Origin of the sequence: Acinetobacter sp. GD03645, from assembly GCF_029845285.1 — a bacterium.
GTDB lineage: Bacteria > Pseudomonadota > Gammaproteobacteria > Pseudomonadales > Moraxellaceae > Acinetobacter > Acinetobacter corruptisaponis.
Genome location: NZ_JAOCLL010000008.1, coordinates 57,672 through 173,014, shown reverse-complemented (window position 1 = coordinate 173,014; position 115,343 = coordinate 57,672). Strand labels below are relative to the sequence as shown.

Sequence of the window (115,343 nt, the reverse complement as noted above, 5' to 3'; positions counted from 1 at the left end):
CTGCAAGCTGCGCCTGTCATGGCAACGGATTTACGTGCCTCGTTTTCACTAGTTCTTGCTGCATTGGTCGCAGAGGGTGAAACACTGGTTGATCGTATATACCATATTGATCGTGGCTACGAACGTGTGGAAGAAAAATTGCAAAGTTTAGGTGCGCAGATTAAGCGGGTAAAAGCATGAATGACTTAAGAAACGATGATCCGAATTTTGATGTGATGGGCAATTTTGATCATGGTTTAACTTTAGCACTCAGTAAAGGTCGTATTTTAAAGGAAACCTTGCCATTGCTGGAAAATGCAGGCATTAATTTACTTGAAGACCCAGATAAATCACGTAAGTTAATTTTTCCAACCACTCATAAAAAAGTACGCATCTTGATTTTGCGGGCTTCTGATGTGCCAACCTATGTGGAGAATGGTGCGGCAGATTTTGGTGTGGCAGGTAAAGATGTGCTGATGGAGCATGGTGCCCAGCATGTTTACGAATTACTTGACCTGAAAATTGCCAATTGTAAGCTAATGACTGCGGGTAAAGTTCGCATGGAGCGTCCTAAAGGGCGTTTAAAGATTGCCACGAAGTATGTCAATTTAACCCGACAGTACTATGCAAGCTTGGGGGAGCAGGTTGATGTGATTAAGCTATATGGTTCAATGGAGCTTGCACCTTTGGTTGGCCTGGGTGACTACATTGTTGATGTAGTGGATACAGGCAATACCTTGCGTGCCAATGGTCTGGAACCTTTGGAAGAAATTTGCAAAGTGTCTTCACGTTTAATTGTCAATAAAGCCAGCTTTAAACGCAAACAGGCTTTGTTAAATCCAATCCTGACCCAGCTTGAGCAGGCGATTAGTAATCGTTAGTCGATAAATAGTTTAAATTTTGGAGGTCAACTTAGGTTGGCCTTTTTATTTGATTTTGGGGTTAGGGAAAATATAGGCAAACAAGAACTGGAGGTTGATCGAAGAACTCTTTCTTTGTGATTGATTTTTTAGGCTGATATTGCATCCACAAGGACGATGAAAAAGGGTAAACTTAGCGTTCTCTTTTTTATCTTGTGGGTAAATTGATGCGACGTTTATCGACTCAGGATCAGAATTTTAAACAGGCATTTGCTGAGCTTTTGGCATTTGAAACTGTCAATGATCCTCAACTAGTACAGACTGTAGACCAGATCATTGCTGATGTCCGTCAGCATGGTGATGAGCATGTACTTAAATTAACCCAACAGTTCGATCGACATCCAGCGCATCAATTCTCCGATTTAGAACTTAGCCAGCAACAGCTTAAAACCGCATTTGAGGGGTTAAGTTCTGAAATCTGTGAAGCCCTAGAGTTGGCGGCAAAACGGATTCGTTCTTTCCATCAGGCTCAAAAGCAAGAGGGATGGACTTATGTGGATGAGCTTGGGAATACCCTGGGACAGAAAGTTACACCTCTTGATCGTGTTGGGATTTATGTACCAGGTGGTTTGGCATCTTATCCATCCTCGGTATTAATGAATGCGCTACCAGCCCATGTGGCGGGTGTTCCTGAAATTATTATGGTGGTGCCTGCACCGAATGGTGAACTCAATCCATTGGTCTTGGCCGCCGCATATTTAGCTGGAGTTAGCAGAGTATTCACGATTGGCGGTGCGCAAGCAGTCGCGGCTTTGGCCTATGGAACCCAAACTGTCCCAGCCGTGGATAAAATTACAGGGCCAGGTAACCGTTTCGTTGCTGCGGCAAAACGGGCTGTGTTTGGTCAGGTCGGTATTGATATGATTGCTGGGCCTTCGGAAATTCTTGTCTATGCCGAGGGCGAAAACAATGCAGAATGGCTGGCGATGGATGTACTGTCTCAGGCAGAACATGACACGGTTGCCCAAGCCATTTTCATTACACCAGATGAAGCACTGTTAAATGCTGTGGATGCAGCCATTGAAAAGCATCTGGCTGAATTACCAAAAGCAGAGATTGCCCGTACTTCAATTCAAAACCGTGGTGCGCTGGTTCTGGTTAAAGACCGTACAGAAGCGATTGAACTGATCAATCAGGTTGCGCCTGAGCATTTGGAACTTTGTTTGGATGAAGCTGAATTGATGAGCCAAGATATTCGTCATGCAGGTGCGATCTTTATGGGACGTTATACGCCAGAAGCGATTGGCGATTATTGTGCAGGGCCAAACCACGTCTTGCCAACGTCAGGCACAGCACGTTTTTCATCGCCACTGGGTGTTTATGATTTTCAGAAACGTTCAAGCCTGATCATGTGCTCACAGGATGGTGTTAAAACGTTGGCAAAAACAGCCGATGTGCTTGCGGTGCAAGAAAACCTTGATGCCCATGCACGTTCAGCACGTTACCGTTATCAATAATTTAATTAAAAAACCTCTCCTTTGTGGAACTATAATCGTTCCTCATCTCCAAATTGAAGCGTAAGAGTTTGGGAGAGGGCTAAAAGAGAGAATAAAATGACGTTTACAACAGAACAAATGCGTTTTTGGAGCCCAGAAGTTCGTGAATTAGAGCCTTATGTGCCAGGTGAACAGCCTAAAATTCAGAACTTACTCAAACTCAATACCAATGAAAACCCATATCCACCATCACCAAAAGTTGTGGAAGCAGTACAGGCGGTCTTAGCAAATCAGGCTGATGCCTTGCGTTTATACCCTGACCCTGATGCAACCGCCCTAAAGCAAGCGATTGCCAATCAGCAAAAAGTTGAACTTGATCAAGTTTTTGTGGGTAATGGTTCAGATGAAGTTCTAGCCCATATTTTTAAGGCATTCTTTATCCAGAAAGAACCTGTGCTTTATCCTGACATTACCTATAGCTTTTATCCAGTTTATAGTCAGTTCTTTGGAATTCAGACCAAGCAGATTCCTTTGAATGAAAATTTTGAAATTGATGTTTCAGATTATCAGCAGGAAAATGGCGGTATTATTATTACCAATCCCAATGCGCCAACCAGTATTGCATTGGGTTTGAATCAAATCGAACAAATTTTGCAGGCCAATCCAGATCGTGTGATTGTCATTGATGAAGCCTATGTAGATTTTGGAGCAGAATCAGCAGTTCAGCTTGTGAATCAATACGATAATCTGGTGGTTTGTCAAACAACTTCCAAGTCACGTTCCCTTGCAGGTTTACGGGTTGGCTTTGCCATTGCACAAAGCCATTTGATTGCAGCACTGGAAGCAGTCAAAAATAGTTTTAACTCCTACCCAATGGATCGCTTTGCGATTGCAGCGGCAGTGGCTTCATTTGAAGATCAAGCCTACTTTGAAGCACAATGTGTAAAAGTGATAGAAAGTCGTGAAAAACTGGTTGGTGATTTGATTGCTTTAGGTTTTAAGGTATTGCCATCAAAAGCTAATTTTATTTTTGCCACTCATCCACAATATGAAGCCGCCAAGCTTGCACAGCAACTCCGTGAGCAAGGCATTATTGTCCGTTATTTTAATAAACCAAGAATTGATCAATTCTTGCGAATTACGATTGGAACAGATGAGCAAAATCAGCGTTTAGTCGATACACTCAAAATGCAAGTTTTATAACCTGTCTTTTGATTTAATCATCAGATTTCTGCCATGTGTTGAGCAAATCAAGCATGGCAGAGATTTTATCAAAACATTCCTGATATTCTGCTTCAGCATTAGAAGCGATGGTAATGCCACCACCTGCCCAGACCGATAATTGATCCTGATACTTTTGAATACTACGAATCAGGATATTCCAGCGTCCAGTACCATCAAAATTGAAGTAACCTAAACTACCACAATAGGCGCCTCGAGGTGTTCCCTCAAGCTCCTCAATAATCTGCATGGCACGAATTTTGGGTGCGCCCGTAATTGAACCGCCAGGTAGGGCAGACAATAGCATCTGCATTGGATTGATATCTTGCCTTAAAGTTGCCGTGATTTCACTGACCATGTGATGTACTTGATTGAAACTTTCGATTTCAAAGAGTTTGCTTGTCTTTACCGAACCAGTTTCAGCATAAACACTAAGGTCATTACGCAACAGGTCTACAATCATGACATTTTCAGCCTGATCTTTTTCAGAGTTGCTAAGTTTGGCTTTGGAAACTTGATCCTGTTTGGGATCATCAAAGCGTGGCATGGTTCCCTTAATTGGTCGGGTCTTGATTTTTCTCTCATGCTGAAATTCGATAAATAACTCAGGTGAACAACTGAATAGCTCAAAATCATCAAGCTTTAGATAACCTGCATACGGTGCATGGGTCAATTGCCATAATTCTTCGGCTTTATCTAATAGGGTGCCTTGTACTGTTGTCCTAAATTCTTGGGTTAAATTGATTTGATAACAATCACCTGCCTTGATGTACTCCTGAACCTGATTGAATGCGTCAAAATATTGTTCTTTTGACCAACGGGAAGCGCACTTTTTTAAGAGTTGAAGTGTTGGTAATTGATTTTCTTGAGAATGGTTCAGGAGTCTGGAAATGGTTTCATAAATATTCTGCGCTTGTTCCTCATCACTATAAAAATACCATGCGCCATTCTGAAACTTTAAAAAAGTAGAATATTCACCTAGAAAAAAGCTGGGTTGTGGATGACTAGAGACATCAATAAATTGATCTGCACTATAGTCATAGCTAAAGAAGCCAATATAACCACCATTGAAAGAAATATTGTGCCTTAAGGATTCTAGTGAATGATTAAAATTTGAAAATTCAATCACTGATGTTGCATCTTGACTTATTTGATATTGATTAAATTCAATTTGATGAAACTGTGTCAGCGTTGACTGCTGAAATTTCAGAAAAGTTTTGGGTAGAAATCCAATAACAGGAAAATTTTGATCATTGAGATACACTAAACCAGTTAGATGATAAAGTTTCGAGAGAAGCGTAAATGCAGAAATGAGTTGCGTGTTAAGCTTTTGCTGGAAATAAGACATAAAACGAAAGTACATTCATATACATTTGGATAGATAAATTGTACTACAACGTTTCACATGCTACTGATCTTTATCTTACCTTTAACTGGAAATTGATCAATATTTGAGAAATCTGAGGTTTATAATTATTTTATGAAGTAAAGTGTATTGAGTTTTGAACTAATACAAGTAAAAAGAGATTTTGTTTACATTTTGAAAACCAGAATTTTGCTAATTAACAGATAAGTATGCAAACTACTTAAATTGATTTAAAAAAGAATTTTATAAAAAATGATATTTATCTTTATCTTATGAAATAAAAAACCATAAATTTTATATAATCCAAAAATGCCGTTTATCGGGTTGTCTATAAAAAATGCTTAACAGGAGTTGAACATAAAATAACAAACAGGTAATTTAGTACTTGCTAAGCGAACTACTCAAGGATTGGAAGTTCAAGTTGTCATTAAGAAAAAAACGACCGCGAACAGTTTAGAGTAGTGAAAGTCAAAAAATAAATGCTCTTGGGAGAGTGCTCAATGAAAATGTTTACTAAACTTGCTTTAGTTTCTTCAATGGCGATTAGCGCAAATGCAATGGCTATGCAGTCTATGGATGATGCTGCAATGTCAGCAGCAACTGGTCAGGACGGTATCAGCCTTGGTATCGCGCTTGGTACCAACTCAAATCTACAAACCTTTTTGGGTTCTGCGACTCCTGTAGAAGGTATCTTGGTTGATGACTTATTCATCCATGATAATGATGGTTTACAAACATCTACTAGTATTGCAGGTGCAACTGGTACAGCTGCTACTACATCTTCTGGTGCAATCCATATTAAAGGTTTAGGTATTCAGAGTACTGCTTATGTTACAGGTACTACTGATAAATTCTTAACTTTAGATATCGATAGTGATGCTGGTACAGGTAACACTGTAGGTACAGGCGCTGGTGGTACTGCTTTCCTAAACATCGCTGCTAAGGTTGCTGCAACTAAAATCACTATTGGTGAAATCAGTATTGCTGAATCAGGTACGCCTGATGACTATTCAGCAGCCGTTGTTGATGTTCGTCGTGGTATTACAACTAATGAAAACGTAATTCTTAGCGGTCTTACTCTATCTATGGGTGAAATCGGTGCGAATGTTCAATTAGGTTCTACACCTCAAGGCGCAATGATCAAGGTTGACTCAACAATTGCTGGTGGTATTGATATTACTGATTTAGGTATTAATGATGCTGCGAATGGTGGTGAAATCTTCCTAGACGGGATTCATGTTCGTGGTATTAGTGGTGCAGCAATTGATGTTGATCTTGACATCAATGTTAAATCTACTGGTTTAGAAATCAAGAACAATTCTTCTGCTGGTAATGACCTTTATATCAGAGGTGTTCATTTAGGTAGTGCAACTGCAGCGTCAATTGGTGATGTTGAAGTTCAAGGCCTTCACATGGGCACATCTACAATTACAATTGCTGGTCACTAATCATTTAGTTTCTAAACAAAAAAGCGCACTTGTGCGCTTTTTTGCTTTTTAAGCAAAAGAGTATGCGTTAGATAAATAATTTAGAATAGAGGTTTTATTAAATTAATAGATATATTGTTATTGAACAATAAAATGCTAATTTTCTATAAATATATTTGATGTGAAATTGTGGATAAAATCACATTAAATAATGAAAATGCGTTTAACTTATACAAGAACATAACATTTCGTCAAAAAAAACTAAAAAAATGCTGTTTTTTTTTATAAAAGAAGGTATCTTCAACAAACAAGGATGGGGTGTTTACGAACACTAAAAATAAAATGAATAAGGCAAGTTGTGCCATGGTTAGAAAAAGAGACTTATGTTAGAGATCGCTTTAGGCTCAGCATTGATGTATTACTTTACAACGCAAGCCTTCGAAATAGAAAAAAAGCCAGAGGGGACTGTGTATTACACAGAAACGTTAGATTCTCGTAACCCTTCATTTACTCGAAACCATCGTGAGGCAGTCACAATCAAACCCGCTGTAGAGGATCAGTTTAGAGGGATTGTACGTCAGGCCTATGACTATAGTTGTGGATCAGCTGCATTAACTACACTTTTGAACGGTTATGGTGGTTTGCGTCTGACAGAACAGCAAACCATGAGTGGTCTATTGCAATACGGTGAATATCAGCGAATTATTGAGCGCCGTAGTTTTTCATTACTAGATATGAAACGTTTCGTTTCAGCATTGGGGATTAATAGTGGTGGCTATCGTGGGGAGTTCTCAGATCTAACAGCCCTAAAACAGCCTGCAATTGTTCCTATTACGTATGCTGGTTTTAAACACTTTGTTGTGTATAAAGCATATAAAGATGGGCGTGTATATGTTGCTGACCCATCGCTTGGTAATATAAGTTTTGATGAAAATCGTTTCAAAGAGATTTGGGATAATAATACATTATTTATTGTTGATATTCCTGAACAGTATAGAAAGAATCTTTTAGCTCTACAGGATTCGGATATGCGTCATGTGGAAGATGCAACAGTGAATCGATATGCCTTTGCTGAAATTCAGTTCCCGACTCAAAAGTTTGAACATAATGCCGATAAGGCATCAACGATGCGTCGAGTATTAGATGCGGATCCTAACTCATCAACATACAATAAACCGATTACCACGTATATGCGCTTATATTACAAGCGAAAATAGTTTAAGAATCAGCAAAAAATTAATGTATTAATAGGATGCAAAGTAAAATGAAAAGTACATGGATGAATATGAGTGTGTTGGCACTAAGTTTGAGTGCAATCACAACAACGCTTTATGCTGAAGAATCGACCTCACCTACAGCTACTGTTGAAGAACAGCCTCAAGCCAGTGCTGACAGCACATCTGAACCAGCAACAGTAGTTGCGGATTCAAATGTACCTGCAAGTGAAAACACTGTGGTTAATCAGGCTGCTACTGCATTACAGAAACAAGAAGGTGATGCAACTAAAGAAACTAATTTACAAGAAGTGTTTACTTCAAATGAACGTCAATATTCATTAATTAAGAAAGGGATTTTCTCTTCTTACTACGATGTTGATTATACTTATTATCGTGATAGTCGTCTTGATTTGGCAATGAGTGATAGTAGTAGTGCTTTATCACGGTTACGTGTTGAGGAAGATGCCAATCACACATTAACGAATACTTTTACGGTTCAATATGGCTTTCTCGATAATGTAACTTTATCGGCATCATTACCATTCATAGCAAAAAAAGATCTACTACAAGATAAAACTGCGGCAGGGTTGGGGGATATAAACTTTGGTGCACGTTGGGAACCTTTTCCTTTAAAACAAGGGCGTTTGCCTCTGGTTTTATTTGGTAGTCTGTCAACTAAAACTGGTGATAGTCCTTATGACATTGGTATAGATGAGCTATCTACAGGTAAAGGCTATTATTCAATTGGTGGTGGTGCAAGTACACGTAAATATATTGATCCTGTTGTACTGTTTACTTCTGTATCTGCTAGTTATGGTTTAAAAGAGTCAGGATTAAACCAATTACGTGGTAGCCGTGTTCTAGAAAGTTTTGATCCAGGATTAAGTGGTGGTTTTTCTTTTGGTTTCGCATATTCATTTAACTATGATGTATCGTTAACCATGTCTTATCAACAAAGTTTTAATACGGGCGCAAAATTCTATTTCCAGAATGATGAGAGCTATAAGTCTGCTGATCAAAGTAGTGCAATGTTGTCTTTTGCCTTGGGCGTGCGTGTATCTCCTGAAACGATTGTGAATGGTACTGTTGGTATTGGATTAACTGAGGATGCACCAGATGTGTCGTTAGGTCTATCTTTCCCGCTTGATATTATAGGCTTTGGTAAAAAAGTCCGTTAAGGAGATGTAATGGTGAGATACCTTAAATTATGTCCCTTAACAATAGCAGTTTTTGTTGCAGGTTTGTCTAATCTTGCAAATGCACAATTGGGACAAGACTTATCAGTTGACCTTCGCTCACTTTCATTGGGGAATGCTGTTACCGCAGATCCCCCAGGAATTAGTGCAGTTCACTTTAACCCAGCAGCTCTTGCCAAGTTAGATGGCTTGCAAACAGATGTACAAGGTATTTTAGCAAACTTTGCCATTAAACGTGATTATTCTGCGCCTGCTGGTTATAACGTTTTTGGCTATTCAGATGATCCTCTCGTATGTAATGATGGACCAGAAGTTGATACAGGAATTTGTACGGACTTTAAAGGTACCGTAAGTGGTGATGTTGAATATGCCAGTATCTATGTACCTGTTCTGAAGAAAATTGTTGATTTAGGTCCTAATTCACCATTGGCTGCACCGACAGCAGGGATTTCTTATAAGCCACCAGGTTCAAAGGTTACATATGCAACAGCAATCTATGCACCCTTAGTTGCAGGGTTTGGTGCTGAAGATGGTAATCCTAGTAATTATATGGGGCAACAAGTCGCTTTAGAGCGTATTACATACTTATCACCGTCTTTTGGCTATCAGGTGAATGACCATCTATATCTTGGTGCATCATTTGGGATGTCATATCAAGCAATTGCCATGAAAACTGATTTACGTTTTCCCAATGAGTTGATTGGGGTGCTTCGTATGGTGGATGAAGTGGTTTGTGGACCCTTTAAAGACAACGGTGACATTATTACCGATCTTTTACTTTTTGGTATGTGTAACGCCAAAGAGGGTATGAATCCATTTAATAAAATGGGTGCATTGGATGTATCCTTGGAACAGTCGTTAAGCCCAAGCTATAATTTAGGACTATTGTGGGAACCAACAGATGATTTTAGCTTTGGTATGGTGTATCAAAGTGAAGCTAAGATGCGTTTGCATGGTAAATACCTGATTAATGTTGCCGAAGCTCCTCAGCAATTAATTGCGGGGCTAAATTCATCTGCAACAGGGCAAATTCTTGCGGCGATTTTGGGGCTGCCTAACTATGCACCTGCAGTAGAATCAGGTTTATTGGCAATGGATTTTAAATATCCTCAACATTTTAAAGCGGGTATTAAATATAAAATCTTGCCAGATTTACAGATGAACTTTGACTTGGGCTGGACGGATTTTGCTGCGTGGGATAAGTTTAGATTTGAATTTGATAGACAGATTTCATTACTTAAAGTTGCAAAACTGCTTTCGAATGATGTAACGGATAGATCGCTTTCCCTTCCATTAAGATTCCAGTCTTCTTGGCGTTGGGGGCTTGGTTTTGAATACTCTGCAACAGATCGTCTAAAGCTTCGTATAGGATATGAGCCACGTACTAGTTCAATTCCTGATGATAAGCGTAATACGATGGTACCAATTAATAATGCACAATTATTTGGAATGGGCGTAGGATATCGTTTTGATCAGGATACGGATTTAGACTTATCTATCGGTTTTTTGCGTAGTCGTGATGATATTCCTGCAAATACCAGTAGCCTATCAAATAAGACAGGTGTGGATAATATTTTATTAAATCCTTATGCAGGGTTGGATGTTAAAACCAATACCAAAGTAACGCTCCTTGGTATTAACTATAGAACAAGATGGTAATGCAAAATAAATGGATCGAACACCCGAGATGTATTATCTCACTACTTAGTTTAATATTACTAAGTAGTACGGTTGCATATGCAGATGGCTTTTATACAATCATTGGCCCAGATGGGCGTCCAATGATTGTGCCAAAGAGTGCGAGTATCCCCCAACCTGATTCTGCGAGCCACAAACACAATGTTGCGAATATTAAACCAATAAAAGTTAAACCAGTTAAAGATCAGGTTGAAAATACTGAAGTGGTTCCATTGCAAAAAACTTCTGGTTCTATTGCCTTTTCTAAAGAAACATTAAAAAATTCTGTGGAAAGCTCACAGAATATTCAACCATCCACTACTCCATCTCAAAAAGTTAATGATAAGATAAAGCAGCAATCAGAATTAACTGTAAAGCAAACCTTGGCTAAAATACAGCCATCGAATGCTCCTCTTGCAGAAACTCAAGCAAATGCCTTTAATCAAGTTGATGGGGTTGAGTATGTTAATAGTGAATATTTGGAAGATCAAGAATTTAACTTGGATGGAAAAAAGCGTTTTTATACTATGCCTGATGGTACGGGACGTTTTGAAACAATTGAACGTAAAAAAGGGGTAAGCCGTTCAGTTCTAGATAAATTTATGAACCGTTCACAGCAAACGAATACACCAATTGTTTTAGCAACGAGTTATGTTCGATTATCCGCACAGGATTTATCATCGGCATTTGAAGATGATAGTTGTTTTTTGAAAGACTATACTAAAACAATTAAAACACTTACACCTCAGAAAGAAATTGGGCTTTGGCCTCGCAAACCGTTAAAAGAAAAGTTTGAATATGAATTGGTTCAGCTGGATAATTCAATTCAATATATGCAGATTGACTCTTATGCATCAAGTAATGATCACCCTGTTTATTATTGGCCTCTTGTTCTCTTTTTAGATGAAAAAGGTTGTATTCAGGAAGGTGCAAGTGGTTTTAAAAATAGCTCTGTATCGGCAACATTACTGCAACATGCTGCAATTCAAGGTGTGCTAAAAGTACCAACTCAAGCACGTTATATAATGATGACTCCTTTGGCATCAGCAGTGGATATTTCTGAGCAGGAACTCTCAAATCAGGGACAGATAAAACTTTCTGTTTTACAATAATCAAGGATAGGATGAACCAATGATAAACAAAAAAATTTTATTGCCATTTGCATTTTCGACATTGGCTATTCTTATGCATGGTTGTGGTAGTGAGAGTGCCCAGATTAATGAGGATCCAACAACAGGTGTGAAAGGGGTGACTTCAAGTACGAGTTGCTCGGTTACAGCTGATGATTGTCTGCAATTTGCACTGGATTATCCTGTAGCAGGTTTAAATTTCGATTGTAGTAGTGATCAAATAAATCATTTTGCAACTAAATTTGAGAGTAATGTTGTAACGGGTGCTTGTAAATTAGGGGATGAAGTCAGTTTTTATATCCAGGGTGAAAGTTCACGTAAAATTAGTTTAGGTACAATTAAATTAAATGAGATTACTAAACTAAAAACAACAACATTACCGCGAATCCGTTTAGTTGATTTGGCAATGGCACTTACAGGGAAAAAGCCAACATCTCTAAATGGTGATGATGAAACAGTTCGTGTTGCTATGGCTATAGCTAAAGTTCTGCAGAGTTTGAGCATAGAACAAGATGATAATATTGTCGGAGATATACAAAAAATTGAATTAACAACTGAAAGAAAAAATCAGCTTGTTAAAATAAATAAAGATATTGGTGTTACAGAGTGGGTAAATGGAGAGTACATTGATATTTTAAAACCTTGGTTAGATGTGGGACAGGTTTCCGATGAGCAGGCCTTAGCAGTAGTAATGCAATTAATTAATCTAGCTAATGTCGGTATCTGGGAGGCTGGTTTACCTGTATATAAATCAGGTGGACAAACCAGTACGGCTGGAGTGGATGGCTTCTTTGGATGTAATAAAGGGGTATATGAAGATTGTGTTGTGCCTAAGAGTAATTTAATACATTCAATGGGAAGCTTTTATCTATTGTCAGATCGCCAGGGGTATACAATTGGTTCAGGTCAGCAATGGCGTGGTGCAGCCACTATTACAAATAATGCAGTTACAGCTCCTATAGGTTTAATTACTAAAGTAAAACCAATAAAATTACAAGTAAACGCGCAAAATGAGTGGTTAAATCCAATTTTACAAGAAGTCAATCCTAATCATTCTCTACATTTTAGTTTGAATACTGACGTTAGTGATGATTTAAATCTTTACCAAGGTAAAGTTATTAATGGTTCGACCATTCCTGGTACAGATGCATTTTATAAACAATTGTTGAAAATTGAAGATAAAGGAACTGTTGACTCAAATCATTTAGGATTGTGGCAACAGACGGTAGCAGGTGAATCTTATCGAGGGGTAGTGGATATTATCAGAGCGAACCCAGCGAGTTATTTGGCAAAAGATGTTTTTACAACTGAAGCTAATGTTAAATCAGGACAACAATATATTTTTCCATTGTATGCAACTTTAAGGTTCACATTTCAGGATACAACAATTCCAGCAGTTAAAATGGGAATTGTGATTGATGAACATGGTGATATTCGTACAGATATTAAAAGAAATGCAACCCCAATGGATATGTCTGGTGTTTGTGGTTTAGTAAAATCAGTAAATTCGGATGGAACGATAACTGATACCAATGATCAGATACAGTACCGCATTGGAACAACAGGTACAACGTCAAACTCAACGAATGATAGGTCTGTTACTGTACGTATGATTTTATCTAATCCAAAATTCTTAACGCTTGACGGAGTAATGTTTGGCTTAAATTTGAGTTCTGGAACTGGAGCTAAAATCAACCTATATAATTTATCAATGGGTCAAAAGAATATTAACTTAACAAACTTTGCGAATGAATCACCTGTGGCTTGGTCAAATACCTATGCTAATGCTCAGGCGACATATATTCGTATATATGATGATAAAAATACGAATAAAAACCAATATGTTAAACCAACAGATGAAGAACGTGCATTGGCAAAAGGGTTCTCTGGTAAAGTAAGTATTGAACTTGCTGACCAAAATATTCCTACTTGTAATGCGATTAAAATAAAATCTTAGATTTCAAATTAAAAAAGACCGCAAAAGCGGTCTTTTTTGTTTTAACCTGTATGATCTAAACGGGTTCCCAATGTTTCTAAATGAGATGGAAATAGCCCATTTTTACGATCTGCAAAATAATGTTTTAATGTTTGTTCTACACTAGGAAAGGCAAGTCCAGTCCATGGAATCTCATGTTCTTCAAATAAGCGACATTCTAGACTTTCCTCGCCAGCACCAAATTGTCCCTGTTTTAATTGTGCCTTGAACAATACATAGATCTGTCCAATACGGGGAATATTATACATACAGTATAGCTGTTCAATTTCAACTTCAGCCTCAGCTTCTTCGCGGGTTTCACGCGCTGCGCCCTGTTCCATGGTTTCAAACAGCTCCATATAACCAGCAGGTAAGGTCCACAATCCATAGCGAGGTTCAATTGCCCGACGGCAAAGTAAAACCTTGTTGTCCCAAAGCGCTAATGCTCCACAGATCACTTTGGGATTTTCATAATGAATATTGCCGCAATTTGTGCAAACCAAACGTGATTTATGATCACCCAGTGGAATTTTTGCCTCAGTTTGATGTCCGCATGCAACACAAAAGCTCATAATTATCATCAGCCGTAGAGATAGCCCAGCATAACTGAATTTTTATCTGTTCGCATCATCATCTATACTGACAACTCAAATTTCAGCTATGATGATTTATTAGGAAAGTAACAAGAAGAGATGAGTGATATGGAACAGCCGTCGTTAATACAGCTTCTACAACAACGGTTGCGTTTTTCCAAACGAATCCAGCAGGCAGATGCCGCAGTTTTGATTGCGATTACTCAGGAAGTCCAACCTAAAGTTTTGCTGACACGTCGTTCCATGCAGTTGTCACAACATGCTGGTGAAGTATCTTTTCCAGGTGGCAAGCGTGATCCAAGTGATACCAGTAATATTGTGGTTGCCTTACGTGAGGCGCAGGAAGAAACTGCGCTTAATCCATTTGATGTCAAGCTTTTGGGTGACCTACCTATTCAGCGTGCCAGAAGTGGCATATCTGTGAAGCCGATTGTGGGGTTGATTCCTGCACAGGTGGATCTCATTGCCCAGCCCACTGAAATTGATCGTATTTTCTTTGTACCATTACAGCAATTAATTGATGCCCCACCTTTACCTTATGAGGTTCGTCTGGCCCGCCAATCCCTTTATTTTCCAAGTATGCAGGTGGAAAGTGAAATTGTGTGGGGCTTAACGGCACGTATGCTGGTTTCTTTGTTTCAGTATGGTCTGGGTTATCAAAAAAATTGGCCGTTTCTGGTGAATCCACCGCATTTTGGATTATCCAAGTTTTAAATCGTATTTAATCAAGTCGAGTATTCATCATGATGTATCGCTATCAGGGATTAAGTCCAAAAGCATTGCATGAGCCTTGGGATGGCTGGGTTGCACCAACTGCAACGGTGATTGGTCAGGTTGAGCTGGGTCGTCAGGTCAGTATCTGGTTTGGTGCTGTGGTGCGTGCCGATAATTGTGTGATTCGGATTGGTAATTTTTCCAATATTCAGGAAAATGCGGTGTTGCATACTGATGCAGGCATTGAAATGGACATTGGCGAATATGTAACAGTTGGACATAAAGTCATGTTACATGGCTGTAGCATTGGTGATAATTCATTGATTGGCATGAATGCGGTCATTTTAAATCATGCTGTAATTGGCAAGAACTGTATTATTGGAGCTAATGCCCTTATACCAGAGGGTAAAGTGATTCCAGACAATTCTGTGGTGATGGGTTCGCCTGGCAAGGTGGTGAAGACACTGGATGAACAGGGTGCTGCTCGATTAAGGTTAAGTGCATTGCATTATGCGGAACATTATAAAAATTTCCTGAATCTGGAAGAATTTCATTTTTAATATTTGATCTAAATTTCAGGATAAAAGTGCCAGACAAAAGTCTGGCTTTTTTATATTAAAAAGGAGAACAACTCGCCTAGTGCGTTGGAGTGGAGTATGATACTCAGCGTTTTTTCTCTTTCTGGCACTCAGGGTTTTTGCATGAAATTGCTTGCACTGGAAACTGCCAATGAGCAGTGTTCTGTTTCATTGGTGGATGATATCCAAGAACTGTTTTTCCAACTGGATGAACGAACCAAGGCACAAACGCAAACCATTTTGCCATTAACTGAACAGGCCTTGTTGCAAACCAAGACTCAACTTGCTGATTTAACTGCAATCGCCTTTAGTCGTGGCCCAGGTTCATTTAGTGGGGTACGCATCAATGCTGCCGTTGCACAGGCATTGGCCTGGTCACATGACGTGCCTGTGATTCCTGTATCAAGCTTGCAGGCTCTGGCTCAGGCAGCCTATCGTTTAACAGGCTTACAGCAGGTTACTGCTGTGCTGGATGCGCGGATGCAGGAAGTGTATATTGCCAACTTTCGTCTGGATCAACATGGCATTATGCAGGCAATGGATGAAGAAAGATTATTAAATTATGAACAGGCAGCCGAATATTGCCAGTTTACTGCGATCGGCTCGGGTTCAGGCTTGATTAAGCCAGAGCAAATAGACTCATCCGAGGCTTCTACGCTCAAGATCATGGCGACTGCACAGGACATTGCAACCATAGCGCGTGTATATGCGGCACAACAACAATGGGTTGATGCTGAACATGCATTGCCTGTGTATTTGCGTGATGATGCGTGGAAGAAGATTCCAGAACAAGGCAAAGCAAATTAATACGAATTAAGGTTGAGTATGGATCTTTTATTGCTATTCAAAGCGGCGATTATGGGTTTGGTAGAGGGGATTACTGAATTTCTACCCATCTCAAGTACAGGACATTTAATTTTAGCAGGACAACTGCTGGATTTCTGGACGATTGAAAAGCGCGATATGTTCGCGGTTGCCGTACAGATTGGTGCGATTGCTGCGGTGATCTATGAGTATTGGGGCAAGTTGTGGGGGGCCTTGATTGGTGCGCTCACAGGGCAGGAACAGGGTCGCCGTTTAAGCCTGAACCTGATTATTGCCTCAATTCCAATTGTGATCATTGGGTTGAGCTTTGGTGATGTGGTAAAAGCCTATTTATTTAATGCAATTACCGTTGCAATCGCGTTGATTGTTGGTGGTTTTATTATTTTATGGGCGGAACGCCGTCCGCATCAGATCGTAACTCAGGAAGTGGATGATCTAAGCTTTAAGCAGGCAACCTTAATTGGTTTGATTCAGTGTCTTGCCTTGATTCCAGGCACTTCCCGTTCTGGTTCAACCATTATTGGTTCATTGTTCCTGGGCGTTTCACGTAAAGCCGCGGCTGAATTTTCATTCTTCCTGGGGATTCCTGTACTGATGGGCGCAGGTCTGCTGGATATGTATAAGATGCGTCATGAGTTGCATAGTAACGATATGGCAGTCTTGGCTGTTGGAATTATCGTAGCATTTATTTCAGCGCTGATTGTGATTCGTGCCCTGATTCGTTATGTTTCCAAACATGATTTTACCGCATTTGCCTATTACCGCATTATATTTGGGCTGTTCATCTTGGCAACGTGGTGGACAGGTTGGGTGCATTGGTAATGCAGATGATCTGTTGGTATCAAGCTGAATATCAACACCAATTTCAGCAACTGCAAACACGTTTGGCTGAATTGCATGTTCAGCTTGATGGGCAAGTGGTTGAGAAGATCAATGCACGTTTTTTACGCCTGAATCCAGGCATGGCACTGGTGCTGGATGAGGATGGTTTAAGTCTTGCGGCCAATGGCATGAAAATGCAGCCTGACTGGCGTGCTGAAATACCACGATTAAAAAGGGCCAGTTTAAAATCCGAGATGATTGCCAGAGCATGTCAGCTTGGAGAGAAGCCAACACTAGTTGATGCGACCGCAGGTTTAGGACATGATAGTTTGCTCATGGCCTATCTGGGTGCTGATGTTCATCTGGTTGAACGGCATCCGATCCTGTTTGTGTTGTTGGAATATGCCAAGGCACAGGCTGAACAGGATCCATTTTTACAGACTTTTGTATCGCGCATTCAGTTGGTCTTTGCTGATTCCAATCTATATTTACAGCAATTAGCCCAGCAGAATCAGCAGGTGGATGTGGTGTATCTGGACCCAATGTTTCCACAGCGTGACCAGAATCAGCAGGCAATAAAAAAACAGGCGCAGGTTAAGAAACAAATGCAGTTGTTACACCTGTTGTTGCCTGAAGATGGTGAGATGGACTTGGGCGATCAGTTATTGGATTTAGCTCGCAAAGTTGCCAAACGTGTGGTGGTAAAGCGTCCACGCCATGCCATTTATCTGGCAGATCAAGTTCCTGATCATCAATGGCTGGGAGATGCCTGTCGTTTTGATGCATATTTTACCAAAGTTTAAATTCGCATCGGATTCAGTTGATTGTTTGGCTTGCGTCAATGCTCAGTAAAGATTTGTGATATAGTGCAAAAGCATGATTGCTAAAAAATTCTTGTCAAGCTTACACTAAGGGTCTGTTGACATTTCAGCCATGCCTTGCGTTATAGGCTAAAACCACACAAACAAGGCATGAAATGCAGGCAATGGCGACCCCCTTGTCAAGTTTCATAACGAAGTTTGGGGCAGTTTTAGCCATAACCCTGTGGGACAGGGACATTTTTTGCCGTTACTGTGTTATGCCTTATTCATTTAGAATAGCTAAATTTCATAAGTCATGCCTTGTACCGTCTAAAAAATGCCCTCTGTCGCAATGAGAGCTGAAAGCTCGCAAGGTGGAATGTCAACAGACCCTAAAGTTGTGCATCACACTTTTTGAAAAAGTAGATTTTCAGTTTAGTCTTGAAAAGAGAAATACCTAAAGAATTTTATGATAGACCTCAAGCCCTCCATTAATATCTGGCACGATTTTAAAAGTAACCAAATTGCTGGAATGTGGTTGTTTCTGGGGTCACGCCGTTCCCTACAGGTGGTGCATCCTTCAATAACCCAACTGATTCTGTGGGGCATTCTGGGGGGATGTACCAACTCACTTTATGGCTGGCTGGTTGCTGGACAAATGGGGGACTTTAATCCCCAGGGTTTGATTGGATATGCACTGTGGCCATTTATTGCCTTAATTGTCGGTATTTTTCTTTCCCAGCGCATGAACCAGCCTCGCCTGATGCTGGTGCCTGCGTTGCTGTGGTTGGTGCTTGATACCAATATCCTGTTGTTACAATGCCTGATTCAGTATCTGGGATCAAATGGTTACCTGAACTTTATCCCTGACAGTATTTATAATGGTTTTTTACCCCCATTTTTTGTTGGATTGTTTGTCTGGCAGAGTCTGGCAGTCATCTGGGTTTTTTCCCGTGCATTAAAATGGCCGTGGTGGGAGCGTGTACTGGTGATTGTGGCAACTATTGCCACAATGGTGGTATGGCAATTATCCGTTAAGGACCAGCCGATCTGGAAAGTGGAGGAAACACCGCCAAGTTTCAGTGAAGAGGCATTTTATGCGCAGGGCCATTTGCTTGAGACGGCACTGGATCAGATTCAATATGGCGATATTGCCCAAAGCCACTGGTATTTTATGGGAGTGGCGGGAGATAGTTATGCCGATGTGTTCAAGTCGGAAATTGAACGGATAAAAGAGCAGTTTGATACCCGTTTTGGAACCTTTGGCCGTTCGCTGATGTTGATCAATAATCCTGCCACACGTCTGGATGTACCAATCGCCTCTAAAACCAGTATGGAACTGGCTTTGCGCCGTATTGGCCAGCAAATGAACCGTGATAGTGATGTGCTATTCCTGTATATGACTTCACATGGCGAACGGAATCATTTTGAAATTGAAAATGCGCCACTAGAGCTTGGGCAGGTTGACCCAAAATGGCTGCGTGAAACACTGGATAAGTCAGGAATTCGCTGGCGTGTGATCGTAATTTCGGCTTGTTATTCGGGTAGCTTTATTCCTGCCTTGCAGTCACCTGAAACATTGATCATTACCGCATCAGCAGCAGATAAGACTTCATTTGGCTGTAATAGTGAGGCCGACTATACCTATTTTGGTCGGGCATTTTTTGATTTGGCAATGCGTGAGCAGTCTTCAATCAAACAGGCATTTGACCAGGCCAGACAAACAGTGACCAAATGGGAAAAGGCACAAGGCTTTGAACCATCAGAACCCCAATGGTCAATTGGGCGTAATATGGAATTAATGCTGCCACAACTGGAGCCTTATTTGTTTCCTACACAAAATATGACAACAACAGATACGACAAAAACACAGGATAATGAACATGCAACTACTGCAAAAAAATCGTTGTTTTGAGGGTGAGCAACGGATTTACCAGATTGATTCCCAACATCTCAAAGGGCTGAGCAAGGTTGGGGTTTATCTGCCACCCGCTGCTTTAGAGGGCAAGCCATGTTCAGCCTTATTCTATCTTGCTGGCCTGACCTGTACAGAAGAGACTTTTGCAATCAAGGCACATGCACAACGTATGGCTGCACGTTTAAGTCTGATTTTAATTACACCAGATACCTCACCGCGTGGAGAAGATGTGGTGCAAGGGGATCATTGGGACATTGGGCAGGGTGCAGGTTTCTACATCAATGCGATACAGCAACCGTGGGCTGAACATTATCAAATGGAATCCTATATTGTTGATGAGTTGTATGCGCACGTATTGCAGGAGTTTCCAGTTATTGAAAATCAAGTTGGAATCTTTGGTCATTCAATGGGTGGACATGGTGCATTGACACTGGCATTTAAATATCCTGAGCAATTTAAGTCTGTTTCCGCCTTTGCGCCCATTTGCGCACCAAGTATCTGTCCTTGGGGAGAAAAGGCATTTAGCCAATATTTAGGCACTGATCAACAACAGTGGTCAGCACACGATGCGACTGCTCTGGTCCAGCAAAAGGGTGGCATTTTTGAAGAAATCCTGATTGATCAGGGACTGGATGACCAGTTCTATGCGCAGTTGAATCCTGAGAAATTTAAGCAGGCCTGTCTTGATGCAGGGCAGCCTCTCACCCTACGCCTGCACAAAGGCTATGATCATGGCTATTACTTTATTCAAAGTTTTATTGATGACCATCTACAGTTTCATGCCATTCAGTTAGAAAAGGCATTAAACTAAATACAGGAAGCTCATATGAGCTTCTTGTTAGTGATGTGTCCACTCCACACTAAATTCCTGTCCTGCCATCCGATTTAAATGGGCAAGTACCACCTGTTCCAAATGGGCAACATCTTCCTGCTGGTTTTCAATCAGGACATCCAGATGCTGTTCATGTGGGCTAAGCGTGACTGTTGCGGTTGGCATAAAAATCTTGGAATTAGTTTCCGTTTCTGCCACTTCAAATTTGTGTTTCCAGTGATTGATTAAACGTTTGCTAATGCGCTTTGCTTCCGTAGTGTTGATCTGTGTGGTACTGTTCATCTTGTATTTCATCCTGTTGTTGCTTGCATAAACATAGCAAAGCCAGTTGTAAATGAAAATAGTTCTCATGAAACGAGCTGTTGCAAGTTTGCAATGCCAGCAGGCTAACTACAGACGGAAGTGTTATGAATTTGCTATAATTTGCCCATCATTTTCTCAGTATGCGTCAGGTTATCCATGTCCAAGCCTTATTTAATTGCACCGTCGATTTTATCTGCTGATTTTGCACGTTTAGGTGAAGACGTGGAAAAAGTGTTGGCGGCAGGTGCAGATGTTGTGCATTTTGATGTGATGGATAACCACTATGTACCTAACCTGACCTTTGGTGCAGGTATATGCAAGGCACTGAAAAACTATGGGATCAAGGCACCGATTGACGTGCATCTGATGGTTTCGCCTGTGGACCGTATGATTGGCGATTTTCTGGAAGCGGGTGCCGACATTATTACCTTTCATCCAGAAGCATCAGACCATATTGATCGCTCCCTACAACTGATCAAGTCGGGTGGGGCAAAAGCAGGACTGGTGTTTAACCCAGCCACGCCGTTGCACTATCTGGATTATGTGCTTGATAAAGTGGATCAAATCCTGTTGATGAGTGTAAACCCTGGTTTTGGTGGACAGAAATTCATTCCAATGACTTTGGAAAAATTACGTCAGGCACGTCAGATTATCGATGCCAGTGGTCGTGATATTCGTCTGGAAGTGGACGGTGGGGTTGGTCCAGCAAATATTCGTGAGATTGCAGCAGCAGGTGCGGATATGTTTGTGGCTGGCTCAGCGATTTTTGGTCAACCAGATTATAAAACAGTGATTGATCAAATGCGTGCGGAGTTGGCAAAAGTGGATCAGGTAGAGATTTAAGGTGTGGATAACTTTGTTTATAACTGGGTGGATAACCGTGTTGATAAGCAAGTGGATAAGGTGTTGTTAAAATAAACAAAATGATTTCAGTTGTTTATATTCACAGCAAAATAATCGAAAAAGGATAGATATCTGTCCTTTTTTTGTGCGCTAACCTATTTATTTTACTTTATTTTTATCCAGTTTTTATTTGCTGGGAAATTGTGTGATAAAACAGCAGATTTTCTTTAAACTGAGTTTGAGTTATCAGAATTTAAACATGAAGATGATTGTGCATAAGTATGAAAGAAATTATGCTAAGCACATTGACTTGGCTTGATCATTGAAACAGGGAACCTAACGTGCAACTGCGCCAAAAATACAAACATCTGTGGTTTGTATTCCTGATGATATTCTTCATCGGGGGAAGTGGTGTGGCTGTTGCAGCAGTTCAGGCGATTCAATCTGATCAAAAATCTTATATAACAACCCAGAAAATGCCTTGCCATGAGCAACATATGATGGATCAACATCATCATATGTCTGGGTCGCATGTTGATACGACCAGTTTGACAAAATGTCATGATGGAAAAATGCATCATGACCAGTATTGTCAGGACTGCAATAGTCCTTCACATTGTCAGGCAGTCAATCTTGCGCTTGATCAGCAGGCACCCAGTTTATCCTCCTCATCATTTTTAGAGCCTGATTCATATAAAAATACCGATTATCAAGCTCGGCATCTTGCTGGCTATTGGCAGGAAATTTTACGCCCTCCTAGAACCTGATCTATTAAATTCCGTTGAAATTCCCCTCTTTTTAAAGAGGGGCTAGGCGATATTTAACAGATTGGGATTATTTTATGTCTTCAAAATTATATGCTGGTGTTGTGGCCAGCCTAAGCTTATTGTTTGCGCCCGAGAGTTGGGCTGCAATTAAGGAATATCACCTGAATATCAATCAGGGCATGGTCAACGTAACAGGAAAACCTGTCAAACGCATGACGGTGAATGGCAAATTTATTGCCCCGCTTCTGGAGTTTGAAGAGGGTGATGAGGCGGTCATCCATGTGCATAACCAACTCAAGGATCAGGACACATCCCTGCATTGGCATGGGTTGCTTTTACCTGGATTGATGGATGGTGTGCCTGGTTTTAATGGCTTTCAGGGCATTAAGCCACAGGGTGATTTTACCTATCGTTTCAAGGTGCGTCAAAACGGAACCTACTGGTATCACGCCCATAGTAAAGGACAGGAACAGGATGGCTTATATGGTCCTCTGGTGATTTATCCAAAAGGAAAACAGCCTGTTGCCGCACATGAAAAAGCAGAACGTGACTATGTGGTGATGCTGTCGGATTTTCATGAGTCTGATAGTGTGCAGATCATGGCAAACTTGAAAAAGTCCGCCGAGTATTATCAGAACCAGCGTGAAACAGTGGGTGATGTCTGGAAACAGGTGAAACAGCAAGGTTTAAAGGCAAGCTGGCAAGACCGTACAATGTGGAACCAGATGCGGATGCTAAAAACCGATTTATCTGATGTTACGGGTTATACCTTTTTAGTGAATGGTCAGACACCACAGCAGAACTGGACAGGTGCATTTAAAACAGGTGAGAAAGTCCGCCTACGTTTTATCAATGCTTCAGCCATGTCCTTTTTTGATGTGCGTATTCCAGATTTAAAAATGACGGTGGTGAGTGCCGATGGTCAGCCTGTGCAACCTGTACCAGTAGATGAATTTCGGATTGGTGCGGCAGAAACCTATGATGTGATGGTCGAGCCAACGCAGGCACATTATCAAATTCAGGCAGAGTCGATTGACCGCGCTGGTTTTGCACTTGCATCACTGCAAAATGAAATGTCACTAAAACAGCAAAAGGTTGAAATGCCGAAAGCCCGTTCACGTGCATTATTGACCATGGAGGATATGGGGCATGGACAAATGGATATGGGTAAAATGGATCATGGCTCGCATCAGCAAATGAACATGGAACATCATTCACATGACCAGATGCAGATGTCAGCATCAGCAATGTCTGAGCATAGCCAGCATCAAACTATGGCATCTTCTGATAAAGATCAACCTGATACCGTACAGGGTTGGGCCAATGCCTCCACACCAACAGGACATAAGGCATTGCAGTATGCCGACCTGAAATCATTAACACCCCAAGCTGATACCCGTCCTGCTGAAAGAGAGTTGGTGATCCGTCTTGGCGGTACGATGGAGCGTTATATCTGGACGATTGATGGCAAGAAGTTCAGTGACAAGGGCTTTGCTCCTTTAAAGGTGAAATATGGCGAACGTATCCGCCTGAAATTTGTCAATGACAGCATGATGGCCCACCCAATGCATTTGCATGGCATGTTTATGCAACTGGAAAATGGCCAGTCTGCACAGGACATGCCAAACAAGCACACAATAATTGTACCGCCAGGCAAGACCGTGACCGCGATGCTGACTGCGGATGAGTTGGGCGAATGGGCAATTCATTGCCACCTGCTATACCACATGAGTGCAGGCATGATGAGCAAGCTGATCGTGGCAAATGTTGATGACACAAAAACGCCGATGCAAATGCCTGTTCAGTCTTCTCAAGGAGAAAGTCATGTACATCATTAAGCCAGTGCCTGAAATGAAACGCCATGTATCCCTGTTGATGATGGGTGGAATGATATGCTGCCTGAGTGTCGTGACTTATGCACATGAACAACATAATCACATGACAGATGAACAGCCCGTTATGCAAATGGATGCATCATCAGCAATGCAACATGAACAACATCAGGTCACGTCTCCTGTAAAGATAGGATTTGACCATGCACAGCATGATCACCACCGTGAACATGGTGGGCAGATGTATCAGGCCACCAGTCTGGAGAATGTGTGGACTGTAGATGATGCAGGACAAGGGCGTGCCAGCAGCAAATTGAAAACTTGGATAGGCACAGATGAAAACAAGATTTTCATCAAGGCACATGTGGAAAAGGCGGAATCTGAACGGACACAAACCGATGCAATGGCTTTATATAGCCGTAATATTGCTGACTTTTGGGATGTACAGGTGGGTGCTCGCCACCAATATCAACCTGAACAGTGGCAAGATAAAAATCAGTGGAGTGCCGTAGTCGGCTTACATGGTTTGGCCCCCTATTTCTTTGAAACCGAAGCCTATTTCTATGCAGGGCAGGATCAACGCTGGCAGTTCAGTCTGGAAACCAGCCGTGATGTACTGTTTACCCAGAAATTGATTGCACAGCCTTATTTCAATGCGGATCTGGTTTTAAATGATCAATCAAAATATGCACAAAAATCAGGTGTGTCCAAACTGCAAACGGGCGTGCAGATTCGCTATGAAATCAATAAAAAAGTGATGCCGTTCATTGACCTTGCCTATGCCTACCATAAAGGTAACAAGCAAACCGCATGGCAAATGGCTTCAGGGCGTGAGCAAGGTGGGCTATATGGTGCGGGGCTTACTTTAAAGTTCTGATACTCCGTCTAAAATGTCACTTCACTGAGATACTGTTGGTTTATACTGGCAGTATCTTTTTTGAGTCATTCATGGTGCATAAATGGCTTTAGAACAACAAGACGGGCAAATAACAGATCATGCAAATCAAGGGGTAAATTCAAGAGAAAAACCCCAGGCTTCTTTTCAGTCTCAAGCAGGATTCATTTCCGCAAATGGCAGCATGAATGTCAGTTTTTACTATATTCCCCATATGAGCAGTGTTGTGGAAGCAACACGTGTACGCAAGGCATTAGTTCCGTTTGTTGACTTATTGGTTGAGCACAGTATTGACCTGGATGCACGTCATTTAACCCTCTACCATCATCTACCGATTGATGAGGTTACCGCCGCCTTGCAGCGCTTGAGTCTGGGGGCTGAACTACAACAAACCATGTCCCATTATGAACCTGTGGAAATCGCGTCATTTCAGCAGGAAAAGACAGATTCATTCAATCAGAACAAGACCTTTACAAAAAACCAGCTTAACCTTATTCAACAATTTTTGTATTCCGCTTTAGAAAAGCTCAGGCAATGGATCAAGGTATTACAACGCAAAAAGGATGAATAATATGCCAAGATGGATGTATGGCTTGCTGGGATTGGCACTGGCATGGCTGGTCTGGACCAATCTGCTTAAACCCGCTCCAAATGTGAGTCAAATTACGACCCAGCAAGGTGTACAGGTGATGGCACTGGAAAACTATGAGGGTTCATTTCGTGTACTGGGACGGGAAGACTACAATCTAGGCCGTGAAGCAGAATTTTCCCCTATGGACATTGCAGTGGGCTGGGGTGAAATGGCAAATCCACAGGTGTATAAGCAAATTGACATTTCCCAGAGTAACCGTTGGTATCACTGGCGTATTGACCATGAACCACCGATTTCGTTTAGGGAAATTGAAACACACAGTGCCAACATGCATTTGGTTCCAGCAGATGCCTATGTGGCATCGCAAATGAAGAAAATTAAAAAGGATGATCTGGTCTACCTCAAGGGTGCATTAATCGAAATTCAGGCACCCGATGGATGGCGCTGGAAAAGTTCCTTGTCCCGTGAGGATACAGGCAATGGTGCCTGTGAATTGATGCGTGTGGACAGCATCATTTGGCAATAGAATAACAATCCATGCTTTTCAAAAGCTTAGGCAATATAGATACATAACAATTCACATAACTATATATTTTACAGTAAACTTCTAGGCTGGGAGGACGACCTCCCCAAAAAAGAATCACGTTGGGACGACCCAACCATTAAACAAGATGAATGTAAAAATGGCGTGGGCAATTTTAATTTTGGCAGGTGTTTTTGAAGTCATTTGGGCATACTCAATGAAAATGTCTGAGGGCTTCACACGTCTCACCCCAAGTGTGGTTACGATTGTTTTTATGATTTTAAGTGTGGTGTTGCTCTCCATATCAATGCGTACACTTCCTTTGGGAACAGCCTATACTGTGTGGACGGGGATTGGCGCGATTGGTTCCTTTATTCTGGGCATTATGGTGCTGAATGAACCCATGACCGCAATGCGTATGATCGCAGCCGTTCTGATCGTATCTGGCTTGGTTCTGATGAAGCTGTCATCACATTAAAAGATTTAAGGAGAGAAATAATGCAACTGGTTTATATGTATATGGACTCTCCTGTAGGCGCATTAAAACTGGTTGCACATGATCAGGCACTGATCGCCGTGATGTGGGACAATGAAGACCATAAACGAGTACGACTCGCTGAATTAGTTGAAGATACGCAACACCCAATGTTGCTAAAAGTAAAACAACAATTAGAACAATACTTTGCAGGACAACGTCAGCAATTTGATTTGCCACTGGATTTTCAGGGCACGGATTTTCAGCAACAGGTATGGCAGGCTTTATTGACCATTCCTTATGGGGAAACGCGTAGTTATAAGGACATTGCACTGCAGATTGGCAATGAAAAGGCAGTGCGTGCGGTCGGGGCTGCCAATGGTAGAAATCCAATTTCAATTATTGCACCGTGCCATCGGGTGATTGGTTCTGGTGGGGCTTTGGTGGGTTTTGCAGGTGGTCTGGATAAGAAGCAGATTTTATTGAGTTTGGAACAGGGGCAAATTCAATAATCTATATGGCTAACACTCGATTTTAATTGCCTTTTGGAATAAGCTTAAGTCTTTCATAACAAGTTGAATGGGTATTTAAAAATGGCTGTTGGTGACGTAACGATGCCGCTGATGCATGTGGTGCAGGGTGTGAAAATTGGCTCAACTGAGGCGTATGTACGTTATCCAAACCGACGCGATCTGGTCATTTTTGAATTTGCTGAGGGTTCAAATGTTGCGGGTGTGTTTACCCAAAGTGCATTTGCCGCTGCACCTGTTCTACTCAGTAAAAAACATCTGGCTGAAAATGCTTCACAAAAACAGCCACGTTACCTGATTATTAATACAGGCAACGCCAATGCCGCCACAGGTACAATCGGTTATAAAAATGCGGAGGCAACCTGTGCCAAATTGGCTGAACTGACAGGTGTGCAAAGCAGTCAAATCTTGCCATTTTCAACAGGCGTAATTGGTGAGCAACTTCCAATTGAACGTTTGCTGCAAGGCATTCAGCCTGCACTCAATGATTTAAATGCGGATCGTTGGGCTGATGCTGCTTCAGGTATTATGACCACAGACACCACACCGAAAGGTGCATCTGAGCAATTTGAGCTGGATGGCGTGACTTATACTATGACAGGGATTAGTAAAGGTGCTGGCATGATTCGTCCGAACATGGCGACCATGTTGAGTTTTGTTGCAACCGATGCGCCAATTTCAAAAGCATTGGTACAACAGCTTTTACAGACCACGGTTGAGCATTCATTTAACCGTATTACCATTGATGGTGATACCTCCACCAATGACTCCTGTATTTTTGTCGCCACAGGTCTGGCAGGTGGTACGGAAATTACCTCTCAGGATGATCAACGTTACCAACAGGTACTGGATGTGCTTGCCCGTATTATGAATCGTCTGGCGCAGTTGATTGTCCGTGATGGTGAGGGCGCAACCAAGTTCATCACAGTGCAGGTTGAGGGTGGGGCAAATACCCAGGAATGTTGTGATGTTGCCTATAGTGTGGCTGAATCACCATTGATCAAAACAGCATTGTTCGCCTCCGATCCAAACTGGGGCCGTATTGTGATGGCGATTGGCAAGGCGGGTGTACCGAATCTGGACAGCAGCAAGGTACAGGTCTGGCTGGGTGATGTGCAAATCTGTCTGGATGGTGGTGCCAACCCTGACTATACTGAAGAGGCGGGTGCAGCGGTAATGGCTGAGAAAGAAATTACCATCCGTATAGACCTTGGTCGTGGTACAGCCAAAGACACGGTATATACCTGTGATTTTTCTTACGACTATGTAAAAATTAATGCCGATTATCGCTCGTAAATATGCGGTATAATAAAGCCTCCACAGTGGGGCTTTTTTTATATCACCCATTCGTGGACAATATGATTGATCCCGAAAGATCAGCATAGACCCACGTTATAAGTTTGCAGTGATGCAGGCGCGCAGGATAGAGAAGACGTTTTATGAATGATACGAATTTAATTGCGAACGAAGCCAAAAATATTGTGCAGGCGCATTTAGATCGTTTGGGTGAGCCAAAAGACAACAGTCTTAGCCCAGAAGTGAAACAAGAAAAGTTTGCCCAGATTGCAGCGGAACTGAAAAAACGAAATGCTGTGCTGGTGGCGCACTATTACTGTGATCCTGAAGTGCAGGAGCTTGCGGAACTGACGGGTGGCTGTGTTTCCGACTCACTGGAAATGGCACGTTTTGGCCGTGACCATCCTGCGACGACACTGGTGGTGGCTGGGGTGAAATTTATGGGCGAAACCTCCAAGATTTTATCACCTGAAAAGACAGTGTTGATGCCAACCCTGGAAGCAACCTGTTCACTGGATTTGGGTTGTCCTGTGGATGAGTTCACCGCATTCTGTGACCAGCATCCTGACCATACCGTGGTGGTGTATGCCAACACCTCGGCGGCAGTGAAGGCGCGTGCCGACTGGGTGGTGACTTCAAGCTGTGCGGTGGAGATTATTGAACATCTGGATAGCTTGGGCGAAAAGATTATCTGGGCACCTGACCAACATTTAGGTCGCTATATCCAGAAGAAAACTGGTGCAGATATGCTGCTTTGGGATGGTGCCTGTATCGTGCATGAAGAATTTCGTGCCCGTGGTATCGCGCAAATGAAAGCACTTTATCCCGATGCGGCGGTTTTGGTACATCCTGAATCACCTGAATCGGTGGTGGAAATTGCTGATGCGGTGGGGAGCACCTCGCAATTGATTAAAGCGGCGCAAACTTTACCGCATAAGCAAATGATCGTGGCAACTGACCGTGGCATTTTCTATAAAATGCAGCAGGCCGCACCTGATAAAGAATTATTTGAAGCACCGACCGCAGGTGAGGGTGCAACCTGTCGTTCATGTGCGCATTGTCCGTGGATGGCAATGAACGAACTGGATGGGATTTTGCATGTGTTACAGCATGGTGATCAGGAAATACACGTTGATCCAGCCCTGGCTGAACGTGCCAAATTACCTTTAGATCGAATGTTGAACTTTAGCGCTTCGCTAAAGCGTTAAAATGCTTGTTAAATATACATTTGATAAGGAAAAATCATTTTTTTTAAAACTAGGTGTTGACGTGATGCAACGTCAAGCCTAGAATGCACACCGTACCGCACGATGTGCGATACAATAAAAGCTGAGAGATCGGAGCATAGCACAGCCTGGTAGTGCACCTGGTTTGGGACCAGGGGGTCGTAGGTTCGAATCCTACTGCTCCGACCATTTAAAAGATGTTGAAAAACATTATTTTAATATCGGCGAAGTATCGCTTGATAATATTATCATCGTTATGCGCCTGTAGCTCAGTTGGATAGAGCATCCGCCTTCTAAGCGGATGGTCACAGGTTCGAATCCTGTCAGGCGCGCCATTTGGCAGCTTGGTATATAGAATCAAAAATATGTTATGGTGGATGTAGCTCAGTTGGTAGAGCCCTGGATTGTGATTCCAGTTGTCGCGGGTTCGAATCCCGTCATTCACCCCACATTCGGAGCATAGCACAGCCTGGTAGTGCACCTGGTTTGGGACCAGGGGGTCGTAGGTTCGAATCCTACTGCTCCGACCATCATCCTAGAGATGAGATAAAATACCGCTAACGAAGCGGTTTTTTTACGTCTGAATTTTAGCTTGTTCACTGCATGTGTATTTCATGATATGAACAAGCCTCATCCACAATATTTTCCTTACTCTCTTTCTTTTTCGACCAGTTTTGCCTTGTGGAAACTCTCTGTATCCACAAAATAATCATTGAACAGGCCTTGCCGAACAATAATCTCATACTGTTGTCCTTGTTTTAAACTGGCATCGAAGCCTTGCCAGTCCTGATGGATATAAATATAAGGCAGCTTAAATTTCTGGGCAAATGTGGGTTCAAGCCGCCAGACTTGTGAGCGGCGGTCCATCTGTTCAAAGGTCATGCTGATGATTTGTTCAGTATTTCTGCGTTCGCTATAGAGACGGTTGCACTGCAACGCGACAAAATAAACACTACAGCCAAGTACAAGACTACAGATGGTGGCACTGATCAATGGATACTTTTTCTTTTCCGCTTTAATCAGGGGATAAGTCACCAGCAAACTAAAAATCATAAAAACAGGCAGTGCATCATAAGATTCAATGGCGAAATGTAATCCGCTTGAAAACTGGAACGGCAGTGCAGCCCCTATGATCCCGATAAAAATAGCAACAAAAATGAGGGAGGGTGCCCATCTGCCAATATCCTGGCCTGACGTTCCTGTTGTAGTTTTTCAAGGGAGGTCGTTTCAATTTGTTCAGGATTAAGTTGCCAATCCCGCTTTAAAATCTGAAATAGCTCATCAATTTGCTGTTTGGAAAAAAAGTTTAGGTATAGCTGGTTTAAGCTTGGGCGGAATAAAGAACCACGTGTCTTGTTCTGGGGAAATGTCAGTACCGCATGCTGTTGCCAAAAGGTTTGGGGATCGGGCCGTTTAAATAAGGTCAGTTTACGGTTAAGTTCCAGCTGTTGATGATTATGGGGCATTTTTAGATAGATGGTCTGGGATAAATCCTTTTTATGAATGGTTGAGATAAAAATCTTTCCAACGGAGACCATTGCATGGTCTTTAGTAAGTTGAAACCTTAAAAAATAAAGTACCAGCCCAATAAAAAACATCGGGATGATATGAATGTAGAATGAGTTATGCGTATGGCCATTTCCATTTTGTATAAATAGGGCGGAAAAGAATGTCATCGAGATCGGGATAACCATAAAGTATATGCCAATCAAGCGTGTTTTCTGGGGATGTGCCTGAAATGAGGGGCCATGATATGGTGGTTGGTTGTTCATCATTATTTTAATGTTTTGAATTTTCGGGGTATTTTATGGTGAGAATGCCTTTTTTTAAAGTATTTTCTCTTTTATCTACAATTATTTTATATAGTTAGACAAGCAATGTAATATTTGAAGACCGTTTTAGGCATAATCGTTTCACTTTTTAAAAAAGAAAATAACAGGGATAGAGATGACGCAAACAGCTTATGATTTTGTGATTATTGGTGGGGGTTCAGCAGGTTGTGTGCTGGCAGGAAGATTGACAGAAAACCCGAATGTTTCAGTGTGCCTGCTGGAAGCTGGCGGAGATGGCAACAACTGGCTGGTGAATACACCTGCCGCCGCCGTGATCAGTATCCCAACCAAGCTGAACAACTGGGCTTTGGAAACCATTCCACAAAAGGGCCTGAACCAGCGTAAAGGCTATCAACCACGCGGCAAGGGGCTGGGTGGAAGCTCGGCAATTAATGCGATGGTGTATATTCGTGGCCATCGTGATGACTATGACCACTGGGCGGCACTGGGTAATAAGGGCTGGTCGTATGATGAGGTTTTGCCTTATTTCATCAAGTCTGAACACAATGAAAGAATCAAGAATGAATATCACGGACAGCATGGTCCACTCAATGTCAGTGAACTACATTCAGACAATCCTTATCAAAAAACCTTTATTGAGGCGGCTAAACAGGTGGGCTATCCACTCAATGACGATTTTAATGGGGCTGAGCAGGAAGGGTTGGGAGTTTATCAGGTTACCCAGAAAAATGGCGAGCGCTGGAGTGCCGCACGTGGCTACTTATTGCCGCACATGGGTAAACGCCCGAACCTGCATGTCATTACCCATGCGATGGTGTCACATATTGTGATTGAAAATGGTCGTGCGGTCGGGGTGGAATATAATAATAAGGGGCAAAGCCATACGGTAAGGGCGAATAAGGAAGTGCTGCTTTCGGCTGGCGCGTTCCAGTCACCGCAAATCTTGATGCTGTCAGGTATTGGCCCGCGTCAGGAACTGGAAAAACATGGTATCCCTGTCGTTAAGGACCTGCCTGGGGTGGGGGAAAACCTGCATGACCACCCAGACTTTATTTTTGCCTATAAAACCAAGCTCACTGATGGAACGTTTGGGGTGTCGGTTGGGGGGGGTTTTGACCTGTTTAAGCAGATTGGTCGTTACCGTAAGGAACGCCGTGGCCTGATCACCACCAACTATGCTGAATGTGGTGGTTTCCTAAAAACCCGTCCTGAACTGGATAAACCGAATTTACAGTTGCATTTTGTGATCGCAGTAGTGGATAACCATGCCAGAACCATGCATACGGGACATGGGATTTCCTGCCACGTGTGCCTGCTCAATCCGCGTGCCCGTGGTTCAGTCAAGCTAAGCGGTAAAAACGCCAATGATCCACTGTTGATTGACTTTAAATTTCTGGAAGATGAACAGGATTTGCAGGATATGGTGGATGGCTTCAAGATCACCCAGAAGTTGATGCAGGCACCCGCTTTAAACGAAAAAATCAAGGAAGATATGTTCACCGCAAATGTAAAAACGGATGAGGATATTCGCAAGGTGTTATGCCAGCGTGTCGATACCGTTTACCATCCAGTGGGAAGCTGCAAGATGGGTGTGGATGACATGGCGGTGGTTGATCCAGAACTGAAAGTCTATGGTGTGGAGGGGCTTCGCGTGATTGATGCCTCAATTATGCCAGCAGTGGTCAATGGCAACACCAATGCGCCAACGATTATGATTGCCGAAAAAGCTGTCGATATGATTCGTCAGACTTGGCGATAAGATAAATTTTATTCTTTAGGTGGGAAATATTTCTTATATTGAATCTCACCAATAACATGGGCAGATGATTATATCTGCCCAAGTCATTTATTCATCCTCATTAGAGTTTCTTGGTGTTTCCAGCATTCTTGAAAAGGTAAAGTTAAAATCATCCAGTGCATAACGAAACAGTTGTGCTGGACGTTTGCCGACAATTTTGGACTGTCCTGTCTCTATAACCACACCTGCTTCCTGCATACGCCGTCTAAATGATTTTTTTTCTAATGGATGACCTAAAATAATTTCATAAATCGTCTGTAACTCGGTCAGGGTAAATAGCTCAGGCATGAGACTGGCAGGCAGTGCGGTATAGCGAGTTTTATTGCCAAGACGTTCAATGGCGAGCTGTAGTAAATGCTTATGATCAAAAGCGAGATCAAGCTTTAAAGCCTGATGAAGAGGAAACCATTCACTTTTTTCGGTTGAAGAACTGGTTTGAATATCAAATTGTTGAAAATCAATTAGAGCGAAATAGAGAGAAGTAATTGACCAACCACGAGGGTCTCGTTGTGTATTGCCAATGGTTTCCACTTGTTCTAAATAGGGCAAGGCAATGCCTGTTTTTTCCAGTAGTTTACGGTGAGCGGTTGCCATTAAATCAGCATCAACAGCTAAATCAACAAAACCACCTGCCAATGCCCATTTGCCTTTTTCTGGAAAGTTGGAACGCTGAATCAGCAAAACCTGTAACTGACCTTTTGAAATCGAAAAAATTGCCATATCCACGGTAAACAAAGGGCTGTCATAGTCTCGTTTTTGATAGTGGGCAAGGTATTCTTGTTCAGAGGTGTAGGTCACAGTTTGGAAATCTCAGAAGTTCGACATGAGATTGAGTATAAATGATTTTATATTTGCTGTAGTGCATGATGGTAAGCCTACAGATAATTTAATAGAGGTAAGAGAGCGATTGCCATCGCCTCCTACATTCTCATTCTTACACCTATTTAAAATAATCTTGATCTCACCTCATCCAGTGTACACTCTCTCAACAATTGCCCATTTTCAAATACAGGCGTTAATGCACCCATATTTTCCTGCTCAGGGCTTTGCTGATCAAACAACTCAAAACCGTTTTCAGTCTGTTCCACCCGCAATAAACCTTTTGCCGATTTTTTGGTGCCTGAATCAGTAATCGGGTCTTTAAACAATTCGCGACCTACACCATTGACCTGTCCCCAAGTTGCCTTGACTGCAAAACCAAAAGTATCCCGAGTCAGATAGTTATAGGTATAACTGCCAATCCCGAACACAAGGTTATTGGATGCAAAGCCTTTGGCTTCCAGACCCCTTAAAATGTTTTGCGCACGTTCAAGGGTAATCGAGTCGCCATAGATCAAACCCACACGTTCATTCAGCACCTTATAGCCTTTATCGGTGACTGTACCGCCAAAGATTTCCCATAAACATTCAACTGCACCTTTATAAGCAGGGCTACCGATTTCAGCATCAGGGTCGCCACAGATGATTTTTACAGGATCACCTGAATCGGGACGGAACACCACTTTGGCAAGACCTAGGGCATTGGGTTGTCGATTGAGGATTTCAGCTTTTAGCTCAAGGCTAAATTCGGTAATCACACGCCAGAAATCCCATGTATCCGACACAATGCTGACCACACCCATAGGATAAAGCTCACAGATCAAACGTCTAAAGGTTTCCAGCTCACTTTCTTCGCTACCCATACACATCACGCTGTGTTCAGTTGCAGGTACTGAAACACCAATCACACCTGACGCATTGTAGTATTCTTCAGCATAATCAACTGAAGCGACTGAATCGGTACCAATAAAACTGGTTAAGTGCCCAACACTGGATTGTGCGGCATCATAAATGCCACTCATCCCACGGCTACTGAAATCATGCCCCTGCACAGGGACAAAATCCAAAGGCGCACCTGTTTTTTGTGCATATTGATTTAGCAGGCGTTTATATTCATAGGCAATCGTAGCAGTAGTACAACTCTTCCACAGTTCAGCACTGAGTACGGTTTCAATATAGTTGGTCAACCAAAAGAAATCTGGGTCAGTATTGATAATGGTCAATACAGGTACTTTAATATTGACGCGGCTTCCTTCTTGCAAAGCTTTAATTCTTAAAGGTAAATAGCCTAAGTCATGTAACGCTTCGATGTGTTCTACAGGTACAGCACCCTCACCCAATGAACTGTCCATACGGCGTTTATAGGCTGCGACCACCTGGTCTTTCGGCTGGTTAAAAAAGACCTCATTCCATGTTTCAATTAAAAAGTGTTTGATAAATCCCTGTAGGCCAAAGAACACCACCTTGTCATCAAAATCAGGCAGCATTTTTGCCAAACGTGAGGAACGAGGTGTGAAATTTGCATAAACGTACTCAGTGCCAACTGGGTACTGGCGGCGGTGATCTGCCTTATAAAAGTCGATTGCATTCAGTGGATTAATTGTAAGACTCATTTTTATACTCCTATTTATGTAAATTAATTTTCAAAGTGAATGATGTTGAGTTTTGAATGTGCCTGTTGTGGGCGGCTATTGCTGGTAAAAATCTGGTCAACCAAGCCATCGAAAACATTAAGTCCTTTGCTAAAAATGCCGTGTGTGACATACAGGATGATGTTCTGGCAATGGAGGCGACGTAATTGCTGGGCAATGCCAATAAAGGTTGCACCCCCATCACAAATGTCATCTGTAATCACTACGGTTTTGCCTGTTAAGTCTGCACTGTGGACCTGTGTTGCCCTGATTTTTCCTGTATTTGCATCTCTTACTTTTTCACAGTGAATAATGTTGATTGCCTGTTGGCGTTGTGCATTAATGCCATTGGCAATCGCTTGAGTACGTTGTGTTGCACCTGCATCGGGGCAGACCAGCACCGTATTTTCAGCCAGCAAAATTTGCATTAATGCTTCACTCTGCCGAATGATCTGAATCGGTTCGATATTGACTACATTTTGAAAAGTGGTATTTGCTCGTAGTAACTCAAGCGTTGCCTGACTATGGCAATCCCACACCACAATTTCCTGACGCTGACCTACATATTGTTCTGTATTGCTATTTAATAATTTGGTCATTAGGTTAAGTGAAAAAGCCTGACCCTGTGCGCAGATACGATCCTGACGTGCATAAGGAAAATAAGGGATTTCAACTGCAAGCTGGATACCCTGTTGCAGTAGCACATTTTCCAGTAACAGGTAATCCATTACATCAGTGCTGTTGCTGATCGAAGCCTTGATCTGCACTGAATTTTCAGATGGATTGAGCAGGCTTGGATTCAGTTGAATATGACGTTCACCACCTGAAAACTGTAAAAATTCGATGGGAACATTCACGTTGCTTGTCTTGAGTTGAATCGCCATTTTTTGCTTCTCTTATATAGTGGCTTATAGCCAGTAAATATATGTTGGCATAATGACACTATAAATTGCAACAGCTCATTTTGTATTTTTTAAAAAATATTGGATTGATGAGGAGGGAAGTTATCTATCTATTTGAATAGAATGAGAATTTAAGTCTTAAATTTTTATTCTATAATCTTTGTTCGACTTAAAGATTTCTTTAACTTATTGAAAAAATTATCTTGGCGGAGTCTTGCCGAGTTCTCATCCAATTTCAGGATAAGTCTTCGACGACCTACTTTTCTTTCGGGATGAGGAGCGAAGCTCCGCAAGGGCAACCATCTTGCGCAGCTATCGCTGCTCACCGCAAAACTCGTTGATCACCGTCAGCTAGTTTAATCAATCGCAGAACCAACATTCTATTAATAGAGTCCTGTCTCAAACAGTTGCGAATGACGTTTCCGAGTATCATATTTCATCGAGGGTTTTATATCGGAATCAGGTTAGAAACAGCGCTAAATCTTCTGGTATGCTGACCTTATTCCTTTAAGATATTTATGTTTGGGTCATAGATTTTGACAATATGGTTTGTCAGTATTGTGGCAAGCTTTGTTGGTGCGATGATTCCAGTCACTTAAAAAACTGAAACGCTAACAAATGGAATAAAACAAAAAAGGAAAACATCCTATGAAATCTCTTGTTTGCCAGAATGCCCAGCTTCAAATTGAAGACAGTCAAAAACTGATCCCAGCCAAAGGTCAAGTATTGCTTGAAGTGGTGCGTTGCGGAATCTGTGGCTCAGATTTGCACATGCAACACCACTGTGACCACATGCATGATTTGGCGGCGCGCGTTGGTTTTAATGGTGTGGCGAAATCTTCGGATAAATTGGTTTTCGGTCATGAGTTTTGCGGTAAGGTCCTGGATTATGGTCCAAAAACACGCCGTAAACTGAAAGCGGATACTTTGGTTTGTGCGATGCCCTTGTTGAATGTTGATCCACAGGGTTATGTACCCACTGGACTTTCACCAAGTGCATCAGGTGGTTATGCAGAGCAGGTTCTGGTTCAATCGAGCCTGATGTTTGAAGTTCCAAATGGTTTGGACGCGGATAGTGCGGCGCTGACTGAGCCTATGGCTGTTGCATTGCATGCGGTACGCCGTAGTCGAATCAAGAAAAGTGAACCTGCGATTGTGGTGGGCTGTGGTCCAGTCGGTTTGGGTGTGATTTTAATGCTCAAGGCAATGGGTGTTAAAACAGTGGTTGCCAGTGATTTTTCACCGAATCGTCGCCGTTTGGCTGAGCAATGTGGTGCAGATATCTTGATTGACCCTAAACAGCAATCTCCATTTAGCAGTTGGAAAGAGCTTGGGTTGCTGGGGAATGTCTCTGAAGCGATTAATATGGGAATGGGCATTTTTGACAAGGTCCAGACGTTCTCATTACCTTGGGTCAATGCAATGCGCGTAGGTGACAAACTTGGTCTATTGCCTAAACGTCCAGTAATCTTTGAATGTGTAGGTGTGGCAGGGATCATGCAGCAGATTCTTGAGGGTGCACCACTGTTTTCGCGTATTGTTGGTGTTGGCGTTTGTATGCAAAGTGATAAGATCGAACCTGCATTGGCCATCAATAAGGAACTGGAAATCCAGTATGTGCTGGGTTATACACCACTTGAGTTCCGTGATACCTTGCATATGATTGCTGAGGGTAAAGTGGATTGTTCTCCATTGATCACAGGTGTGGTGGGCTTGGAAGGGGTGAACAATGCTTTTGCTGCATTACGGGATCCAGAGCAACATGCCAAAATCCTGATTGATCCGAAACGTGCTGGTTCTGATATTCAATTGATTAAAGCTTAATCTGATTTCAACTTAAATTATTATATAAATTATTGAAAAATAATTATATTATAGGAGTCTTGCCGAGTTCTCATCCAGTTTCAGGATATGTCTTCGACGACCTACTTTTGTTTTGGCAAAAGTAGGCAAAACCATTGTCATCCGCAAAACTCGTTAACTACTGTCAGCTAGTTTACTGAATCGCAGAAACAACACTTTATTAATAAAGTCCTGCCTCGAACAATTGCGGATGACGTTTCCGAGTATCATATTTCATCAAGAACTTTATATCGAACTCAGATCAATTAAATAGGGGCTACAACAGAACATCTACCAAAGCTTGGTTTTGTTCTGGATACTGACAATACGCGGCGATTTTGCATCACCACCCAGTGCAATTTGCAGTTCATTCTGCTGTCCCGCTTTCTTACCAAAAAGTGTCCGATTTTCTGTCTCTTGCAAACTGACTGTCGTGACATTATCAACCAGACTGACCTTGATATTCTTGATTTCATAACTCTCATTGGTGGCAAAATGCCAGGTTGCCTTGAGCTGTTGCAAATAATCAGCCTTGCTAATGGTAAAGCTTTGTGGTGGATCAGCCTGTGTCCATAACACCTTAATCGTGGCTTTATTGTCAATCATATTGCCCACAGCCTTGAGGTCGTGTTTTTGTATGGCTTGATAAAAGCTGTTAATAAAACGGGTTGCGGTATCTTTATCAATGTCACTGGCATGGAGTTGTGGGCTAAGCAAACTGATGATCAGCAATGGAGCGAAAGCGATTTTCATGATGACTCCAGATATTGTTATAGGGTGTAAATTAAAAGTATGTGCCTAAAAATGGCCTGATCTTGGCAATCTGTGATTAGGGTGCGCTATTCAAGATTGTCGCTACATTCCGCTTGGGTGGGTTCGGCACGGCAGCGGATTTTTTTCATTAGGTTCATCATTTTTGGATGATAAATTCCCTGTTTGGTCATGCTGATCCGTGCCTGACGCATCATTTCCCGATATTGTGATGCTGTTCCATCGGCAGGTGGAAAGAAAAACAGTATGTCATCTTCGGCTGCCGATATGGTTTTCATGGCGGTATCATACTGACCGTAAAAATATTCACGGGAACGTTGCCCGAACCCTGCTGGGAATTTGTCTGGGCGAATCAACATCTGAAAGGTCAGTTGCGCCACAGGCAGTTTTAGCACGGCACCCTGACTGCCCACGCCCTTGTAAAGCTCAAGTGGCATATAGGCAACCGCAGGGGCAGCGGTGGCATCCACCTGACCGTTATTGAATTTTCCTGCAAAATTGGAGACATCACTCATCACGGCCTGTGCGCCAATGCGTTCCGCCATTACCAGTTGCGCCTTGTCGTAGTCCAACACGGCAATTTTGCGTCCCGCCATTTTGGTGACGGTATTGATATTACGATCACGCAGGAAAATATAGGCTGCACCCAAAGGCATTAACCCAGCCACCTCATACTGCCCACTGGTCATCATCTTGCTGGCATCGGGACGCAGCAAGGCTGCCATGAGTAGCTTGAGTTGGGTGTAGTTTGGCAAGCCACCAATTGAGTCAATGCTGCCTGTAAAATGGTTAAACTGGCGTGCACGCATCCCTGTCAGCAAAACCGCATCACATTGACCTGCCTTAAAGTCTTCGGCAGCGACTCGTTCAGAAGTATAGGAGCGCAGTTCAAGCTGTGCGCCCCATGCCCTTGATTGCGTGGCATATTCACGCATACCCGAAATGACAGGGCCTTGTGCGCCGACCATATCAAAAACACAGAACGTTTGCGCCTGTGTTTGCTGAGAAAGCAGTACGCCCAACACAAGCAGGCTAAACCCAAGTTTCATACCAATCATTCCTTTTGGTTGGGATATGGAATGCGTTCAGGTTAGCAAAGATTTTTTAAATACTCAACATGATGAATATTAAATTTGATGAATTATATTTCTGGCTGATTCAACTGCAATGCCTCAGTAAATAGCTGAAGATCCTCTGCGGTGGTTTCGCGCCATTTCTGCTTCTGTAAAAACACCTCCACCTGTTTTGCCCATTCCAGCCAGCACTGAATCTGACTGATCCCATGTGTCAGGGTCAGGTAAATGCCCTCAAACTTTTCCAGTACGTTGGGTGGAAGTGACTGGAAGACCGCCTGCATACGAAATAAATCATCCAGACTTTGCTGGTAAGCCTGTCGGTATTGCTGAAATTCCTGCATAAACTGATCTGCGTCCAGCAGGTGAACCGAAGACAGTTTGACTAAAAACTCGCTGTTGAGATGGGGTGGCTTGATGGGGGTGGACAGCCATTTTTGCATGGCTGCATAACCCTCTGGATTGAGCCGATAGACTTTTCTTGGCGGGCGGGGCGCATTTTCAACAATGTCGCAGTCAATGAGTCCATCACTGTGCAACTTACCCAAATCACGGTAGATTTGCTGAAAGCTGGCATTCCATAAATAGCCGTAAGTACGTTGAAAACCCTTGATAATATCGTAGCCACTGGCAGCCCCCGTACCTAAATACACCAGCAAGACATGGCGAAGTGACATGATATTGACTCCTCAATAAATAATTTATCTTAACATCCAATAATCAAATTTAATATTCAACAAATTGAGTATTTAAAAAATCTTTGCTAGGCTGAATATTATTTGCCCGATTTGACAGGTTGAACCATGAATATGCTTGCTGATGTACCTGCTACATTTTCACCTGATGCACCCACCAGTCCATTGCCAGCAATATCACGCAAGTCATGGCTATGGTCAATGCCACTCGCACCGTGGTTGAATCTGGGAGATGAGCTGGCGGAGAATGTGGTTAAGACTTTGAGAGCGCATAAAAAACCGCTTGCGCAGCCGTTGCCTGCCATTCAGCAACTTGCCCGTGAGGGCAATGTGGCGTGTCAGGATTTTTTAGCCGATATGGAAATGATTCCCGACTGGGTGGATTTTGAGTTGATGGCTAAGGGTGGGGCAATGGCTTATCGACATTTTCCTCAGTTGATCATTGCCCTGATTCATGGTGGCTTAATGACCACTTTTTCCAATGCTGCCTCAGCCCATATTTTGTCAGGTACACAACGCTTGGAACAAAATGTGGTACGCCGCCTGTTTGAATCATCCACCCTGTTTTTTGGGGTGCTGGATACCGAAGCACTACGACCTTATGGGGCGGTTTGGGAAATCTGTATGCGTGTCCGCTTGATGCACGCGATGGTGCGTTTACGTTTAATGGCATCTGAGCGTTGGGATATGGCAACAGGTCTGCCGATCAATCAGTTACATACCGCCGCAGGCCCGTTATTTTTTGGCACGATGGTGCTGGAGAGTTTACAGGCACTGGGCGCAAAAATCCGTCCAGAAGAACATGAGGGCTATTACCTGATCTGGCGATATGTCACACGCCTGTTGGGTGTTCCATTGGGATTGCTGGGCAATACGGTGGCAGAGCAGCAGGCGATTGACCAGCGTATTCTACCTCTATGCTTTGACCCGAATGATACTTCACGCCAGTTGGCGCAAGCCTTGTTTGAGGGTTTAAAAAACTTGCCCGATGCACACATGATTCCAAAAACTGTACATGAAGTCCTGTCCCGTTATCTTTTGGGAAATGAAAGGGCAGATGGGATGGGGGTTGCCCAGCATCCAATTGCAATGCGCTGGGTTACACCTTTGGCATTTGGGCTACGAATCTATAGTTGGACATTGCTTATTCCTCAAGTGGGACGTTCTGCTGAGAAGTTTGGCAAACGTTATCTACATAACTTGGTACAACGTGGTTTGGCGGGTGTGGCGGCAGATTATCAGCCACATGGCCATGCCTAAAAGGGGTATAACAATGACTTTAGATCAGCGTGTACTGTATCAATTTCCCTTGTCACTTTACTGTGAGAAAACCCGCTGGAATCTGGATGCCAAAGGTTTGAGCTATGTTTGCCGTGACCTCGTGCCAGGTTTGCATGCGCCAACGGCATGGCGTTTGGCTGGTCAGCGTTGCCTACCCATTTTGGTTGATGGACAGCAAAGGATTGGTGATTCAACCAAAATTGCCCTGTATCTTGAAAATACCTATCCTGAACGACCACTTTTACCTGTGGATGAAGTTGCAAGAAAACGGGTCATGGAACTGGAAGATTTCTTTGATGAACTGGGCGATCATGTCCGCCGCTATTGCTGGAGTCTGGCGGTTGAGCGTGATGAGGTCAGCGATATTTTCTTTAATTTTACTGGATATAGCCGTTGGCAACGTATGCTGGCAGATATGAGCAAGCCATTGCTTCGGTTTATGATTCGCCGTACCTTTCAGGTTTACGAACCACGAGTGGCAGATTCTTGGGAAAAAATTCAGAACACGCTGCTACAAATGGAAGATTGGTTGCAGGGCAGTGCCAGTAATTATCTGGTTGAAGATCGTTTTACTTTGGCAGACCTGACTGCGGCAAGTATGCTCGCTCCGTTGTTTGGGCCTGACAATAGTCCGTGGACTGATACCAGAATGCCGCCACTGACCCAGCAGCTTCGCGCGGAATCACGTAGCACATTGGCAGGGCAATGGGTACTCAGGATTTATCGGGATTATCGTGTGTGTGGGTGATTATTCAATCTATTAGTATAATTTTCTATTATAATAGTAAAGTAATAGCTATTTTTGACTGTATTTTTCTATTATAATAAATTTATGAATAAAAAATGCACGATTCAGATTTTTGAGCAGCAACAATGGCGAGACTGCGCTGTTGTTGAATTGCTGGGTGATCCTAAGCAAGGTTGGGAGGCATCAACACGTATTGATTATTTATTGGATTACGCACTAGATTATTTAGATCAATGTGATGCCAATGCAATCTCATGGAATATTCCTGTCAGCCTTAATGGTTATCGGTGTTCAACATGGGCAGCTTGTCTCATGGACTTATTACCACAAGGCTATGGTCGTCAGGAATTATTAAAACAACTTGGGCTGTCAGAAACAGCACAGCAACATGCAGACTGGGCATTACTCTGTGCTGGAGCAGGTAATCCTATCGGACATTTACGGATTAAAGAGGCGGCTGAATGGTTGGTACAAAAAGATAAGCAACCACCAGTAGGATTTCATTTACATGACATTATGCAACGCAAAGAGCATTTCTATGAATCACTTGCCAATTATGGTGTATTTGTAGCAGGTTCTTCGGGTGTACAGGGCGAATGGCCAAAACTGTTATTAACTCAGGGACATGATGATTTATTTTATTTAGACCATACATTGCCTGATGCTTTGGCAAAAAAACACTGGCTGGTAAAATTTAGCAGAGGGGAGAATCCGCGTTTACAGCAAATTCTTAACCATGAAGCCAAGTATATGCAACTTGCCCAGTTTTTAGGTTTACGGGTGCATGAATTGCCACAACAGCATGGGCAAAGTTTATTTATTCCCCGATTTGACCGTACAGTTGAAAATGGTCAGGTACAGCGTTATGCACAGGAAAGTATTGCATCACTTAATGAGGTCGCAGGTTTTGGTGTACGTGTGAGCCATAATCGGGTTTGTGAGCTACTTTCTAAAGTTTGTACTGACCCTAAAACAGAAATTTTGGAATATTTACAACGTGATATTGCCAATGTTGCTTTAGGAAATAAGGATAATCATAGTCGGAATACAGCAATTCAACGACATTGGGATGGACGTATTCATTTAACCCCACTTTTTGATTTTGCCCCAATGTGGTTACATCCAGATGGTATTGCCAGAACCACTCGTTGGGAACAGGATGACATAGGTGGCTCACCAGACTGGAATTCCGTATTACAACAAATTCATATGGTGACAGGCATTGAACCATCTGAGTTAAAAATGGAACTGGTTAAAATTTTACCAAAATATCAACAACTCATTAAGTATATGCAGCAGCTTAATATTGATGATGAAATTATTGATAAGAGTCGATTGAGCATTTCTGCAATTTGCCAGCAATTAGGGGGCATGTTAAATGGATAAACGCTATCGTCCCAAAACAGGCATTGAAGAAGTGAGCCATCGCCAGCAAGTCCTTGCCAATATTGCTCAACATCCTGAATGGCCGTTTTATCAGGTTGCCCGTTATCTACGAACAGAGTTACATTTAACCCTACAGGAAATGGCAAAATTAACCCGTCTTGCACCACAGACCATTCAGAAAATGGAACAGCAAGATAGCAATCCCACGCTGAATTCTATACAAAAGTTATTACGTCCATTTGGATTGTCTTTTACGATCCAAATGTCTCAACGGTAGAACGGAAGAGTGACACTTTCGGGTGTGCTGGAACCTAAAACCAGTCGGTCAACCCTCTTTCATTCTGCCACCCTATTCAAAAGCTAACAAATTTAATAGCTTGCCATTTCCTTACATTGACACCCGCCACCTCACAGATTATCCTTTATATCCTGACCCATATGGTCAGTCGGTTTTAGCAGACCGAGTAGTAAGACCGCATCAGAGCTATTCTTTCTGAGGAATAGTTTTATGTGTAAGCTTCTCGTTCCCTCCCGTAGCGGTAGGACGGGAGTGGGACACCTTCGGGTGTGCTGGAGTCTTACCCAGTCTGCTAACCCACTTTCGTTCTGCCACCATAATTCTTAATGAGTGCATTGGCAGAATTCCGAATTTTAGGAGTTGGCTATGTATTTCGTTCTTATACCTCCAGATTAGTCTTTTACACAGCTTGATCGCCCTTGGGTGTTCAGGTCTTAGTTCGTTGCGACTAAAAAAACAGATCAACAATAAAACTTGAGATGCGACAGGGCAGTCTTTCAGGGTCTGTGCATGCCTTTTTTTCGCCCGCCATAAGGGCAAAGGTAGTTTGATCTCATTTAAATACAACAAAAAAGATGAGTGGACGGTATCTATATGCCAAATTTAAAAATTTCTCCAAGAGCATTACAGGTGGTGCATACCTCCATCCAGCTATTTGATCACTATGGATTTCATAAGGCAGGCATAGACTTTATTTTGCAGCAAACCAAAATTGCCAAAATGACGTTTTATAATAATTTTCAGTCTAAAGAACGATTTATTGAAATATGCATGGCCGTGCAAAAAGATCGGCTCAAACAAGAGGTGCTGGCAATTATGTATTCATGCCAACACCTTACGGCAGCCGATAAACTCAGGGAAATTTATCTTTTACATGCAGACCTGAATAGCCCTTATCATCTTCTGTTCAAGGCCATTTTTGAAATTGAACAGCTTTATCCTACAGCCTATCAAATGGTGCTTGAATATCGGGAATGGTTGGTGCAGGAAATTCTTGAATTGTTGTCAGGTATGGAAATGAGCCTGTTAAAACCCGATGTTGATCTATTTTTATTTATGATTGATGGGGCAATGGTTCAGTTATTGAGTGGGTTTGAGGTGGATCGGGATGGAATATGGGCCATATCGACCAATCTGCCACAATACAATTGAGTATACCTTGAGTATTAGGCTGCGAAACTAGATCACTTTATAAAATCATACTGATGAGTCTGGTTGCTAATAAATAGTCTAGGTTTTACTGGATTTTTTTTCATGCATATACTGATACAAACTAATCGCTGGCATAAAAATAATTGCAGGAAATACAACAAACCCAAAGAAAAACCAAATGGTTTGCTGTTGATATTTATAATTATTTATCATGGTTTTAGGTTGAATATCATATTCGCTGGTTTTGATTCCTAATAAAATAACTTCGGGATATTTTAGATAAGAGTATCCTGTTGTATAAATGATCTTTGCTTCTTTCTGATCAAATTGTTTTAACTGAGGGCAGCTATCATCTCTATCAATAAAATTGCAGAATAATGTCAGATTTTGCTGATCTGGTTTTATATTTAGCTCAATATTTTCCCAGCTTCGTCTAGCTTTTCCTCTGGTTTCATAATATTTATTAAGTAAAATTCCTTGTTCTGAATATGTCTTTCCAGAAAAAGAGTTAATATTGGCGAAAGCGAGTTTTGTCATCTTATAAATTTCATGACCTGCTCCAGTAATAATAGGTGAAATGCTCATAAAATTTATAAGTAAAAGCATAATAATATTGAGTTTTTCTTCATTGTTTTTAAAAAGTACCACGCTCATAAAGCATGGTATAATAAGTAAAAGAAAACTAACAACGCCCAGTCCATCAAAACGTTCTAGTAAGCAAATAAAAAAAATCGTTATTATGCTGTAACTAAATAGAAAAATTACAATTGATTTTTGGATTGTACTGAGTTTAGAAAAGTTAAATTTTGGTTCTTCTGGCTGAGGTTGTGGTTTAGGATCACCTTTCTTTCTAATAGATGCTTCAAAGGAGGATACTCCTTGTGGTTCTATTACTAGATAAAGTTGGGCGATCAGCTTTTGTATATGATCTTCATATAGAGATTTTTTACTACATAAGAAATTAATCTTTTTGGATTTCTTATTTATACAAGTAAAGGCAACCTCCAGATTTGAACTCATCTGTGCATTGATAGGTATTGTGGTCGATTGATCAAAGAAAAAATGTTCTTTATTGGATTTCACTATTCCAGAACAATCAATGGGGTTGTAATAGCTAATAGTCCCGTATTGAATATTATACTGACTATGCATTAATTTGATTTTCCATTTTTAATAAAGGTGTTGGTTTCAAGTAAAATTGTTTTTATATGCCGAAGTTTTTTCTAATACTATTAAAGTTCTCTATTTGGAATATAGGCTGCCAAGTATTAATGGCAGCCTATATTTAAATGCAATTTATCTTACCAGCTTAACGCACCACCAGTCTGATAATCCGTTACACGCGTTTCAAAGAAGTTCTTCTCTTTACGCAAGTCCATCATCTCAGACATCCACGCAAATGGATTGGTCACGCCAGCAAACTGCTCTGGTAAACCAAGTTGAGACAAACGGCGGTTACAGATGAACTTCAAGTATTCTTCCATCATGCTTGCATTCATGCCCAATACACCACGCGGCATAGTGTCACGTGCATATTCGATTTCAAGCATGGTACCTTCAAGAATCATTTGAATCACTTCCTGTTGGAACTCATTTGTCCAAAGGTGAGGGTTCTCGATCTTGATCTGGTTGATCATGTCGATACCAAAGTTCAGGTGCATCGACTCATCACGCAAAATATACTGGAACTGCTCAGCAACACCGTTCATCTTGTTACGGCGGCCCATACTCAAAATCTGGGTAAAGCCACAGTAGAAGAAAATGCCTTCAAGTACGCAGTAGAATGCGATCAGGTTACGCAATAAACGCTGGTCATTTTCAGGTGTGCCTGTGTGGAACGTTGGGTCGCTTAAAGACTGCGTATATTTCAGGCCCCACGATGCCTTGCGTGCAACGCTTGGTACTTCACGGTACATATTGAAGACTTCGCCTTCATCCATACCCAAAGACTCAATACAGTATTGGTAGGCATGGGTATGAATCGCTTCCTCAAACGCCTGACGCAGGATGTACTGGCGGCATTCAGGGTTGGTGATATGGCGGTAGATGGCCAATACCAAATTGTTTGCAACCAGTGAATCCGCAGTCGAGAAGAAACCTAAAGAACGCATCACAATGGTACGTTCATCTTCGGTCAAGCCATTTTCAGACTTCCAAAGTGCGATGTCATGGTTCATGTTGATTTCTTGTGGCATCCAGTGGTTGGCACACCCGTCAAGGTATTTCTGCCAAGCCCACTCATATTTGAATGGCACAAGCTGGTTTAAGTCTGCACGGCAGTTGATCATGGCCTTGTCATCAACCTGTACACGCTGTGCGCCCATTTCCAGTTCTTCCAGACCTGGCGCAACGTCAAGATGTTCTAGGGCTTCAGATGCTCTAGCCAGCGAATCGGTTGGATTTGTTGATCGCACGGTACTGGCTCCAGCGGATTGTGGAGCTGCCACACGCGGCGATGATGGCTCTGCATCAGATACCACTTGCGTATCAACCGTTTTTTGCGATTCGAGGGACGCAGACTTGTGTTCAGGTGCAGTCGGTTTTTGCGTATCATCTTCAAAATCGTCCCAGCTAAGGATAGACATAATTTATCTCACTCTAATCTTAATCTATTTACATTGCAGTTTTAGGAACTTAGAAAATGAATTAGGCCCAAAACTAAAATTAGTAAAATCACACCAATCGTCATACTGACTAATAATTTAAAATGGGTGGGATTATAAGGTTTGGGTAATTGATCAGGCTCTAATAGTTTGCCTTGTTCATTATAAATAGCGACAAAGCTAGCTCCGCTATTAAATCCAAGTTCTCGTAAAGCTCGCAGTTCTACAAATGTTAAACCTGCTTCTGTTCGTTCCATTGCCTGAATAAACAGGTAAGGGGCAGGTTGAAGCATTCCTGCTGTGGTTTGTTTCATTAATTTGTGTAATACATTCTCTGCAACCGCAAAATTATCAATCAATGAACGAAGATGTGAAAAATTGGCATGCTCAGTGATTTGCTTGGTGGCGTAGCTGAGCAACATTCGATCAACATAAATTTGGACTAATCTCGCATTTGGATGTAGTACTAAATCTTGTTGAAGTGCCATCTTATTTTCCTAATCAATCACTTTATTGATCTTGCTTTTGCTGCTGTTTACGAATTTTAAAAAATGCGTAAACCATAGGAATATAAAAAACTAAAAAGGCAAGAATCAGGACAATCACACCAAATTGATAATTATGACTGAGATGGAACATGATCTTTGCCTCGATTTATCTTCTTTTCAACCTCTCCCTGACCCTCTCCTTTTAGGAGAGGGTATAGCATGAATCATATTCAGCATTAGATTCATGGCAAGTCCCCCTCCTTTTAGGAGGGTCTAGGGGCAGTCTTACTGACAAGCTTCGCAGTCTGGATTGTCAATTGAACACGCCAATGGTACAGGCGCAGCCGTAGCAAAATCCTCTTCAACTTGTACGTCAGGTTTTTTCTCTACAACCACTGCCTGTGCCGCAACAACAGGTGCTTCAACAGCCGCTGGTTTAACCGCATTAAGTGCGCCAGTATTGATTGTTGATTTTTCGGCAGAGGTTGCACCCAAAGCTCGGAGGTAATAGGTGGTTTTTAGGCCACGCAACCACGCCATTTTGTAGGTGATGTCCAGTTTCTTACCATTTGCACCAGAGATGTAAAGGTTAAGTGACTGCGCCTGATCAATCCATTTTTGACGACGGGATGCAGCATCCACAATCCAGCGTGGCTCAACTTCAAATGCTGTGGCAAAAATTGCTTTTAATTCTTCAGGAATACGGGCAATTTTCTGTACAGAACCTTCAAAATGTTTCAGGTCATTCACCATCACGGTATCCCACAGACCACGTTCTTTTAATGCACGAACAAGGTAAGGGTTAATGACAGTGAACTCACCAGAAAGGTTTGATTTCACATACAGGTTCTGGAATGTTGGCTCAATCGATTGAGACACACCACAAATGTTGGAAATGGTTGCGGTTGGTGCAATCGCCATCACATTTGAGTTGCGCATACCATCTTTTTGAACTTTGGCACGTAAAGTGTTCCAGTCCAGACGTTGGGTACGGTCAACCTCAAACATACGCTCAGGACGGGTTTTACCAACAAGGTCTAAAGAATCAATTGGCAAGATGCCCTGATCCCACAGTGAGCCCTTGAATGTTGAATAGGCACCACGTTCAATCGCAAGGTCACTAGAGGTTTGGATTGCATAGTAGCTGATCACTTCCATTGATTCATCGGCAAAGTCAACCGCTTCATCTGAACCGTAGGCGATGCCCATTTCATAAAGCGCATCCTGGAAGCCCATGATCCCCATACCCACAGGGCGGTGTTTCAGGTTCGAGTTCTTCGCCTGTGGTACTGCATAGTAGTTGATGTCGATCACGTTATCGAGCATACGCACTGCTGTCTTGATGGTGCGGGCAAGTTTCTCACGATCCAGCACACCACCTTGAACGTGTTGTACAAGGTTGATTGAACCCAGGTTACATACCGCGATTTCATCCTGATTGGTATTCAGGGTGATTTCTGTACACAGGTTGGATGAGTGAACCACGCCCACGTGTTGTTGTGGTGAACGCAGGTTACATACATCCTTGAACGTGATCCACGGATGGCCTGTTTCAAACAGCATGGAAAGCATCTTGCGCCATAAGTCTTTGGCACGTACTTTCTTGTGCAGCAAGTTCTGTTCTTTGGCTACAGCTTCGTAGTGTGCATAACGCTCAGCAAATTCAGCACCAGTCAGGTCATGCAGGTCTGGTACTTCAGATGGTGTGAACAGTGTCCATTCAGCATCTTCAAATACACGTTGCATGAACAGGTCAGGCACCCAGTTCGCCGTGTTCATGTCGTGGGTACGACGACGGTCATCACCTGTGTTCTTACGCAGCTCAAGGAATTCTTCAACGTCTAAGTGCCAGGTTTCAAGATAGGCACAGACCGCACCTTTACGCTTACCGCCCTGATTCACCGCAACAGCGGTATCGTTCGCCACTTTCAGGAATGGCACCACACCCTGAGACTTACCATTTGTACCCTTGATATAAGAGTTCAAGGCACGTACAGGTGTCCAGTCATTGCCTAAACCGCCTGCCCATTTAGACAGCATGGCATTGTCACGCATTGCCCCATAAATGTCATACAGGTCATCACCAATGGTGGTGAGGTAGCAGCTTGAAAGTTGCGGACGCAATGTACCAGAGTTAAACAGGGTAGGCGTAGAGGCCATGTAGTCGAAGCTTGACAACAGGTTATAGAACTCAATTGCGCGTTCTTCCTTATTGTCTTCATTAAGCGCAAGACCCATCGACACACGCATAAAGAACAATTGCGGTAATTCAAAACGCACGCCATTTGAATGGATAAAGTAACGGTCAAATAATGTCTGTAGACCTAAATAGGTAAACTGGTTTGAACGTTCTGGCTGAATCGCCACCGCCAGTTTGGCAAGGTCAAAATCAAGCAGTTCTGGAGATAAAAGATCAAGCTCGATCCCTTTCTTCAGGAATGTTTCTAAAGCATCGCCTTCCAGCGTATCGGTTGCTAAACCTAAAAACTCAAGACCTGTGCTCACCAGTTCATTACGCAATAAACGCGCAGTCACATAGGTGTAGTTTGGTTCCTGTTCAATACGGGTACGTGTCGCCATCATCATGGTGGTGGCAATGTCGCTTTCCTTTACACCGTTATAGAGGTTCTTAACGGTTTCATCGACAATGGCCTGAACATCAATCCCTTCAAGACCCGCACTTGCAGTTTCAATGTTGGCTGTAAGCGCACCCAGGTCCAACGGCTGGAGCTGACCATTGGCATCGGTAATCTGTAGGGTAGGGTGATGGTTCGCACCTGCCTGCTGACGGGCGGTGGCACGCTGTTCACGGTAAATCACGTAGGCGCGGGCAACCTTTTGCTCGCCTGTGCGCATCAACGCCAATTCAACCTGATCCTGAATCTCTTCAATATGAATTGTGCCACCTGATGGTAAACGGCGATTAAAGGTATTCAGCACCATCTCTGTGAGTTGCTCAATACGGTCATGGATACGACTTGAGTCGGCTCCCTGCTGACCTTCAACAGCTAAAAAGGCTTTTCCAATCGCAACAGAAATCTTCTCGGCATTAAATGTCGCGATTTCTCCAGTGCGCTTAATAACCTGAATTTGGCCAGGTGCGGAAGTGATGATGCTCATGTCAGCATAGCTCCATTATCATCTATTTTTATGTTCATAGACCGTTTGAACCGTGCACAAAATATGCCACGATGTTTGAGGGATAAACACAATACTTAGTGGTTAAAGTTTATTTTCAACACAAGATACGGGATTTTTAACAGCAGATCAATCTTGACATTTTACTAAAGTTTTTTTCGTGTTTTAACTGCTGTATTCACAGGCACATAGCATAGCAAAGGGCTTTAAAAAGACGTATAGATAACTCTGTGGATAACTCAAAAAACAGACACTTAAATTATTTCGGAAGCGCAAAGAAACAAATTGTTTAATACTGGTACAAAATTTATACTCAATATCCATGTTGTTTATAACAAGCATGTAATTCTGAAAAAGACATTAAAATTCATCATATTAATAAAAATATAACAAAACTGGGTGGACGTGTATCAGTTTGGTGAACGACCACTTGTTTACAATGTAAACGTGTGTATATTGCAAATCATAAACCAATGTATCTGTAAGATTATTAGGGGCAAATAAATGAGCCAAGAAGAAAAGTTACCAAAGATTCTGATCGTTGAAGATGACGAACGTTTAGCACGCTTAACCCAGGAGTATTTAATCCGTAACGGTTTGGAAGTTGGGGTTGAAACTGATGGTAACCGTGCCATTCGTCGTATTATCAGTGAACAGCCTGATTTAGTGGTGCTGGATGTAATGTTGCCTGGGGCGGATGGTCTAACCGTTTGTCGCGAAGTGCGTCCACACTACCATCAACCAATCCTGATGCTGACCGCACGTACTGAAGATATGGATCAGGTGCTTGGTCTGGAAATGGGTGCGGATGACTATGTTGCCAAACCTGTGCAACCGCGTGTCTTGCTTGCACGTATCCGCGCGTTATTACGCCGTACCGACAAGACGGTTGAGGATGAAGTGGCGCAGCGTATCGAGTTTGATGATCTGGTGATTGATAACGGTGGTCGTTCAGTGACACTCAATGGTGAGTTGGTTGACTTCACCAGCGCGGAATATGATCTGTTGTGGCTGCTGGCTTCAAACGCGGGCCGTATCCTTTCCCGTGAAGACATCTTTGAGCGTTTGCGTGGCATTGAATACGATGGTCAGGACCGTTCAATCGACGTGCGTATTTCCCGTATCCGTCCGAAAATTGGTGATGACCCAGAGAATCCAAAACGTATTAAGACGGTGCGCAGCAAGGGTTATTTATTCGTCAAAGAAACCAACGGGATATAAATCCCTTTCTTGCAGAGCTTTAGCCACTCCCCGCCTTTAAGAACAGAGGTGACTCCTCTCTGATGAGAGGAAAGTGGGGGATGCTAAATTAGCTGGGAATTATTTACCCTATGGTGAGTCGAGTACTGAAAAACAGCATATTCTTGCGTATTTATGCTGGGCTGGTGGTTTTGGTCGTTGTTGTGGCGGCATTCTGTTATTTGCTAGTGCAGATCATTAACTACCAACGGGCGCAGGAATATCGTGAATCCCTGACAGATGGTATTTCCTATGTCATCAGTGAGGGCGTGGCTCGCCAACCAGAAAAACAGCAAAAGCTGGACTGGATTTCAGATGCTTCCGATTTGCTGGAGCTTCCCATCTATTATGTTGATGCGGCGCGGGTGGAGCTTTCCCGTACCGAGCGAAAGCGGATCGCCGAGCAACAGTCCGTTGTTCGTTACGATGCCAATAATGGCATCGGTTATGTCATTATTGGGCTGAAAGATGATCCCAAACATTTTCTCTACATTAAGGTAGATAAAATCGGCGAGCGGCAGATGAAAGCACTGCCAATTTTCGTGCTGGACTACCTGATCTTTTATCCAGGTCAAGAGCGCGAATATCTGGAAAAAATTAAAAAGCACTTCTATTATCCCATTGAAATTGCCGATATCCGAGACATTAACCTCGACTCTGAACAGATTGGCCGTTTGCGTCAGGACCAGAGTGTGCTGATGTATAAAGACAGTGCCAGCATACGTGGCACCACCATCTCGATTGTCTCTCCAATGCCCAACCATCCTGCACAGGTGTTGGTTCTGGGACCAGTCCCGATGTTCAACTGGATGCCTTTCCAGCTTGCGGCTGGTATTACCTTATTTAGCTTGTTCTTGCTGAGCCTTGGCGTATATGGACTGATTCTGCCTTTGGAGCGCAAAGTTCGTCAGGTGCGTCATGCCTTGAATAAAATGAAGTCAGGCGACCTGTCATTGCGTGTCCCGATTGAGGGAACTGATGAAATGGCGAATCTGGCATCAAGTTATAACAATATGTCAGACCATATCCAGCGCCTGATTGAGGCACAGCGGGAATTGATGCGTGCGGTTTCGCATGAGCTGAGAACGCCTGTGGCCCGTATCCGTTTTGGTATGGAGATGTTGGCGGAAGAGGACGACTACAGTTACCGTATTCAGCAGGTGGACATGATTGACAAGGATATTGAGGCGCTCAATACCCTGATTGATGAGATCATGACCTATGCCAAACTGGAGCAGGGCACACCATCGCTTGATTTTGAAGACCTTGTGCTGGTCGAGGTGCTGGATCAGGTCGCAATGGAGACCGAGGCACTCAAAACCCAGAAAGAAATTGAATTGATTGCTCCACCTCTGGCATTACGTGTTGATGCTGAGCGCCGTTATCTGCATCGTGTGGTACAGAACCTTGTGGGCAATGCAGTGCGCTACTGTGACAACAAGGTGCGTATCAGTGGCGGTGTGCGTGCTGATGGCAAGGCTTATGTGTGTGTGGAGGATGATGGTCCTGGAATTCCAGAGCAGGAGCGCTCACGTATTTTTGAGGCATTTGCGCGTCTGGACGATAGCCGTACCCGTGCATCGGGTGGCTATGGTTTAGGCCTTTCGATTGTGAGCCGTATCGCCTACTGGTTTGGTGGTGAGATTCAGGTTGACCAAAGTCCAAATTTGGGTGGGGCACGTTTTGTCATGACCTGGCCAGCCAAACGTTATAAACAAAGCGGTAAAAATAAAATCTAGGCTTCAAGCATTAGGATTTTATAAGAAACCAAAGCCATTATGGCTTTGGTAAAGTGTATGGCTTAAAACTTGGATAGATTGACTTATCTTTATTCATGCACAGATGGGTCAGGTTCAATCAATGGCTGTCCTGACCGTAGACCATTGAGCGCATCCGTATTAAAGTCAATCAACAGTGAATTGTTCTTAACATCAATTTTATAGCTTTTGATGAGTGCCTGATCTCCATTGAGGGTTTCTACCTTGTAACTATCGGCAATATTGAGAATACTTTCTAGATTGGTTGTGGTCGCCGCAAAATCCTCTCTAAATACTTCGTATATGTCTCTTAAATCAAAAATCGCGTTGTCAGCATCTGGATGTTTTCGAACATAACTTTCTATATGGCGCATCAGTAGTTGTGAAAAAAAGAAATAATCCGAGTCGTGGGTGTATTCTAGATGCATATTTTTCTCCTTGTTTGCTTCTTTTAGAATACTCATCTATTGCGTCGGCTGTGTATAAAGATAATTAAAGTATTTTGCTGAATTGCAACATATTATGTCGAAATGACCACCTGATTTCGGCCCTGTCTTTTTGCCTGATAAAGTGCATCATCCGCCTGCTTGAATAAATGCTCAATCGGCTGGTGGTTCTCAGGCGTGCAAATACACAGGCCAATGCTGAGCTGGATGAAAAAATGTCGCTGTTGATCAATTGAAATAGCGGTTTGGCTCATGTGCTGGCGAATCTGTTCAGCACAGGCATGGGCAGCCTCAAGGCTGGTGTCTGCCATAAAGATGGCGAACTCCTCGCCACCCAAACGTCCGAGCAGGTCATTCGGTCTAAGCTGTGCCTGAATGGTTTGCACACAGCTTTGCAATGCACGGTCTCCCATCTGGTGTCCATAGCTGTCATTGACCTGCTTGAAATGGTCCACATCCAGCATCAGGAATGCTGTGGTTTGTCCCTGTTGGGTTGCCTGTTGCTGGATTAACTGTACGGACTGAAGAAATTGACGTCGGGTCAGGCTGGAGGTGAGTTCATCATGGGCAATGGTGTGCTGTAATTCCTGAATCAGTTTGGATCTTACCAGATTGATGCTGGAGACGGTCAAGGGTGCAATCGTCATCATGATCAATCCAATACGGATGGAAATGGTGTTGTGTAGATACTGGTCTGGATACAGCAATAGATAGCTTTGCGACACATGATAAATGATAAAGGCACAACTGATAGCGGTAATCATCGCCACTGAAAAATGTCGGTAACGCAGTGCACACCAGATTAAGGCCGCAATCGGATAGAGCAGGGAACCAGGCCCTGCATCGTAGTAGCCAATTGCGATGGAAAGAATCACGGCAAATAAAGGCAGGATTTCCTGAATGGTTTGGGTCTTAAATTCTTTGAGTTGTTGCCTGAATTCTGTAAGGGCGGGTGCGCTCAGCATTGCAGGCAACAGCAATAAGGCGTTCTGGATTTCTGCGGTAAACCAGTAGCCGAAGTCAGTCACAAACGAACCTAGGGCAAATTTGGTATTAAAGAAAGGCAGGGTAATGGCTGCAAACAGGGAGCTGGATAGACCGCCCACACAACAAAAACTAAACAAAAAAAGATAAAAATAACCGTGATGTATGGAACGGATCAAGGCATTGAACCGAATGTACAAGGCGAGCGCCGTGAGCACATAGAGCAGGTTGGCGGTCGTGAGGCAGACATTGAGTAGAAACGGCGTATCCTGCAATGTATCGGCAAGCAGGTAGCCAACAATCGCACCAATAAAGCTGATGGGATGCCGTGTTTGTGGAAAGCGAATCAGCAAACCTAGTAAAACCGAGTTGGCAGGCCAAAATGAGGCCAGAAAGGTGAGGTGTCGTGTTGCAATGCCCAATAGGCAGCAGCAAAAGATAACCGCAGTAAACAGCAGGAAGAGCTGGAAAAGCGAGAGCGGCTTTAATGCTACTGTAGACTGAGGCATGCTGACGCGTTCCCTTGGGGAAATTTGGTGGCGCTATTATATAAATTTTGTTTAAATTTTCATCATAAATTTGTATCAATGCAATGATTTAGTTCATGCCGCCATGTTTTTGGGCATGGGGAGTGGAATTCGAATGTTTTTGGCGCATAGATAAAGAAAAAAATGATTGATATGTAATACTTGATTTGATAATTCGATTTTTAAGGGTGAATTCGTGGTGATCTGGGAGAGAAGCGTAAATTTATGGACAAAATCATCCGAAAGACTAAAGCGCATCAACTAGCATGCGAAATTAGAAATCAGGTACAATTGGCGGGATTAATTTTGTGTTTGGTGTATTTGAAGGCCAATACATACATTCTTTGTTAAAAATAGGCCTGCCAGGAGTTATCCCCGCATGAGTGCCATTACTCCATACGATTGGGCGATTATCGCTTTCGTGATCGGCGTTACATTTCTTTGCGTTTTTATGCTTACAGTTCCTCTACTCCTTGGGGGAAAAGCATGGGGACGTGCAAAGCAAGAGCAGTTTGAATCAGGTGTAGTTAGTGCGGGCGGTGCTCGTATTCGCTTGTCAGCCAAGTTCTATTTAGTTGCAATTTTCTTCGTTGTTTTTGACCTGGAAGCCCTTTACCTCTACGCATGGTCAACCTCTGTCCGTGAAGTGGGCTGGTTCGGGTTTACCACAGTGGTTATTTTTGTGGTGGATCTATTGATTGCCCTGATTTATGCCATTGCGGTTGGCGCATTGAACTGGGCTCCAACAGACCGTCGTAAGGCAGCGGGTGTAAAAACCCATATTGGTTCGCCAAATATGAACATTGCTGACATTACCCGATTCAACAACATCGAAGAATTGGTTGTCGATCCTACTGGTCATATTCCAGCACAGTCTTCTGGTCGTGTTAAATCCAAGACACCGACCACCTCAATAACTGAACAGGAGTAAGTCGGGATGAAATATACTTTAACCCGTGCGAATCCAGATGCCGATCAATATCCTTTACAAGATCGTCAAATCGTCACTGACCCACTTGAGGAAGAAGTGAATAAAAGCGTGATGATGACGCGTCTTGAGGATGTGTTGCATACCGCAGTGAACTGGGGGCGTAAAAACTCGTTGTGGCCATTTAACTTTGGTACTTCATGCTGCTACGTTGAGTATGCGACCACATTGACGGGGGTGCATGACCTGTCACGTTTTGGTGCTGAGGTTATTCGTGCTTCACCGCGTCAGGCGGACTTGATGATTGTTGCAGGAACCTGCTTTGTTAAGATGGCGCCTGTAATCCAGCGTTTGTATGAACAGATGCTTGAGCCTAAATGGGTGATCTCAATGGGTGCCTGTGCCAACTCAGGTGGTATGTACGACATCTATTCCGTGGTTCAGGGCGTAGACAAAATTATTCCTGTTGATGTGTACATCCCAGGTTGTCCTCCTCGTCCAGAAGCACTTATTCAAGCATTGATGTTGCTTCAAGACCAAATTCAATTAGAGCGCCGTCCACTTTCAGCGGTGATTGGTGATGATCTTCAGCCTGTGTATAAGCCAAAGATGATGCCAGAACGTGACCGTAAAAATGCGGAACGTATTGCGGTGAAAAACCTGCGCTCTATGGATGAAATTAAATAATTTTTTAACGATGAGTTTTGACATGTCCGTGATGGATATGGTCATCGAAAAAGAATTGCCAGAATTTGTATTAAATAGGAAGCCAAGCCAATGGCTGAAACTGACATTGCTATGCCAGAATCAACGCCAGTTGATTCACGCCCAGCATTTGCAATTGTGGAAGAACTCAAAACCAAGTTTGGTGAGAACTTCTACGTGCAGGCGACTCGTGAAGAGTTTCCAACAGTCTGGGTTGAGCGCGCACGCGTGCAAGAAGTCCTTATGTTCCTCCGTAAAGTGGAACGTCCCTATGTGATGTTGTTTGACCTGTCAGCGGTAGATGAGCGTTTACGTGTTCACCGTGACGGTTTGCCACCATCAGACTTCACTGTGTTTTATCACTTGTTGTCGCTTGAGCGTAATACTGATATTCGTATCAAGGTTGCGTTGAATGAGAGCGACCTCAATATTCCAACGGCGACCAATATCTGGCCAAATGCCAACTGGTATGAGCGTGAAGCCTACGATATGTTTGGGATCAATTTCGAGGGGCATCCAATGCTTCGTCGTATCTTGTTGCCAACCTATTGGGAAGGCCACCCATTGCGTAAGGAATATTCTGCCCGTGCGACAGAATATACACCGTATATGCAAGATCAGGCCAAGCAGGATTTCGAACAGGAAAACCTACGCTTTGTACCAGAAGACTGGGGTCTAAAACGCGGTAATGCCGATGAAGACTTCATGTTCCTGAACCTGGGTCCTAACCACCCATCTGCACACGGTGCGTTCCGTATTGTTTTGCAGTTGGATGGTGAAGAAGTCAAAGACTGCGTGCCTGACATCGGTTATCACCACCGTGGTGTGGAAAAGATGGCTGAGCGTCAGACCTGGCATTCATTCATTCCTTATACCGATCGTGTTGACTACCTCGGTGGCTGTGCGCAAAACATGCCGTATGTAATGGCGGTTGAGCAGCTTGCAGGGATTAAGGTGCCTGAGCGTGCGCAGGTGATACGTGTCATGTTGAACGAATTATTCCGTATCAACAACCACTTACTTTACTGTGGTACTGCAATTCAGGATGCGGGTGGTATGACCCCTGTATTCTATATGTTCGCAGACCGTCAAAAAGTCTATGACATCGTTGAGGCGATTACGGGCTACCGTATGCACCCAGCGTGGTTCCGTATCGGTGGTACAGCGCATGATCTTCCAAATAACTGGCAAAAGCTTGTTAAAGAGTTGCTGGAATGGATGCCGAAACGTCTAAACGAATACTACACCGCCGCCCTGAAAAACTCAGTGTTTATTGGTCGTACGCGTAATGTAGCGCAATACGATGCCAAATCTGCGTTGGCGTGGGGTGTGACTGGTACAGGTTTACGTGCGACTGGTATTGACTTCGATGTGCGTAAATATCGTCCATACAGTGGCTATGAAAACTTTGACTTTGATGTGCCAGTGGAGTACGAGGGTGATGCCTACGCACGTGTACTGGTGCATTTCCGTGAAATCACCGAGTCATTAAAAATCATTCAACAGTGCTTGGACAACATGCCATCTGGTCCATATAAAGCGGATCATCCATTGGCAGTTCCACCACCGAAAGACAAGACCTTACAGGATATTGAAACCCTGATTACGCACTTCCTGAGTGTGTCATGGGGGCCTGTCATGCCAGCGGGTGAGGCATCATTTATGACTGAAGTGGTGAAAGGTGCGAGTACCTATTACCTTACTTCTGACAAGTCCACCATGAGCTACCGTACCCGTATTCGTACACCAACGTTCACACACTTGCAGCAAATTCCATCCGTGATTAACGGCAGTCTGGTATCTGACTTGATCATTTATCTGGCGACCATTGACGTGGTTATGGCTGACGTGGATCGCTAGGGGTAAACGATTATGATGATTTTGACTGATAAAAAACCACGTGTGAATGTCGAAGGAATTTTGACTGCTGACGAAATCCATGACATTGAACATCACATTGACCACTATCCATACCCGCGTGCAGCCTCTCTGGATGCCTTGAAGTGTGTACAGCGCCGTAATGGCTGGGTAGATGACGCGCAAATGAACGCAATTGCACAATTGCTGACCATCAGTGTGGCAGATTTAGAGGGTGTGGCAACGTTCTATAACCGTATCTACCGCCAGCCTGTGGGTCGTCATGTGATTTTATTGTGTGACTCGATTGCATGCTTCCTGATGGGGGCGGAAACCCTGGCGGAAGCGTTCCAGCGCGAGTTGGGTATCCAGTATGGACAAACCACGGCAGATGGTCGTTTCACCTTGCTGCCAATTTGCTGTCTCGGCAACTGTGACAAGGGACCAACTTTAATGATTGATGAAGATACCCACGGTTTAGTGGAGACCTCTTCAATCAAACAGTTATTGGAGAAGTATGTATGAATACTGAACCAAAACCAATTTATGGCGACGGTAACCCAGAAACGCATCCACTGACCTGGCGTTTGAGCAAACAAGAGTTTGTTCGTGCGGCAGATGAGTATGAAGCGCTTGAAGGTTATGCAGGCTTTAAAAAGGCCTTAGGCATGCCACCAAAGGATGTGCTTGAAGTCATCAAGGCCGCAACGGTAAAAGGTCGTGGTGGTGCAGGCTTCCCAGCAGGGATTAAATGGTCATTGATGGCACCGAATGATGGTGGTCCACGCTATTTGATCTGTAATGCCGATGAAATGGAGCCAGGTACCTTTAAAGACCGCTTGCTGATGGAAAAACTTCCTCATCAATTGATTGAAGGCATGCTGATTGCAGGTTATACCCTTGAAGCAACGCATGGTTATATCTTTATTCGTGGTGAATATATTGAGGCAGCGCAATATTTAAATGAAGCGCTGGAGCAAATCCGTGCCAAAGGTTATCTGGGTGAAAACATCCTTGGAACTGGCTGGAACTTTGAAATGTACGTTCACACAGGCGCAGGACGTTATATCTGTGGTGAAGAAACCGCATTGATCAACTCGCTTGAAGGTCGTCGTGCCAATCCGCGGACCAAGCCACCATTTCCACAGGTGGCAGGGGCATGGGGCCGTCCAACGATTGTCAACAACGTTGAAACCTACAATAACCTACCTGCGATTATGCTGCGTGGTCCTGAATGGTATATCAACCTGTCAGCGCACAAGTCCAAAGACCCAGGCACCAAGATTTATGGTGCGTCAGGCAAGGTCAAGTTCCCAGGTCTTTGGGAATTGCCATTTGGTACCACTGCGCGTGAAGTGATTGAAGACCATGCAGGCGGTATGCGTGACGGCTTGAAGCTTAAGGCATGGTTGCCAGGTGGTGCGTCAACTGACTTTCTGGCTGCCGAGCATATTGACTTGCCAATGGATGCTGAAAGCATCATGAAAGCGGGTTCACGTTTGGGGACCTGTTTGTTGATGGTGGTGGATGAAACCCAGTGTATGGTGTCTGCGACCCGTAATCTGGAAGAATTCTTTGCGCGTGAGTCCTGTGGCTGGTGTACACCTTGCCGTGATGGTTTACCTTGGGCTGTGAAAGCACTGAAAGCACTTGAAAGTGGTGAAGGCAAGATGGAAGACATCCAGCATTTGTCTGAACTCACTAAAAAGTTGTGGATTGGTAAGACGTTCTGTGCCCACGCACCAGGTGCGATGGAGCCACTGATGGGCGCATTAAAATATTTCCGTCATGAGTTTGAGGCAAAGGTAAATACCCATGTCGCAGCTCGTGATGTAGAACAGGTTTAAGGAATTCGACTATGGCTACAATTCATGTCGATGGAAAATCGTATGAAGTCAACGGCTCAGAAAACTTGCTTCAGGCATGTTTAAGCCTTGGCATCGATATCCCGTATTTTTGTTGGCACCCATCCTTAGGTTCTGTTGGTTCTTGTCGTCAATGTGCCGTTACCCAGTACAACAATGCGGAAGACACGCGTGGACGTCTGGTGATGTCATGTATGACACCTGCTGCCGACAATACCTATATCTCGATTGAAGACAAGGAAGCAACCGATTTCCGTGCGTCGATCGTTGAATTCTTGATGACCAACCACCCACACGACTGTCCAGTCTGTGAAGAAGGTGGCCACTGTCATTTACAAGATATGACGGTGATGACCCAGCACGACCGTCGACGCTACCGCTTTACCAAACGTACCCACTACAATCAGGAGCTGGGTTCGTTTATTGCGCATGAGATGAACCGTTGTATCGCTTGTTACCGTTGTGTGCGTTACTACAAGGATTATGCGGGTGGTACAGATTTTGGCGTGTATGCCAATGCGTCACGTGTGTATTTCGGTCGTCCAGAATCAGGCACTTTGGAATCTGAATTCTCTGGTAACCTGACTGAAGTCTGTCCAACAGGTGTATTCACCGACAAGACCCATTCTGCACGCTATAACCGTAAATGGGATATGCAGTATGCGCCAAGCATATGCTTTGGTTGTTCTTCTGGTTGTAATATCTCTCCAGGTGAGCGTTATGGTGAAATCCGTCGTGTTGAAAATCGTTTCAATGGTTCGGTCAACCAATACTTCCTATGCGATAAAGGTCGTTTTGGTGTCGGTTATGTCAACCGTGCAGACCGTCCGCGCCAGCCACAGTTCCGCAATGCTGAAGCTGTTTCAACCGTAAGTGTGGATCAGGCCTTGGATCATGTGATTGCCCAACTCAAGGGTAAGACGGTGCTGGGTATCGGTTCTCCACGCGCAAGCCTTGAATCAAACTACGCACTTCGTGAACTGGTTGGACAGGACAACTATTCAACAGGGATGTCTCAAAAAGACCAGAATCTGGTTGAACTGGCGGCATCCATCATGCAAACCCAGGGTATTTACAACCCGAACATGCGTGAAATTGAAAGCTATGATGCGGTGTTGATCTTGGGTGAAGACTTAACCCAGACTGCGCCACGTATGGCATTGTCTGTTCGTCAGGCTGCGAAAAACAAAGCCAAAGAAATGGCTGCTGCAACACGTACCCCAGACTGGTTGGCTGAACCTGTACAGCGTATCGGTCAGGATGCAAAATCACCAATCTATATCCTTGCTGCAACCCAAACCCGATTAGCGGATGTTGCAACAGGTGAAGTAGTCGCATCTCCAAATGACATCGCACGTTTAGGTTTCGCGGTTGCTGCTGCGGTGAAAGGCGAAGCATTGACTGGTTTAGCAGATGATGCAAAAGCATTTGCACAAACCATTGCAGATACCTTGAAAGCTGCGAAAAAGCCATTGATTATCTCTGGTACTAGCTTGCAAGATCCTGCAATCATGGAAGCTGCGGCACAAGTTGCCCAGAACCTAGGTGTAAATGCTGGCTTGTCATTGACCGTTCCTGAAGTGAACTCAATGGGCTTGGCATTGTTCGGTGGTTTAAGCCTGGAGCAAGCATTTGCCCAGGATTATGAGGCCATCGTTGTCATTGAAAATGACCTGACGCGTCGTTTACCAGTGGCTCAAGTGAAAGCTGCATTTGACAAGGCTGAAACTGTGATCGTACTTGATCATAGTGAAACTGAAACCTTGAAACTTGCGGATATCGTACTCTCAGCAGCAAGCTTTGCTGAGGGTGATGGTACTGTAGTGAGCCAAGAAGGCCGTGCACAACGTTTCTATCAAGTGTATGACCCAAGCTACTACAAGCCTGAATATGCGATCAAGGAATCTTGGCGCTGGTTACATGCCATTGAGACGGGTCTTAAAGGCAAAGCTGTGGACTGGACACTTCTTGATGATGTGATTGATGACATCGTGAAGAATGTTCCTGTGCTTGAAGCGATTCAAGATGTTGCACCTGATGCGGGTTATCGTATTCACGGTTTGAAGATTGCGCGTGAACCACGTCGTTACTCTGGCCGTACAGCAATGCGTGCGCCGTTGTCGATTCACGAACCAAAACAGCCGACTGATCCAGACTCAGCATTAACTTTCTCGATGGAAGGTTATGTGGGCAACCAGACCAATTCATCTTTGGTGCCTTTCGCATGGTCTGCGGGTTGGAACTCACCACAAGCCTGGAACAAATACCAGGATGAAGTGGGTGGTCACTTAAAAGGTGGTGATTCAGGTATTCGTCTATTCGATCGTTTAGCAAAACGTCCTGCGCGTAGCTATGTGGCACCTTCAGCTGTTGTTGTGAATCCTGAAAGCTTCCGTCTGGTGCCAATGCACCATATCTTTGGTTCTGGCGAATTCACTATCAAAACACCAGCAATGGAATCACGTATTCCTGAAGCAATGTTTGCGGTGGGTGAACAGGATGCGACCCGTTTAAATGTTCAGGATGGTCAGCGTATTACCGTGAAAACAGGTGAAACCAGCATCAGCTTACCTGTACAGGTCATTGAATATTTACCAACAGGCTACATTGGTTATCCAATTGGTCTAGCACCAACAGTTTCATTGGCAGAGCCTGTGTCTGTGGCGGTAGGAGTGTAATTCATGAATCAAGAAATTATACGTCAAACGCCACTCTGGGCTGAGAACTGGCCAATCGCCTACTCAGTGATTCAGGCAGTTGTGATCCTGCTGGTGGTGGTACTGGTTGCCGCTTTGATGTCGTTTATTGAGCGTCGTCTTTTGGCATTATGGCAAGACCGTTATGGTCCAAACCGTGTTGGTCCTGGGGGTATGTTCCAGATTGTTGCCGACATGCTCAAGATTATGTTCAAGGAAGACTGGACACCTAAGTTCGCCGACAAGCTGACTTTCCGTCTGGCACCAGCGGTTGCGATGGCAACTGCGGTACTGTCATTCATGGTCATTCCAGTAAGCCCATATTTGGGCGTTGCTGACATGAGTATCGGCCTGTTGTTCTTTATGGCAATGGCGGGTATTGCTGTTTATGCGGTGCTGTTTGGTGGTTGGGCATCCAACAACAAATACTCATTACTCGGTGGTCTGCGTTCTGCGGCTCAAACCATTTCTTATGAAGTGTTTTTGGGTATCTCATTGATGGGTGTGGTTGCGATTGCAGGTTCATTCAATCTACGTGAGATTGTGGAAGCTCAGCGTGATGTCTGGTTTGTGATTCCCCAGTTCATCGGCTTCCTGATCTTTGTGGTTGCGGGTGTCGCGGTGACTCACCGTCATCCATTTGACCAGCCAGAAGCTGAGCAGGAATTGGCGGAAGGTTATCATGTTGAATATGGTGGTATGAAGTGGGGGATGTTCTTCGTTGCGGAATATGTCAACGTGGTTCTGATCTCAGCATTGATCGTCACCTTATTTTTCGGTGGATGGCTTGCACCATTTAATCTGGAAATTCCATTTGTTCCACCCGTTTTCTGGTTCGTGATTAAAACAGCATTCTTTGTGATGATGTTTGTCCTGGCACGTGGCTCATTGATGCGTCCACGTTATGACCAGGTCATGAACTTTGGTTGGAAAGTTTGTTTGCCATTGGCGTTGGTCAACTTGTTGGTGACTGGTGCTGTGATTCTGATGAATCAGGCCTAGGACAGCAGGGAGTACAAAATGTATAAAATTCTAGCTGGATTTGGATCGATTGTACGTTCGTTGTGGATGGTGTTTAGCCATGTCACACGTAAGCGTGACACGATTTTATATCCAGAAGTACCAGCAGAGCAGATTGTACCGCCACGCTTTCGTGGTCGTATCGTCTTGACACGTGATCCTGATGGTGAAGAGCGTTGTGTGGCATGTAACCTGTGTGCGGTTGCGTGTCCTGTGGGCTGTATTTCATTGCAGAAAGCGGAAAAGGAAGATGGACGTTGGTATCCAGAGTTTTTCCGCATCAACTTCTCACGCTGCATTTTCTGCGGTATGTGTGAAGAGGCTTGCCCAACCACGGCCATCCAGATGACACCTGATTTCGAGCTGTGTGAATATGTGCGTCAGGACCTGGTCTACGAAAAAGAAAACCTGTTGATTTCTGGAACAGGTAAATATCCTGACTACAACTTCTACCGTGTAACGGGTATGGCGGTGACTGGCAAGGATAAAGGTCAGGCGCAGAAAGAAAGTGCACCAGTTGATGTACGGAGCTTATTACCATGATGTGGCCATTTTATTTAATGGCTCTTGTGGCCATTGTTTCGACGATTCGTGTGGTAACCAATACCAATCCTGTGCATGCATTACTGAGCCTGATTGTGTCATTGCTAGCGGTTGCAGGTATTTTCATGATTGTGGGCGCGCCATTTGCAGGTGCGCTTGAAATCATCGTCTATGCTGGCGCAATCATGGTGCTGTTCGTGTTTGTGGTGATGATGCTCAATCTTGGGCAGGAAACCGTTGAACAGGAAAGCAAATGGTTGACTTCTGATGCCTGGGCCTATCCAGCCATGCTGAGCTTTATTTTGGGCTTGATTCTGGTGTGGATGCTGGGTGGTGAATACACCACGATTTCTGCGCCAATGGGTATGGAAATTGTAGGGCCAAAGGCTGTGGGTCAGGCGTTATTTACCCACTATCTATTATTGGTGGAAGTTGCCGCAATGTTATTGCTTGCAGCCCTTGTTGCTGCATATCACCTCGGCAAACGTGAACCAAGTGCGGAAGAGGATAAACAATAATGGGACACATCCCTTTAGAACATGGTTTGATCGTTGCAACCATCCTTTTTGCACTGGGCTTTTACGGTGTGATGGTACGACGTAACCTTTTATTTATGTTAATGAGCCTTGAAGTCATGATGAATGCCGCCGCGTTGGCATTTGTTTTGGCAGGCAGCGTCTGGGCACAGCCAGATGGACAGGTGATGTTCATCCTGATCCTGACGCTTGCCGCAGCCGAGGCATGTATCGGTCTTGCGATCGTCCTTCAGTTTTATCATCGCTTCCATCATCTGGATGTGGATGCTGCTAGTGAGATGCGCGGATGAGTACATTATATTTAACCGTTTTATTCCCGCTGATTGGCTTTATCCTGTTGGCGGCAGGGCGTGACAAGCTTTCTGAAAATGTGGCTGCCATTATTGGTGTTGGTTCAGTCGGCTTGTCTGCATTATTTGCTTTAATTGCTGGTCTTGCATTTACCAGCAGCGGTCAGGCCGTTTTTGTTCAACATTTATGGACTTGGTTCAGTGTTGGCGGTTTTGAGCCAGGTATCAGCTTGCACCTGGATGGTTTGTCATTACTGATGACAGGTATGATCACGGGTGTCGGTTTCCTGATTCACATCTTCGCATCCTGGTATATGCGTGGTGAAGAGGGCTATGCGCGTTTCTTCTCCTATTTCAACCTGTTCGTTGCCAGCATGTTGTTATTGGTACTTGGCGATAACCTTGCGTTATTATTCCTGGGTTGGGAAGGTGTAGGTCTGTGTTCATACCTGTTGATTGGTTTCTACTACTCAAACCCTGCAAATGGCTGGGCGGCAATCAAGGCATTTACAGTAACACGTGTGGGTGACGTATTCCTGCTCATCGCATTGTTCCTGCTCTATCAACAATTTGGTACGTTGAATACACAGTACATCGTTGAAAATGCAGCAACTGTCATGACGCAAAGCTCATCATTGTCGATCTGGACAGCATTGATGTTGTTCCTGGGTGCGGCAGGTAAGTCAGCGCAAATTCCATTACAAACATGGCTGGCCGATGCGATGGCTGGTCCTACACCAGTATCTGCGTTGATCCACGCTGCAACAATGGTGACAGCGGGTGTTTATCTGTGCTGCCGTATGTTCTCTGTAATGGAAATGGCACCAGAAGTGATGCAGTTCATTTCGATTACAGGTGCTGTGACGTTGCTGGTGGCTGGTTTTGCAGCATTGGTTCAAACCGATATCAAACGTATCTTGGCTTACTCAACCATGAGTCAGCTCGGTTATATGTTTATGGCTGTGGGTGCTGAGGCGTATCAGGCTGGTTTATTCCATATGCTTGCCCACGCATTCTTTAAAGCGTTATTGTTCCTTTCTTCAGGTGCAGTGATTCTGGCATGTCATCACGAACAGAACATTTTTAAAATGGGTGGATTACGTAAAAAGATTCCATTCGTATTCTGGTGTTTTGTGATCGGTGGTGGCGCATTGGCAGCACTTCCAATCGTGACAGTGGGCTTCTTCTCTAAAGATGCGATTTTGGGTGCTGTATATGCACAGTCTACAATTGCAAATCTTCCACTTTACCATACCTTGTACTGGGTGGGTGTTGCAGGTGCATTCTTAACATCTATCTATACATTCCGTTTAATTTGGGTTGTATTCTTCGGTGAAGAAAAAACCCATGCACATGCCATTCATGGTGTGACCTACTGGGGACCACTGGCAATTCTTGCTACGTTATCAACAGGGATTGGTTATTTCCTTCAAGCACCAGTTGCAAAATTATTGACGACTGCAAGTATTCCAAGTTTTGTTGTTCCTGAAACATTGGAAGCTGCTGTTGCACATGCTGAGCATTTAGCGAGTGGTATTGCACTTGTTGGTTTAGCTGTCGGTATTTTCTTGTTCGCCTTTGCTTACGGTGCGGTTAAATCATTTGCCCAAAGCTCTTTGGGTGCAGGTTTGGCGCATATCTGCCGTACCGCATTTGGTTTTGATGCCTTGTATGACATCGTATTTGTAAAACCTTACTTATTGATTGCGAAAATTCTGGGCCGTGATCCAGTTGATGGCTTATGGCTGGTACTTCCTGCGATTGTGAAAAGTGGTAATAGTTTTACAAGTTCTCGTCAAACAGGTTCATTGCGTGAATACGCATCAAGCATGTCACTCGGTGTAGTGGTGTTATTGATGATCTTGATCGTGATTCAGGTTGTGGGGAAATAAAATGGAAAACAATTTAATTTTACCCGCACTGATTTTGGTTCCTTTCATTGCTGGTTTTATTTGTTGGTTGGTTGATAAGTTCGACCAACATCTACCACGCTGGATTGCCTTGATTGGTATGCTCATTACCTTCGGTTTGGGCATCGCACTTTGGCAAAGTGGTACATATAGCTACGAGTTGGGCGGAAAGGTCCCAACCTGGGCGGCTGAATTCCATCTCCCTTGGATTCAGACGCTTGGTATTAGCATCCATCTGGCTGTGGATGGCTTGTCTCTGCTCATGGTGTTGCTCACTGCATTACTGGGTGTGCTTGCAGTTGGCTGTTCATGGGGCGAGATTCAAAAGAATGTTGGTTTCTTCCACTTAAACCTGCTCTGGAGTTTGGGCGGGGTGATTGGTGTATTCCTGGCGATTGACCTGTTCCTGTTCTTCTTCTTCTGGGAGATGATGCTGGTGCCAATCTACTTCCTGATTGCACTATGGGGACATTCAGGTTCGAATGGTCGTTCACGTGTTTACGCTGCAACCAAGTTCTTCCTGTATACGCAGATCGCTGGCTTAATCATGTTGATCGGTATCTTAGGCTTGGTGGTCTATGGATACATGATGACAGGCATGATCGGTTTCGATTACAACTATTTATTGGCTGTTGCGAACCACTTGCCACCTGAAGTTGCCTATGCATTCATGTTGTGTTTCTTCATCGGTTTTGCGGTGAAATTACCAGTATTCCCATTACACGGCTGGTTACCTGATGCGCATGCGCAGGCACCAACAGCGGGTTCTGTGGACTTGGCGGGTATCCTGATTAAAACCGCAGCGTATGGCCTGCTTCGTTTTGTGATTCCATTCTTCCCAGCAGCATCAGCACAGTTTGCTGATATCGCGATTATTCTGGGCTTGATTGGTATTTTCTACGGTGCATTCCTTGCGTATCAGCAAACCGACATGAAACGCCTGCTTGCCTATACCTCCATTTCGCACATGGGTTTCATCCTACTTGCAATTTATGCAGGTAATATCCTGACTTTCCAGGGCTTGATGATCATGATGCTGGCACATGGCCTATCATCTGCTGCATTGTTCATTATGTCTGGTCAGGTATATGAACGTTTACATACCCGTGAACTGCGCCTGATGGGTGGTCTGCGTGGCCAGTTGCAATACCTGCCATTCTTCCTGATGTTCTTTGTTGCAGCATTGGTGGGGGTACCAGGTCTAGGTAACTTTATTGGTGAATTCCTGATCCTGATGGGTTCATTCAAGGCCTATCCAGCGTTTACCATCATTGCGGCAGTCAGTCTGGTGTTTGCTGGCCTCTATGGTTTGATCCTGATTCACAAGGCACTGTTTGGTGAGCCAAATCCAGAACAGCAAAAACACTACACGACACCGCTTAAAGACTTATCTACGCGTGAAGTCAGCATCTTGATGATCTGTGTGATTGGTTTGCTTTGGTTGGGACTTTACCCACAGACATTCCTGGATATGTCCCATTCAAGTATGCAGTGGTTAGTCAATAGTTATATGCCAGTACAAGAAGTTGTTGAAACTGTTCAACAGGCTGCAACTCAACTTGAACATGTGGAGATGCAATAAACCATGAACTTCACAATTTCTTTTTCTGAGCTTATGCCACTTGTCCCAGTGATGATTGTGGCGTTGACCGCAGTGGTGGTCATGCTGCTGATTGCGATCAAGCGTAATCACAACCTGATCGCGACAACCTCGGTTGTGGGTCTTAACCTGTCTGCAATTTATATTGTGTACACCATGTTCAGTGGGCACTTCGCGCCAGTGAACATCATGGGCATGTTTATGGTTGATCCATTTACCATGCTCTACCAATTCCTGATTCTGATCGCTTCCTTGGCGTGCTGTACCTTGTCTCATGCCTACATCGAGACCTATAAGGACAACCGTGAAGAGCTTTACATCCTGTTGCTGTGTTCAGTTGCGGGTGCAATGCTGTTGGTTGCAAGCTCACACTATGCTGCGTTCTTTATCAGCCTTGAGTTGATGTCGATTCCAGTATACGGCATGTTGGCGTATACCTATCAACGTAGCCAGTCGCTTGAAGCAGGGATTAAATACCTTGTGCTTTCTGCGACTGCGTCTGCCATGTTGTTGATGGGTATGGCATATATCTATGCCTATACAGGTTCATTGTCATTCTATGATTCTGTTCAGGCATTGTTTACTGCCATCAAACAGCCAATGGTGTTGTTGGGCCTGGGTTTAATCGTCTTTGCCGTTGCATTCAAACTCTCGCTTGCACCATTCCATAAATGGACGCCAGACGTGTATGCAGGTGCGCCAGCACCAATGGCGACATTCCTAGCAACCGCAGCAAAAGTTGCAACCATTGGCCTGTTTGTTCGTTACCTGTTGACTTCAGGCGCGATTCTGGTTGAATCATTGGTTGCCGTTTTAACGGTGATTGCTGTGCTGTCGATCTTGGTGGGTAACTTGCTGGCTGTGCGTCAAGTCAACTTGAAACGTATCCTGGGTTATTCATCCATTGCACACTTTGGTTACCTGTTGATTGCATTGATTAGCATGACCTATGCAAGCCTGGGCAGTGTCACCGTTTATGTGATCACTTATGTATTGACCACAATCGGCGCGTTCGGTGCGGTGGCGTTGATGTCCAGTCCATATAACAATGTAGATGAAGCACAAAGCTTGGCAGACTACCGTGGTTTGTTCTGGCGCCGTCCGATCCTGACAGCGACCTTAACTGTGATGATGCTGTCCTTGGCTGGTATTCCATTAACAGCGGGCTTCATTGGTAAGTTCCTTGTGGTGATGGCTGCGGTGACAACCCAGCACTGGTTCCTGGCTGCAATGATTGTGGTGGGTAGTGGTATCGGTTTGTATTACTATTTACGTGTGATGGTGGTGATGTACATGACACCGCCAGATGTTCCACGTATTGATGCCGATGCACACTGGGGAACCAAGGTCGGTGGTATCATGGTACTTGGTGCTGCATTACTTGTACTACTCCTGGGCATCTATCCAGACCCAATGATCAACCTTGCATTGAAGTCTGAGATTCTTTCTCCATTGCACTTCATGTTGTCACAACAGCAGTAATGCACTGATTTGTACAAAAAAGCCTCCAAAAATTGGGGGCTTTTTTATTGAAGAGTAAAAAAACGCTTTATAATAGGCAAAGATTAATATTTATTTAGGTACTCACTCGTGTCTATTCAGGAAATTCGCCATCCGTTGATTCGCCATAAACTTGGTCTGCTCCGCCGTTCAGACATCAGCACCAAGAATTTTCGTGAGTTGGCGCAAGAAGTCACGATGTTGCTGACCTATGAGGCAACCAAGGACTTGCCGATGTCGGATGATGAAATTGATGGCTGGACGGGCAAGGTCACAACCCAACGCATTGCAGGAAAAAAGATTACCATCGTTCCGATCCTGCGTGCTGGAATTGGGATGCTGGAGGGTGTGCTTAACCTGATTCCAAGTGCGAAAGTGAGTGTGTTGGGCTTGGAACGGAATGAGGAAACTTTGGAAGTTCGTACCTATTATAAAAAACTGGTGCCTGATGTTGCCAACCGTTTGGCCATGATTATTGACCCGATGCTTGCTACAGGGAATTCTCTGATTGCTGCAATTGATGTGCTAAAGGCAAGTGGTTGCAAGGACATTCGGGTGATGGTGTTGGTTGCCGCACCTGAAGGCATCTCTAAAGTTGAGGCCGTTCATCCAGATGTGCGTATTTATACCGCTTCGATTGATCAGGGCTTAAATGAAGAAGGCTATATTGTCCCTGGTCTGGGTGATGCGGGCGACAAGATTTTTGGTAGTGTCCAGAAAGACTAATTTTTAAAATAGATTGAAAAGAGACGTAATCTATCCATAAATTTTTAAGGAAAGATCGAACGTCTCTTTTTAATTTTTATATACTATTCCCATCGTCTTTATAAAATTGGGTGCAGGCCATGAAGCAAGAATTCTATCAGGGAAAAATTAAACAATATAATCCAGACAAGGGATTTGGTTTTATTGCCACTGCTGAAGGAGACGTGTTTTTTCATATCTCAGATTATCCTGCATCAGAGGGTGAGCCAAAGAGAAATGAAAAAGTTAAGTTTTTAGTGCAGGAAAATGAGGGAAAGTTTAAGGCGGTCAAGATTGAGTGTGTCGACCCAAACCCCGCGAAAACTAAGAAAAACAAAATCATGGATCATAATAAGGCCATCACTAGCGAATTACTGTCAAATTTCCGACGTTAGTTATCTTGAATTGTTTTATTGGTAGTTAATTATTCGCCTTTAATTTTGTGAAAGGATTTTTTTTGTCTTTCATAATTAGGGTACAAGATAAGCAGTATTGTAAGCCTGTGTAATCACATGCTAGCATAACTCCTTTATTCTTTAAAAAATAAAAGGTTATATATGCTTAAAAAATGTTTGGAATGTGATAAGGAATATAGTGATCGTTCAGAAGCATGTATCCATTGTGGGGCGCCAAATGACGAGTTATTGCAGAAAAAACAGCAAGCAGTAGAAAAAGAAAATGAGAGTGAGGCTTATACGAATCTGATAATTGTCATTATTCTTGCTGTAATAGGCTATATATATTTTGATCCAATAAGAAATTACTTTTTGGATTTATTCGATGTGGGTATCGTTTCAAAATATGATTTAAAAGATTGCTCAAGTGACCGTGTTAAAAAATCAATTATGCAAATGTTTAATGACGGGACTTATGCTCAAACTTATCATATAAAATCAATTTCAGTTGACACAGCAGTAATTGATACGAATAAGGATGCAATATTGTCTTGTCAGGCAAATCTAGCCTTAAATAATCAAGAACATATAAGCTATATCATTAATTTTAAGGAACAAGGCGATCAAATTATGATTGAAGGGAATCCTGTACAATAAATATTAGTATTAATTCATGCTGTAAAAATACACCAAAGCTAAAATATTTGGCTTTGGTGTTTTATTTACACCTGATCTTCACAAAATTGTAAGAATGCCTTTAATCCAGGTCCCTGATATTTCTGACGATGTACCAGCATAAACAGGGGACGGGTGAGTTCCCAGAAAGGTGTATCCAGAATGACCAATTGCCCTTTTTCCTGAAGTGGTTCAATCGCAAGCCGTGATACACAGGTCATCCCCAGACCATTGGCAACAATTTTCAGGATGGCTTCATTGTGACCTAGGGTAAGGCGAATGTTGGCATCAGGTAGGTCTTTTAAAATTGCGTTGTCAAAGACTTCACGTGTGCCTGAACCCTCTTCACGTAAGATCCATTCCACATCATTAAAGTCTGCTGGGGTGAGTGGACGGTTTAACTGTGTTAAGGGATGCTGTGGAGCACAACACACTGCTAACTCATCATCACGCCAATGGATGCACTGTAACTGGGGCAAATGGCATGAGCCCTCAATCAGGGCCAGATCAAGCTGAAACTGGTTCACCGCTTCAATCATTTGACGGGTATTGCCCACCTGTAACTGTAAATGTGCCTGTGGATGGCGCTGTAAAAAATCTGCCATAAGGTCAGGCATCAGGTAGTCACTGATGGTCAGGGTTGCGCCCAAACGTAGGTCAATACTTTGTAACTCACCTTTGGCGGCCTGTTCAAACGATTCACAACGACCTAAAATTTCCAGGGCTTGTGGCAACAAAAAACGACCCAGATCATTTAACTGCAAGCGCTTGCCCAAGCGGTCAAATAACGGTGCGCCAAGACCATCTTCCAAATCGGCCAGGGCCATGCTTGCCGCACTTTGGGTCAGTCGGACAGCATCACTCGCCTTGGTTACAGTTCCCTCTTGAGCAACCGCCACGAAAACAGCCAATTGGCGTAATGTCATGCGCATGTTAAAAGCCTTACCGTTTGAGTTTAAAAGTATTCATGAATTATCTGATCATGCTAACATGAGCTCACTGTTTCGTGCCACGTTCAAATCATGTCAATTGAAAAATTTAGCGTAGAAAAGGTTTTATCTGTACATCGCTGGGCCCACAATCTGTTTAGCTTCACCATGACCCGACCAGCGCATTTTAAATTTACCGCAGGGCAGTTTGCCCGTATTGGTTTAATGGTTGGTGATGAACTGGTGGTACGTGCTTACTCAGTGGTGTCTTCGCCATTTGATGAAACGCTGGAATTCTTTTCAATTGTCGTTCCCGATGGGGCTTTTACCTCAAACCTGCAACATTTAAAGGTTGGTGATGAGCTGTATCTTGAAAAAATATCTTATGGCTATTTAACTCTGGCACGTTATCAGCAGCCTTTACCACAGGATTTATGGCTGTTGGCAACGGGAACGGGTTTGGCGCCATTTTTATCGATGCTGCAAGACTTTGAGACCTGGAATAAATATCAACAAATCAATTTGGTCTACAGTGTTCGTACCGCATCCGAACTGGCCTATGTTGACCGTATTCAGGAAATCGCCAAGCTGTTTGGTGAGGGGCATTCAGGCTTTAGGTTTATTCCAATTATCACCCGTGATCCTGATGCGGCTTTACATGACCGTTTACCAGTTCTGATTGCAAATGGGGAGCTGGAAAAGGTGGCAGGATTAGCATTCAATCCAGCAAGTAGTCATGTGATGTTGTGTGGTAATCCGCAAATGGTGGAAGATACTAAGGAAGCTTTAAAACAGCGTGGCTTAAGCATGAACCGCCGTGGTGAGGGAAATATTGCGGTGGAAAATTATTGGTAATCTTGGGCGGACTGGATATGTCTTAATGTACAAACATATCCATAAATTCACGGATTTCCTGAATGGCGGTATCGACATCGGTTGTGAGCCATGTGGGTTCAAACAGTCCTGCATAGTGTTCCAGACGTTCCTGTGGCACCACAAGGCGAACAGGGCATTCTTCCTCAAGCAAACGCCATGGCAAGATCGGAACCTCATTGTCCAGAAAAGCCTGAACATTACGGATATCCACAATCATTGCATTGATGCATTCAGGAAAAGGCATCACTGAAAGTTCTTCGGTACGGCGGCGGAAATATTCAAGGTCGCCCCATTTCAGGATATAGCTGGGTTTGTTGAACTCAATCAGTCCAATCAAATGCTCATCTCGTGTGTAATGTAGAAAACACTGATGTGTTACATCCGTATCTAGATCAAGTGAGACACTTTGCTGTTGGTAGGACATAAAGCAGAACATTTAGGAAATGAGGGCGCGTAGTATAGCCTATTTTTAGCGTTTTCTAAACCGCCTACATTTTAAACAAAAAACAAAGAAGAAACAGTAGAGTTTTGCAACAGCAACAACGATAGTCCGAAGCTTTTTCACACAATGCAACATAAGCAGTTGCTAAGATAAAAGCCTGAGAAATAAAAAGGATGAGGGCTAGCTATCATGCATGATTTTAGTAAGCCACAACCTCATGTGGCGAGTCGAGAGGAAATTGCAAAGAAAAGGAAACTACCCGTTTATATGTTGATCATTGTGGGGATTTTCCTGATTGCACTTCTTGTTTATATGGTCGCGGATCATTCAGCGAATCCAACTGCACAGGCAATGCTGTCTCATATGCAGTCGGTACTTTTGGATGCCTAGATCGTTTATTTTTAGACCAAAACCTGTTGAATTAAAAAAGCTCATTGGTGTGAATCAATGAGCTTTTTTGCAAAATTATGCGGACTTTTTGTTGTATTAGTGATGCCGTTTGTTGATTGGAAAATAGACAAAAATTAAGGTTGAGACATCCATAAGTTATGTTCTTGGTTATAGAGCGATCATGGGTGGTTTGATTAATTTTAAAACACAACATAAGGATAACAACACATGAATGAATATTTTACTGATCCCTCCCAGAGAGGAGGATTCGACGCAATGTATTATTGGGACCAGTTTCACCCAATTTTAGCGGCAATTGTTATCTTACTTTTAGGTTGGATTATTGCATTGATTGTTGCTGCTGGCGTGAAAAAGTTACTCCAGAAACTAAACACCAATCATAGATTGTCTTCTGCCACTGGTCATACACCAAACATTGAAAACCTGATTTCCAAACTGGTTTTCTGGTTTGTGATTATCCTTGCCGTTGTCGGTGCATTGAATGTGCTGAACATCAGTGGCGTGAGTGATCCATTCAGCAATATGGTTGGTCGGATTCTGGCCTTTATTCCAAATCTGCTGGCGGCCGTTGCAGTCGGTTTTATTGGCTGGATTGTGGCAGGGCTGGTCAAGGCAGGACTAACCAATGTGCTTGCCAGAACGGAAATGGACGAGAAGCTCAGCAATGAGGTAGGTGTAGGCTCACTCAGCAGTAATATTGGTGAAATCTTCTACTGGCTGGTTTTGTTGCTGTTCCTGCCGATTGTGCTGTCTATTCTAGGCCTGACAGGCCTGTTGATTCCTGTACAGAATATGGTGAATGAGGCGGTTGCTTATTTGCCGAACCTGTTTATTGCGGGTGTCATCATTTTTGTGGGCTACATTCTGGCAAAAATTGTGCGCGGTATTGTTGAGGGCTTGAGTAATAGCCTTGGCTTGCAGACACAGGCAGAAAAAATAGGTTTGTTTAAGAACTCCAATGTATCCAAGTTCCTGGGTTCATTTGTTTTTGCCATCATTATTATCACGGCCTTGATCGTGGCATTTGAAGCACTGGGTATAGAGGCAATTTCCCAACCCGCCACCACAATGCTCAATCAAATCATGTATGCGATTCCACAAATTATTGCTGCTGGTCTGATCCTGATTGTGGCATATGTGGTTTCCCGTTTTGTTGGACGTTTGGTGGCTGAACTGGTTTCAGGAGCGGGTGTTGATGAAATTCCAATGAAGCTGGATGTACAACGCTTCCTTGGACAAACCCGTGTTTCAGATATCATCGGTTGCTTGATTGTGTTCTTTACCATGCTGTTCGCGGTTTCAGAGGCTGCTGACCGACTTGATTTGGAACAGGTCAGTGTGCTGATCGCGATGTTTATCCAGTTTGGTGCCAGTATCCTGCTTGGTGCGGTAATCCTGGTTGTCGGCTTCTGGCTGGCCAATGTGGTCGCCAATGTGGTTCAACGTGGTGAATACAATAGCTCACGCTGGTTGGGCAATCTGGTCCGTATTTTAATCATGGGCTTGGTGATTGCGATGGGCTTAAGGGCCATGGGTATTGCTGACTCTATTGTGAACCTCGCATTTGGCTTAACCCTCGGTTCAGTTGCTGTCGCGTTTGCTTTGGCTTTTGGTCTAGGTGGTCGTCAACCTGCGGAACGTTTGCTCAGTGATCTGTTGGATAAAGCAAAAACTGAGGCAAAACAGCCAAATCCGTTGCGTCAAAATGAGATGACGCCAAACAGTCCAGTGACTCCAACGACTCCTGCTACAGCCAATCCAGTAAATCCGATAGCGCCAACACCAATCAATCCAGAGAATCCAAAACCACCGATTCCTCCATATTCGGATGAATAGTAAAAATAATCTTTGATTTTTTTGGTCAATTCGACCACTCTAGGCAGGGTGGTCGTTTTGTTTGTATAGGGGCTGATGATACTTTATCTATGATTGCGACAGAGGAAATTTTTTAGGTGATACAAGGCATGAAACATGAAATTTAGTCATTCTAAATGAATGTTTCATAACGTAGTAGCAACAAAAAATATCCCTGTCCCGTAGGGTTGTGGCTAAAATCCCCTCATACTTCGTTATGAAACTTGGCAATAGGTTTGCTATTACCTACGTTTCATGCCTAGTCTGATGAAATTTTAGCCTACAACGCAATTCATTTATAAAATATCAACAGCCCCAAAATAAAAAGTCTATAGGAGGATAAAATGAAGAGGCCAAATCGCGTATTCGCACCCATTATTATTGCAGGCATCACTGTAGGCTTTTTGGCCAGTGCGTATAAGTTTGTGGTTGCCAAGTCGGGTTCAGTAAAAGAGAAACCGATTGAAAATACTCAGCAGGCATCTTCCTCAGAGGCAGCAAACTCTTCAGATGAACGAAGTTGAAATAAATTTCAACTGTGGTGTACTGAAAAACAGCTAGACAAATTGGGCTGCGGCTTGGGCAGATGACCATGCCCACTGGAAGTTATACCCCCCTAGATGACCTGTCACGTCGAGTACTTCACCAATAAAATACAAGCCTTTCTGCTTCTTGCTTTCCATGGTTTTTGAGGATACTTCGCTGGTGTCCACACCACCAAGCGTAACCTCGGCAGTACGATAACCCTCCGTTCCCGATGGCTTCACTGTAAATGCATGCAGTTGCGCCGCAATCTGTTCAAGTTGAAGATCGCTGATATTCCCAATCGCTGTCTCACTTTGCTCAGCCCAAATCAACTGCTGTAATTCCAGCACGATACTTTTTGCAGTGAATTCATTTAAAAGGGTACGGAGTAATACTTTAGGCTGTGCTTTTTTCCTTTCCTTAAAAAATTGCACGAAATCCTGGCCTGGAAAGAAATCAATATTGAAGCTTTCCCCTACATGCCAGTAGTTTGAAAGCTGCAATGAGCTTGGACCACTTAAACCACGATGGGTGAACAGCAGGGCTTCGGTAAATTGATGACGGTCATTGATTAAGGTGGCATCTAGGGCATTACCGCTTAAGCGTGTTGTAACTTCCTTAAAATGGTCTGAAAAGGTAAAGGGAACCAGACCTGCACGGGTAGGGAAAACATGATGGCCAAACTGCTGCGCAAGTTCATAGCCAAATCCTGAACCACCCAGGGTTGGAATGGATAACCCACCTGTTGCAACAACCAGTGATTCACAATGATAAGTTCCTTGGCTAGTTTCAATGACAAAACCTGAATCAGTCTGGGATTTTACCTGCTGAACTTCACAGTGGGTTTGAATTTTAATCCGTTTGGCCTTGTCACATTCTGAGAGTAACAGTTCCAAGATTTCCTTGGCCCCATTCAAGGTAAACAGTTGTCCGTGCTTGCGTTCTTCGTATTCAATACCATATTCACAGACCAAGCCAATAAAGTCCCAGTTGGTGTAACGGCTAAGGGCCGAAATCACGAAATGGGGATTTTCGGAGATGTAGTTGGAAGGCTCAACATCCAGATTGGTAAAGTTGCATTTACCTCCCCCTGACATCAGAATTTTTTTACCGATTTTATTGGCCTTTTCCAGTACTACAACTGAACGCCCACGTTTGCCTGCTTCAGCAGCCAACATCAAGCCTGATGCACCCGCACCTAAAACAACAACATCAACCTGATGAATCATGAGTATTACTCGGTAGATGAAAAGCGGGCAATTATAAAAGATTTGTGGGGGTTTTAATATGCTTTAAGCTTTCCCTGCAACCCTCCTGTATGAATCGCCAGGATTCGAGTGTGGGCAGGGAAATGATTGTGCTGGATTAAATCAAGAAGTCCCATCATCATTTTAGCGGTATACACCTGTTCCAGAGGAATATCATATTGTTGTTCGAATTGCTGTATAAATTGCAGCAGTTCAGGTGTGGTTTTGGCATAACCACCACAACAATAGGCATCGGTTAAAGACCAGTTGTTTTTATCAGTCCATTGTTGAATATCCTGTTTGAGAAAATTACCTTTCAAGGCTGAAAAGCCTAAAACATGCTGTAGTTCTGAACTGCTTTCAATGATGCCTGCAAGGGTTCCCCCTGTACCCACAGCACAACAAATCACGTCATAATTTTCTAAATCATCAGGGGAGAGGATTTCCTGTGTCCCTTGAATGGCAAGGGTATTGCTTCCGCCCTCTGGAATAATAAAGGCTTGAGGATATTGTTGCTGCAACTGTTGCAGATACTCAGCTTGATGGCGTAGACGATATTCGGAACGACTGACAAAATTTAACTGCATACCCAAATCATGTGCTATTTGTAGCGTTGGGTTGAATGGTTGCGAAGCCAGTTCTTCACCACGAATCATGCCGATACTTTGAAAACCAAAATGCTGTGCTGCAAAGGCTGTTGCAGCAATATGATTGGAGAAAGCACCACCAAAAGTGAGGACTTGAGAAAAACCTTGTTGTTGTGCTGTCAATAGGTTGTATTTCAGTTTAAAAAACTTGTTGCCCGAAATCTGGGGATGAATCAGGTCAAGGCGTTTGATGGTCAGTTGAACAGGCTGGGGAAGTTGCAATGTTTGATAAGGGATGGGAAAAGCAATGTGATCAAACATTTTTTGCGAACGAGAAATGAATTTGACCACATTGTAAATGTATTTGATTGAGAATGTCAGTGTTGGTTTATGAGTCGGTGTCCACCGATGTGATCACTGACATACCAGGACGTAGGTTCTCCATACCTTTTTGTTCTGGATCAATGGCGATGCGTACCGCAATACGTTGCACCACTTTGGTAAAGTTGCCTGTGGCATTATCAGGTTTGAGTACACTGAACTCTGAACCCGCAGCAGGGGAAATCTGTTCCACATGACCTGTAAACTTCTGGTGATTCATGGCATCAACGGTGAAATAGGCTTTTTGCCCAACTTTCATATTGGCAATCTGGGTTTCCTTAAAGTTGGCAATCACCCAGGTTTGTTTGGGAATCAGGTAAAGCAACTGTGTTCCCGCAGCCACGTATTGACCGACACGTGGATTCACTTCACCCAACTGACCATCCAGCGGAGCAACAATGGTGCTGTAATCCTTGGTGGTGTTGGCCTGATCGAGCTGTGCCTGGGCACTGTTCACTTGTGCCTTTAAACCTGCTTCTGCCACTTGTGCGGTTTTTAACGCCTCTTGCGCCACCAGAATATTGGCTTGGGCCTGCTTGAGCAAGGCGAGGTTGTTTTGGGCATCGGCAGCAGCCTTGTCCTGTTCCGATTTTGATGCCGCACCGCTGTCTCCCAGTTGCTGATAGCGTTTGAGCTGTGCAACGGATAAATCATACTGTGCCTTGACCTGATCCAGTTTGGCCTGTGCCGCCACCACATCGGCCTGACGTTGGGCAATGGCCTGGCTTTGATTGGCAAGGCTATTTTGTGCCTGCTCGACCCCTGAAACTGCCTGTGTCACCTTTTGGTCATAGGTGGTGGCATCAATGTGCATCAAGACCTGACCCTGCTTGACCTGATCGAAGTCCTTGACCAGCACATCCTTGATATAGCCATTGATCTGTGAGGAAAGAATGGTGGTTTTACCTTTGACATAACTATTGTCGGTTTGTTCAATCGCTGTATGAAATGGGCCAATACGCCATGCCCATAAAATAATGGTAATCCCAACAATTAAAACCAGCAGCATCCACCATAGGGTAGAGCGTTTGGTTTTGATGAGCTTGCTGGTGGGCGGTGGTGGAGGCGGTGGCATTTGAGGCACAGTTTCCTGTACCTTTACAGGTTGTGGCGTTTCGTTCTGCTCAGCATTTTGAGCACTATTATTTTCTGGTTTATCTTGTTCAGACATCATGTTTTCTCAATCAAATACGATTAGGCGTTAACTGGCTGCTTGCAGATTCTTTCGGGTCAGGTATTTATTGCGTACATATTTAAATAACCCCCATAGCAGTAAAACAACGGCAAAAATACCATTCAGTACAATTACATCGTTATAGGCACGCACCTGTGCCTCACGGGTAACCACTTTATTCAGGTTTTGTAGCGCCTGATTGTTTTGCAGGACAGGATCGTTGCTACTCACCATTGCACTATGCTGATAAGCCTGTAGACGTTGCGTGACCAATGGATCGGTTGGATCTAATTCACTGTTTATTTCAACCTTATAATTATTGGTCTGATGCTGTTGATAGGTGTTAAAGAATGATGATCCGACCAAGCCACCAAAGTTTTGCGTGGCTGAGAACAGTACAATAAAGGTCACTACATATTGTGGACCACGCTGTAGGGTACGCATAAAGCCCAACAATAGCAGGGGACCAATAAATACACCGCCAGCAAAGCTCACCAAAAACTGGCTACGATAGAAATTGGCAGGACGCACATCACTGGTGAGATGATAATCCAGCGCACAGGCGATCAGGATCAGGATTTCGGCTAGGAATAAGTTCAGGATCAAACGTTCACGATGAAAGGTTAGCGCGCTAAACACCGAACCTGCAATGGTGCCGCAGAAGATCACTACATACAGTGGCACAAACTGGTCTGGTCCCATGCCCATGGTTTTGAGGAAATTCACTGCGGCATAGCTCTGTTCTGACATCAGCAGGCGTAAGGCAAAGGCACTCACCACGAAACTGAGCAAATCACCTGTCGCCAGCCAGCGGGTCATGATCAAGGGGTTTCTACGATAATGCTCATAGGTCAATCCCAGAACAACCAGACAGAAACCAACAATCAGGGTATAGGCCAGCCACGGGCTGTTAAACCACCACAGGATTGGCCCTTGAGTCAGTACAGTACACAGGCAGGCAAACCCAGGGGCGAGTAGGGCAAAGGTAAAGAAATCCTGCTTTTCAAAGACTTCTAAACGCAGGCTGCGTGGCAGTTTAAGTGACACCACCATCGCCAGACAGCAAATTGCCAGACCCAGCTCAAAGGTGTAAATCACATCCCATTGATTGGCACTGAGCAGATAGGGTGAAATGATCCATGCCAAAGGCAAACCAAGTTGCTGGAATCCAAAGGCCAGATAAATCCCTTTTGGCATATCAGCCTTGCTGAAGGCCTGCATGGTGTAATACATACCCAGCGAACTAAGCGGAGCAGCGGCCAGCCCTGCAATAAAACGTACAAACAGCGCCATTTCATAGGTTTTAACAAAGATGTGCAGAATCAGTACGCCAATAAACACCAGCAAACCAATTTCTGAAAACAGGCGTAAACCATATTGCTGACGGGCTTTAAACAGGATCAGGTTGGAACTGACATTTGCCATGACATAGGCTGCGGGCAGCCATGCCGCCTGAGAGGGCGTTAAGCCATATTCACCCTGAAAAATTGGTAAATTGGCCACAATAAAGCCATTACTTAAACTGGCGGCAACCGCAATAAATAGACCAATAATAAAATAGGCCAGACGTTTCGGGGTTGCATGGGCAATTGCCGCAGGCGAGCCAGGCAGGGTTGGACGCTCGTCTGCCGACCAATCTGGAGGTGTCTCAAGATAGCGAGGTGTTTTATCCATGTTATTCCTCGAACTACACTTTAATGCCGTTTAATAATAATTCTATTGCCCGTTTTGCAAGTTGCACCTGATCCTGGTCTGTATGTCCCTGAAATGAGGAACCGAGAATCGCCGTAATCATGGCAAAATCTTTTGTTGTTAAATCATCACGGCATAATTGATGTTGTATGGCCTGGTCAATCAGTGGTTGTAATGCTTTGTCACGCCGTTCATAAATGTTTAGCATGATTGGGTCCTGACGATCAATGATGCGCCAGTAATCAATCAACACCACCAGATGCGGAAGCTGTTCAATATGGCTTTCAATCAAACGAATAAAGCCATCATTAAAAGGGAGCAGCGCTTGTGCCCGCTGCTCCAGTCGGGTAATGGCCTGTTCAAGCAAGGCGGCCATTAAGGCCTTGCGATCTGAAAAATTACGATAAAAGGTCGCCCGACCTACGCCAGCATGGTCAATAATCACCTGTAATGGTACATGAACACCGTGGCTACGAAAAATTTCCTCGGCAGCATGAAGCAGTTCATCACGGTTATGTGCTGCAAGTTGTTGGCGTTTTGTCATAATGTGAAAAGTAGACCTTTATTGCTCACTTGAATTTAACGGACAGTTTTGTCCGTTGTAAATATTGAAATGGGAATTATTTTGTTGAAATTAGGTAAAAGAGTTGTTTTTACTAATTTTTATTCAAGCAGACAATGTTAAAAAAAGTGTAAATTCATTACAGATAAAAATGAAAAGAGGTGAAAAATGCAGGCATTGATCTATCGTTTGGCGAGGGGAGTAAAGCACCGTCCTTATTTGTCTTCGACATTTTTACTGGGTTTGCTGATCTATGCTGCTTTGCATTTTTTCACTGACTGGCAATGGGCGACCTGTCTACAGTTGGGATGGAACACCGCCATCTGGCTATATTTATTTCTCACCTTACGAATGATGTGGCATTTGGATGCAAGCCATATTTTACAGCGGGCTAGACAACAGGATGAGGGTAAATGGATGATCCTGACTGTTGTATTGATTGCAATCGTGGTTTGTTTCATCTCCATTGTGGTACAACTGAGCCATGTTCCCAAAGATCAGGCTGTTCTTAAGGGAGTTCTTATTTTGCTGACCATTGGCACTATTTTTTCAACATGGCTGATGCTGCATACCCTGTTTGCCATTCACTATGCCCATGACTATTATCTTGCCAAAAGTCGCCATGAGGATGCTGGACTGGATTTCCCCAAAACAGATCAGCCTGATTATCTCGATTTTATTTATTTCAGCTATATCATTGGTACTTCAGCACAAACAGCGGATGTGTCCATTACCACTTCTGAGGTCAGGCATCTAAATATTTTTCACTGTGTCTTGGCTTTTATGTTTAATACGGTGATTTTGGCAGTTGCGATCAATGTGGCAGCCAGTTTAATTGGATTTTAACTGATAACTTATTTTTATTTATTTTATTAAAATTGATCATTTTTATTTTTGATTTGGGTTGGCTATTTTAAATATAACCAAACATCGCAAGGATAAGAACATGACCACCCAGCATCAAGTGAACCAGCAGCAATATCAGGATAAATCTCAAGCTTATTTAAACAGTGCAGTCCATGCGCAGGGGATTGAATTTCAAAAAATGCGAAAGTTGATTCAAGCGCATCAATTTAAAAGGGTGTTGGATTTGGGTTGTGGTGGCGGGCATGTCACTTACCAGATCGCCCCATGTGTGGATGAGGTTGTGGCTTATGACCTAACGCCGTCTATGGTGGAGTTGGTTGCTCAACAAAGCAGGGAAAGAGGCTTTCATAATGTGATTGGTCAGCAAGGTGCTGCGGAATCCTTATCGTTTGCAGATCAGAGTTTTGACTGTGTGATCACACGTTATTCAGCGCATCATTGGCAGAATGTGATGCAGGCAATGGGCGAAATATATCGAGTTTTGGCTAAGAATGGCAAGCTTGTGATTGTCGATATTTTAGGAAATGCAAATCCTGTCATGGATACATTTTTCCAGACCATAGAAACCATCCGTGATCCAAGCCATGTACGAAATTATAGTTTGCAGGAATGGATGCACTTTGCTGAATATGCAGGGTTTAAAGTTGAAACTGTTGAAAAGCAAAGTCTGGATTTAGAGTTTCAAAGCTGGACGCAGCGGATGCAGACACCTGAACATGCGGTTGAAACCATACGCTATTTACAGCGAAAAGCATCCGATCAAACGCAGCAATATTATCAGATTCAGGTAGATGGTTCTTTTACTAGTGAGGTATTGTGGATGGTGCTTGCTAAATGATAGGAATCAATTGAAGAGTGGGTTAACACTCTTCAATCACTTATTCTAAATTTACTTTTTGCAGTTGGGTTGAGACAAATCAATAATTTGAGTTCCCTCTACTCGATAGCCAACCTGACCGACCAGAAAAGCCTGATTTAACTGGGTAATCACCACATCAGATAATGCAACAGAACAAGGATTTTTTTCAATCGCACGATCTATCGCAGTTTTAAAGTTCGGTATACCAAGAGGAAACAGGATTACAGGTACTTTGTCTTCGCCGATGACACGTTGTCCTTTAATAAACTGGTTGGAATTAATATTATAATTCTTGGTGGATGCAACAGTCATATCAGCAATACGAACTGCACATCCTGTTGAAAATAACATTGCGGCTACAGTTACAAGCGCTAAAAACTTTTTCATAAAAAACCCCTTATAAATTAAAAAATAAAAGCGTATGCATCTTATGTATTTATTTAAAAAAATCAATAAAAAAGACTCATAAACGAGTCTTTTTGAGATGAAAGGAAATAATGGCTTAAGACACCTTATCGCCAGCTTTCGCGCCACTGTCTGGTGAAATGATAAAGATACCCTCACCATTTCCAGCAGCAAGCACCATTCCATTTGAGATGCCAAAACGCATTTTACGCGGTGCAAGGTTGGCCACCATTACAACGAGTTTACCTTTTAAGTCTTCTGGTGCATATGAACCACGAATTCCACTGAACACATTACGTGGTTCTGCTTCGCCTATATCCAAAGTCAATTGCAGCAGTTTGTCCGAACCCTCAACTATAGTCGCTTCAAGCACTTGGGCAACACGCAGGTCAACTTTCAGGAAATCATCAATTTTTATAATGTTGGCATCATCCGCTGTAGTAGGAGCCTCAACTTTCTGTTCAGCCTTTTTCTCTTTTTTCTTCTCAGCTTTTGGCACTTCTACCGCAGCAGCCAAAGAATCTTTAGATGCATCCACCATTGCCGTAACCGCTTTTGGGTCAACACGCTGCATTAATGGCTGGAACTGTGCAATTTCGTGAGCCACTAAAATCTGCTTGCGAGATTCGAAGTCAAAGCTTGCAAGCTGTAAGAATGCCTGAACCTGTGCAGCAAGCGTTGGCAATACAGGTGACAGGTAAACCGCAAGCTGACGGAACAGGTTGATCCCCACCGAACAAACATCATGTACCTGTTGCTCCTGACCCTCTTGCTTGGCAAGTGCCCACGGTTTTTTCTCATCAATATACTGGTTGGCACGGTCTGCCAAGGCCATGATTTCACGAATTGCCGCAGAAAACTCGCGTGCCTCGTATGCCTTGGCAATTGAATCACCCGCATCAATAAAGCTTTGAACCAGCTCAGGTTCAGCACAGGTACTGGATAAAGTATTGTTGAAATTGCTGTTAATGAATTTCGCACAACGGCTGGCAATATTCACCACTTTACCGACAAGGTCTGAATTTACCTTTTGTACAAAGTCATCCAGATTTAAGTCTGAATCTTCAACTTTGTCAGAAAGCTTGGAGGCAAAGTAATAGCGTAAATATTCAGGATTCAAATGCTGTAAATAGGTCTCAGCTTTAATGAATGTGCCACGAGACTTTGACATCTTCTGACCATTCACAGTCAGGAAACCATTTACGAATAAACCTGATGGTGTGCGGTAGTTTGCACCCTCAAGCATGGCAGGCCAAAACAGCGCATGGAAATAAACAATGTCTTTACCAATGAAATGGTAGACTTCATTTTGAGAATCTTTTTTCCAGAAATCATCAAAACTTAAATCTGGACGTTTGGTTTTGATATAGTTTTCAAAACTCGACATATAACCAATCGGTGCATCGACCCAAACATAAAAATATTTATTTGGTGCATCTGGAATCTCAAAACCAAAATAAGGTGCATCACGGGAAATATCCCAATCAGATAAACCAGCATCGAACCATTCATCCAGCTTATTGGCAATCGAAACAGGTAAACGACCTTGATCACGCGTCCATTTTTGCAAATATTCAGCAAAATTAGGAAGCTTAAAGAAGTAGTGATCTGATGATTTTTCTACAGGCGTTGCACCACTCAAAGTTGAGCGTGGATCAAGTAATTCTGTTGCGTTATATGTTGTACCGCAGACTTCGCAAGCATCGCCGTACTGATCTTCAGATTTACATTTTGGGCAAGTCCCTTTAATAAAACGGTCAGACAGGAACATGCCTTTTTCAGGGTCAAACAACTGTGTGACAGGACGAATTGCAATATTGCCTGCTTCACGGTTCTTAATATAAATTTCTTCTGAACGAGCCTTGTTTTCATTACTATTGGTTGAATCATAGTGATCGAAATGCACACCAAATCCATCAAAATCACGAATATGCTCTTTCTGAACATTGGCAATTTGCGCTTCTGGACTGATGCCATTGGCTTCAGCACGCAGCATGATCGCTGTACCGTGAGCATCATCCGCACATACGTAAGTCACGTCATGACCCATTGCACGCATTGCACGAACCCAAATATCTGCCTGGATATAACCGAGTAAGTGTCCCATATGGATTGGACCATTGGCATAAGGGAGGGCATTGGTGACTAAAATTTTACGCACGGATATTGTTCTCTCATTCGTATTTACAAGGTGGATGATTTTACATGACTTAAGAGCGACTTGCACAAAGGAATCGGTGAAATCTTTTCAAATCTATAAGACTCTTAGATACAATTATGGGAAGTTAATATTTCAGATAGTTCCTATGCGTATACAAGAAATAAAGCAATATAGAAGTAATAGATTTGAGCGAGGTGCAGAACCTATAAAAAATTTCTGTAACATTGGTATAGAGTGTTCTACAGCTAGTAATCAATTGTTGGAAAATAATTATCAAAGTGAATTCAGTCATTTGATTGAGAGATCTATTGTTATATCGTTTATAAGTGCAGTAGAAGTCTATTATAAAGATATAGTGGACACTATTTTTAAATTATGTAATCCAGAATTTATAAAAGAGCCTTTGAAACATATTCATCAAAATAAATATGATATTAATGACCTGATTGATTTACATGTCAATATGATTCATCCATGTGAATTGGTAACCAATGGTCTTTCTTTTCAAAACACTGAAAGTATTGAACGAGTGTTTTCTAAATTTTTAAAAAAGGGTTTTTGGAGTTCTTTAAATGGCATGAAATTTAGATTTAAGGATACGCCTAAGAAAATAGCTACGTATGAGGATAAATATCTTCAATCTTTGAAATATTTATTTAACTTGCGTCATGAGCTTATACATGATGCTGCAAAAAGGAAATTTATAGATTCTGATTTGATTAAACATATTGATAATGCAAGTCTTTGCGTAATTTTTTCTAATATAATTTTGTTGAAGATGATTAATGAAAATTTAGATCCTGAGTTAAAGAGAAAAGATTAAATAAATCTTTTTATTTAATAGTTTATGACTTGTAAGGGATGTATAAGTGGTAAAAAGTATGTATCCCGAAAGATTACATACTCTGCATTTGTTTAACCGTTACGCTTTGCTTTGAATTTTTTCTCAATGAAATGATCTTTCCTTTAGATAGGAAGTGAATGTGATAGTTTTTTAGACCTTTCACTTTTGGATCAACTGTAATCTCGACATACAGTGGAGTTTGCCAAAGCTCATCACTTCCCAAAATACCTAACCAAGCCTGAGCTTTAACCGCAACAGTAAATTCATCTTTTATAGTTAGGTTACTGATACTGAGTTCACTACACCAATGTATTGTTTTTGGAAACTCTACCTTAGAAAATTTCCAGCATGCCAACAAAGCCAGACTGCTTTCAATTGAAGCCTGATCATTGCTTTCATTATGAATGACAGGAAGTAATTGTTTAGCTAAATCCTGTTCAAAAGAATCAATCATGTTCTGGATTCTTCTTTTACTCGAAAGGATATAGTTCAAACGTTTTTCTTGTGCCTGAAGTTCATGTTGAATTTCTAAAAGTTCATGTTCATTCATAGATGCTATTTTTACAATACAGTGCGGTTCAGAGAGAGCGGAAGTATATCTGAACTTATTCCCCATATTATTTATACTTTTTTTAATATCGACCCAATGGTTCTAAAAATGATCGAAACCCCAAGACTGATTTTACGACAATGGTTGGCTAAAGATTATCCGCATTTTGCCGAGATGAGTACCAATCCTCAGGTCATGGCCTATTTCCCAAAATTGCTCAACCCATCTGAAAGCAGCGCTTTCATTGATAGAATAAAGGCTCTTATTGAGCAACAGGGCTGGGGCTTCTGGGCGGTTGAATTAAAGGAGAACCATCAGTTTATTGGATTTGTGGGGTTACATTCACAGCCAGCACAATTTTCATTTTCACCCTGTGTTGAGGTTGGGTGGCGTTTGAATGAACCCTATTGGGGGAAAGGCTATGCAACGGAAGCCGCAAATGCTGTATTGGCTTTTGCGTTTGATCAGTTGCAACTAGATAAGGTGGTGTCTTTCACCACGGTGGAAAATGAAAAATCACAAGCTGTAATGAGAAAACTAAAAATGAGAAAAATCACGGAATTTCAGCATCCAGCACTGAAGCCAGATCACCCATTAAGTTGGCATGTTTTATATGAAATCTCTAAAAAAGAGTTTCAAAGTCAAAACTGACATGATTCATTGATAGGATTTTTATATCCAAAAATTCAAAAAGTTATCAATCAGCAATGATTTGAATCTTACTGTATCCCAATTGTTTCAATTTGCAGCAATTCCGCCAAGCTTTGGCAGAACCTTGTATAAATATAGGTAGAAAACAATTGTAGCTTTCACGACATAACAAGAGGAATAACACCATGAGTAATGACAAAATTGATCAGTTAAAAGATTTTGCCGCGAAAGACTTGGCACAGACCAAGGCAGACTTTCAGCAGGCAAAAGATAAAGCCAGTGAGGTGGGCAAAGACATTAAACAAAAAGGTCAGGAAACTGTCGAAGATGTTAAAAACTTTGCATCAAAAGACCTTGAGCAAACCAAAACTGACTTGCAGCAGGCAAAAGACAAAGCGAGTGAATTGAAACAAAAAGGTGAACAAGCGCTGGATGACTTAAAAAGTAATGCAAGTGAGCAATATGATGAAAGTAAGGCCGCTTTATCAAGCAAGGCTGATGAACTGAAAGATAAACTGGCTGATACGCAACATGCGGCGAAAGAGAAGTTTGAGCACTTTAAAGAAGAGGCAAGTCATAAACTTGATGATGCAAAGGCAAAAGCCGCTGAGTTAAAAGATGAGGCTGCTGCAAAACTTGATGACCTGAAAGCCCAGGCGAGCAATAAGCTGGATGATTTAAAGAAAGCTGCAACCGATGCTGTAAATAAACTCAAAGGTTAATCGTCGCTAAAGTTCTAAATCATGGACGTTCATATTGAGTGAAGAAAATACGCTATAAAAAATGAGCAATTATCTTCGTCGATGTGAGCGTCTATTCTGCAATACTGCTAAACTAACCAAACTCAGTGATATGTTGATCTGTTTTTGGAGTAAACAAAATGTCGTGGCTTTCTTCCTTAAAATCTGTTTTTTCACCTGCGCAAGAAGTCAAGGAAGATGACATTCAAACTGTTCTACAAAACTATACCCTGCCATATTCAGAGAATCGCTTAAAAGACCGTATTAGTCAGGTGAATGTACAAGGTCGTATTTTACAACTGACCATCAATACCTTTCCGCAAGAAAAAGACCATCTACAACAGATCCATGATGAGCTTGCCGAAGCCTTGGAAAAGTGTGGGATTCAGGAACTCAATCTTCATATCATCCAGCAAAAACATGCGGCCCATGGCGAAGCTGGGCATAGCTGTTCATCCAAGCCTAAAGCGGAAAATAGCAATTTGCCGCCAGTCATGGATGCCTCACCTAAAGCTGAAACTGATCCCAATAATCCACCAATTCAAAAAGCTGCGCCGCAGCAACGTGATGTGGCAGCCCATCCACGTATCCAGAATGTGATTCTGGTATCGTCGGGTAAAGGTGGGGTCGGTAAATCAACAACAACAGTCAACCTTGCACTTGCCTTGCAGCAATTGGGCTTAAAAGTTGGGGTCTTGGATGCGGATATTTATGGCCCAAGTATTCCAACCATGCTGGGTAATGCGGGTAGAACACCCCTGATTGAAAATGAGCACTTTGTTCCCCTTGATGCCTACGGCATGGCAGTACTGTCAATTGGACATCTGATTGGTGCAAACAATACCCCAGTGGCTTGGCGAGGACCGAAAGCAACAGGCGCACTCATGCAATTGTTTAATCAAACCTTGTGGCCTGATCTGGATGTGTTGGTGATTGATATGCCACCAGGCACTGGAGACATTCAACTTACTTTGGCACAGCGTATCCCAGTCACGGGTGCCGTCATTGTGACCACACCGCAAAATGTTGCACTCATGGATGCGGTAAAAGGCATTGAATTATTTAATAAAGTGAACATCCCTGTATTGGGCGTGATTGAAAATATGTCCACCCATATCTGCTCTAACTGTGGTCATGAAGAGCAGATTTTTGGTAAAGGCGGCGGCGATCAGTTATCTGGGCAATACCATATTCCATTGCTTGGACGCTTGCCTTTAGATGCTAAAATTCGTGAGCATGCGGATAATGGTAAACCGAGCGTGATTGCACAGGATAGCGCAGGGGAAAGCTATATCAATATTGCCCAGGCTGTAATACAACAAATGGAAAAGTTGCCTAAACGCCAAAGAGATGACAAACGAATTTTCTAAAGTAAAAGACCTCTAAATTTAGAGGTCTTTTTTTATCTGATTATTTATGACTTGAGCATTCTTTCTTTTATTCCATGAATAAATCACACTCCAACGCCATAGCAAATGTGTTGTGAAATAAAATAAAATGGCAAACAGGATCGCTTCTATGACCAGTCCAGAAACAAGAATCTTGGCTAAGCTAAAATCAATATGACCATGACCAAAGTTCTTTAGCCAATTCATGATTTGGTGCAGAACCCCAAGCAGCATATCTTTATTAATCATATTCACATGATAGATTTTAGTGCCGAACCAGAAGCCTAAATATAAAATTGGCACCACTGTAAAAGGATTGGTCAGCCATGCCATACATAGCCCAATTGGCAGGTTCACTTCCAGCCATAAAATGGTCAAAATAATAAATACGCTATGAAAAGGGACAGGTAAAATACCCCAAAATGTTCCAATAAACATCGCCTTGGCAATTGAGCGACGGTTTACATACCAAAGCAATGGATTTAAGGTACGTTGACCAAAAATCCTCATAAACTTTAAATTCGCGACCTTTTCCGAAGAGGGTAGCCATTTATGAAAGAATTGCTTAGGCATAAATTGAGGGGTACATATCAGGAAAAGAAGTTGGTATACCTATAAAATAGCACCATTTACTTAGTAAAAACTTAAAATGACTTCAAACTTGGGCTATTTTACAAACATTATTTAACCAATACGTTACATTTACTGTATTTAAAATTACCAGTTTTTATGCAGTGACTTTAGAGTAAAGAGGACTTGAAATTGTAAAAATGTAGATAAAACATTTATTTAAATAATCTGCCGTCATAAGTGCTTACAGTTAAAATTTTGCTATGGATAAGTAATTGGATTAATGTAAAAACATCTTTTAGTGAGGTCATTCAATGATTTCATGGTTTTTTATTGGTTTAGTCATAACCATTTTGCTTACTCCTGGTCCAACCAACACCCTGCTTGCATCTTCAGGTATTCAGGTGGGGTTGCGTAAATCATTATTACTCATTCCAGCAGAGGCGACTGGCTATATCATTGCAATCAGTGCATGGGGAATGCTGATCGGTAAAGTTTCCGCTACAGTACCTTTATTACCCACTTTTCTTAAATTATTGAGCGCAGGCTATATTGTTTTTCTGGCTGTAAAATTATGGCGTACTGCCGATCAGGAAGTGGCCTTAAACCAGCCGACCATTCGCCCGCGTGAGTTATTGTGTGCGACTTTACTCAACCCTAAAGCGTTATTATTTGCCTCAGCTATTTTTCCAGCAGTGGCGTGGAACAGTCAGCAAATCTACATGGCGCATATGAGTACATTTGTTGCACTGATTCTTCCAATTGCATTGTTCTGGATTTCTGTTGGTGCAGCGCTCGCCACCAATAAAGTAAAATGGTTGTCGCAATCCAAATTACAACGTACTGCATCAGTTGTTTTGGTTAGCTTCTCAATTCCAATTAGCTACTCAGCACTGATCAATTTATAATATTCCAGGCTCTATCAATGATCCCAGAATAGAGCTGTTATTTCCATTGATGTTATTTTACGTTAAAGTACCTGCCAATCATTCACTTCGTCTTTGGATAAAAAGTCATGGCAATAAAATCTGATCGTTGGATTCGTGAAATGAGCGAAAAACACGGCATGATTGAACCTTATGCAGAAAATCAAGTTCGTTTCGATGCAAACGGAGAAAAACTGATTTCCTATGGGGTATCCAGCTATGGCTACGATGTCCGTTGCGCGAGAGAGTTTAAGGTATTTACCAATGTCCACTCTGCCATTGTCGATCCAAAAAACTTTGATGACAGAAGCTTTATTGATATTGAATCTGATGTCTGCATTATTCCACCAAACTCCTTTGCACTTGCACGTACCATTGAATATTTTCGTATACCACGTAATGTGTTGACTGTGTGTCTTGGTAAATCGACTTATGCACGTTGCGGTATCATTGTAAATGTAACACCGCTAGAACCAGAGTGGGAAGGTCATGTGACACTTGAATTTTCAAATACAACCAACCTGCCAGCACGTATCTATGCAGGTGAGGGAGTAGCACAAATGCTGTTTTTTGAAAGTGATGAAGTGTGTGAAACTTCTTATAAAGACCGTGGCGGCAAGTATCAGGGGCAAACAGGGGTAACTTTGCCGAAGACATAAATTACTGTCATATAAGATAAAAAATTATTTTAACCATTGGTAAGTTAATAACAATGGTTAAAATAATAAATGAAATATGGATAATCTTTATAGATTATAAGGATAATAAAAATATTAATGTATTTGTCGATTGCTATAGTGAAAGATAAAGTAGAAAAATACTTATAATAATCTTCTGATTATTTGTTGTGAAAATGGCTTTGTTGCATAAAGCATTTTAAGGCAAAGTTCTGCTAGGCGCCTCAAATTTAAGTGACAACTCGGGTGTGAGGTCGGCCTAATTCATTAAATTTATTTAAGACTGCCACACGTGCATGAATCTCGTTGACTTGACTGTCAAAATTTCTAGAACGGAGTTTATCGCCCAATAACTTAATGCAATGCATCTTGGTTTCAACCAAACTTCTCCGATGATAGCCACACCATTTTTTCCATATCGCCCTACCTAAATGCTTAACTGTCCGAAGTAGTTCATTTCTTTGTAGCGAATGGGTCTTTGTATCTTTCCAAGGCTTCGCATTCTTTCTCGGCGGAATGACAGCATAGGCTTGCCGATCTGCAATGACCTGACGGCATTGTTTTGTGTCATAAGCCCCGTCTGTATAGACTGAATCAATCTGCTCATCCAATGGGATTTGATTAAGTAAATCTCCAAGAACTTGTGAATCACTGATATTATTTGTCGTAAGCTGAACGGCACGTATTTGCAGTGTTTCGGCATCTATACCAATATGCAGTTTACGCCATTGGCGACGATATTCGGGCTGATGTTTCTTACACTTCCATTCGCCTTCACCTAAAAATTTTAACCCCGTAGAGTCGACGAGTAGGTGTAACCCATCAGGACTTTTCTGATAGCTTATCGCAATATCAATATGCTTTTGTCGTCTACAGAGGGTGGAGTAATCTGGTGCTGTCCAATTCAAGCCACAGAGTTTAATCAAGCTTTGAGCAAAGCCAGTGACCATACGTAAAGAAAGACGGAATAGAGATTTGATCATTAAACAGCATTGAATCGCTGTATCTGAATAAGTTTGATTTCGTCCGTGCTTGCCTTGTGGCTGTGCATACCATTGGGTCTTAGGATCAAACCAGATTGAAATATTTCCTCGCTTGATTAAAGCTTGGTTATACGAGGACCAATTGGTTGTACGGTAGATTTTAGGTGCACGCTTCTTCATCTGGAAATTATATTGCTGAAGAAGCCTTCAAGAATAGCTTTATGCAACAAAGCCGTGTGAAACTATTACTAGAAAAAAGAAAGCTGTTTGATGAGATTGCAGCGACAGATACCCAAACATCAAAGCGGGTGGATGCAGGCCGTGTTGCCCTGAATTTTAGCCGTACGGATGAATGGGGAATAGGTGCTATAACAGGCGGAGTGAATCAACTGGAATTTATCACAACAGTTGGAAATCTTGATATACAGAGCCCATCGGCATTCAATATAGACCGTATGTCAGCAAAGACGTATGGAAGTTTTAACAAATATGAGCTTAAACTTTCCAGACAGCAGAGGTTAACAGCATCAAGCTGGTTGACGGGAGAGCTTTATGGGCAGCTCGCCTCCAAAAACCTGGATTCAGCCGAGAAGTTTTCATTTCATCAAATGCGTGCGTACCCTACAGCAGAGGGACTGGGGGATCAGGGTTGGGGAGCAACAGTTAACCTCTATTACCAACTCAGCCCGTTGATAAGTGCATATTTATTTCAGGACAGTGGAAAAATACAACAGAATAAAGATGTATATCTGGCTGAGAAAAATAGTCGCTATTTAGGTAGTACAGGCATTGGTTTTGGAGGAGGCTATCAGGGTTTTGACTATAATGCGACTGTGGCATGGCGGGATACCTCAGCAGCTAAGAGTGATACAGACCGAAATCCAAGGCTATTGCTACAAGCAGGGTGGCGGTTTTGACTTCTCACTTATCGGAAAAATGTAACATTTAACCAGTTTGTTTTGCATTTGTGTAAATATTGGGCATAATGAAAAATGAGATTGCATAGGCAAAATTTGTCTATATTTGAGTGATGCTAGGAGGCACATCTTTAACTCTAACTTTGAGGGTAGATGAAATCATTCAAAAGGGATTTAAGAAAAATAACGCTGGTGCAGAGCATCGTGTAACAGGAAGGTCAAGATGACTACACTTCATACGGTATCATTTCAAAAAACTGTTTTAGCAAGCCTGATTGGTTTATGTTTAAGCCAGTCTGCTTTTGCGTTGCAAGAAATTTCTGATGATAGCTTGAGTGAGACAACTGGTGAAGGGATTGCACTTTTACCGCAAGATTTTTCATTCCGTTTAAATGGTGCAGATACAGCCAATAGCGGACAGGGTACATATGGTACGGGCTATATTCGTTTGATTCCTGTAGGACCTTTATCTACCACTCAAGAAAGCAAAGGTTATCAAAAATCTGATGTTTATTTGTATGGACTTTCTCTAGCCCAATCTAAAAGAGGCTATGCTGATACGAGTACTGGTCGAACCTCAACAGATTGGGGAGTCCCTTTTGGGGCAATCGGGACTGGAGCGGCTGATTTTGGTCAAAAAATTACTTCCTGGGGAACATTTGATAACCCTTGGGTCATTAAAACGCTTACTAACCCAGATGTGCCAGATTTTACTGGTGCAATTAATGGTGTAACTTATTTAACTTTGGAAGCTCCTCTTTACAAGACTGGAACTATTGCCTCTACCGATGCTGACTATAATCTCAAGTTGGGATTCTGGGCAGATGCGTTTATGCGCGATAAAACTCTGGCAGACAGTGGTACATATAATACCAATGAACTGAAAAATCGTTTGCGTTTAGGATTTGTATGGGATGGTTTCAGCATTAATGGTTCAAATGTAAAAATATTTCAGACTTTAGGTGGTGTTGCAGCAAATGGGCCAACATATAATGCGACGCTACAAGTACCAAACCCTGCCTTTAATTATAATATTGCACCTAATACCACGACGAATAGATTGTATATTGATCAAGCATATACTTTTAACTCTGGTTTAAATACCTCTTATAATAAAACGTTTGGTATGGCTGGATTATTACGTTTAAATAGCGTGCCAACTGATACAGCAGAAAGACGAGGAGTAGTGTCTGCACAAACAGTCACTCGAGAAATTAGATCTATAGTTTATGATCCGACATATGTAGATCCAGTTACAAATATTAAAGGTCGTTTTTCAGAAGGCGCTGTTTTACAAACAGTGACTGGCGGTAACATGACAGTGGCAAATGCCAATGCTGCGAATAATCAAACTGATTTACGAACTTCTTATGATCCACCAACCAATGCAACGGTATCTGGTTCATTTCCTAATGGCGGGATGTGTGGTAGTCCTAAGCCAAATACAGCAAGTAATGCAAGTAGTAGTGTTCAGGTAGGTCAATGTTATAATCAAAATGGTTTTACTACTCGCCGCTTCAAGGCATATGGTAATAACACATGGACACCACCTAAAACAAAAAGTGTGATTCGTATTAGCACACAGGAGTTGGTTGGTGGGAGTTATGACAACAGTACACCAGCGCTAGGTGGAACTGTACCCAATTTTTCTGCCAATAATTATACTGCACCCAATGATCGGGCAGATGGAATCTTCTTATATGACCCAAATATTAATCTAGTCTTGGGTAATTTTTATCAACCGCTGATGTTCAGTACCGATGGAAATAACTTTTCCATTGAGTTGGCTCGTGTACCAAATGTGCCAGAAGTATATCGTCGGATTTATACGCGTTATTTAACAATTGATCCATTAACTGATATTAAGGATAGTAGTGGTAAGGTGCTGGTTGCTAAAAGTGCAGATACGACCACTACCTACTCGGGTTCAACCTGCAACATTTATCAGTGCGGTACAGCAAGCGGTGGCTATCAAGGTAATACTGCGACCCATAGTAGTATCACAATTGGATCAACAGTTCGTGCAGATACTAAAACAATAGGTACAACAACATTAAATAATCTAAACTATTTAGAGGCTTATCAGGGGGTGGAGGCTTATGGTGTATCTATTGGGGAGTTAAAAACAGGCACTAATTTATCCAGTAGTAAACAAGAAGATTTTACTCAGGTTTGGCAAAGAAGTAGAACAGGAACTTGTGGATTATTTGATATATGTGGTTCTTGGAGTGCTTGGCCAACGAACTGGACTGCGGTAGCACCGAAAGCTGCAATTACAGGACAAGCTCATCCATCATTAAACCGTCCTGATCCTTATGAAACAACGTGGCGACAAAACACTAATAATCAAATATTGGGAATACAGACGACTATGCCATCAGATATGGCTGGTAAGATTAATAGTATGAGTCCTCCTGGAGCGACAGTTTCCAATAACTTTGGTTCAGCTGTTATTGATGGTTTACTCATTCAGCATTTTAAATTTTCAACCACTGGACTTTAAGGGATGAAGAATATGAAAGATTATAATAAAACCTTGAGTACATGGTGTCTGATAATTGGATGTTTAGGATTATCGCCGTTTGCGATAGCGATGGAAAATTTAAATGATATTGACTTGGAGCAAGTGACGGGACAGGCAGGTGCGGACTTGTCTTTAAAAATTAACTTAAACCATACCAGTGCAGGCGTATTGGATACTAGTGCTGCTGTATGTGGAGATTTAAGATTTTGCCGTTTAGGTATTTCTTTAAACAACCGTTACCACGATGGTACTCAGGATACAGTAAATGCCACGACAGGAGTAATTACGCCATCAATTACGGGGCGAAAACAATGGCTGGTTTTTAAGGGAATTCAGGGAACCATGAATATTCCCTATATTGGACTGGATGGTGAAGATATTACCTATGCCTCTACACAGCATGCAGCCATTAAATTATCTTTTGACCCAAATCGTCCCATTCAACTTAAAAATGTAGGTTTTGAATCATTATCAATTGAAACAGATACTGTAGCGGCAGAAGGGTCTGGTAATGTACCAGGTTATTTAACTCCTGCAACATTGTATGGTGGAACAGGGTTTGATGCCAATAAAGAAAAAGGTTTTATGGGGATGAAAATGACAGGTAATTTGTCATTGACTGGAAATATCAAGATATTTTCTTGTGGTGATAGTCACTCACGTTGTTAAAACAAAAATAAGGAAAGTAACCGATGAAAAGGAAAGCAATCAATACTCGCCATTTTGTTTTAACCGCATTGGCAAGTAGTATTCTTCTTTCACAAAGTGTGTATGCTTTGCAGGAACTAAAAGATAATGACTTGAGTCAGGTAAATGCTCAGGATGGTCTTTATGTGCAAACTGAATATAAGCAAATGGACTTTGATCAGTTATATTGGCAGGACAAGACGGGAACACCAACTGGGGAAAATATCTTAAATGCTACCGCAAATGGTGTAAAAATACGTAAAAATAACAACTACCAAAGTGGCAATTACCAATTAGGCACCAATTATAAAATTCATACAGGTACAACGGGAACAGGAGTAAATTCCAAGGCTGGTTTGGATCTTGAAGTTTTAACCAAACCATCTACAATCTCTGTTCAAGGTTTTCGTGTTTGTAACCAAACGACAGGTAATTGTGATCCTTTGATTGGTAATGTCGCTATTCAAACGGATGATATTCTGAATATACGTTTCCAGACTAAAAATGGACTGTTTGATCCAGATTCTCAATCAGACTTAGAGCTGGGCCTAAAAAATATTAATATGTATTTTGGTTTGAATAGTGGTACAGCCAATTACTTTAACCAACTTATTTTAAGAAATTTTAACTTTAATTTCTTGGGTAAGGGGGTGATGTATGTTGACCCGACCAAAGGTTTAATATTACAAACCAATAAGGTTTCTGCTTCATCTGCTGCCAGTAAGACGCAAGTACCAACAGATGTTTATGGTTACATTGATTTTAAGCGTGTGCCTATCCCTAACCAAACTGTTGCCAGTAGTGTAAACGCAACCTATAAGGACACTGATACGAGTTCACCTACTTATGGCGTAGCAACAAGTTCAGGATTGAATATAGAGTTGATGACCAAAAAAAATGCTTATGTTGACTCAACCAGTCCAGTCTATGCTTTAACTGCAGGAACAAATGAAACAGAGGCAGCTAAGGGATTGATTCGTGTTGGGGCAAGTGGTCGTATGGTCAACAGCTTTCTACAAATTCGTGGTATTAATGCAACAGGTCAGGATGTAACCAAGAATATCTTGGGTTATGCAACCACTACAGATAATGGTGATCCCTCAGTATCCACAGGTGCAAATGGCACAATTCTAGGTTCTACAGGCATTGGTGTGCGTTTGCGTGGTGAGTTTACCAATGAAGGTGATGCTATGCTGGGTAATCAACTTGGATCAGCAGGTTCAGCAACAACCCTAGAGATTGGTGGTGCAGGTACAAACACGTTTGGTTTTGAATTTAGTAAATTAAGTCCATTGATGTCAAATTCAGTGGAACGTGCCTATTTTGATAGCGGTAATGTTTATTTGGGATTGGCGAATACCCGACATTTGTTATTACCTACTAATACTGTATTAAATAGTGCGCGTTTTGGTGGTACTGGTGGAACTTTAACCACAGCAAATGACTATAAGCAGCAAATAGCAGACTCAACCACGTCTGCAGGACAAACGCCAAATAGTTTGGTGGTTGCCATTCGAGGTGGAGAATTCCAGGCGGTTTCAAAACGCGGTCGCTTTACTTCAAGTACTGGAGTTTCAGCTGCCAATGCAATTCCTTTGACAGGTCCAGGAAGTGGTGAAGACAATGCTTGGGGTTTGGGGCTACCATTCTATAACCTAAACAGTAACATTGCGGTCTACTCAACCAAATATACAGGTCAAGTTTATAATTTAAACAATACAACCAATGTAGTGACCCCATCAACTGTAACCAATGTTGACCGTTTGGGATTGGCACTTGGTTTAAGTGTACAGGGTCGTAACGATGATGGTACAAAAACCACCTCAATTATGGTGGTCGATGCTGATCGAAACTACTATGTAGGTTTACGTAATATTGATATGTTGTTACGTGGCTATGGAAGCATGGGTTTTGAAAATGGAAATGTGAATGTCGATCTAAAAAATTTGTTAATGGTCATGGCTGCTGAGATTGCAGCAGGCTATTTGCCAAGTTACGTCAATCCAAGTTTAACAGGAACAGCCCTCACTGCTCCAAGTAACATCAAAAACTCTCTTAAAAGTAAAGATGATATTTTATTCGGTTTGAAACTCAAAATGTTGGGTGATATGAATTTTAGTTTGGTGCCTAACAACGAAATTTCAAACCAAAATGGTAACCGACTTTCTATCGTTGGGCGTTATAAACTAACTGATGGTACCATTCAACTCAGCGACCCGATTGAAGAGTCAATTATTGGTTTTGATAAAATATCAGGTTTAATTGCCTTTAATAATGCGATTGTGGTAAACAAGGACAATGTTGGGTTTAACTACTCTTTTGATATTAATCCTTCTGACCAGTCTGCCTCAGATAGGGAAGCCAATGTTCTAAAAGTTCGTGATATCAACTTTTATCCACCTGTAGACCCGCCAGTGGGCTGGAATCCTGCTAACACTTATAATAATCGGGCACAACGTTTGGGTGAAATGGTCATGACAGGTGGGCGTATTAGTTCAGAATTTGCGTTAAAACCACGTAATTAATAGATAAAGAGGAAAAAAGTGATGAAACAGGGAATGAAAAAAACGCTTTTGGCATCTTGTTTATTGGCTATAGTAACAAATGGTGCATGGGCAAACGGTTTGGTGTCAATGAGTGATGAGGAGCTTTCTGCAGCACAAGGGCAAGCCTTAATTTCGATGGCTTATACTGCTCCTACAGGTGATGGGACGGGTGCTGGTAGTACAAATAATTATTTAAATTACGGTTACTACAAATTAGGTTTAGAAGCCAAAATGGAACTTAATGCCAATATCCGTAGATTACAATTGGGGTGCGGGGGAAGAAACGGATCTGATAATTGTGACATTGATATTGAAAATTTATCCTTGAGTGGACCTGCTGATGGTAGTATCAATAACAAAGCACGGATAGATCAATTAAAAGCGATCACCAACCGTACAACGGCACAGCAGACAGAGCTGGATGGACTTATTGCAATACAGGGTACGCCAACTTGGTCGCAAGGACGTGCCAACACCAGTGCTGTGTTGACCAATCCCTTTATTGAGTTTGCGGTTAAAAATCCAACCAGCGCAGCAACCCGTGAAGTAGTTGGCTTTCGTTTAAGTGCTGAGAATATATTAGGACATATGTCAGCAGGGACTGTAAATGACAAAGACCCAGCTACAGATAAATCTACAGGTGGTGGAATTAATTCATTTAGTGGCTATCTTCAGGTAGCAACTACACCTGTAAATGCTTTTACTGACCCTGCGATGTTTGGAACCACACCTGATCAGATTATTTATGCAAAGATTACAGCTCTAGGTTTTAGTCGAGTCTCTATAACCAATCCCAATAAGATGACCCCTGGTCAGCCTGGTTATGTCAATCCGCAGAATGATAGTGACCTGAGGGATGCAGCATTCAAATATAATGGCAATGCAATCTGGGGAATTAATGTTCCATCGCAATTTGTACAGTTTAATTTCCCTCAAACTGCTGTCACAGGAAATCGTATGTCACAGCTAAATTTAGTGGTTAATGATGTACCAATCCCAACAATTGCAATTGGGGCTAATAGTGGTGCACTTGCAATGACGCAGGATCAGTCGATTGTTGGTCTTGCAGGTTCTGCAACTTTCTTTATGGGGGCAAAAGGGACAACTGCTGCAGGTTGTGCGGCAACTATTAATACAACAAACTGTTCTTATATTACCAATTTAAAAACTAATGTAACAGTTAAACAAAATTTTAACCTGATTCATAATTTACCAATTACCAGTGGGGGATATTTATCTCTTCAAAAAGAAGCGCTACGTTGGCCAGGCAGTGCGAGTGCATTTACTTATGATTTAACATCGCAGAAATTAACCCCACGTTCTGATAGCTATGTTGCTGTACCAACTGAGGTAATGAACCAGGGAGATATTGCTCAACCAGGCTGGTGGTTGTCATTTAAGGACCCACTGGATTTTGGTGAGTTAAATCCGACCACTGGTATTCCAATGCAAGATGTACTCCCACAGATAGCGACATTTATTACCAATTATTTATCGCAAAATAATATTGCTTTAGATCCTGGAACTGCTTTAGGTGCTGCATTTGGTGCGCCTATCTATCAGGGAATCGGTAATGTTCAGTTGGCAAATGATGCACGCGCTATAATGGTGCTACAGAACTTATTACTTGATGGTAACCAAAAACCTGTGGCAAACTGTTTTGGTGGTTTAAAATTTTGCTAAATTAAAATTACAGTAAAAAAGTGATTTTTAAATCGCTTTTTTACTGTATGGAGTCCTATTCTTGAATCTAGCAATGCTATATCGTTAGCATTACTTTCTTTTGTGATTAATTTTTAAGCCTGATTAACCTTATATTTCTGCTGATCATTTATCCTCTATATTATATGACTCAATAAATGTTAAATAGAGACTAAAAGTGTTGAATGGGTTTTAATGTATGTTTTTGATAAATAATATAATATATTGAAATTTGATAAAATTATACCTTATATTTACAAAAAAAAAATTAAAATAGGTTCAGAATGATTAAAATTGTCAAAAATACTGGTGATATAAGGGATGTATTCAGTGAGCGAAAAGTTAACATATCAAACTATTATGTTTTCAACCATGTTGGCATTGGCTGGTTGTGGCGGAGGAGGTTCTTCAGCAACACCGACCCCAACGCCTACACCGACTCCAACGCCTACACCGACCCCAACGCCTACACCGACTCCAACGCCTACACCGACTCCAACGCCTACACCGACTCCAACGCCTACAAAGACTGCACCTTGTCAGGTGAGTTTTGAACAATGGAAACAATTGCAAATAGATGACAATTTAACGCAAACTAATAGTAATTTAGATTGTTATGGCTTTCAGTCAGCTGTACTTGAAAGTGCTGATACCAAGCAAACAACTTATTTATGGGGAGACAATCTACTTGAACCAACAATTATGGTAAAGAATCAAAATGGAAAACTAATAAATAAAGTATTTTTTCCACCTAAATCAAATATAACAACAACTTGTTTACCAGCAAAAGAAGTTATAGATCGTTTGTTTATTGGGCAAACCTTAAATGATGTCTCAAGTAAGCTTGGCTGCTCAGGAATATATAGTTATAGTTCAAGTAGTAGCAATAATCGTATTTCATCCTATTATGTTTGGGTGAATACAAATCAAGACAGCCTGACTATTGAGTTTGATGCAAATAGCAAATTAGTCGCAAAAATTTATACTAAAGCAACTCCAACAGTTGAAACCTGCCAACCTTCTCGTAGCCAGTGGGATAAAATAAAGATTGCTGATCCATACGAAACTGCTAAAAATGAAATGGGTTGTGAGGGAGTATTAATAGAGAGTACAGATAGTAATGGTGTGCCTGATTATTTTAAAGTAAGAGGATGGGCGAAACAGGATAGCCATAGCGAAGATCGAGCTGTGCTAGGATTTGAAGATAATTTACTAAAATATAAACAGTTTATCTTTAAAGATGAAAAAACGGCATGTATGCCAGATATTAAGAAATGGCAGGCTTTGACTGCTAATATGACTTATGAACAAACTAAAGCAGCCCTTGAATGTGGTGATGGAACATTACAGATGCTCTATGCAACTTCTGATAAAGCAACAGAACTACAATCAGTTTATAGCTGGAAAAATTCTTTATTGGATGAGGATGGTAACGTACCAATTGGTGGGGTGGTCCATAAATTTAGCTTTACGGGTGATAAACTACAAGGAAAAGAATATACAAATTATACTCAGCCTTTTTCAACTTGTACTCCAACAGAAGCGGGATTGGACAAAATTGCGATTGGTCAGAACTGGACAAATACACAGAATCAGCAAGCTATGGGTTGTGAGGCCTCGCTTAGTTATGCATTGGAAGATGTAAATGGCAATGCTGTAAAACAGTACTCATGGGGAACTTTAAAGAAAGATACTGTAACGACCAATGCCTATGTTTCTGTAGATAGTCAAGGTATTGTAAGAAGTAAATCGATTAGCCTTATTCCACCTACAAAGTAAGAAATAAGTAGTTCTGGCTTCTGGTAAGATTACAGAAGTCAGAAATATAATAACGATTATCGGTTTTACATTGTGATTTGCTCAAACTATGTTAAGCTGTCGTACATATTTTAAACATTTGTCTATGGATTAGGGCAATGCTAAAAAACAAGAAAATAGGATGCTTATCACTGTTGTTGTTAAGCCCATTGACGATGGCAATGCAGCCTTTAGATGATCAAAGTCTTTCTGTGGCTACAGGTCAGGATGGCTTAAATATCGGTGTACAACTTCCAAAGATTGAGTTTAATCAGGTTGCAATTATTGATACCGATGGGTTTGCAAAACAGGGTGATATTCCTAAATTGCCAAAAGCAGCTTTGGTTTTTGCAGCAAACCCAGGTGCATCAACAATACCTATTGGTGTGGATTTTGTGCAGACATTTGCATCAGACAGTACTGTGACAACAACGCCGTTACAGTTTAGGGCAATAGTTGATACTGATAAAGGAACGGGAGCGAATGGTGCATTTGCAAATATTGCATTGTCTTTTGGGAATAATGTCAATGGAATGCGTATAAAACCATTTTCAATTTATTTGGTACCAGACAATCTTAATGCAATTTCATCATTAGATCCTTTAACCAATAATTATCAACCAAAATCTATTTTTAGTTCAGGCACGACACTGAAATCGAATAACATTAAAGAGTTATTACGAACTGATAATATTGATATTAAGTTTATAGCAGCAAATAAGCCAACAATGAATATTCAGCTTGGAGCTGCTCCACAAGGACATATGATTAAATTTGGTGGGGCTATTGATTCCATTTGTGGGCCAACGACAGCTAACCCTGATGGTTGTACGTTTAATTTAGTTTCTGGAGCAACTGGCGCTAAATTTAAGTTGCAAATGACTGCGGATGATAGTGGTGGCATTGATTCAACTAATATAACAGGCTTTTCTCTCAAAGGTTTTTACGCTGGAATTGAGACGAATGGTTTAGTATTTGGGAATATAGGTAAATCAGAAAAGTTTAATGCTGCCTTAAATAATGTGTGGCTAGGTGATACGATTCCCACAGGAAGTTTAGACTCCAATACATTTAATGGATTACAAAATGGTTCTATGGGGAGCTGGGGAATAAAAGGCGCTTCAATTACTGATCTAAAAGTTAAAGTGAGTGGACTATAACCATCAAATGTTATATTGGTTTTCCAAAGCGGCTTCGGTCGCTTTTTTTTGGCTAAAAAATGCTATATGTTATTTCACAGTACAGATTCATAGGAAATGAGCATGTCACTTGCAAAAAAATATGGTGTGATTTCTGAACAGGAGTATTTAGAGGGGGAATTGTTGTCGGATATTCGCCATGAATATATCAATGGTGCAGTCTATGCTATGGTCGGTGCGCATAAATACCATAATCAGATTGTGATGACACTTTCCAATACCTTTTATAATCATTTACTGGGAAAACCATGTCAACCCTATGCTTCGGACATGAAAGTTAAAATTGATAAAAAATACTTTTATCCAGATGTCATGGTGGATTTTAGCCAAGAAGATATCGACTATTTTATTGAAAAACCAAGTATTATTATGGAAGTTTTATCGAAATCAACGCGTCAGCGTGACAAGACCGACAAACGCCTAGCTTATTTTCAGATTCCGACTTTAAAAGAATATGTCATGATTGAACAGGACTTTGTTGAAATTGAATTTTGGTCACGAGATCAAGATAATCTTTGGCAACAGTCAGTTTATTATTTAGGTGATAATATTACGTTTCATTCGATTGGTTTGACTGTTTCAGTTGAGGATATTTACCGTCAGGTTAAAAATGAAGATATGTTGGCATGGTGGGAGAAGAAGCAGCAACAAGAGCTGGATCTAGAAGCCTAATTCTTTAAATATTGTAAAATCTCATCCATTTGTTTAAGTTTTTTAACCTGGTTCCAAAGCGCTTGTGCTTCTGGATATGCTTTGGTCATCATACCCAGCCATTGTTTATAGCGTCCAATCATTCCAATTTCGGTCTTAAATTGACCACTTAAAAAGCGTTGTTGCAACTCAACTAAATCCCGCCATGACAAAACAGCTTGATCCTTATTCTGACGGATACATAAGGTTAAATCTGGTGTAGTCACAGCTCCACGACCAATCATCAAATCTTGACAATGTGATTGTTGCAAGCATGCTTTGGCATCTGCATTATTCCAGATTTCACCATTGGCAATGACATTGATTTTTAGTGCTTCAGTAATTGGCTGAATTTTTTCCCAGTAGGCGGGCGGGGTATAACCATCGGCTTTGGTTCGTGCATGCACTGTTAGCCAGCTTGCGCCAGCATCTTCTATGGCATGTGCATTATCAAGGGTATGGTTTTCGTCTAAATAACCAAGGCGCATTTTTGCTGAAACGGGAATATGTGCAGGAACAGCATCACGAACAGCTTTTACCAGTTGGTGTACTGTTTCTGGCTCATCCAGTAAGATGGAACCACCACGATGACGGTTGACCGTTTTGGCAGGACAGCCAAAATTGAGATCAATTGCAGGTGCGCCCAGTTCCACAACTTTCGCGGCATTGGCGGCCAACATCTCTGGATTATTTCCAAGAAACTGTACATGCACAGGTGTGCCTGCTGCGGTTTTGCCATCAGTTTTTAATTCTGGGCAGAAGCCATAATACACATGGTCTGGCAGAATGCTCTCGGTAATACGAATAAACTCGGTCACGCACCAATCAAAACTGCCAACATGGGTGAGCACATCACGCATGATTGGATCAGTCAGACCTTCCATTGGGGCGAGTATAAGTTTCACGATCATTACCTAGTAGAGCAAAAGCAGCGTTATACGCATTTTAAGATAGGCTGTCCAGTATTTTAGGATACCTGAATTTAGCGGCCTAAAATCATTTCCAGAACAAATTTGCTGCCTATAAAACCAATCGCAAGCAATATAAAACCTGTAATGGTAAAACGAATCGCCTTGCGTCCTCGCCAACCAAATTTGTAGTGTCCAATCAGTAATGCTCCATAGAGGAACCATGACACAATACTAAAGGCAGTTTTATGCGCAAGGTGCTGGGCAAAGAAATTGTCAATGGTAAAGAAACCAAACAGCAAGGCTGCTGTGAGTAAACCAAAACCTGTGATGATCAAGTCGAACAGGAGGGACTCCATGATTTGAAAAGGAGGTAACAGGTTGACCCAAATGCGTTTTTTTTGTTTCTTTTTCAGTTCCCTGTCCTGAAACCAAAGCAGTACCGCCTGAATGGTTGCCATTAACAAAACAGCATAGGCAGAAAGGGATAAAATAATGTGTAAATCCAGACCAACGGAATGTCGTTCAATGACCTGATTGGATTGACTAAATGCATATCCCAGAATCAGGCCAACTGCGGCAACTGGCGTGCCAATCAGGTTTAATGGCAAGATTGGACGTAGTAAGCTCAGGATTAGGCTGAGCGCCAGCATTAGTCCCGAAGTAAAGGAAATCAGGTTGAATACATCATAATTGACGCCCATTGGTGTCATCATGTCCCGATACAGTACAGCGCCGTGCAGGACCACTCCCAAGCTGACAATAAGACCATAGCACCAGAGATTTGGGGTACGTTTTGACATTAGGTGTATAAACAGATACCAAAAGGAACTGGTATATGCAACAAGTGCCAAAATTGTGTAAACCAAGGGGAGACTGATCATGTCAAACCTTTTTTAGGAGGATGAATAATATTCACCATATAAGATATAAATTCGCTTCGAACTACAGTATCCTATAGCATTCTATGCATAAATTTTCTATTTTAAGAAAGATTTTTTTGCAACTAGCCATTTTAAGCGGATTTCGCAATGTTTGATACCTTAACAGAACGACTCACACAGAGTTTAAGAAATGTTACTGGCTCAGGGCAACTGACCGAAGACAATATTAAAGATACCTTACGTGAAGTACGTATGGCACTTCTTGAAGCCGATGTGGCGTTACCTGTAACGCGTGAGTTTATCGCGAAAGTTAAGGAAGAGGCGCTTGGGCAGGAAGTGATGACTCAGCTTTCCCCAGGTCAGGCATTTGTCAAGATTGTCTATGATGAACTCACCAAGATGATGGGTGAGGCCAACGAGACTTTGGATTTAAGCGCAAAACCGCCTGTGGTGGTATTGCTTGCGGGTTTGCAGGGTGCAGGTAAGACCACCACTGCGGCAAAACTGGCACGCTTCTTAAAAGAACGTCAGAAGAAAAAAGTCATGACGGTTTCTGCTGACGTTTATCGTCCAGCGGCAATCAAGCAGTTGGAAACAGTATCGAATGAAGTGGGTGTGGGCTTTATCCCATCACAGGCATCCGAGAAGCCAATTGATATTGTGAATCGTGCCATTGAACAGGCCAAAATCCAGTTTGCCGATGTGTTGATTGTCGATACCGCAGGTCGTCTGCATGTCGATGAAGACATGATGGATGAAATCAAGGAATTGCACGCAGCGGTTAAGCCAACAGAGACCCTGTTTGTTGTCGATGCGATGACAGGTCAGGATGCCGCCAATACAGCCAAAGCGTTTAATGATGCTTTAGCTTTAACGGGTGTGATCCTCACCAAAACAGATGGTGATGCACGAGGTGGTGCGGCATTGTCTGTGCGTGCCATTACAGGCAAGCCAATCAAGTTTTTGGGGATTGGTGAGAAACTGGATGCACTTGAGCCATTTCATCCAGACCGTGTTGCACAACGTATCTTGGGCATGGGTGATGTCCTTTCTTTGGTCGAAGAAGTTGAACGCAAAATCGACAAAGAAAAAGCCGAAAAAATGGCGAAAAAGCTGCAAAAAGGCGGAACTTTCAATTTTGAAGACATGCTGATGCAGTTTGAGCAAATGAGTAAGATGGGCGGTATGATGGGCTTTCTGGACAAGCTGCCAGGTATGAGCAATTCTGGTATCCAGGATGCGATTGCACAGGCGAACCCTGAAAAGCAGGTCAAGCGTATGGAAGCGATTATCCAGTCCATGACTGTTAAAGAGCGTCGTAATCCAGACCTGATCAATGCCAGCCGTAAAAAGCGTATTGCAGCAGGCTGTGGTATGGATGTTGCCGAAGTGAATAAACTGATGAAGCAACAGGCGCAAATGGCAAAAATGATGAAGAAGTTTGCCAATCCATCAGGTATGAGCAAAATGTTGAAATCACTGGGCAATATGCAGAAACAGTTTGGTGGTGGCAATATGGGACCATTATTTGGCAACAATGAGCCAAAGAAATAATCGTTTCCAGTTTTGAAAAGGCGCTTAATGCGCCTTTTTATTTTTTAGTTTAAATCAATGAATGTATAAATTTAATACAAAACATCAACATTAAATAAAATCCAAACATAAGAATATTGATGCTAAATATATGTTTTATATGGGAAAAATTGTTAATTATGTCACATTTTTCTAAAAATAAAGTGTTTATCATACATTGTGAACATGCCGATCCAGACCAGCATTGGTATGGCTGGCTGGAACAACAACTTAAAAATCTGAATGTGGCTGCTGAGCGTATTTTTTTAGCCGATGCAAGTCATCCTGACGCTGAAATCTGGCAAACCTGTTTGGAGGCGCAGCTCAAGGGTTTGGATGAGCAGAGTATCGTCATTGCGCATGGATTGTCTTGTGTGGCAGTGGCGCAATTTTTGGTAAAGCGACTTAAGCAGCATAGCATTAAGGCTGGCATTTTTATTGCAGGCTTTAATGAGGCGATTTCCAAACATCCTGAATTTGACCCATTTTTGGACCATTCGAAATTTGAGAGTCATGTTTTAAGGGCACATTTACAAACCCGACTGGTTTTCTTTTCCAGTAACGATCCTGTTGTACCTGTACCATTGACCTTTAAATTTTCACACTTGTTGGGTGCCCAACTGGTTGAGGTTGCACAGGCTGGGCATTTCCGTCAGGAGGATGGATATACCGAGTTTCCACAATTATTACAGACGCTTCAAAGCCTGCTTAAAGTGGAACTGAGCTGAACATAGTGTTTTAAACCCTTTAGCAATAAATCAGGTTCAACCTGCGGCTGGTAATGTCCCAAAAATTTGGCAAACAAGTTGGCATCACCGCCTGTTAAGATTAGGTGTTTAGGGGAGTGCTGCATAATCTGGTCAATGGTGCTAATCAGGCCCAGCAGAATCCCATGATGGACAGCATCAACTGTGTTGTGTCCAGGCTTTAGGTTATCAAAAGCGGAATCAGGGATTTTAATGCCTTTGGTGTTTTGAATGAGTGAATCCCGTTGCAAATACAGGTTTGGCAAAATATAGCCACCTAAATGTTGTAATCCCTCAACTAGATCAATGGTCAATGCTGTACCACAGCCGATCACACAAAAGTTTTCGTTCGGTTTTGCCACTGCCAAGACCTGTAACCAGCGGTCAATCCCAAGCTGGCTTGGCACATCATAGCCGCATTGCAAGCCTGCATATTCTGCATGAACCTTTGCAAAGATAATCGGAATATCCAGAACAGCCAGAATCATTTGAATACGCTGGTTGTTTTCTGCATCCAGCACTGAGGAAATACCCACCCGACTGAACTGTTGATGGCGAAAATGCTGGATCAGGCCTAAGAGTAAATCTGCGGGAGACTGTAGATGAAGTTCAGCCGCGTGCTCAAGCACCTGGTCATTTTCAGTGACCCAGTATTTTAGCCGTGTATTGCCAATATCAAGCCATAAACTTTTCATAGGATAACGATTTCTCAAATTTCAGCCAGACGTAAGCGACCCTGATAAAACTGCTGTGTTTTATCAGTTTTAATGAGGACAGCACCATCATTGGAGATACCCTGAAAATGTCCCTGAACCTTGCCTTGTGCATGTTCAAATTCCACCTGCTGATTTAGCCAAATGGCATGATGGTTAAAACGTTCAGCCAGATTGTAGCTGCCATGTTCAAACCATTGGGCTGCCTGCTGGATGGCAGTATACAGTTCGGCAATCAAGCTCAGACGCTCGATTTGATGCAAACCCAGCATATGCAATGAGGTGATGGGCTGGTCTGCATTCTCAACAGGTGGCGTATTCAGATTGATTCCAACACCAACAATGGCCTGATTCGCGGAGAGTGGCTCTACCAAAATCCCGCCCCATTTGCCTTGAGGGCTATACAAGTCATTTGGCCATTTGACTTGTAAGCTCAAACCTTGCAAGCTTGGTATTTGTAGAATATTCAATGCAACTTCAAGAGCGAGGCGACCATCCAGTGCTGTCTTGCTTTGAATCAGTGTGCTTAAATAAACGTTCCCTTCAGGAGAGGCCCATTGTCGCTGGTGCTGACCACGACCCTGAGTCTGCTGCGCACTGCATACCAAACCTGTCGTAATGCCTTTTTGTGCAATTTCACGCATATCATCATTGGTCGATGTAGTGGTGGTTTTTACTAAAACCACTTCGGGAAACTGGTTTTTTGTGTTGAGTAATTGCTGTAACTGGCGGGTTGCGAAATCATCCATCATTTTTACAAGTAGAGTGGTCATGTGTTTATGGAGTTAATCATATATTTGCTGATTGGTGCAATTGCTGGATTTACCGCAGGACTGTTTGGGGTGGGTGGTGGCCTAATTATTGTGCCAATTTTATATATCGTCTTTACTCAAATGAATTATGACCCGAATGTGATTATGCATGTTGCAGTCGGAACTTCTCTAGCGACCATTATTGTGACCTCAATCAGCTCGGTGATGGCACATCATAAAAAAGGTGCGGTGTTGTGGCAGGTATTCCGTAATTTGGCGCCAGGATTGGTGCTGGGCTCATTTATGGGGGCTGGAATTGCCGATCTTATGTCAGGCCAGCATTTGCAACTGGTGATCGGTGTTTTTGCGGTGTGGATGGCGTATAAGATGTTTAGAGGCGCGCATGCGCTTGTTGATGCAAATCGTCATTTGCCATCAGCACCCTTGCAGTTTGTTGCGGGTGGGGGAATTGGAGTGGCTTCTGCCATTTTTGGGATTGGCGGTGGCAGTTTAACCGTGCCTTACCTGAACCGTCATGGTGTGGTGATGCAAAAGGCGGTGGCAACTTCGGCTGCCTGTGGTCTCCCGATCGCCGTGGCTGGAGCGTTAGGTTTTATGTGGTTTGGTGCCAAAGAGCAGATTGATGTTCCAAATACCATTGGCTATGTGCATATCTATGCTTTTCTTGGGATCAGTGTGATGAGTTTTATCACGGCTAAATTTGGTGCCAAAGTCGCACATCGCCTATCTCCCGCGATGTTGAAAAAATGCTTTGCAGGTTTGTTGGTGATCGTCGGCTGTTATTTTATTTATAAAGGGCTGATGTAGGCCCTTTAATTCACCAGTCCATAATGCACTTCAAT

The 115,343-nt window shown here is 42.6% G+C and carries 109 protein-coding genes, 4 tRNA genes and 1 pseudogene (2 of these 114 cut by a window edge); 79 read left to right on the top strand and 35 right to left on the bottom strand.

What is annotated here, in order from left to right:
• From murA to hisC, 4 genes are all read left to right on the top strand, one after another.
• Positions 1-180, top strand: the 3' end of a protein-coding gene (gene murA / locus N5J47_RS08685) for a UDP-N-acetylglucosamine 1-carboxyvinyltransferase (protein ID WP_004675159.1). The gene continues 1,080 nt to the left of window position 1, outside the view; the window shows 180 of its 1,260 coding nt (coding positions 1,081-1,260); its start codon lies beyond the left edge, outside the window; it ends in the stop codon at positions 178-180.
• A complete protein-coding gene (gene hisG, locus N5J47_RS08680; RefSeq protein WP_279959570.1) occupies positions 177-860 on the top strand; it encodes an ATP phosphoribosyltransferase in 684 nt (227 codons plus the stop codon). Before murA ends, hisG begins: the two co-directional genes overlap by 4 nt.
• Before the next feature lie 206 nt (positions 861-1,066).
• Complete coding sequence (gene hisD, locus N5J47_RS08675) at positions 1,067-2,356, top strand: histidinol dehydrogenase (protein WP_279959569.1); 1,290 nt, start codon at positions 1,067-1,069, stop codon at positions 2,354-2,356.
• A 96-nt stretch (positions 2,357-2,452) separates the two neighbouring features.
• On the top strand, positions 2,453-3,538 hold the full coding sequence (gene hisC, locus N5J47_RS08670; RefSeq protein WP_279959568.1) for a histidinol-phosphate transaminase: 1,086 nt from the start codon (positions 2,453-2,455) through the stop codon (positions 3,536-3,538).
• A 13-nt stretch (positions 3,539-3,551) separates the two neighbouring features.
• Here the strand turns inward: hisC and pabB are convergent, their stop codons facing one another.
• Positions 3,552-4,904: an aminodeoxychorismate synthase component I gene (gene pabB / locus N5J47_RS08665; protein WP_279959580.1), complete on the bottom strand. Its 1,353-nt coding sequence runs from the start codon at positions 4,902-4,904 to the stop codon at positions 3,552-3,554.
• A gap of 518 nt (positions 4,905-5,422) precedes the next feature.
• Here pabB and N5J47_RS08660 point away from each other — a divergent pair.
• The 6 genes from N5J47_RS08660 (at position 5,423) to N5J47_RS08635 (ending at position 13,526) form a co-directional block, all read left to right on the top strand.
• The gene (locus N5J47_RS08660) at positions 5,423-6,370 is read left to right on the top strand and encodes a DUF6160 family protein (protein WP_279959567.1); all 948 of its coding nucleotides are present in this window, start codon (positions 5,423-5,425) and stop codon (positions 6,368-6,370) included.
• 362 nt (positions 6,371-6,732) lie between these two features.
• Positions 6,733-7,566, top strand: coding sequence for a C39 family peptidase (locus N5J47_RS08655; protein WP_279959566.1), 834 nt, complete (start codon positions 6,733-6,735; stop codon positions 7,564-7,566).
• Between the two features lie 47 nt (positions 7,567-7,613).
• Positions 7,614-8,744: a hypothetical protein gene (locus N5J47_RS08650; RefSeq protein WP_279959565.1), complete on the top strand. Its 1,131-nt coding sequence runs from the start codon at positions 7,614-7,616 to the stop codon at positions 8,742-8,744.
• A 12-nt stretch (positions 8,745-8,756) separates the two neighbouring features.
• Positions 8,757-10,421, top strand: a complete 1,665-nt coding sequence (locus N5J47_RS08645) for an outer membrane protein transport protein (protein ID WP_279959579.1) — start codon at positions 8,757-8,759, stop codon at positions 10,419-10,421.
• A complete protein-coding gene (gene filE / locus N5J47_RS08640; RefSeq protein WP_279959564.1) occupies positions 10,421-11,551 on the top strand; it encodes a putative pilus assembly protein FilE in 1,131 nt (376 codons plus the stop codon). Before N5J47_RS08645 ends, filE begins: the two co-directional genes overlap by 1 nt.
• 19 nt (positions 11,552-11,570) lie before the next feature.
• Complete coding sequence (locus N5J47_RS08635) at positions 11,571-13,526, top strand: hypothetical protein (RefSeq protein WP_279959563.1); 1,956 nt, start codon at positions 11,571-11,573, stop codon at positions 13,524-13,526.
• A gap of 41 nt (positions 13,527-13,567) precedes the next feature.
• Here N5J47_RS08635 and N5J47_RS08630 read toward each other — a convergent pair whose 3' ends face one another.
• Positions 13,568-14,116, bottom strand: coding sequence for an NUDIX hydrolase (locus N5J47_RS08630; protein ID WP_279959562.1), 549 nt, complete (start codon positions 14,114-14,116; stop codon positions 13,568-13,570).
• Between the two features lie 120 nt (positions 14,117-14,236).
• Between N5J47_RS08630 and N5J47_RS08625 the strand changes: the two genes are divergently transcribed.
• The 7 genes from N5J47_RS08625 to fghA all read left to right on the top strand — a co-directional run bounded on the left by N5J47_RS08625 (position 14,237) and on the right by fghA (position 20,605).
• On the top strand, positions 14,237-14,851 hold the full coding sequence (locus N5J47_RS08625; RefSeq protein ID WP_279959561.1) for a CoA pyrophosphatase: 615 nt from the start codon (positions 14,237-14,239) through the stop codon (positions 14,849-14,851).
• A 32-nt stretch (positions 14,852-14,883) separates the two neighbouring features.
• Entirely contained in the window at positions 14,884-15,411 is a 528-nt protein-coding gene (locus tag N5J47_RS08620; RefSeq protein ID WP_279959578.1) for a gamma carbonic anhydrase family protein, read from the top strand.
• 141 nt (positions 15,412-15,552) lie between these two features.
• Positions 15,553-16,236, top strand: coding sequence for a tRNA (adenosine(37)-N6)-threonylcarbamoyltransferase complex dimerization subunit type 1 TsaB (gene tsaB, locus N5J47_RS08615; protein WP_279959560.1), 684 nt, complete (start codon positions 15,553-15,555; stop codon positions 16,234-16,236).
• An 18-nt stretch (positions 16,237-16,254) separates the two neighbouring features.
• Positions 16,255-17,076, top strand: a complete 822-nt coding sequence (locus tag N5J47_RS08610) for an undecaprenyl-diphosphate phosphatase (protein ID WP_279959559.1) — start codon at positions 16,255-16,257, stop codon at positions 17,074-17,076.
• A gap of 5 nt (positions 17,077-17,081) precedes the next feature.
• Complete coding sequence (locus tag N5J47_RS08605) at positions 17,082-17,879, top strand: class I SAM-dependent methyltransferase (protein ID WP_279959577.1); 798 nt, start codon at positions 17,082-17,084, stop codon at positions 17,877-17,879.
• A gap of 466 nt (positions 17,880-18,345) precedes the next feature.
• A complete protein-coding gene (locus N5J47_RS08600; RefSeq protein WP_279959558.1) occupies positions 18,346-19,791 on the top strand; it encodes a C13 family peptidase in 1,446 nt (481 codons plus the stop codon).
• Positions 19,760-20,605, top strand: coding sequence for an S-formylglutathione hydrolase (gene fghA, locus N5J47_RS08595; protein ID WP_279959557.1), 846 nt, complete (start codon positions 19,760-19,762; stop codon positions 20,603-20,605). The genes N5J47_RS08600 and fghA overlap by 32 nt, the downstream gene beginning before the upstream one ends.
• 27 nt (positions 20,606-20,632) lie before the next feature.
• Here the strand turns inward: fghA and N5J47_RS08590 are convergent, their stop codons facing one another.
• On the bottom strand, positions 20,633-20,908 hold the full coding sequence (locus N5J47_RS08590) for a DUF2218 domain-containing protein (RefSeq protein WP_279959556.1): 276 nt from the start codon (positions 20,906-20,908) through the stop codon (positions 20,633-20,635).
• Positions 20,909-21,085: 177 nt separating this feature from the next.
• On the opposite strand from N5J47_RS08590, the gene rpe reads away from it, so the two are divergent.
• The 14 genes from rpe (at position 21,086) to N5J47_RS08520 (ending at position 30,438) form a co-directional block, all read left to right on the top strand.
• Positions 21,086-21,772: a ribulose-phosphate 3-epimerase gene (gene rpe / locus N5J47_RS08585; protein ID WP_279959555.1), complete on the top strand. Its 687-nt coding sequence runs from the start codon at positions 21,086-21,088 to the stop codon at positions 21,770-21,772.
• A gap of 341 nt (positions 21,773-22,113) precedes the next feature.
• Positions 22,114-22,539 carry a hypothetical protein gene (locus tag N5J47_RS08580; protein ID WP_279959554.1) on the top strand — a complete coding sequence of 142 codons (426 nt, stop codon included), beginning with the start codon at positions 22,114-22,116 and terminating at the stop codon, positions 22,537-22,539.
• 74 nt (positions 22,540-22,613) lie between these two features.
• Positions 22,614-24,377, top strand: coding sequence for a copper resistance system multicopper oxidase (locus N5J47_RS08575; RefSeq protein ID WP_279959553.1), 1,764 nt, complete (start codon positions 22,614-22,616; stop codon positions 24,375-24,377).
• Positions 24,364-25,248, top strand: coding sequence for a copper resistance protein B (locus N5J47_RS08570; protein WP_279959552.1), 885 nt, complete (start codon positions 24,364-24,366; stop codon positions 25,246-25,248). The genes N5J47_RS08575 and N5J47_RS08570 overlap by 14 nt, the downstream gene beginning before the upstream one ends.
• A gap of 82 nt (positions 25,249-25,330) precedes the next feature.
• Positions 25,331-25,837, top strand: a complete 507-nt coding sequence (locus N5J47_RS08565; RefSeq protein WP_279959551.1) for a cobalt transporter — start codon at positions 25,331-25,333, stop codon at positions 25,835-25,837.
• A 1-nt stretch (position 25,838) separates the two neighbouring features.
• On the top strand, positions 25,839-26,384 hold the full coding sequence (locus tag N5J47_RS08560) for a hypothetical protein (protein WP_279959550.1): 546 nt from the start codon (positions 25,839-25,841) through the stop codon (positions 26,382-26,384).
• A gap of 157 nt (positions 26,385-26,541) precedes the next feature.
• Positions 26,542-26,859, top strand: a complete 318-nt coding sequence (locus N5J47_RS08555) for a multidrug efflux SMR transporter (protein WP_267980064.1) — start codon at positions 26,542-26,544, stop codon at positions 26,857-26,859.
• Between the two features lie 20 nt (positions 26,860-26,879).
• Positions 26,880-27,368, top strand: coding sequence for a methylated-DNA--[protein]-cysteine S-methyltransferase (locus tag N5J47_RS08550; RefSeq protein ID WP_279959549.1), 489 nt, complete (start codon positions 26,880-26,882; stop codon positions 27,366-27,368).
• 81 nt (positions 27,369-27,449) lie between these two features.
• Complete coding sequence (gene argJ, locus N5J47_RS08545) at positions 27,450-28,682, top strand: bifunctional glutamate N-acetyltransferase/amino-acid acetyltransferase ArgJ (RefSeq protein ID WP_279959548.1); 1,233 nt, start codon at positions 27,450-27,452, stop codon at positions 28,680-28,682.
• Between the two features lie 143 nt (positions 28,683-28,825).
• A complete protein-coding gene (gene nadA / locus N5J47_RS08540) occupies positions 28,826-29,890 on the top strand; it encodes a quinolinate synthase NadA (RefSeq protein ID WP_267980067.1) in 1,065 nt (354 codons plus the stop codon).
• Between the two features lie 130 nt (positions 29,891-30,020).
• Positions 30,021-30,097, top strand: a tRNA-Pro gene (locus N5J47_RS08535).
• Between the two features lie 69 nt (positions 30,098-30,166).
• Positions 30,167-30,243, top strand: a tRNA-Arg gene (locus N5J47_RS08530).
• A gap of 38 nt (positions 30,244-30,281) precedes the next feature.
• A tRNA-His gene (locus N5J47_RS08525) sits at positions 30,282-30,357 on the top strand.
• A gap of 4 nt (positions 30,358-30,361) precedes the next feature.
• Positions 30,362-30,438, top strand: a tRNA-Pro gene (locus N5J47_RS08520).
• A 118-nt stretch (positions 30,439-30,556) separates the two neighbouring features.
• Here N5J47_RS08520 and N5J47_RS08515 read toward each other — a convergent pair.
• Positions 30,557-30,961 (bottom strand): hypothetical protein, encoded by a 405-nt coding sequence (locus N5J47_RS08515; protein ID WP_279959547.1) that lies wholly within the window; start codon positions 30,959-30,961, stop codon positions 30,557-30,559.
• A gap of 74 nt (positions 30,962-31,035) precedes the next feature.
• Positions 31,036-31,683 carry a hypothetical protein gene (locus N5J47_RS08510; protein WP_279962408.1) on the bottom strand — a complete coding sequence of 216 codons (648 nt, stop codon included), beginning with the start codon at positions 31,681-31,683 and terminating at the stop codon, positions 31,036-31,038.
• Positions 31,684-31,855: 172 nt separating this feature from the next.
• Between N5J47_RS08510 and N5J47_RS08505 the strand changes: the two genes are divergently transcribed.
• Positions 31,856-33,460 carry a choline dehydrogenase gene (locus N5J47_RS08505; protein ID WP_279959545.1) on the top strand — a complete coding sequence of 535 codons (1,605 nt, stop codon included), beginning with the start codon at positions 31,856-31,858 and terminating at the stop codon, positions 33,458-33,460.
• An 87-nt stretch (positions 33,461-33,547) separates the two neighbouring features.
• Here the strand turns inward: N5J47_RS08505 and N5J47_RS08500 are convergent, their stop codons facing one another.
• The 3 genes from N5J47_RS08500 to prs form a co-directional block, all read right to left on the bottom strand.
• Positions 33,548-34,297 carry an NUDIX domain-containing protein gene (locus N5J47_RS08500; RefSeq protein ID WP_279959544.1) on the bottom strand — a complete coding sequence of 250 codons (750 nt, stop codon included), beginning with the start codon at positions 34,295-34,297 and terminating at the stop codon, positions 33,548-33,550.
• Positions 34,298-34,443: 146 nt separating this feature from the next.
• On the bottom strand, positions 34,444-35,931 hold the full coding sequence (locus N5J47_RS08495; protein WP_279959543.1) for a nicotinate phosphoribosyltransferase: 1,488 nt from the start codon (positions 35,929-35,931) through the stop codon (positions 34,444-34,446).
• A 23-nt stretch (positions 35,932-35,954) separates the two neighbouring features.
• Entirely contained in the window at positions 35,955-36,833 is an 879-nt protein-coding gene (gene prs, locus N5J47_RS08490) for a ribose-phosphate diphosphokinase (protein ID WP_279959542.1), read from the bottom strand.
• Positions 36,834-37,499: 666 nt separating this feature from the next.
• Between prs and N5J47_RS08485 the strand changes: the two genes are divergently transcribed.
• Positions 37,500-38,675 (top strand): zinc-binding dehydrogenase, encoded by a 1,176-nt coding sequence (locus N5J47_RS08485; protein WP_279959541.1) that lies wholly within the window; start codon positions 37,500-37,502, stop codon positions 38,673-38,675.
• A 309-nt stretch (positions 38,676-38,984) separates the two neighbouring features.
• Here N5J47_RS08485 and N5J47_RS08480 read toward each other — a convergent pair whose 3' ends face one another.
• The 3 genes from N5J47_RS08480 to N5J47_RS08470 form a co-directional block, all read right to left on the bottom strand.
• Complete coding sequence (locus N5J47_RS08480) at positions 38,985-39,446, bottom strand: hypothetical protein (protein WP_279959540.1); 462 nt, start codon at positions 39,444-39,446, stop codon at positions 38,985-38,987.
• A gap of 86 nt (positions 39,447-39,532) precedes the next feature.
• Positions 39,533-40,513 (bottom strand): putative solute-binding protein, encoded by a 981-nt coding sequence (locus N5J47_RS08475; RefSeq protein WP_279959539.1) that lies wholly within the window; start codon positions 40,511-40,513, stop codon positions 39,533-39,535.
• A 92-nt stretch (positions 40,514-40,605) separates the two neighbouring features.
• Positions 40,606-41,214, bottom strand: coding sequence for a PadR family transcriptional regulator (locus N5J47_RS08470; protein ID WP_279959538.1), 609 nt, complete (start codon positions 41,212-41,214; stop codon positions 40,606-40,608).
• Between the two features lie 126 nt (positions 41,215-41,340).
• On the opposite strand from N5J47_RS08470, the gene N5J47_RS08465 reads away from it, so the two are divergent.
• The 5 genes from N5J47_RS08465 to N5J47_RS08445 all read left to right on the top strand — a co-directional run bounded on the left by N5J47_RS08465 (position 41,341) and on the right by N5J47_RS08445 (position 46,097).
• The gene (locus N5J47_RS08465; protein ID WP_279959537.1) at positions 41,341-42,492 is read left to right on the top strand and encodes an oxygenase MpaB family protein; all 1,152 of its coding nucleotides are present in this window, start codon (positions 41,341-41,343) and stop codon (positions 42,490-42,492) included.
• 13 nt (positions 42,493-42,505) lie between these two features.
• Positions 42,506-43,261 (top strand): glutathione S-transferase, encoded by a 756-nt coding sequence (locus N5J47_RS08460; RefSeq protein ID WP_279959536.1) that lies wholly within the window; start codon positions 42,506-42,508, stop codon positions 43,259-43,261.
• 84 nt (positions 43,262-43,345) lie between these two features.
• A complete protein-coding gene (locus N5J47_RS08455) occupies positions 43,346-44,647 on the top strand; it encodes a HipA domain-containing protein (protein ID WP_279959535.1) in 1,302 nt (433 codons plus the stop codon).
• The gene (locus N5J47_RS08450) at positions 44,640-44,924 is read left to right on the top strand and encodes a helix-turn-helix transcriptional regulator (protein WP_279959534.1); all 285 of its coding nucleotides are present in this window, start codon (positions 44,640-44,642) and stop codon (positions 44,922-44,924) included. Before N5J47_RS08455 ends, N5J47_RS08450 begins: the two co-directional genes overlap by 8 nt.
• Positions 44,925-45,539: 615 nt before the next feature.
• Positions 45,540-46,097: a TetR/AcrR family transcriptional regulator gene (locus N5J47_RS08445; RefSeq protein ID WP_279959533.1), complete on the top strand. Its 558-nt coding sequence runs from the start codon at positions 45,540-45,542 to the stop codon at positions 46,095-46,097.
• A 78-nt stretch (positions 46,098-46,175) separates the two neighbouring features.
• Here the strand turns inward: N5J47_RS08445 and N5J47_RS08440 are convergent, their stop codons facing one another.
• The 5 genes from N5J47_RS08440 to N5J47_RS08420 all read right to left on the bottom strand — a co-directional run bounded on the left by N5J47_RS08440 (position 46,176) and on the right by N5J47_RS08420 (position 52,308).
• A complete protein-coding gene (locus N5J47_RS08440; RefSeq protein WP_279959532.1) occupies positions 46,176-47,249 on the bottom strand; it encodes a hypothetical protein in 1,074 nt (357 codons plus the stop codon).
• A 149-nt stretch (positions 47,250-47,398) separates the two neighbouring features.
• A complete protein-coding gene (locus tag N5J47_RS08435) occupies positions 47,399-48,682 on the bottom strand; it encodes a ribonucleotide-diphosphate reductase subunit beta (protein WP_267980081.1) in 1,284 nt (427 codons plus the stop codon).
• Between the two features lie 41 nt (positions 48,683-48,723).
• The gene (locus N5J47_RS08430) at positions 48,724-49,188 is read right to left on the bottom strand and encodes a hypothetical protein (protein WP_279959531.1); all 465 of its coding nucleotides are present in this window, start codon (positions 49,186-49,188) and stop codon (positions 48,724-48,726) included.
• A 22-nt stretch (positions 49,189-49,210) separates the two neighbouring features.
• The gene (locus tag N5J47_RS08425) at positions 49,211-49,339 is read right to left on the bottom strand and encodes a preprotein translocase subunit YajC (protein ID WP_267980083.1); all 129 of its coding nucleotides are present in this window, start codon (positions 49,337-49,339) and stop codon (positions 49,211-49,213) included.
• Positions 49,340-49,473: 134 nt separating this feature from the next.
• A complete protein-coding gene (locus N5J47_RS08420) occupies positions 49,474-52,308 on the bottom strand; it encodes a ribonucleoside-diphosphate reductase subunit alpha (RefSeq protein WP_279959530.1) in 2,835 nt (944 codons plus the stop codon).
• 522 nt (positions 52,309-52,830) lie between these two features.
• Between N5J47_RS08420 and bfmR the strand changes: the two genes are divergently transcribed.
• Complete coding sequence (bfmR, locus tag N5J47_RS08415; RefSeq protein ID WP_004655457.1) at positions 52,831-53,547, top strand: response regulator transcription factor BfmR; 717 nt, start codon at positions 52,831-52,833, stop codon at positions 53,545-53,547.
• A 110-nt stretch (positions 53,548-53,657) separates the two neighbouring features.
• Positions 53,658-55,304 (top strand): sensor histidine kinase BfmS, encoded by a 1,647-nt coding sequence (gene bfmS / locus N5J47_RS08410; protein ID WP_267980085.1) that lies wholly within the window; start codon positions 53,658-53,660, stop codon positions 55,302-55,304.
• Positions 55,305-55,393: 89 nt separating this feature from the next.
• Here the strand turns inward: bfmS and N5J47_RS08405 are convergent, their stop codons facing one another.
• A complete protein-coding gene (locus N5J47_RS08405; RefSeq protein WP_004799824.1) occupies positions 55,394-55,750 on the bottom strand; it encodes a hypothetical protein in 357 nt (118 codons plus the stop codon).
• A gap of 92 nt (positions 55,751-55,842) precedes the next feature.
• Positions 55,843-57,261, bottom strand: a complete 1,419-nt coding sequence (locus N5J47_RS08400; RefSeq protein WP_267980086.1) for a sensor domain-containing diguanylate cyclase — start codon at positions 57,259-57,261, stop codon at positions 55,843-55,845.
• 397 nt (positions 57,262-57,658) lie between these two features.
• On the opposite strand from N5J47_RS08400, the gene ndhC reads away from it, so the two are divergent.
• The 16 genes from ndhC to N5J47_RS08320 all read left to right on the top strand — a co-directional run bounded on the left by ndhC (position 57,659) and on the right by N5J47_RS08320 (position 74,525).
• Positions 57,659-58,210, top strand: a complete 552-nt coding sequence (gene ndhC, locus N5J47_RS08395; protein WP_267980087.1) for an NADH-quinone oxidoreductase subunit A — start codon at positions 57,659-57,661, stop codon at positions 58,208-58,210.
• 6 nt (positions 58,211-58,216) lie between these two features.
• Positions 58,217-58,894 carry an NADH-quinone oxidoreductase subunit B gene (locus N5J47_RS08390; RefSeq protein WP_004638049.1) on the top strand — a complete coding sequence of 226 codons (678 nt, stop codon included), beginning with the start codon at positions 58,217-58,219 and terminating at the stop codon, positions 58,892-58,894.
• Between the two features lie 90 nt (positions 58,895-58,984).
• The gene (nuoC, locus tag N5J47_RS08385) at positions 58,985-60,772 is read left to right on the top strand and encodes an NADH-quinone oxidoreductase subunit C/D (protein WP_279959529.1); all 1,788 of its coding nucleotides are present in this window, start codon (positions 58,985-58,987) and stop codon (positions 60,770-60,772) included.
• A 12-nt stretch (positions 60,773-60,784) separates the two neighbouring features.
• Complete coding sequence (gene nuoE, locus N5J47_RS08380) at positions 60,785-61,294, top strand: NADH-quinone oxidoreductase subunit NuoE (protein ID WP_267980089.1); 510 nt, start codon at positions 60,785-60,787, stop codon at positions 61,292-61,294.
• Positions 61,291-62,616 (top strand): NADH-quinone oxidoreductase subunit NuoF, encoded by a 1,326-nt coding sequence (nuoF, locus tag N5J47_RS08375; protein ID WP_267980090.1) that lies wholly within the window; start codon positions 61,291-61,293, stop codon positions 62,614-62,616. Before nuoE ends, nuoF begins: the two co-directional genes overlap by 4 nt.
• An 11-nt stretch (positions 62,617-62,627) precedes the next feature.
• A complete protein-coding gene (gene nuoG, locus N5J47_RS08370) occupies positions 62,628-65,312 on the top strand; it encodes an NADH-quinone oxidoreductase subunit NuoG (protein WP_279959528.1) in 2,685 nt (894 codons plus the stop codon).
• Between the two features lie 3 nt (positions 65,313-65,315).
• The gene (nuoH, locus tag N5J47_RS08365; protein WP_267980092.1) at positions 65,316-66,332 is read left to right on the top strand and encodes an NADH-quinone oxidoreductase subunit NuoH; all 1,017 of its coding nucleotides are present in this window, start codon (positions 65,316-65,318) and stop codon (positions 66,330-66,332) included.
• 18 nt (positions 66,333-66,350) lie between these two features.
• The gene (nuoI, locus tag N5J47_RS08360; protein ID WP_267980093.1) at positions 66,351-66,893 is read left to right on the top strand and encodes an NADH-quinone oxidoreductase subunit NuoI; all 543 of its coding nucleotides are present in this window, start codon (positions 66,351-66,353) and stop codon (positions 66,891-66,893) included.
• The gene (gene nuoJ, locus N5J47_RS08355; protein ID WP_279959576.1) at positions 66,893-67,411 is read left to right on the top strand and encodes an NADH-quinone oxidoreductase subunit J; all 519 of its coding nucleotides are present in this window, start codon (positions 66,893-66,895) and stop codon (positions 67,409-67,411) included. Before nuoI ends, nuoJ begins: the two co-directional genes overlap by 1 nt.
• Positions 67,411-67,719, top strand: a complete 309-nt coding sequence (nuoK, locus tag N5J47_RS08350; RefSeq protein WP_004638057.1) for an NADH-quinone oxidoreductase subunit NuoK — start codon at positions 67,411-67,413, stop codon at positions 67,717-67,719. The genes nuoJ and nuoK overlap by 1 nt, the downstream gene beginning before the upstream one ends.
• Complete coding sequence (nuoL, locus tag N5J47_RS08345; protein ID WP_279959527.1) at positions 67,716-69,611, top strand: NADH-quinone oxidoreductase subunit L; 1,896 nt, start codon at positions 67,716-67,718, stop codon at positions 69,609-69,611. Before nuoK ends, nuoL begins: the two co-directional genes overlap by 4 nt.
• Before the next feature lies 1 nt (position 69,612).
• Positions 69,613-71,211 (top strand): NADH-quinone oxidoreductase subunit M, encoded by a 1,599-nt coding sequence (nuoM, locus tag N5J47_RS08340; protein WP_279959526.1) that lies wholly within the window; start codon positions 69,613-69,615, stop codon positions 71,209-71,211.
• Between the two features lie 3 nt (positions 71,212-71,214).
• Complete coding sequence (gene nuoN, locus N5J47_RS08335) at positions 71,215-72,711, top strand: NADH-quinone oxidoreductase subunit NuoN (protein ID WP_279959525.1); 1,497 nt, start codon at positions 71,215-71,217, stop codon at positions 72,709-72,711.
• A 108-nt stretch (positions 72,712-72,819) separates the two neighbouring features.
• On the top strand, positions 72,820-73,455 hold the full coding sequence (upp, locus tag N5J47_RS08330; protein WP_267980097.1) for a uracil phosphoribosyltransferase: 636 nt from the start codon (positions 72,820-72,822) through the stop codon (positions 73,453-73,455).
• A gap of 119 nt (positions 73,456-73,574) precedes the next feature.
• Entirely contained in the window at positions 73,575-73,868 is a 294-nt protein-coding gene (locus N5J47_RS08325; RefSeq protein ID WP_279959524.1) for a cold shock domain-containing protein, read from the top strand.
• Positions 73,869-74,030: 162 nt separating this feature from the next.
• Positions 74,031-74,525 carry a hypothetical protein gene (locus N5J47_RS08320; protein ID WP_267980099.1) on the top strand — a complete coding sequence of 165 codons (495 nt, stop codon included), beginning with the start codon at positions 74,031-74,033 and terminating at the stop codon, positions 74,523-74,525.
• A gap of 65 nt (positions 74,526-74,590) precedes the next feature.
• On the opposite strand, the gene gigC is transcribed toward N5J47_RS08320, so the two are convergent.
• Positions 74,591-75,475 (bottom strand): LysR family transcriptional regulator GigC, encoded by an 885-nt coding sequence (gigC, locus tag N5J47_RS08315; protein ID WP_279959523.1) that lies wholly within the window; start codon positions 75,473-75,475, stop codon positions 74,591-74,593.
• Positions 75,476-75,565: 90 nt separating this feature from the next.
• Here gigC and N5J47_RS08310 point away from each other — a divergent pair, with 90 nt between their 5' ends.
• On the top strand, positions 75,566-76,327 hold the full coding sequence (locus tag N5J47_RS08310) for a ferredoxin--NADP reductase (protein ID WP_279959522.1): 762 nt from the start codon (positions 75,566-75,568) through the stop codon (positions 76,325-76,327).
• A 22-nt stretch (positions 76,328-76,349) separates the two neighbouring features.
• On the opposite strand, the gene N5J47_RS08305 is transcribed toward N5J47_RS08310, so the two are convergent.
• Positions 76,350-76,772: a hypothetical protein gene (locus N5J47_RS08305; protein ID WP_279959521.1), complete on the bottom strand. Its 423-nt coding sequence runs from the start codon at positions 76,770-76,772 to the stop codon at positions 76,350-76,352.
• A gap of 207 nt (positions 76,773-76,979) precedes the next feature.
• Here N5J47_RS08305 and N5J47_RS08300 point away from each other — a divergent pair, with 207 nt between their 5' ends.
• From N5J47_RS08300 to N5J47_RS08290, 3 genes are all read left to right on the top strand, one after another.
• Positions 76,980-77,180, top strand: a complete 201-nt coding sequence (locus N5J47_RS08300) for a hypothetical protein (protein ID WP_267980103.1) — start codon at positions 76,980-76,982, stop codon at positions 77,178-77,180.
• Between the two features lie 228 nt (positions 77,181-77,408).
• Complete coding sequence (locus tag N5J47_RS08295; RefSeq protein ID WP_279959520.1) at positions 77,409-79,037, top strand: mechanosensitive ion channel; 1,629 nt, start codon at positions 77,409-77,411, stop codon at positions 79,035-79,037.
• A 362-nt stretch (positions 79,038-79,399) separates the two neighbouring features.
• On the top strand, positions 79,400-79,579 hold the full coding sequence (locus N5J47_RS08290; RefSeq protein ID WP_267980105.1) for a hypothetical protein: 180 nt from the start codon (positions 79,400-79,402) through the stop codon (positions 79,577-79,579).
• A 33-nt stretch (positions 79,580-79,612) separates the two neighbouring features.
• Here N5J47_RS08290 and N5J47_RS08285 read toward each other — a convergent pair whose 3' ends face one another.
• From N5J47_RS08285 to N5J47_RS08265, 5 genes are all read right to left on the bottom strand, one after another.
• Positions 79,613-80,809, bottom strand: a complete 1,197-nt coding sequence (locus N5J47_RS08285) for an NAD(P)/FAD-dependent oxidoreductase (protein ID WP_279959519.1) — start codon at positions 80,807-80,809, stop codon at positions 79,613-79,615.
• Between the two features lie 53 nt (positions 80,810-80,862).
• A complete protein-coding gene (locus N5J47_RS08280; RefSeq protein WP_279959518.1) occupies positions 80,863-81,735 on the bottom strand; it encodes a pyridoxal-phosphate dependent enzyme in 873 nt (290 codons plus the stop codon).
• A 67-nt stretch (positions 81,736-81,802) separates the two neighbouring features.
• Entirely contained in the window at positions 81,803-82,870 is a 1,068-nt protein-coding gene (locus N5J47_RS08275) for an HlyD family secretion protein (protein ID WP_279959575.1), read from the bottom strand.
• 126 nt (positions 82,871-82,996) lie between these two features.
• Positions 82,997-84,643, bottom strand: coding sequence for an MFS transporter (locus tag N5J47_RS08270; protein ID WP_279959517.1), 1,647 nt, complete (start codon positions 84,641-84,643; stop codon positions 82,997-82,999).
• Between the two features lie 13 nt (positions 84,644-84,656).
• Positions 84,657-85,205, bottom strand: a complete 549-nt coding sequence (locus N5J47_RS08265; RefSeq protein WP_279959516.1) for a TetR/AcrR family transcriptional regulator — start codon at positions 85,203-85,205, stop codon at positions 84,657-84,659.
• A 186-nt stretch (positions 85,206-85,391) separates the two neighbouring features.
• Between N5J47_RS08265 and N5J47_RS08260 the strand changes: the two genes are divergently transcribed.
• Together N5J47_RS08260 and N5J47_RS08255 are read left to right on the top strand one after the other, a co-directional pair.
• Entirely contained in the window at positions 85,392-86,069 is a 678-nt protein-coding gene (locus N5J47_RS08260; RefSeq protein ID WP_279959515.1) for a DUF1345 domain-containing protein, read from the top strand.
• Positions 86,070-86,169: 100 nt separating this feature from the next.
• The gene (locus N5J47_RS08255; RefSeq protein WP_279959514.1) at positions 86,170-86,928 is read left to right on the top strand and encodes a methyltransferase domain-containing protein; all 759 of its coding nucleotides are present in this window, start codon (positions 86,170-86,172) and stop codon (positions 86,926-86,928) included.
• 51 nt (positions 86,929-86,979) lie between these two features.
• Here N5J47_RS08255 and N5J47_RS08250 read toward each other — a convergent pair whose 3' ends face one another.
• Positions 86,980-87,336: a hypothetical protein gene (locus tag N5J47_RS08250; protein WP_279959513.1), complete on the bottom strand. Its 357-nt coding sequence runs from the start codon at positions 87,334-87,336 to the stop codon at positions 86,980-86,982.
• A gap of 115 nt (positions 87,337-87,451) precedes the next feature.
• Complete coding sequence (metG, locus tag N5J47_RS08245) at positions 87,452-89,515, bottom strand: methionine--tRNA ligase (protein WP_279959512.1); 2,064 nt, start codon at positions 89,513-89,515, stop codon at positions 87,452-87,454.
• 145 nt (positions 89,516-89,660) lie between these two features.
• On the opposite strand from metG, the gene N5J47_RS08240 reads away from it, so the two are divergent.
• On the top strand, positions 89,661-90,338 hold the full coding sequence (locus N5J47_RS08240; protein ID WP_279959511.1) for a hypothetical protein: 678 nt from the start codon (positions 89,661-89,663) through the stop codon (positions 90,336-90,338).
• A 73-nt stretch (positions 90,339-90,411) separates the two neighbouring features.
• On the opposite strand, the gene N5J47_RS08235 is transcribed toward N5J47_RS08240, so the two are convergent.
• On the bottom strand, positions 90,412-90,909 hold the full coding sequence (locus tag N5J47_RS08235; RefSeq protein WP_279959510.1) for a hypothetical protein: 498 nt from the start codon (positions 90,907-90,909) through the stop codon (positions 90,412-90,414).
• 108 nt (positions 90,910-91,017) lie between these two features.
• Here N5J47_RS08235 and N5J47_RS08230 point away from each other — a divergent pair, with 108 nt between their 5' ends.
• The 3 genes from N5J47_RS08230 (at position 91,018) to apbC (ending at position 93,670) form a co-directional block, all read left to right on the top strand.
• A complete protein-coding gene (locus N5J47_RS08230) occupies positions 91,018-91,560 on the top strand; it encodes a GNAT family N-acetyltransferase (RefSeq protein ID WP_279959509.1) in 543 nt (180 codons plus the stop codon).
• A gap of 185 nt (positions 91,561-91,745) precedes the next feature.
• On the top strand, positions 91,746-92,282 hold the full coding sequence (locus N5J47_RS08225) for a hypothetical protein (protein WP_279959508.1): 537 nt from the start codon (positions 91,746-91,748) through the stop codon (positions 92,280-92,282).
• Positions 92,283-92,440: 158 nt separating this feature from the next.
• On the top strand, positions 92,441-93,670 hold the full coding sequence (gene apbC, locus N5J47_RS08220; protein ID WP_279959507.1) for an iron-sulfur cluster carrier protein ApbC: 1,230 nt from the start codon (positions 92,441-92,443) through the stop codon (positions 93,668-93,670).
• Positions 93,671-93,688: 18 nt separating this feature from the next.
• Here the strand turns inward: apbC and N5J47_RS08215 are convergent, their stop codons facing one another.
• Complete coding sequence (locus tag N5J47_RS08215; protein ID WP_279959506.1) at positions 93,689-94,261, bottom strand: DUF2062 domain-containing protein; 573 nt, start codon at positions 94,259-94,261, stop codon at positions 93,689-93,691.
• 311 nt (positions 94,262-94,572) lie between these two features.
• Here N5J47_RS08215 and N5J47_RS08210 point away from each other — a divergent pair, with 311 nt between their 5' ends.
• Both N5J47_RS08210 and dcd read left to right on the top strand, forming a co-directional pair.
• Entirely contained in the window at positions 94,573-95,166 is a 594-nt protein-coding gene (locus N5J47_RS08210) for a LysE family transporter (protein WP_279959505.1), read from the top strand.
• Between the two features lie 107 nt (positions 95,167-95,273).
• Positions 95,274-95,843, top strand: coding sequence for a dCTP deaminase (gene dcd / locus N5J47_RS08205; protein ID WP_004675063.1), 570 nt, complete (start codon positions 95,274-95,276; stop codon positions 95,841-95,843).
• A gap of 248 nt (positions 95,844-96,091) precedes the next feature.
• On the opposite strand, the gene N5J47_RS08200 is transcribed toward dcd, so the two are convergent.
• Positions 96,092-97,024 (bottom strand): IS5 family transposase, encoded by a 933-nt coding sequence (locus tag N5J47_RS08200; RefSeq protein ID WP_279959504.1) that lies wholly within the window; start codon positions 97,022-97,024, stop codon positions 96,092-96,094.
• A gap of 44 nt (positions 97,025-97,068) precedes the next feature.
• Between N5J47_RS08200 and N5J47_RS08195 the strand changes: the two are divergent.
• The 8 genes and pseudogenes from N5J47_RS08195 to N5J47_RS08160 all read left to right on the top strand — a co-directional run.
• Positions 97,069-97,761 (top strand): annotated as a pseudogene (locus N5J47_RS08195) (ShlB/FhaC/HecB family hemolysin secretion/activation protein); the annotation flags it as partial.
• Positions 97,762-97,984: 223 nt separating this feature from the next.
• Positions 97,985-100,264: a hypothetical protein gene (locus N5J47_RS08190; protein WP_279959502.1), complete on the top strand. Its 2,280-nt coding sequence runs from the start codon at positions 97,985-97,987 to the stop codon at positions 100,262-100,264.
• 90 nt (positions 100,265-100,354) lie between these two features.
• Positions 100,355-100,954: a hypothetical protein gene (locus N5J47_RS08185; protein WP_279959574.1), complete on the top strand. Its 600-nt coding sequence runs from the start codon at positions 100,355-100,357 to the stop codon at positions 100,952-100,954.
• A gap of 23 nt (positions 100,955-100,977) precedes the next feature.
• Positions 100,978-103,497 carry a DUF6160 family protein gene (locus N5J47_RS08180; protein ID WP_279959501.1) on the top strand — a complete coding sequence of 840 codons (2,520 nt, stop codon included), beginning with the start codon at positions 100,978-100,980 and terminating at the stop codon, positions 103,495-103,497.
• Positions 103,498-103,530: 33 nt separating this feature from the next.
• A complete protein-coding gene (locus N5J47_RS08175; RefSeq protein WP_279959500.1) occupies positions 103,531-105,201 on the top strand; it encodes a hypothetical protein in 1,671 nt (556 codons plus the stop codon).
• A 348-nt stretch (positions 105,202-105,549) separates the two neighbouring features.
• Entirely contained in the window at positions 105,550-106,998 is a 1,449-nt protein-coding gene (locus N5J47_RS08170) for a hypothetical protein (RefSeq protein WP_279962407.1), read from the top strand.
• A 137-nt stretch (positions 106,999-107,135) separates the two neighbouring features.
• Complete coding sequence (locus N5J47_RS08165; protein WP_279959498.1) at positions 107,136-108,176, top strand: DUF6160 family protein; 1,041 nt, start codon at positions 107,136-107,138, stop codon at positions 108,174-108,176.
• 102 nt (positions 108,177-108,278) lie between these two features.
• Positions 108,279-108,887 (top strand): Uma2 family endonuclease, encoded by a 609-nt coding sequence (locus N5J47_RS08160; RefSeq protein ID WP_279959497.1) that lies wholly within the window; start codon positions 108,279-108,281, stop codon positions 108,885-108,887.
• On the opposite strand, the gene N5J47_RS08155 is transcribed toward N5J47_RS08160, so the two are convergent.
• On the bottom strand, positions 108,884-109,810 hold the full coding sequence (locus tag N5J47_RS08155) for a tRNA-dihydrouridine synthase (protein ID WP_279959496.1): 927 nt from the start codon (positions 109,808-109,810) through the stop codon (positions 108,884-108,886). The genes N5J47_RS08160 and N5J47_RS08155 overlap by 4 nt on opposite strands.
• Positions 109,811-109,887: 77 nt before the next feature.
• Positions 109,888-110,697 (bottom strand): cytochrome c biogenesis protein CcsA, encoded by an 810-nt coding sequence (ccsA, locus tag N5J47_RS08150; protein ID WP_279959495.1) that lies wholly within the window; start codon positions 110,695-110,697, stop codon positions 109,888-109,890.
• Between the two features lie 147 nt (positions 110,698-110,844).
• On the opposite strand from ccsA, the gene ffh reads away from it, so the two are divergent.
• Together ffh and N5J47_RS08140 are read left to right on the top strand one after the other, a co-directional pair.
• The gene (ffh, locus tag N5J47_RS08145; RefSeq protein WP_279959494.1) at positions 110,845-112,251 is read left to right on the top strand and encodes a signal recognition particle protein; all 1,407 of its coding nucleotides are present in this window, start codon (positions 110,845-110,847) and stop codon (positions 112,249-112,251) included.
• Positions 112,252-112,409: 158 nt separating this feature from the next.
• Entirely contained in the window at positions 112,410-112,997 is a 588-nt protein-coding gene (locus tag N5J47_RS08140; RefSeq protein ID WP_279959493.1) for an alpha/beta hydrolase, read from the top strand.
• Here the strand turns inward: N5J47_RS08140 and N5J47_RS08135 are convergent.
• Both N5J47_RS08135 and N5J47_RS08130 read right to left on the bottom strand, forming a co-directional pair.
• Positions 112,967-113,710 carry a pantothenate kinase gene (locus tag N5J47_RS08135; RefSeq protein WP_279959492.1) on the bottom strand — a complete coding sequence of 248 codons (744 nt, stop codon included), beginning with the start codon at positions 113,708-113,710 and terminating at the stop codon, positions 112,967-112,969. The two genes, N5J47_RS08140 and N5J47_RS08135, sit on opposite strands and share 31 nt — an antisense overlap.
• 14 nt (positions 113,711-113,724) lie before the next feature.
• Positions 113,725-114,501 carry a biotin--[acetyl-CoA-carboxylase] ligase gene (locus N5J47_RS08130; RefSeq protein ID WP_279959491.1) on the bottom strand — a complete coding sequence of 259 codons (777 nt, stop codon included), beginning with the start codon at positions 114,499-114,501 and terminating at the stop codon, positions 113,725-113,727.
• A gap of 6 nt (positions 114,502-114,507) precedes the next feature.
• Here N5J47_RS08130 and N5J47_RS08125 point away from each other — a divergent pair, with 6 nt between their 5' ends.
• Complete coding sequence (locus N5J47_RS08125; RefSeq protein WP_279959490.1) at positions 114,508-115,308, top strand: sulfite exporter TauE/SafE family protein; 801 nt, start codon at positions 114,508-114,510, stop codon at positions 115,306-115,308.
• Between the two features lie 5 nt (positions 115,309-115,313).
• Here the strand turns inward: N5J47_RS08125 and N5J47_RS08120 are convergent, their stop codons facing one another.
• A protein-coding gene (locus tag N5J47_RS08120) for an ATP/GTP-binding protein (RefSeq protein WP_279959489.1) crosses the window boundary here: on the bottom strand, positions 115,314-115,343 show its 3' end. Its footprint extends 513 nt past the window's final position; 30 of the gene's 543 nt are visible here — the last part of the coding sequence; its start codon lies beyond the right edge, outside the window — the gene reads right to left on this strand; it ends in the stop codon at positions 115,314-115,316.

Coding starts and splice junctions, on each gene's coding strand:
- bfmS (WP_267980085.1), top strand. CDS start 53,658: ATGGTGAGTCGAGTACTGAAAAACAGCATATTCTTGCGTATTTATGCT.
- N5J47_RS08275 (WP_279959575.1), bottom strand. CDS start 82,870: ATGCCACCGCCTCCACCACCGCCCACCAGCAAGCTCATCAAAACCAAA.
- N5J47_RS08570 (WP_279959552.1), top strand. CDS start 24,364: ATGTACATCATTAAGCCAGTGCCTGAAATGAAACGCCATGTATCCCTG.
- ccsA (WP_279959495.1), bottom strand. CDS start 110,697: ATGATCAGTCTCCCCTTGGTTTACACAATTTTGGCACTTGTTGCATAT.
- N5J47_RS08230 (WP_279959509.1), top strand. CDS start 91,018: ATGATCGAAACCCCAAGACTGATTTTACGACAATGGTTGGCTAAAGAT.
- bfmR (WP_004655457.1), top strand. CDS start 52,831: ATGAGCCAAGAAGAAAAGTTACCAAAGATTCTGATCGTTGAAGATGAC.
- N5J47_RS08285 (WP_279959519.1), bottom strand. CDS start 80,809: ATGATTCATCAGGTTGATGTTGTTGTTTTAGGTGCGGGTGCATCAGGC.
- apbC (WP_279959507.1), top strand. CDS start 92,441: ATGTCGTGGCTTTCTTCCTTAAAATCTGTTTTTTCACCTGCGCAAGAA.
- N5J47_RS08430 (WP_279959531.1), bottom strand. CDS start 49,188: ATGGCACTTCAACAAGATTTAGTACTACATCCAAATGCGAGATTAGTC.
- nuoG (WP_279959528.1), top strand. CDS start 62,628: ATGGCTACAATTCATGTCGATGGAAAATCGTATGAAGTCAACGGCTCA.
- N5J47_RS08475 (WP_279959539.1), bottom strand. CDS start 40,513: ATGAAACTTGGGTTTAGCCTGCTTGTGTTGGGCGTACTGCTTTCTCAG.
- gigC (WP_279959523.1), bottom strand. CDS start 75,475: ATGCGCATGACATTACGCCAATTGGCTGTTTTCGTGGCGGTTGCTCAA.
- N5J47_RS08390 (WP_004638049.1), top strand. CDS start 58,217: ATGAAATATACTTTAACCCGTGCGAATCCAGATGCCGATCAATATCCT.
- N5J47_RS08455 (WP_279959535.1), top strand. CDS start 43,346: ATGAATAAAAAATGCACGATTCAGATTTTTGAGCAGCAACAATGGCGA.
- N5J47_RS08435 (WP_267980081.1), bottom strand. CDS start 48,682: ATGTCTATCCTTAGCTGGGACGATTTTGAAGATGATACGCAAAAACCG.
- N5J47_RS08660 (WP_279959567.1), top strand. CDS start 5,423: ATGAAAATGTTTACTAAACTTGCTTTAGTTTCTTCAATGGCGATTAGC.
- N5J47_RS08565 (WP_279959551.1), top strand. CDS start 25,331: ATGGCTTTAGAACAACAAGACGGGCAAATAACAGATCATGCAAATCAA.
- N5J47_RS08440 (WP_279959532.1), bottom strand. CDS start 47,249: ATGCATAGTCAGTATAATATTCAATACGGGACTATTAGCTATTACAAC.
- N5J47_RS08610 (WP_279959559.1), top strand. CDS start 16,255: ATGGATCTTTTATTGCTATTCAAAGCGGCGATTATGGGTTTGGTAGAG.
- nuoN (WP_279959525.1), top strand. CDS start 71,215: ATGAACTTCACAATTTCTTTTTCTGAGCTTATGCCACTTGTCCCAGTG.
- N5J47_RS08590 (WP_279959556.1), bottom strand. CDS start 20,908: ATGAACAGTACCACACAGATCAACACTACGGAAGCAAAGCGCATTAGC.
- hisC (WP_279959568.1), top strand. CDS start 2,453: ATGACGTTTACAACAGAACAAATGCGTTTTTGGAGCCCAGAAGTTCGT.
- N5J47_RS08255 (WP_279959514.1), top strand. CDS start 86,170: ATGACCACCCAGCATCAAGTGAACCAGCAGCAATATCAGGATAAATCT.
- N5J47_RS08600 (WP_279959558.1), top strand. CDS start 18,346: ATGATAGACCTCAAGCCCTCCATTAATATCTGGCACGATTTTAAAAGT.
- N5J47_RS08550 (WP_279959549.1), top strand. CDS start 26,880: ATGCAACTGGTTTATATGTATATGGACTCTCCTGTAGGCGCATTAAAA.
- tsaB (WP_279959560.1), top strand. CDS start 15,553: ATGAAATTGCTTGCACTGGAAACTGCCAATGAGCAGTGTTCTGTTTCA.
- N5J47_RS08620 (WP_279959578.1), top strand. CDS start 14,884: ATGTATCGCTATCAGGGATTAAGTCCAAAAGCATTGCATGAGCCTTGG.
- nuoC (WP_279959529.1), top strand. CDS start 58,985: ATGGCTGAAACTGACATTGCTATGCCAGAATCAACGCCAGTTGATTCA.
- N5J47_RS08240 (WP_279959511.1), top strand. CDS start 89,661: ATGCGTATACAAGAAATAAAGCAATATAGAAGTAATAGATTTGAGCGA.
- N5J47_RS08160 (WP_279959497.1), top strand. CDS start 108,279: ATGTCACTTGCAAAAAAATATGGTGTGATTTCTGAACAGGAGTATTTA.
- hisG (WP_279959570.1), top strand. CDS start 177: ATGAATGACTTAAGAAACGATGATCCGAATTTTGATGTGATGGGCAAT.
- nadA (WP_267980067.1), top strand. CDS start 28,826: ATGAATGATACGAATTTAATTGCGAACGAAGCCAAAAATATTGTGCAG.
- N5J47_RS08485 (WP_279959541.1), top strand. CDS start 37,500: ATGAAATCTCTTGTTTGCCAGAATGCCCAGCTTCAAATTGAAGACAGT.
- prs (WP_279959542.1), bottom strand. CDS start 36,833: ATGGCGATTCAACTCAAGACAAGCAACGTGAATGTTCCCATCGAATTT.
- filE (WP_279959564.1), top strand. CDS start 10,421: ATGCAAAATAAATGGATCGAACACCCGAGATGTATTATCTCACTACTT.
- N5J47_RS08135 (WP_279959492.1), bottom strand. CDS start 113,710: ATGAAAAGTTTATGGCTTGATATTGGCAATACACGGCTAAAATACTGG.
- argJ (WP_279959548.1), top strand. CDS start 27,450: ATGGCTGTTGGTGACGTAACGATGCCGCTGATGCATGTGGTGCAGGGT.
- N5J47_RS08470 (WP_279959538.1), bottom strand. CDS start 41,214: ATGTCACTTCGCCATGTCTTGCTGGTGTATTTAGGTACGGGGGCTGCC.
- hisD (WP_279959569.1), top strand. CDS start 1,067: ATGCGACGTTTATCGACTCAGGATCAGAATTTTAAACAGGCATTTGCT.
- N5J47_RS08210 (WP_279959505.1), top strand. CDS start 94,573: ATGATTTCATGGTTTTTTATTGGTTTAGTCATAACCATTTTGCTTACT.
- N5J47_RS08555 (WP_267980064.1), top strand. CDS start 26,542: ATGGCGTGGGCAATTTTAATTTTGGCAGGTGTTTTTGAAGTCATTTGG.
- nuoF (WP_267980090.1), top strand. CDS start 61,291: ATGAATACTGAACCAAAACCAATTTATGGCGACGGTAACCCAGAAACG.
- nuoH (WP_267980092.1), top strand. CDS start 65,316: ATGAATCAAGAAATTATACGTCAAACGCCACTCTGGGCTGAGAACTGG.
- N5J47_RS08260 (WP_279959515.1), top strand. CDS start 85,392: ATGCAGGCATTGATCTATCGTTTGGCGAGGGGAGTAAAGCACCGTCCT.
- N5J47_RS08575 (WP_279959553.1), top strand. CDS start 22,614: ATGTCTTCAAAATTATATGCTGGTGTTGTGGCCAGCCTAAGCTTATTG.
- N5J47_RS08450 (WP_279959534.1), top strand. CDS start 44,640: ATGGATAAACGCTATCGTCCCAAAACAGGCATTGAAGAAGTGAGCCAT.
- N5J47_RS08200 (WP_279959504.1), bottom strand. CDS start 97,024: ATGAAGAAGCGTGCACCTAAAATCTACCGTACAACCAATTGGTCCTCG.
- N5J47_RS08480 (WP_279959540.1), bottom strand. CDS start 39,446: ATGAAAATCGCTTTCGCTCCATTGCTGATCATCAGTTTGCTTAGCCCA.
- N5J47_RS08465 (WP_279959537.1), top strand. CDS start 41,341: ATGAATATGCTTGCTGATGTACCTGCTACATTTTCACCTGATGCACCC.
- N5J47_RS08280 (WP_279959518.1), bottom strand. CDS start 81,735: ATGTTTGATCACATTGCTTTTCCCATCCCTTATCAAACATTGCAACTT.
- N5J47_RS08605 (WP_279959577.1), top strand. CDS start 17,082: ATGATCTGTTGGTATCAAGCTGAATATCAACACCAATTTCAGCAACTG.
- N5J47_RS08225 (WP_279959508.1), top strand. CDS start 91,746: ATGAGTAATGACAAAATTGATCAGTTAAAAGATTTTGCCGCGAAAGAC.
- N5J47_RS08270 (WP_279959517.1), bottom strand. CDS start 84,643: ATGGATAAAACACCTCGCTATCTTGAGACACCTCCAGATTGGTCGGCA.
- N5J47_RS08180 (WP_279959501.1), top strand. CDS start 100,978: ATGAAAAGGAAAGCAATCAATACTCGCCATTTTGTTTTAACCGCATTG.
- N5J47_RS08185 (WP_279959574.1), top strand. CDS start 100,355: ATGGAAAATTTAAATGATATTGACTTGGAGCAAGTGACGGGACAGGCA.
- dcd (WP_004675063.1), top strand. CDS start 95,274: ATGGCAATAAAATCTGATCGTTGGATTCGTGAAATGAGCGAAAAACAC.
- ndhC (WP_267980087.1), top strand. CDS start 57,659: ATGAGTGCCATTACTCCATACGATTGGGCGATTATCGCTTTCGTGATC.
- N5J47_RS08655 (WP_279959566.1), top strand. CDS start 6,733: ATGTTAGAGATCGCTTTAGGCTCAGCATTGATGTATTACTTTACAACG.
- N5J47_RS08175 (WP_279959500.1), top strand. CDS start 103,531: ATGAAAAAAACGCTTTTGGCATCTTGTTTATTGGCTATAGTAACAAAT.
- nuoI (WP_267980093.1), top strand. CDS start 66,351: ATGTATAAAATTCTAGCTGGATTTGGATCGATTGTACGTTCGTTGTGG.
- N5J47_RS08250 (WP_279959513.1), bottom strand. CDS start 87,336: ATGAAAAAGTTTTTAGCGCTTGTAACTGTAGCCGCAATGTTATTTTCA.
- N5J47_RS08300 (WP_267980103.1), top strand. CDS start 76,980: ATGCATGATTTTAGTAAGCCACAACCTCATGTGGCGAGTCGAGAGGAA.
- N5J47_RS08305 (WP_279959521.1), bottom strand. CDS start 76,772: ATGTCCTACCAACAGCAAAGTGTCTCACTTGATCTAGATACGGATGTA.
- N5J47_RS08630 (WP_279959562.1), bottom strand. CDS start 14,116: ATGAGCTTTTGTGTTGCATGCGGACATCAAACTGAGGCAAAAATTCCA.
- N5J47_RS08265 (WP_279959516.1), bottom strand. CDS start 85,205: ATGACAAAACGCCAACAACTTGCAGCACATAACCGTGATGAACTGCTT.
- N5J47_RS08400 (WP_267980086.1), bottom strand. CDS start 57,261: ATGCCTCAGTCTACAGTAGCATTAAAGCCGCTCTCGCTTTTCCAGCTC.
- N5J47_RS08320 (WP_267980099.1), top strand. CDS start 74,031: ATGCTTAAAAAATGTTTGGAATGTGATAAGGAATATAGTGATCGTTCA.
- nuoE (WP_267980089.1), top strand. CDS start 60,785: ATGATGATTTTGACTGATAAAAAACCACGTGTGAATGTCGAAGGAATT.
- N5J47_RS08215 (WP_279959506.1), bottom strand. CDS start 94,261: ATGCCTAAGCAATTCTTTCATAAATGGCTACCCTCTTCGGAAAAGGTC.
- N5J47_RS08560 (WP_279959550.1), top strand. CDS start 25,839: ATGCCAAGATGGATGTATGGCTTGCTGGGATTGGCACTGGCATGGCTG.
- N5J47_RS08310 (WP_279959522.1), top strand. CDS start 75,566: ATGTCAATTGAAAAATTTAGCGTAGAAAAGGTTTTATCTGTACATCGC.
- rpe (WP_279959555.1), top strand. CDS start 21,086: ATGTCCAAGCCTTATTTAATTGCACCGTCGATTTTATCTGCTGATTTT.
- N5J47_RS08495 (WP_279959543.1), bottom strand. CDS start 35,931: ATGAGTCTTACAATTAATCCACTGAATGCAATCGACTTTTATAAGGCA.
- N5J47_RS08650 (WP_279959565.1), top strand. CDS start 7,614: ATGAAAAGTACATGGATGAATATGAGTGTGTTGGCACTAAGTTTGAGT.
- N5J47_RS08625 (WP_279959561.1), top strand. CDS start 14,237: ATGAGTGATATGGAACAGCCGTCGTTAATACAGCTTCTACAACAACGG.
- ffh (WP_279959494.1), top strand. CDS start 110,845: ATGTTTGATACCTTAACAGAACGACTCACACAGAGTTTAAGAAATGTT.
- nuoK (WP_004638057.1), top strand. CDS start 67,411: ATGGGACACATCCCTTTAGAACATGGTTTGATCGTTGCAACCATCCTT.
- N5J47_RS08635 (WP_279959563.1), top strand. CDS start 11,571: ATGATAAACAAAAAAATTTTATTGCCATTTGCATTTTCGACATTGGCT.
- nuoL (WP_279959527.1), top strand. CDS start 67,716: ATGAGTACATTATATTTAACCGTTTTATTCCCGCTGATTGGCTTTATC.
- N5J47_RS08235 (WP_279959510.1), bottom strand. CDS start 90,909: ATGAATGAACATGAACTTTTAGAAATTCAACATGAACTTCAGGCACAA.
- N5J47_RS08125 (WP_279959490.1), top strand. CDS start 114,508: ATGGAGTTAATCATATATTTGCTGATTGGTGCAATTGCTGGATTTACC.
- fghA (WP_279959557.1), top strand. CDS start 19,760: ATGCAACTACTGCAAAAAAATCGTTGTTTTGAGGGTGAGCAACGGATT.
- N5J47_RS08460 (WP_279959536.1), top strand. CDS start 42,506: ATGACTTTAGATCAGCGTGTACTGTATCAATTTCCCTTGTCACTTTAC.
- N5J47_RS08445 (WP_279959533.1), top strand. CDS start 45,540: ATGCCAAATTTAAAAATTTCTCCAAGAGCATTACAGGTGGTGCATACC.
- pabB (WP_279959580.1), bottom strand. CDS start 4,904: ATGTCTTATTTCCAGCAAAAGCTTAACACGCAACTCATTTCTGCATTT.
- N5J47_RS08425 (WP_267980083.1), bottom strand. CDS start 49,339: ATGTTCCATCTCAGTCATAATTATCAATTTGGTGTGATTGTCCTGATT.
- nuoM (WP_279959526.1), top strand. CDS start 69,613: ATGGAAAACAATTTAATTTTACCCGCACTGATTTTGGTTCCTTTCATT.
- nuoJ (WP_279959576.1), top strand. CDS start 66,893: ATGTGGCCATTTTATTTAATGGCTCTTGTGGCCATTGTTTCGACGATT.
- N5J47_RS08165 (WP_279959498.1), top strand. CDS start 107,136: ATGCTAAAAAACAAGAAAATAGGATGCTTATCACTGTTGTTGTTAAGC.
- N5J47_RS08190 (WP_279959502.1), top strand. CDS start 97,985: ATGACTACACTTCATACGGTATCATTTCAAAAAACTGTTTTAGCAAGC.
- N5J47_RS08405 (WP_004799824.1), bottom strand. CDS start 55,750: ATGCATCTAGAATACACCCACGACTCGGATTATTTCTTTTTTTCACAA.
- N5J47_RS08290 (WP_267980105.1), top strand. CDS start 79,400: ATGAAGAGGCCAAATCGCGTATTCGCACCCATTATTATTGCAGGCATC.
- N5J47_RS08325 (WP_279959524.1), top strand. CDS start 73,575: ATGAAGCAAGAATTCTATCAGGGAAAAATTAAACAATATAATCCAGAC.
- N5J47_RS08510 (WP_279962408.1), bottom strand. CDS start 31,683: ATGATGAACAACCAACCACCATATCATGGCCCCTCATTTCAGGCACAT.
- N5J47_RS08295 (WP_279959520.1), top strand. CDS start 77,409: ATGAATGAATATTTTACTGATCCCTCCCAGAGAGGAGGATTCGACGCA.
- N5J47_RS08505 (WP_279959545.1), top strand. CDS start 31,856: ATGACGCAAACAGCTTATGATTTTGTGATTATTGGTGGGGGTTCAGCA.
- N5J47_RS08515 (WP_279959547.1), bottom strand. CDS start 30,961: ATGATTTTTAGTTTGCTGGTGACTTATCCCCTGATTAAAGCGGAAAAG.
- N5J47_RS08140 (WP_279959493.1), top strand. CDS start 112,410: ATGTCACATTTTTCTAAAAATAAAGTGTTTATCATACATTGTGAACAT.
- N5J47_RS08130 (WP_279959491.1), bottom strand. CDS start 114,501: ATGACCACTCTACTTGTAAAAATGATGGATGATTTCGCAACCCGCCAG.
- N5J47_RS08420 (WP_279959530.1), bottom strand. CDS start 52,308: ATGAGCATCATCACTTCCGCACCTGGCCAAATTCAGGTTATTAAGCGC.